Annotated in this window: 102 protein-coding genes and 2 pseudogenes (1 of these 104 running past the window's edge); 70 read left to right on the top strand and 34 right to left on the bottom strand. The window is 61.5% G+C overall.

The annotated features are described in order from the left end of the window. On the top strand, positions 1-501 hold the final stretch of the coding sequence (locus tag AC58X1_RS20700; RefSeq protein WP_497429389.1) for an MFS transporter. Its footprint begins 840 nt before the window's first position; only the last 501 of its 1,341 coding nucleotides appear in the window; its start codon lies beyond the left edge, outside the window; the stop codon is at positions 499-501. A gap of 208 nt (positions 502-709) precedes the next feature. Here the strand turns inward: AC58X1_RS20700 and AC58X1_RS20695 are convergent, their stop codons facing one another. Beyond that, complete coding sequence (locus AC58X1_RS20695) at positions 710-2,374, bottom strand: electron transfer flavoprotein-ubiquinone oxidoreductase (RefSeq protein ID WP_101318104.1); 1,665 nt, start codon at positions 2,372-2,374, stop codon at positions 710-712. Between the two features lie 539 nt (positions 2,375-2,913). Here AC58X1_RS20695 and AC58X1_RS20690 point away from each other — a divergent pair. The 9 genes from AC58X1_RS20690 to AC58X1_RS20650 all read left to right on the top strand — a co-directional run bounded on the left by AC58X1_RS20690 (position 2,914) and on the right by AC58X1_RS20650 (position 9,851). Further along, positions 2,914-3,663 carry an electron transfer flavoprotein subunit beta/FixA family protein gene (locus AC58X1_RS20690; RefSeq protein ID WP_101318106.1) on the top strand — a complete coding sequence of 250 codons (750 nt, stop codon included), beginning with the start codon at positions 2,914-2,916 and terminating at the stop codon, positions 3,661-3,663. After that, the gene (locus AC58X1_RS20685; protein ID WP_101318108.1) at positions 3,664-4,593 is read left to right on the top strand and encodes an electron transfer flavoprotein subunit alpha/FixB family protein; all 930 of its coding nucleotides are present in this window, start codon (positions 3,664-3,666) and stop codon (positions 4,591-4,593) included. Positions 4,594-4,665: 72 nt separating this feature from the next. Beyond that, positions 4,666-5,487 carry a substrate-binding periplasmic protein gene (locus AC58X1_RS20680; protein ID WP_101318110.1) on the top strand — a complete coding sequence of 274 codons (822 nt, stop codon included), beginning with the start codon at positions 4,666-4,668 and terminating at the stop codon, positions 5,485-5,487. Positions 5,488-5,497: 10 nt separating this feature from the next. Continuing rightward, positions 5,498-5,851 carry a DUF4398 domain-containing protein gene (locus AC58X1_RS20675; RefSeq protein WP_101318113.1) on the top strand — a complete coding sequence of 118 codons (354 nt, stop codon included), beginning with the start codon at positions 5,498-5,500 and terminating at the stop codon, positions 5,849-5,851. Beyond that, positions 5,848-6,657 (top strand): OmpA family protein, encoded by an 810-nt coding sequence (locus tag AC58X1_RS20670; RefSeq protein WP_101318115.1) that lies wholly within the window; start codon positions 5,848-5,850, stop codon positions 6,655-6,657. The genes AC58X1_RS20675 and AC58X1_RS20670 overlap by 4 nt, the downstream gene beginning before the upstream one ends. Positions 6,658-6,849: 192 nt before the next feature. Further along, entirely contained in the window at positions 6,850-8,292 is a 1,443-nt protein-coding gene (locus AC58X1_RS20665; RefSeq protein WP_101318118.1) for an aminotransferase-like domain-containing protein, read from the top strand. Positions 8,293-8,355: 63 nt separating this feature from the next. After that, on the top strand, positions 8,356-8,844 hold the full coding sequence (locus AC58X1_RS20660; RefSeq protein WP_150569700.1) for a hypothetical protein: 489 nt from the start codon (positions 8,356-8,358) through the stop codon (positions 8,842-8,844). Positions 8,845-8,959: 115 nt separating this feature from the next. Continuing rightward, entirely contained in the window at positions 8,960-9,214 is a 255-nt protein-coding gene (locus tag AC58X1_RS20655; protein WP_101318120.1) for a YkgJ family cysteine cluster protein, read from the top strand. A 31-nt stretch (positions 9,215-9,245) separates the two neighbouring features. Then, the gene (locus tag AC58X1_RS20650) at positions 9,246-9,851 is read left to right on the top strand and encodes an START domain-containing protein (RefSeq protein WP_101318122.1); all 606 of its coding nucleotides are present in this window, start codon (positions 9,246-9,248) and stop codon (positions 9,849-9,851) included. Positions 9,852-9,918: 67 nt separating this feature from the next. Here AC58X1_RS20650 and gltA read toward each other — a convergent pair whose 3' ends face one another. After that, positions 9,919-11,208: a citrate synthase gene (gltA, locus tag AC58X1_RS20645; RefSeq protein ID WP_101318124.1), complete on the bottom strand. Its 1,290-nt coding sequence runs from the start codon at positions 11,206-11,208 to the stop codon at positions 9,919-9,921. A 350-nt stretch (positions 11,209-11,558) separates the two neighbouring features. Here gltA and sdhC point away from each other — a divergent pair, with 350 nt between their 5' ends. From sdhC to brnQ, 10 genes are all read left to right on the top strand, one after another. Further along, positions 11,559-11,945 (top strand): succinate dehydrogenase, cytochrome b556 subunit, encoded by a 387-nt coding sequence (gene sdhC / locus AC58X1_RS20640; protein ID WP_178080755.1) that lies wholly within the window; start codon positions 11,559-11,561, stop codon positions 11,943-11,945. Further along, positions 11,939-12,307, top strand: a complete 369-nt coding sequence (sdhD, locus tag AC58X1_RS20635) for a succinate dehydrogenase, hydrophobic membrane anchor protein (RefSeq protein ID WP_101318128.1) — start codon at positions 11,939-11,941, stop codon at positions 12,305-12,307. The genes sdhC and sdhD overlap by 7 nt, the downstream gene beginning before the upstream one ends. A 3-nt stretch (positions 12,308-12,310) precedes the next feature. Beyond that, positions 12,311-14,083, top strand: a complete 1,773-nt coding sequence (gene sdhA / locus AC58X1_RS20630) for a succinate dehydrogenase flavoprotein subunit (RefSeq protein WP_101318131.1) — start codon at positions 12,311-12,313, stop codon at positions 14,081-14,083. A 12-nt stretch (positions 14,084-14,095) separates the two neighbouring features. After that, positions 14,096-14,800: a succinate dehydrogenase iron-sulfur subunit gene (locus AC58X1_RS20625; RefSeq protein ID WP_101318133.1), complete on the top strand. Its 705-nt coding sequence runs from the start codon at positions 14,096-14,098 to the stop codon at positions 14,798-14,800. 245 nt (positions 14,801-15,045) lie between these two features. Continuing rightward, positions 15,046-17,877, top strand: coding sequence for a 2-oxoglutarate dehydrogenase E1 component (locus tag AC58X1_RS20620; RefSeq protein WP_101318135.1), 2,832 nt, complete (start codon positions 15,046-15,048; stop codon positions 17,875-17,877). A 42-nt stretch (positions 17,878-17,919) separates the two neighbouring features. Further along, positions 17,920-19,149, top strand: a complete 1,230-nt coding sequence (odhB, locus tag AC58X1_RS20615) for a 2-oxoglutarate dehydrogenase complex dihydrolipoyllysine-residue succinyltransferase (RefSeq protein ID WP_497429388.1) — start codon at positions 17,920-17,922, stop codon at positions 19,147-19,149. Positions 19,150-19,241: 92 nt separating this feature from the next. After that, the gene (gene lpdA / locus AC58X1_RS20610; RefSeq protein WP_101318139.1) at positions 19,242-20,678 is read left to right on the top strand and encodes a dihydrolipoyl dehydrogenase; all 1,437 of its coding nucleotides are present in this window, start codon (positions 19,242-19,244) and stop codon (positions 20,676-20,678) included. Between the two features lie 173 nt (positions 20,679-20,851). Further along, the gene (gene sucC / locus AC58X1_RS20605) at positions 20,852-22,018 is read left to right on the top strand and encodes an ADP-forming succinate--CoA ligase subunit beta (protein ID WP_008091914.1); all 1,167 of its coding nucleotides are present in this window, start codon (positions 20,852-20,854) and stop codon (positions 22,016-22,018) included. Beyond that, positions 22,018-22,902 (top strand): succinate--CoA ligase subunit alpha, encoded by an 885-nt coding sequence (gene sucD, locus AC58X1_RS20600; RefSeq protein ID WP_101318141.1) that lies wholly within the window; start codon positions 22,018-22,020, stop codon positions 22,900-22,902. Before sucC ends, sucD begins: the two co-directional genes overlap by 1 nt. Positions 22,903-23,212: 310 nt before the next feature. Next, positions 23,213-24,526 carry a branched-chain amino acid transport system II carrier protein gene (gene brnQ / locus AC58X1_RS20595; protein ID WP_497429387.1) on the top strand — a complete coding sequence of 438 codons (1,314 nt, stop codon included), beginning with the start codon at positions 23,213-23,215 and terminating at the stop codon, positions 24,524-24,526. Positions 24,527-24,648: 122 nt separating this feature from the next. Here brnQ and soxR (AC58X1_RS20590) read toward each other — a convergent pair whose 3' ends face one another. After that, positions 24,649-25,113 (bottom strand): redox-sensitive transcriptional activator SoxR, encoded by a 465-nt coding sequence (gene soxR / locus AC58X1_RS20590; RefSeq protein WP_220633338.1) that lies wholly within the window; start codon positions 25,111-25,113, stop codon positions 24,649-24,651. A gap of 167 nt (positions 25,114-25,280) precedes the next feature. Between soxR (AC58X1_RS20590) and AC58X1_RS20585 the strand changes: the two genes are divergently transcribed. The 5 genes from AC58X1_RS20585 (at position 25,281) to AC58X1_RS20565 (ending at position 32,351) form a co-directional block, all read left to right on the top strand. Then, a complete protein-coding gene (locus AC58X1_RS20585) occupies positions 25,281-25,766 on the top strand; it encodes a DUF2165 family protein (protein WP_150573383.1) in 486 nt (161 codons plus the stop codon). Between the two features lie 35 nt (positions 25,767-25,801). Then, the gene (locus tag AC58X1_RS20580; RefSeq protein WP_150573384.1) at positions 25,802-26,923 is read left to right on the top strand and encodes an efflux RND transporter periplasmic adaptor subunit; all 1,122 of its coding nucleotides are present in this window, start codon (positions 25,802-25,804) and stop codon (positions 26,921-26,923) included. Next, positions 26,920-30,027 carry a MexW/MexI family multidrug efflux RND transporter permease subunit gene (locus AC58X1_RS20575; protein ID WP_497429386.1) on the top strand — a complete coding sequence of 1,036 codons (3,108 nt, stop codon included), beginning with the start codon at positions 26,920-26,922 and terminating at the stop codon, positions 30,025-30,027. The genes AC58X1_RS20580 and AC58X1_RS20575 overlap by 4 nt, the downstream gene beginning before the upstream one ends. Further along, the gene (locus AC58X1_RS20570; protein WP_497429385.1) at positions 30,024-31,460 is read left to right on the top strand and encodes an efflux transporter outer membrane subunit; all 1,437 of its coding nucleotides are present in this window, start codon (positions 30,024-30,026) and stop codon (positions 31,458-31,460) included. Before AC58X1_RS20575 ends, AC58X1_RS20570 begins: the two co-directional genes overlap by 4 nt. Positions 31,461-31,586: 126 nt before the next feature. After that, positions 31,587-32,351, top strand: a complete 765-nt coding sequence (locus tag AC58X1_RS20565; RefSeq protein ID WP_150573387.1) for a DUF599 domain-containing protein — start codon at positions 31,587-31,589, stop codon at positions 32,349-32,351. Positions 32,352-32,402: 51 nt separating this feature from the next. Here the strand turns inward: AC58X1_RS20565 and AC58X1_RS20560 are convergent, their stop codons facing one another. After that, positions 32,403-32,669 (bottom strand): hypothetical protein, encoded by a 267-nt coding sequence (locus AC58X1_RS20560; protein WP_101318157.1) that lies wholly within the window; start codon positions 32,667-32,669, stop codon positions 32,403-32,405. Positions 32,670-32,818: 149 nt separating this feature from the next. On the opposite strand from AC58X1_RS20560, the gene AC58X1_RS20555 reads away from it, so the two are divergent. From AC58X1_RS20555 to AC58X1_RS20540, 4 genes are all read left to right on the top strand, one after another. Further along, the gene (locus AC58X1_RS20555; RefSeq protein ID WP_497429384.1) at positions 32,819-33,295 is read left to right on the top strand and encodes a PaaI family thioesterase; all 477 of its coding nucleotides are present in this window, start codon (positions 32,819-32,821) and stop codon (positions 33,293-33,295) included. After that, entirely contained in the window at positions 33,295-33,753 is a 459-nt protein-coding gene (locus AC58X1_RS20550; protein ID WP_101318160.1) for a PaaI family thioesterase, read from the top strand. Before AC58X1_RS20555 ends, AC58X1_RS20550 begins: the two co-directional genes overlap by 1 nt. A 96-nt stretch (positions 33,754-33,849) precedes the next feature. After that, a complete protein-coding gene (gene htpG, locus AC58X1_RS20545) occupies positions 33,850-35,757 on the top strand; it encodes a molecular chaperone HtpG (RefSeq protein ID WP_101318162.1) in 1,908 nt (635 codons plus the stop codon). 74 nt (positions 35,758-35,831) lie between these two features. Then, positions 35,832-36,578 (top strand): dienelactone hydrolase family protein, encoded by a 747-nt coding sequence (locus AC58X1_RS20540; RefSeq protein WP_497429383.1) that lies wholly within the window; start codon positions 35,832-35,834, stop codon positions 36,576-36,578. Here the strand turns inward: AC58X1_RS20540 and AC58X1_RS20535 are convergent. Continuing rightward, entirely contained in the window at positions 36,567-37,430 is an 864-nt protein-coding gene (locus tag AC58X1_RS20535) for a pirin family protein (protein WP_150573388.1), read from the bottom strand. The two genes, AC58X1_RS20540 and AC58X1_RS20535, sit on opposite strands and share 12 nt — an antisense overlap. 114 nt (positions 37,431-37,544) lie before the next feature. Here AC58X1_RS20535 and AC58X1_RS20530 point away from each other — a divergent pair, with 114 nt between their 5' ends. Beyond that, positions 37,545-38,549 carry an amidohydrolase family protein gene (locus AC58X1_RS20530; protein ID WP_497429382.1) on the top strand — a complete coding sequence of 335 codons (1,005 nt, stop codon included), beginning with the start codon at positions 37,545-37,547 and terminating at the stop codon, positions 38,547-38,549. 78 nt (positions 38,550-38,627) lie between these two features. Here AC58X1_RS20530 and fabB read toward each other — a convergent pair whose 3' ends face one another. From fabB to AC58X1_RS20505, 5 genes and pseudogenes are all read right to left on the bottom strand, one after another. After that, the gene (gene fabB / locus AC58X1_RS20525; RefSeq protein WP_101318171.1) at positions 38,628-39,848 is read right to left on the bottom strand and encodes a beta-ketoacyl-ACP synthase I; all 1,221 of its coding nucleotides are present in this window, start codon (positions 39,846-39,848) and stop codon (positions 38,628-38,630) included. 11 nt (positions 39,849-39,859) lie between these two features. Continuing rightward, positions 39,860-40,375: a 3-hydroxyacyl-[acyl-carrier-protein] dehydratase FabA gene (fabA, locus tag AC58X1_RS20520; protein ID WP_101318173.1), complete on the bottom strand. Its 516-nt coding sequence runs from the start codon at positions 40,373-40,375 to the stop codon at positions 39,860-39,862. A 227-nt stretch (positions 40,376-40,602) separates the two neighbouring features. Then, a pseudogene (locus AC58X1_RS20515) lies at positions 40,603-42,111 on the bottom strand (ATP-binding protein); the annotation flags it as partial. Next, entirely contained in the window at positions 42,108-42,998 is an 891-nt protein-coding gene (locus tag AC58X1_RS20510; RefSeq protein ID WP_188035669.1) for an ABC transporter substrate-binding protein, read from the bottom strand. The pseudogene AC58X1_RS20515 and the gene AC58X1_RS20510, both read right to left, overlap by 4 nt. Continuing rightward, the gene (locus AC58X1_RS20505) at positions 42,998-45,112 is read right to left on the bottom strand and encodes a TonB-dependent receptor plug domain-containing protein (RefSeq protein ID WP_497429381.1); all 2,115 of its coding nucleotides are present in this window, start codon (positions 45,110-45,112) and stop codon (positions 42,998-43,000) included. The genes AC58X1_RS20510 and AC58X1_RS20505 overlap by 1 nt, the downstream gene beginning before the upstream one ends. Positions 45,113-45,298: 186 nt before the next feature. Between AC58X1_RS20505 and AC58X1_RS20500 the strand changes: the two genes are divergently transcribed. The 14 genes from AC58X1_RS20500 (at position 45,299) to AC58X1_RS20435 (ending at position 59,192) form a co-directional block, all read left to right on the top strand. After that, positions 45,299-46,324: an NAD(P)H-dependent glycerol-3-phosphate dehydrogenase gene (locus AC58X1_RS20500; protein ID WP_150569687.1), complete on the top strand. Its 1,026-nt coding sequence runs from the start codon at positions 45,299-45,301 to the stop codon at positions 46,322-46,324. 26 nt (positions 46,325-46,350) lie between these two features. Continuing rightward, on the top strand, positions 46,351-46,698 hold the full coding sequence (locus AC58X1_RS20495; protein ID WP_101318181.1) for a DUF4389 domain-containing protein: 348 nt from the start codon (positions 46,351-46,353) through the stop codon (positions 46,696-46,698). Continuing rightward, positions 46,695-47,153 (top strand): phosphohistidine phosphatase SixA, encoded by a 459-nt coding sequence (gene sixA, locus AC58X1_RS20490; RefSeq protein ID WP_497429380.1) that lies wholly within the window; start codon positions 46,695-46,697, stop codon positions 47,151-47,153. Before AC58X1_RS20495 ends, sixA begins: the two co-directional genes overlap by 4 nt. Before the next feature lie 96 nt (positions 47,154-47,249). Next, on the top strand, positions 47,250-47,591 hold the full coding sequence (locus tag AC58X1_RS20485; protein ID WP_101318185.1) for a hypothetical protein: 342 nt from the start codon (positions 47,250-47,252) through the stop codon (positions 47,589-47,591). Positions 47,592-47,693: 102 nt separating this feature from the next. After that, the gene (locus AC58X1_RS20480; RefSeq protein WP_497429379.1) at positions 47,694-48,482 is read left to right on the top strand and encodes an alpha/beta fold hydrolase; all 789 of its coding nucleotides are present in this window, start codon (positions 47,694-47,696) and stop codon (positions 48,480-48,482) included. After that, positions 48,479-49,333, top strand: a complete 855-nt coding sequence (locus AC58X1_RS20475) for an alpha/beta hydrolase (RefSeq protein WP_497429378.1) — start codon at positions 48,479-48,481, stop codon at positions 49,331-49,333. Before AC58X1_RS20480 ends, AC58X1_RS20475 begins: the two co-directional genes overlap by 4 nt. Before the next feature lie 109 nt (positions 49,334-49,442). After that, on the top strand, positions 49,443-50,225 hold the full coding sequence (locus AC58X1_RS20470; protein ID WP_259077283.1) for a DUF4892 domain-containing protein: 783 nt from the start codon (positions 49,443-49,445) through the stop codon (positions 50,223-50,225). 12 nt (positions 50,226-50,237) lie between these two features. After that, positions 50,238-51,287, top strand: coding sequence for an AI-2E family transporter (locus AC58X1_RS20465; protein WP_101322976.1), 1,050 nt, complete (start codon positions 50,238-50,240; stop codon positions 51,285-51,287). Between the two features lie 114 nt (positions 51,288-51,401). Next, entirely contained in the window at positions 51,402-51,491 is a 90-nt protein-coding gene (kdpF, locus tag AC58X1_RS20460; RefSeq protein ID WP_101318193.1) for a K(+)-transporting ATPase subunit F, read from the top strand. Between the two features lie 9 nt (positions 51,492-51,500). Beyond that, entirely contained in the window at positions 51,501-53,195 is a 1,695-nt protein-coding gene (gene kdpA, locus AC58X1_RS20455; RefSeq protein WP_497429377.1) for a potassium-transporting ATPase subunit KdpA, read from the top strand. Positions 53,196-53,204: 9 nt separating this feature from the next. Beyond that, positions 53,205-55,259, top strand: a complete 2,055-nt coding sequence (kdpB, locus tag AC58X1_RS20450) for a potassium-transporting ATPase subunit KdpB (RefSeq protein WP_497429376.1) — start codon at positions 53,205-53,207, stop codon at positions 55,257-55,259. A 10-nt stretch (positions 55,260-55,269) separates the two neighbouring features. Beyond that, positions 55,270-55,848, top strand: a complete 579-nt coding sequence (gene kdpC, locus AC58X1_RS20445) for a potassium-transporting ATPase subunit KdpC (protein WP_220633351.1) — start codon at positions 55,270-55,272, stop codon at positions 55,846-55,848. Between the two features lie 3 nt (positions 55,849-55,851). Then, positions 55,852-58,506, top strand: a complete 2,655-nt coding sequence (locus AC58X1_RS20440) for a DUF4118 domain-containing protein (RefSeq protein WP_259077277.1) — start codon at positions 55,852-55,854, stop codon at positions 58,504-58,506. Next, positions 58,503-59,192, top strand: a complete 690-nt coding sequence (locus AC58X1_RS20435; protein ID WP_150573067.1) for a response regulator — start codon at positions 58,503-58,505, stop codon at positions 59,190-59,192. The genes AC58X1_RS20440 and AC58X1_RS20435 overlap by 4 nt, the downstream gene beginning before the upstream one ends. A gap of 126 nt (positions 59,193-59,318) precedes the next feature. Here AC58X1_RS20435 and AC58X1_RS20430 read toward each other — a convergent pair whose 3' ends face one another. The 3 genes from AC58X1_RS20430 to AC58X1_RS20420 all read right to left on the bottom strand — a co-directional run bounded on the left by AC58X1_RS20430 (position 59,319) and on the right by AC58X1_RS20420 (position 64,051). Beyond that, a complete protein-coding gene (locus tag AC58X1_RS20430) occupies positions 59,319-61,379 on the bottom strand; it encodes a TonB-dependent receptor (RefSeq protein ID WP_497429375.1) in 2,061 nt (686 codons plus the stop codon). A gap of 79 nt (positions 61,380-61,458) precedes the next feature. Next, positions 61,459-61,863 carry a DUF2946 family protein gene (locus AC58X1_RS20425; RefSeq protein ID WP_150573066.1) on the bottom strand — a complete coding sequence of 135 codons (405 nt, stop codon included), beginning with the start codon at positions 61,861-61,863 and terminating at the stop codon, positions 61,459-61,461. 265 nt (positions 61,864-62,128) lie between these two features. After that, complete coding sequence (locus AC58X1_RS20420; RefSeq protein ID WP_497429374.1) at positions 62,129-64,051, bottom strand: ATP-binding protein; 1,923 nt, start codon at positions 64,049-64,051, stop codon at positions 62,129-62,131. Between the two features lie 228 nt (positions 64,052-64,279). Between AC58X1_RS20420 and AC58X1_RS20415 the strand changes: the two genes are divergently transcribed. From AC58X1_RS20415 to AC58X1_RS20405, 3 genes and pseudogenes are all read left to right on the top strand, one after another. After that, positions 64,280-66,064, top strand: coding sequence for a sensor domain-containing phosphodiesterase (locus AC58X1_RS20415; RefSeq protein WP_497429373.1), 1,785 nt, complete (start codon positions 64,280-64,282; stop codon positions 66,062-66,064). 90 nt (positions 66,065-66,154) lie between these two features. Beyond that, positions 66,155-66,931 (top strand): annotated as a pseudogene (locus tag AC58X1_RS20410) (PAS domain-containing protein); the annotation flags it as partial. 81 nt (positions 66,932-67,012) lie between these two features. Beyond that, entirely contained in the window at positions 67,013-67,483 is a 471-nt protein-coding gene (locus AC58X1_RS20405) for a methyl-accepting chemotaxis protein (RefSeq protein WP_497429452.1), read from the top strand. Positions 67,484-67,511: 28 nt separating this feature from the next. Here the strand turns inward: AC58X1_RS20405 and AC58X1_RS20400 are convergent, their stop codons facing one another. The 7 genes from AC58X1_RS20400 to gloB all read right to left on the bottom strand — a co-directional run bounded on the left by AC58X1_RS20400 (position 67,512) and on the right by gloB (position 77,328). After that, positions 67,512-69,122 carry an ABC transporter ATP-binding protein gene (locus tag AC58X1_RS20400; protein ID WP_101318214.1) on the bottom strand — a complete coding sequence of 537 codons (1,611 nt, stop codon included), beginning with the start codon at positions 69,120-69,122 and terminating at the stop codon, positions 67,512-67,514. A 1-nt stretch (position 69,123) separates the two neighbouring features. After that, positions 69,124-70,143: an ABC transporter permease gene (locus tag AC58X1_RS20395; protein WP_101318217.1), complete on the bottom strand. Its 1,020-nt coding sequence runs from the start codon at positions 70,141-70,143 to the stop codon at positions 69,124-69,126. A gap of 3 nt (positions 70,144-70,146) precedes the next feature. Then, positions 70,147-71,220 (bottom strand): microcin C ABC transporter permease YejB, encoded by a 1,074-nt coding sequence (locus AC58X1_RS20390; RefSeq protein WP_101318219.1) that lies wholly within the window; start codon positions 71,218-71,220, stop codon positions 70,147-70,149. Between the two features lies 1 nt (position 71,221). Continuing rightward, positions 71,222-73,069: an extracellular solute-binding protein gene (locus AC58X1_RS20385; RefSeq protein ID WP_497429372.1), complete on the bottom strand. Its 1,848-nt coding sequence runs from the start codon at positions 73,067-73,069 to the stop codon at positions 71,222-71,224. After that, positions 73,066-74,895, bottom strand: coding sequence for an extracellular solute-binding protein (locus tag AC58X1_RS20380; RefSeq protein ID WP_497429371.1), 1,830 nt, complete (start codon positions 74,893-74,895; stop codon positions 73,066-73,068). Before AC58X1_RS20380 ends, AC58X1_RS20385 begins: the two co-directional genes overlap by 4 nt. Before the next feature lie 122 nt (positions 74,896-75,017). Then, positions 75,018-76,448, bottom strand: a complete 1,431-nt coding sequence (locus AC58X1_RS20375; protein WP_101318225.1) for a lytic transglycosylase domain-containing protein — start codon at positions 76,446-76,448, stop codon at positions 75,018-75,020. Between the two features lie 100 nt (positions 76,449-76,548). Next, complete coding sequence (gene gloB, locus AC58X1_RS20370; protein WP_101318226.1) at positions 76,549-77,328, bottom strand: hydroxyacylglutathione hydrolase; 780 nt, start codon at positions 77,326-77,328, stop codon at positions 76,549-76,551. 84 nt (positions 77,329-77,412) lie between these two features. Here gloB and AC58X1_RS20365 point away from each other — a divergent pair, with 84 nt between their 5' ends. From AC58X1_RS20365 to dnaQ, 3 genes are read left to right on the top strand one after another with little or no spacing between them, the layout of a single operon-like run. Next, a complete protein-coding gene (locus tag AC58X1_RS20365) occupies positions 77,413-78,189 on the top strand; it encodes a class I SAM-dependent methyltransferase (protein WP_101318228.1) in 777 nt (258 codons plus the stop codon). 23 nt (positions 78,190-78,212) lie between these two features. Continuing rightward, the gene (rnhA, locus tag AC58X1_RS20360; RefSeq protein ID WP_101318230.1) at positions 78,213-78,665 is read left to right on the top strand and encodes a ribonuclease HI; all 453 of its coding nucleotides are present in this window, start codon (positions 78,213-78,215) and stop codon (positions 78,663-78,665) included. Positions 78,666-78,723: 58 nt separating this feature from the next. Continuing rightward, positions 78,724-79,467 (top strand): DNA polymerase III subunit epsilon, encoded by a 744-nt coding sequence (gene dnaQ / locus AC58X1_RS20355; protein WP_224785558.1) that lies wholly within the window; start codon positions 78,724-78,726, stop codon positions 79,465-79,467. A gap of 51 nt (positions 79,468-79,518) precedes the next feature. Here dnaQ and AC58X1_RS20350 read toward each other — a convergent pair whose 3' ends face one another. After that, the gene (locus AC58X1_RS20350) at positions 79,519-79,737 is read right to left on the bottom strand and encodes a hypothetical protein (protein ID WP_101318276.1); all 219 of its coding nucleotides are present in this window, start codon (positions 79,735-79,737) and stop codon (positions 79,519-79,521) included. Positions 79,738-79,894: 157 nt separating this feature from the next. On the opposite strand from AC58X1_RS20350, the gene AC58X1_RS20345 reads away from it, so the two are divergent. Then, positions 79,895-80,455, top strand: coding sequence for an NADPH-dependent FMN reductase (locus AC58X1_RS20345; RefSeq protein WP_101318278.1), 561 nt, complete (start codon positions 79,895-79,897; stop codon positions 80,453-80,455). An 8-nt stretch (positions 80,456-80,463) separates the two neighbouring features. Here the strand turns inward: AC58X1_RS20345 and phnX are convergent, their stop codons facing one another. Next, positions 80,464-81,291 carry a phosphonoacetaldehyde hydrolase gene (gene phnX, locus AC58X1_RS20340; protein WP_101318280.1) on the bottom strand — a complete coding sequence of 276 codons (828 nt, stop codon included), beginning with the start codon at positions 81,289-81,291 and terminating at the stop codon, positions 80,464-80,466. Position 81,292: 1 nt separating this feature from the next. Next, positions 81,293-82,423: a 2-aminoethylphosphonate--pyruvate transaminase gene (locus AC58X1_RS20335; protein WP_497429370.1), complete on the bottom strand. Its 1,131-nt coding sequence runs from the start codon at positions 82,421-82,423 to the stop codon at positions 81,293-81,295. Positions 82,424-82,535: 112 nt separating this feature from the next. On the opposite strand from AC58X1_RS20335, the gene AC58X1_RS20330 reads away from it, so the two are divergent. The 16 genes from AC58X1_RS20330 (at position 82,536) to AC58X1_RS20255 (ending at position 102,301) form a co-directional block, all read left to right on the top strand. Next, entirely contained in the window at positions 82,536-83,405 is an 870-nt protein-coding gene (locus AC58X1_RS20330) for a LysR substrate-binding domain-containing protein (protein WP_150569667.1), read from the top strand. A gap of 97 nt (positions 83,406-83,502) precedes the next feature. Beyond that, entirely contained in the window at positions 83,503-84,525 is a 1,023-nt protein-coding gene (locus AC58X1_RS20325) for an AraC family transcriptional regulator (protein WP_497429369.1), read from the top strand. A gap of 439 nt (positions 84,526-84,964) precedes the next feature. After that, a complete protein-coding gene (locus tag AC58X1_RS20320; protein ID WP_497429368.1) occupies positions 84,965-89,503 on the top strand; it encodes an NEL-type E3 ubiquitin ligase domain-containing protein in 4,539 nt (1,512 codons plus the stop codon). A 169-nt stretch (positions 89,504-89,672) separates the two neighbouring features. Further along, complete coding sequence (locus AC58X1_RS20315) at positions 89,673-90,440, top strand: SDR family NAD(P)-dependent oxidoreductase (protein WP_150569664.1); 768 nt, start codon at positions 89,673-89,675, stop codon at positions 90,438-90,440. 12 nt (positions 90,441-90,452) lie between these two features. Further along, a complete protein-coding gene (locus tag AC58X1_RS20310) occupies positions 90,453-91,646 on the top strand; it encodes an acetyl-CoA C-acyltransferase (protein ID WP_150569663.1) in 1,194 nt (397 codons plus the stop codon). A gap of 8 nt (positions 91,647-91,654) precedes the next feature. Further along, positions 91,655-92,782, top strand: coding sequence for an acyl-CoA dehydrogenase (locus AC58X1_RS20305; RefSeq protein WP_101318294.1), 1,128 nt, complete (start codon positions 91,655-91,657; stop codon positions 92,780-92,782). Positions 92,783-92,795: 13 nt separating this feature from the next. Beyond that, positions 92,796-93,569, top strand: a complete 774-nt coding sequence (locus AC58X1_RS20300; protein ID WP_101318296.1) for an enoyl-CoA hydratase — start codon at positions 92,796-92,798, stop codon at positions 93,567-93,569. Between the two features lie 189 nt (positions 93,570-93,758). Continuing rightward, positions 93,759-95,279 (top strand): acetaldehyde dehydrogenase ExaC, encoded by a 1,521-nt coding sequence (gene exaC / locus AC58X1_RS20295; protein WP_150569662.1) that lies wholly within the window; start codon positions 93,759-93,761, stop codon positions 95,277-95,279. Positions 95,280-95,381: 102 nt separating this feature from the next. Continuing rightward, the gene (gene pqqA, locus AC58X1_RS20290) at positions 95,382-95,453 is read left to right on the top strand and encodes a pyrroloquinoline quinone precursor peptide PqqA (protein ID WP_009394664.1); all 72 of its coding nucleotides are present in this window, start codon (positions 95,382-95,384) and stop codon (positions 95,451-95,453) included. Positions 95,454-95,581: 128 nt separating this feature from the next. Then, complete coding sequence (ercA, locus tag AC58X1_RS20285; RefSeq protein WP_150569661.1) at positions 95,582-96,745, top strand: alcohol dehydrogenase-like regulatory protein ErcA; 1,164 nt, start codon at positions 95,582-95,584, stop codon at positions 96,743-96,745. Continuing rightward, positions 96,729-98,396, top strand: coding sequence for a PAS domain-containing hybrid sensor histidine kinase/response regulator (locus tag AC58X1_RS20280; RefSeq protein ID WP_497429367.1), 1,668 nt, complete (start codon positions 96,729-96,731; stop codon positions 98,394-98,396). Before ercA ends, AC58X1_RS20280 begins: the two co-directional genes overlap by 17 nt. 207 nt (positions 98,397-98,603) lie before the next feature. Next, on the top strand, positions 98,604-99,008 hold the full coding sequence (locus tag AC58X1_RS20275; RefSeq protein WP_101318304.1) for a TraR/DksA family transcriptional regulator: 405 nt from the start codon (positions 98,604-98,606) through the stop codon (positions 99,006-99,008). 196 nt (positions 99,009-99,204) lie between these two features. Then, a complete protein-coding gene (locus AC58X1_RS20270; RefSeq protein ID WP_497429366.1) occupies positions 99,205-100,812 on the top strand; it encodes a methyl-accepting chemotaxis protein in 1,608 nt (535 codons plus the stop codon). 116 nt (positions 100,813-100,928) lie between these two features. Beyond that, positions 100,929-101,123, top strand: a complete 195-nt coding sequence (locus AC58X1_RS20265) for a hypothetical protein (protein WP_150569658.1) — start codon at positions 100,929-100,931, stop codon at positions 101,121-101,123. Between the two features lie 508 nt (positions 101,124-101,631). After that, positions 101,632-102,099, top strand: coding sequence for a hypothetical protein (locus AC58X1_RS20260; RefSeq protein ID WP_150569657.1), 468 nt, complete (start codon positions 101,632-101,634; stop codon positions 102,097-102,099). Continuing rightward, entirely contained in the window at positions 102,092-102,301 is a 210-nt protein-coding gene (locus AC58X1_RS20255; RefSeq protein ID WP_101318310.1) for a hypothetical protein, read from the top strand. Before AC58X1_RS20260 ends, AC58X1_RS20255 begins: the two co-directional genes overlap by 8 nt. A 24-nt stretch (positions 102,302-102,325) precedes the next feature. Here the strand turns inward: AC58X1_RS20255 and AC58X1_RS20250 are convergent, their stop codons facing one another. The 7 genes from AC58X1_RS20250 to AC58X1_RS20220 all read right to left on the bottom strand — a co-directional run bounded on the left by AC58X1_RS20250 (position 102,326) and on the right by AC58X1_RS20220 (position 109,478). Further along, the gene (locus tag AC58X1_RS20250) at positions 102,326-102,691 is read right to left on the bottom strand and encodes a Na+/H+ antiporter subunit G (RefSeq protein WP_401180115.1); all 366 of its coding nucleotides are present in this window, start codon (positions 102,689-102,691) and stop codon (positions 102,326-102,328) included. After that, positions 102,688-102,966 carry a K+/H+ antiporter subunit F gene (locus AC58X1_RS20245; protein ID WP_101318314.1) on the bottom strand — a complete coding sequence of 93 codons (279 nt, stop codon included), beginning with the start codon at positions 102,964-102,966 and terminating at the stop codon, positions 102,688-102,690. Before AC58X1_RS20245 ends, AC58X1_RS20250 begins: the two co-directional genes overlap by 4 nt. Then, positions 102,963-103,451 (bottom strand): Na+/H+ antiporter subunit E, encoded by a 489-nt coding sequence (locus AC58X1_RS20240; RefSeq protein ID WP_150569654.1) that lies wholly within the window; start codon positions 103,449-103,451, stop codon positions 102,963-102,965. The genes AC58X1_RS20245 and AC58X1_RS20240 overlap by 4 nt, the downstream gene beginning before the upstream one ends. Beyond that, positions 103,448-105,127 (bottom strand): monovalent cation/H+ antiporter subunit D, encoded by a 1,680-nt coding sequence (locus AC58X1_RS20235; protein WP_150569653.1) that lies wholly within the window; start codon positions 105,125-105,127, stop codon positions 103,448-103,450. Before AC58X1_RS20235 ends, AC58X1_RS20240 begins: the two co-directional genes overlap by 4 nt. Further along, positions 105,124-105,468 carry a Na+/H+ antiporter subunit C gene (locus tag AC58X1_RS20230; protein ID WP_043213881.1) on the bottom strand — a complete coding sequence of 115 codons (345 nt, stop codon included), beginning with the start codon at positions 105,466-105,468 and terminating at the stop codon, positions 105,124-105,126. Before AC58X1_RS20230 ends, AC58X1_RS20235 begins: the two co-directional genes overlap by 4 nt. Continuing rightward, entirely contained in the window at positions 105,468-108,383 is a 2,916-nt protein-coding gene (locus AC58X1_RS20225; RefSeq protein WP_150569652.1) for a monovalent cation/H+ antiporter subunit A, read from the bottom strand. Before AC58X1_RS20225 ends, AC58X1_RS20230 begins: the two co-directional genes overlap by 1 nt. Positions 108,384-108,533: 150 nt before the next feature. Then, the gene (locus AC58X1_RS20220; RefSeq protein WP_259077264.1) at positions 108,534-109,478 is read right to left on the bottom strand and encodes a DMT family transporter; all 945 of its coding nucleotides are present in this window, start codon (positions 109,476-109,478) and stop codon (positions 108,534-108,536) included. An 81-nt stretch (positions 109,479-109,559) separates the two neighbouring features. Between AC58X1_RS20220 and AC58X1_RS20215 the strand changes: the two genes are divergently transcribed. Beyond that, positions 109,560-110,123, top strand: coding sequence for a helix-turn-helix domain-containing protein (locus AC58X1_RS20215; RefSeq protein WP_150569826.1), 564 nt, complete (start codon positions 109,560-109,562; stop codon positions 110,121-110,123). A gap of 3 nt (positions 110,124-110,126) precedes the next feature. Here AC58X1_RS20215 and AC58X1_RS20210 read toward each other — a convergent pair whose 3' ends face one another. Together AC58X1_RS20210 and soxR (AC58X1_RS20205) are read right to left on the bottom strand one after the other, a co-directional pair. After that, on the bottom strand, positions 110,127-110,684 hold the full coding sequence (locus tag AC58X1_RS20210) for a cysteine hydrolase family protein (protein WP_497429365.1): 558 nt from the start codon (positions 110,682-110,684) through the stop codon (positions 110,127-110,129). Positions 110,685-110,759: 75 nt separating this feature from the next. After that, positions 110,760-111,233: a redox-sensitive transcriptional activator SoxR gene (gene soxR, locus AC58X1_RS20205; RefSeq protein WP_150569649.1), complete on the bottom strand. Its 474-nt coding sequence runs from the start codon at positions 111,231-111,233 to the stop codon at positions 110,760-110,762. Between the two features lie 122 nt (positions 111,234-111,355). On the opposite strand from soxR (AC58X1_RS20205), the gene AC58X1_RS20200 reads away from it, so the two are divergent. Beyond that, the gene (locus AC58X1_RS20200) at positions 111,356-111,697 is read left to right on the top strand and encodes an antibiotic biosynthesis monooxygenase (protein ID WP_497429364.1); all 342 of its coding nucleotides are present in this window, start codon (positions 111,356-111,358) and stop codon (positions 111,695-111,697) included. 97 nt (positions 111,698-111,794) lie between these two features. Next, entirely contained in the window at positions 111,795-113,603 is a 1,809-nt protein-coding gene (locus AC58X1_RS20195; protein ID WP_312390484.1) for an aminopeptidase P family protein, read from the top strand. A gap of 51 nt (positions 113,604-113,654) precedes the next feature. Here the strand turns inward: AC58X1_RS20195 and AC58X1_RS20190 are convergent, their stop codons facing one another. Then, entirely contained in the window at positions 113,655-113,936 is a 282-nt protein-coding gene (locus AC58X1_RS20190; RefSeq protein ID WP_101318332.1) for a hypothetical protein, read from the bottom strand. Positions 113,937-114,123: 187 nt separating this feature from the next. Further along, on the bottom strand, positions 114,124-115,011 hold the full coding sequence (gene rhtA, locus AC58X1_RS20185; RefSeq protein WP_447734907.1) for a threonine/homoserine exporter RhtA: 888 nt from the start codon (positions 115,009-115,011) through the stop codon (positions 114,124-114,126). Positions 115,012-115,343: the final 332 nt, after the last annotated feature.

The raw sequence follows: 115,343 nt of genomic DNA, 5'->3' as shown, positions 1-115,343 counted from the left end.
GGGCATACCTTTGCCTTGAGCAGTGTCGGGATCGTGTTCTTGAATATTGGTTGCGTGCTGGCGGGGTTGCTGGTTGACCGGATCGGGGCGTGGCGGGCGTTGCTTGTTTATAGCCTGGCGCTGCCGGTGGGGATTGCCACGTTGTATGCGAGTCTGGTGGGGCAGTGGGGGATGATCTGGCCGGCCTATGCGCTGGCGGGGCTTTGCTGTGGGGTGGTGGGGGTGGTGCCTTCGGTGATGGTCGGGTTGTTTCCGGCGCAGATTCGGGTTTCCGGGATTTCCTTTACCTATAACGTGGCATATGCATTGTGGGCAAGTACTACGCCTTTGGCTTTGATCGCCTTGATGCCTTGGAGTCCTTGGGTTTGTGTGGGGTTCTGTTTGGTGATGGGGGGGGTTGGGGTGGTGACTGCGCTGTGTTTTCAGGGGCGGGAGTCGTTGGTGTTTGCAGGTGATAGTTCTGCTTCAGGGGCGGCTTTGTGTCGCGAGGGGGCTGCGTAGTTAGGCTTGACTGTCTTCGGGTTGATCGCGGGTCTTTTGAGCTTATCCATTTGATACATAGATAGTTCTGGATCCTTTCGTCCTTACGGGGAGTCACTTTTTTGAGGCCCCCGTGCGTTTGCCAAAAAAGTGACTCACCGTAACGGCGAAAGGGGCCGAACCTACCCATGCATCACATGGACAAGTCCCAGCCCCCAGCCTCAAACAATCACATATTAGGGTAGTTAGGCCCACCCGCACCCTCAGGCGTAACCCAGGTAATATTCTGCGCCGGATCCTTGATATCACACGTTTTGCAATGCACACAGTTCTGCGCATTGATCTGGAACCGCTTGGCGCCATCTTCCTGCGTAACCACCTCATACACCCCAGCTGGGCAATATCGCTGCGCCGGCTCGTCATACAACGGCAGGTTACTGGCAATCGGTACACTCGGATCAGCCAGCTTCAAGTGGCAAGGCTGCTCCTCTTCATGGTTGGTACTTGAGAGAAACACCGAACTCAGCTTGTCAAAGCTCAACTTGCCATCCGGCTTCGGATAATCGATCTTCTTCGAGTCTGCCGCCAGTTTCAGGCACGCATAATCAGGCTTGGTATCACGCAGGGTGAACGGCAGCTTGCCGGCAAACCAGTTCTGGTCGACATAGTTGAAGGCAGCACCAAACAGCGGCCCGAACTTGTGCATCGCCGGGCCAAAGTTACGGCTGGCAAACAACTCATCATGCAGCCAGCTGGCCTTGAAGCCATCGACGTAGCTATTGAGCACATCACCGCCTTCACTCCCGGCCAGCAACGCAGCAGCCACCGCATCAGCGGCGAGCATGCCTGACTTCATCGCCGTATGGCTGCCCTTGATCTTGGCGAAGTTCAGCGTGCCCAGGTCGCAACCAATCAGTGCGCCGCCATTGAAGACCATCTTCGGCAGCGAGTTGAAGCCGCCCTTGGCGATTGCGCGGGCGCCGTAGCTGATGCGCTTGCCGCCTTCAAGGTACTGGCTGATCACCGGGTGATGCTTGAGACGCTGGAACTCATCGAACGGCGACAGGTACGGGTTGGAGTAGGACAGGTCGACGATAAGGCCAACCACCACCTGATTGTTCTCCAGGTGATAGAGGAACGAGCCACCGGTGTTCTCGTTGCTGACCACATCCAGCGGCCAGCCCGCGGTATGCACCACCAGGCCTTGTTCGTGCTTGCTCGGGTCGATCTCCCAGATCTCTTTGATGCCGATGCCGTAGTGCTGCACATCCGACTCGCTGTCGAGATTGAAGCGTTTGATCAGCTGCTTGCCGATGTGCCCGCGGCAGCCTTCGGCGAACAGGGTGTACTTGGCACGCAGTTCCATGCCTGGGGTGTACAGGCCATCTTTCGGCTTGCCTTCGCGGTCGACGCCGAGGTCGCCGGTGAGGATGCCGCGAACTACGCCGTTGTCATCGATCAGCGCTTCCTGAGCGGCAAAACCTGGATAAACCTCGACGCCGAGGTTTTCCGCCTGCTGGGCCAGCCAGCGGCACAGGTTGCCCAGCGAGATGATGTAGTTGCCCTGGTTGTGCATGGTCTTGGGCACGAACAGGTCAGGCACCTTGGTCGAGCTGCCGGCATCTTTGAGGACATAGATGTCATCGCGTTTGACCGCGGTGTTGAGCGGGGCGCCGAGCGCTTTCCAGTCAGGGAACAGCTCGTCCAGCGCGCGCGGTTCGAACACCGCGCCAGAGAGGATGTGAGCGCCGACTTCGGAGCCTTTCTCGACCACGCAGACGCTGATCTCGCTACCGGCTTCGGCGGCCTTCTGCTTCAGGCGGCAGGCGGCGGACAGGCCTGCCGGCCCGGCGCCGACAATGACCACGTCGAATTCCATGTATTCGCGTTCCACTGGTTCTCTCCTACTCAAGGCTCATCGCTGTTTCTTGTCGGGGGACGGGCAGTCACCGGTAGCTATCTAGGCTGTAGCTTTACCGAACACGGACTACACCGCTGGGTCATGCCGCGCATTATATCTACACCACTCCAACGGTCCAATACAAACGTTTGTTTGAATTTGCCGCAGACCAGTAAAATCACAGGGAGGCGGCTGGAGGCTGGCCGATTTGCCGTATTGACCAGGCTGGGTGTTACGGTCAAGATACGAGCGGTTTTACGCTCGCCGTAGGCTGATCGATGGGCGCAGGAGCACCCCTAAAGACCAGGTGTAGAGCAGGGTTTTCGGGCTGAAAGCCGTCATGTAGTGGAGTTTACACGCCACCACAGAAAATGACCCGCAGGTTCTACCTCGGCAGTCGCTACAGGACTTATCAGTCACAGTGAATAATCCTCTGGCCGATACGTTTTTAGAGGTGCCCTTGTACCCACGCGCAATCGCCGGGCCTTTGTCCCCAGGCGAGTTTCTTTTCACCGGAGAGTAACGAGGAATCCATGAAGGTTCTTGTAGCTGTCAAACGAGTGGTCGACTACAACGTCAAGGTTCGCGTCAAAGCGGATAACTCCGGCGTCGACCTTGCAAACGTCAAGATGTCCATGAACCCCTTCTGCGAAATCGCGGTGGAAGAAGCCGTACGCCTGAAAGAAAAGGGCATTGCGACCGAGATCATCGCCGTTGCAGTCGGCCCGACCGCTGCCCAGGAGCAACTGCGCACCGCGCTGGCCCTCGGCGCTGACCGTGCCATCCTGGTCGAGACCAGTGATGAACTGAACTCGCTGGCCGTGGCCAAGGTGCTCAAGGCGCTGGTGGACAAGGAGCAGCCGCAACTGGTGATCCTCGGCAAACAGGCGATCGACAGCGACAACAATCAGACCGGGCAGATGCTCGCGGCGCTGACTGGCTACGCCCAGGGCACCTTCGCCTCCAAGGTTGAGGTGGCCGGTGACAAGCTCAATGTCACCCGTGAAATCGATGGCGGCCTGCAGACTGTATCGCTGAACCTGCCGGCGATCGTCACTACCGACCTGCGCCTGAACGAGCCGCGCTATGCGTCGCTGCCGAACATCATGAAGGCCAAGAAAAAGCCACTGGAGACTGTTACTCCGGACGCGCTGGGCGTTTCTACCGCCTCCACTGTGAAGACCGTAAAAGTCGAAGCGCCGGCTGCACGCAGCGCGGGTATCAAGGTCAAGTCGGTGGCTGAACTGGTCGAGAAATTGAAGAACGAGGCGAAGGTAATCTAAATGACTATCCTGGTTATCGCTGAACACGAGAACGGCGCTGTTGCCCCGGCCACCCTCAATACCGTTGCTGCTGCCGCCAAGATTGGTGGTGAAGTCCACGTACTGGTCGCCGGCGCCAACGTTGGTGCTGTCGCCGAAGCCGCAGCCAAGATCGCTGGCGTGGCCAAGGTGCTGGTAGCCGACAACGCCGCCTATGCCCACCTGCTGCCGGAAAACGTCGCGCCGTTGCTGGCCGAGCTGGGCAAGGGTTACAGCCACGTGCTGGCTCCGGCCACCACCAACGGCAAGAACATCCTGCCACGGGTTGCTGCACTGCTGGACGTCGACCAGATCTCCGAGATCATCGCGGTCGAGTCTGCCGACACCTTCAAGCGCCCGATCTATGCTGGTAACGCCATTGCCACCGTGCAATCGAGCGCGGCCGTCAAGGTCATCACCGTGCGTACCACCGGCTTCGATCCGGTTGCTGCCGAAGGTGGTTCGGCCACTGTCGAAGCCGTCAGCGCTGCCCACGATGCCGGCAAGTCGGCGTTCGTTGGCGAAGAGCTGGCCAAGTCGGACCGTCCCGAGCTGACTGCTGCCAAGATCGTCGTTTCCGGCGGCCGCGGCATGGGTAACGGTGACAACTTCAAGCACCTGTACACCCTGGCCGACAAGCTCGGCGCCGCCGTTGGTGCATCCCGCGCTGCGGTAGACGCAGGCTTTGTGCCGAACGACATGCAGGTCGGTCAGACCGGCAAGATCGTCGCGCCGCAGCTGTACATCGCCGTCGGTATTTCCGGCGCGATCCAGCACCTGGCCGGTATGAAAGACTCCAAAGTGATCGTTGCGATCAACAAGGATGAAGAGGCGCCGATCTTCCAGGTAGCTGATTACGGCCTGGTCGCGGACCTGTTCGAAGCAGTTCCGGAGCTGGAAAAGCTGGTCTGATCCGCCTGCTTCACTTATAAAGAAGCCCGGCCCTCGACATGAGGGCCGGGCTTTTTTCATAAGGAGTGGTGGATGAATTTTCGCAGAACGGGCAGGGCGCTGGTCTGCCTGGCCGCGCTGATGTCGCCTGCGGTCATGGCGGCCGGCAAGTGCGAGCGCCTGGTCGCCACCGGCAGCCCGGATGCGCCGCCTTATTCATGGCAGGACCCGCAAGACCCGCGGCACCTGATCGGGGCCAACGTCGACCTGCTGCGCCAGGTGGCGACCGAGCTTGGCCTGAAGCTTGAAGTGCTGCACGCCGGCCGCCGCGATCAAGCGCTGGAAGAGGTGCGCAGCGGGCGTATGGACCTGTTGCTCGATACGCCCATGCAGGTAACCCAACTGGATGCCCTGGATTACATCCACCCTGCGCTGCAGCTCAATGAATACCTGGTCTGGACCCGGCATGACGGCGCCGTGGTGTTCGACGGGCCGGCTGATCTGGCTCGTTACCAGGGCACTTTGTCCGAGCGGGCGCGGCTGACCCCGGCCTTCGAGGCCTTTGCCAAGGCGCAGCTCAAGCTGGTGCCGGCGCAGAACCTGACTCAGGCGTTCCAGAAGCTGGTGCTCGGTCAGGTTGATTATGTGCTGGCCGGGCGCTACTCGGGCATGGCCATGGTCCAGGGCCTGGGCATGGCCAATGACCTGATCGCCCGTGGCCTGCCGGTGGACCGCCCCGGGCTGTACCTGGCGGTGTCGCACAACTCGGCCTGCAATGACGCCTGGTTGCGCGGACAACTGGCAAAAAAACTGACAGAATTGCCGATCTCCGGTGCATCCGAAACGGTGCTGCAACGTAACGTCGAACGCTGGAAGGCGCAGATGTTGGTGCCCCAGGATGCCCCCAAACAGTAGGAAGACCGTGTTGAGAATCCAACCCTTGATGCTGGCCCTGGCCATCACCAGCCTGGCTGGCTGTGCCAATGATCCGGCGCCCACTGAACAACTGCGGCTGTCCGAGCAGGCGCTGGAGCAGGCCAAGGCCGTCGGTGCCACCGATCAGGTCGAAGCGCTGAAGCTGGCAGACGAAAAACTGACTCGCGCCAAAGCCAATCTGCTCAGCCAGGACAATCGCGATGCACGCATGCGCGCCGAGCAGGCCGAACTGGATGCGCGCCTGGCCGAGGCACAGGTATTGACGCTCAAGAGCGAAGAGCAGTTGACCGTGCTGCAGTCGCGCGTCAAGCGCTTGCGCAAGCAATTGGAGGCGCAGCCATGAATCGCACTACGCCAATCGCGGCGCTGGCATTGCTGGCGCTGGTCGGTCTGCAGGGCTGTGCCAGCCAGCGCAGCGAGTCGGCCCTGGAGGACGCCAGCGCGGCGTTCCAGAAGGTCAAGGATGACTCCAACGTGCTGCGCAGTGCGCCACGCGACGTGATCCGCGCCGGCGAGTCGCTTGCCAAGGCCGAGCGCTTGTCCAGCTACATCGGCACCGGTGCCGATGTGCGCCACTACGCTTATCTGAGCCAGCGCTACAGCGAGATCGCTGCCGAGCACGCCAAGCTGTCGTTGAATCAGGAGCGCATCGCCAAGCTTGATCTGGAGCGTCAGCGCCTGCAATTGGCGCTACGTGAGGCCAAGCTGGCCAGTGTGCAGCAGCAAGGCAAGTGGGTCGAAGCCCAGATCAGCGCGCTGGCCTCCGAGCAGAGCGAACGCGGCCTGGTGATGACCCTCGGCGATGTGCTGTTCGACACCGGTCGGGCTGATCTGAAGAATTCGGCAAGTCGCACCGTGCTCAAGCTGGTGCAGTTTCTCCAGCTCAATCCGCGCCGCGTGATCCGCATCGAGGGTTACACCGACAGCACTGGTACGCCGGAAGACAACCTCAAACTGTCGCGTGATCGTGCACAGGCCGTGGCCGATATGCTGGTCGATCTGGGTATCGACGAGAAGCGTATTCAGGTCGAGGGTTACGGCGACCAGTACCCGATCGACGTCAATGCTTCGGAGCGGGGCAGGGCGCAGAACCGCCGAGTCGAGATCGTCTTCTCGGACGACAAGGGCAAACTCGCCGCGCCACGCTGACGGACGTTGCTCGCGGGGCCGTTGCATGGCCGCGCGAGCTGGCGTGGATAAACCCTGAAAGGGTGCTGGTCACGTAACTGTAATGTCGACTATTCTGCAATCTGTCCCCGTACACTTTGCAACTGTTCCGGTATTCTGCCTGTCAGTGAGTCGCATAAAAACAACGACCCGTCCGCGCTTCGAGAATCCGTCATGACCAACCTGCTGCTGTACCAGCGCATCGCCCAGCAACTGGCTGAGGACATCCGTCGCGGTGTCTACCAGCCCGGTGAGCGAGTACCGTCGGTGCGCAAGATGAGCGCGCAGCTCAATGTCAGCCACGCAACCGTGCTTCAGGCCTACGCCAACCTGGAAGATCAGGGGCTGATCCGCGCACGGCCGCAGTCCGGCTACTATGTGCACCAGACGCCAGCGTTGACTGCGCAGACGCCGGACATCGCTCGCGTCGAGCGGCCTGGCCTGGTCACCCGCGCGACCATCATCCAGCAGGTACTGACCGAGGCGCGTCGGGATGGCGTGTTCCCGTTCGGCGCTGCCGTGCCACATGTCGACTATCTGCCGGTACGAGCGCTACACCAGCAATTGGCCAAGGTCACCCGTTTTCATAGCCCGCGCGCGTTCAGTTACATGTTCAGCCCGGGCTTCGAGCCACTGCGTCGACAGATAGCCATTCGCATGCGTGATGCCGGTGTGTTGGTCGACCCGAGTGAGATCATCGTGACCCATGGCTGTGTCGATGCGCTGCAGATGTCGCTGCGCGTGCTGACCCGGCCGGGCGACCTGATCGCAGCCGAGTCGCCGACCTATTACGGTCTGCTGCAACTGGCTGATCTGCTTGGGCTGAAAGTCATCGAGATCCCCAGCGACCCTGCCAACGGCATCAGCCTTGAGGCATTGCAGCTGGCGGCCAATCAGTGGTCGATCAAGGCGCTGGTACTGACTGCGCGATTGAGCAACCCGCTTGGCGGCACCATCCCGGAAGAGCGCCAGAAGCAGCTGCTGCGGCTGGCGTCGGACTTCGACATCCAGATCGTCGAGGATGATATCTACGGCGAGCTGATGTTCGAACAGGGCCGCACCAAGGCACTCAAGGCCTACGACCGGCTGGATCGGGTGATCTACTGCTCAAGCTTTTCCAAGACCTTATCGCCCGGCGTACGGGTGGGCTGGATGATTGCCGGCCGTTATCAGGCCGAGATCCAGCGCTTGCAGACTTTCACTACCCACTCGGCTTGCAGCGTGACTCAGATGGGGGTGTCGGCGTACCTGGAAAACGGCGGCTATGACCGCCACCTGCGCTTTATCCGCCAGGAATACCGCAAGAACCTCAGTGCGTATCAGTTGGCGGTGCAGCAGCACTTCCCTGAGGGCACGCAAATGACCCGGCCAACCGGCGGTTTCATCCTTTGGGTGAGTCTGCCTGGGCGGGTCAACACCCAGGAGTTGCATGTGCGCGCGCTGGAGCAGGGCATCAGTATCGCGCCAGGGTTGATCTTCAGTAATACCGAGCAGTTCAACCACTGTATTCGGCTCAATTGCGGTATCCCGTGGAACAAGGAAGCCGAGCGCGCCGTGATCACCCTTGGCCTGCTGGCCCATCAATTGTGCAAAGACTCGGCCAGTTCACTGTTCTAGTCTTGCCAGACTCAGGCGGAACCGCCAGCATAGTCCTGTCATTCAGCGGTGTTTATGGAGTTCATGAAAGCGCTTCGCTGTTTTGCCCTGTTGTTTTGCCTGGCTCCGCTGTGTTTCTCCAGCGGTGCGCTGCAGGCTGCGTCCACAGCGCCCGTCGCTGCCCCGGCCAAGGCGGCCAGCAAAGCCACCGCTGGCAAGGCGAGCACGCCCCCGGCAAAGGCTGCGGTACGCAAGAAGGCCAAGGCCAAGCCTGTGGCGAGAAACAAGCGCAAGGCAGTCAGCAAGGCTGTGGCCAAACCGGTACCCAAGACCAAGCTCGACCTCAGCTTGCCTACGCACCTGGTCGACAAGCTGGAGCCGGAGGTGAATACCTTGTCGTCGCAACGGCGCAAGCCTCTGCTGCCGTCGATGTTCCCGGAGAACCCGCCGGCGGATGACAGCCCATTTCAGCTCAACGGGCGCTTGATCAACAACGAGATGCAGCTGCAGTTGCGCAATGACAGCCGGCGTGAAGTCGAAGGCGCTGCCATCGATTTTCAATTCCGCCAGTAACTGCAACTGACTGCCGGGTCACGGCAGATTTCATCTGGCCAGCAATTTCAAACGAATGTTTGAGTCGTTACTATCAGGGACGTTCGTCCCGTTTTGTTCCAGGAGTCTAGACTTGATGAAATGCCGAGAGGGTTGCGGTGCATGCTGCATCGCCCCTTCGATCAGCTCGCCCATGCCGCGCATGCCACATGGCAAGCCGGCCGGTGAGCGCTGCCTGCACCTGACGCCGAGCAATCTCTGTGAGCTTTTCGGCAGGCCGGAGCGCCCCGCAGTGTGTGGTGGCTTCAAGGCCGATGTCGAGGTGTGTGGCAGTGACAGTGACGAGGCAATCAGGCTTCTTGGCTGGCTGGAGCAGATGACGGCGGCGTGACACGGTATCTTCGACAACAAGGATAAGCATGATGAGATCGTTCAAGCGTATTGCACTGCTGTGTGGCATGGGTGTGTTGTTGGCTCCGGCCGCCTGGGCAGAAAACTGGCAGGTGGCCAAGGACAAGGACGGCATCACCGTGTCGCTCAGCGAGGTGGCAGGGTCGCAGTACAAGGCCTACCGCGGCGTGACGGTGATCAAGGCACCGCTGGCCAAGGTCAAGGCGCTGCAGGAAGACGTCGCCGGGGCCTGTGCCTGGATCCATGAGTGCGAGTCGCAGAAGCTGCTCAAGCATGAGGGTGATCAAACCTGGACTTACAGCCGCTTCAATACGCCGCCGCTGGTTACCCCGCGCGACTCGGTGATGCTGGTTACCACCACTCAGCAAGCGGACGGCAGCCTGCTGCGCACGCTGGAAGAAAAGCCCGATTATCTGCCGGCAGAAAAGGGTTTTGTGCGGGTGGCCAAGGTTGAAGGCTTCTGGAAGCTGGTGCCCAAGGGTGACAGCACTGAGGTGACCTATCAGGTGCACACCGAGCCAGGTGGCAGCGTGCCGTCCTGGCTCGCCAACAAATTCGTCGTGGATGCACCGTTCAATACCCTGCAGGCGCTGCGCGAGCGCGCCGAGAAGCCCTGATCGGCAAATGCAAAAAGGCTGCCCGAGGGCAGCCTTTTTTACGCATTCAGCATTAAACCAGCGATGCTTACTTGCGATCCGTCAGGTTGACGATATCGCGCTGCGGCTCACCGGTGTACAGCTGGCGTGGACGGCCAATCTTGTACGGGCTGGAGAGCATTTCTTTCCAGTGCGAGATCCAGCCGACAGTACGTGCCAGGGCAAAGATCACGGTGAACATGCTGGTCGGAATGCCGATCGCCTTGAGGATGATCCCCGAGTAGAAGTCGACGTTCGGATACAGCGAGCGCTCGATGAAGTACGGATCGGTCAGAGCGATCTCTTCAAGGCGCATGGCCAGTTGCAGTTGCGGGTCGTCCTTGATGCCCAGCTCGCGCAGGACTTCGTCGCAGGTCTGCTTCATCACGGTGGCGCGCGGATCGCGGTTCTTGTAGACGCGGTGACCGAAGCCCATCAACTTGAACGGATCGTTCTTGTCCTTGGCCTTGGCGATGAAAGTGTCGATGTTGGAAACATCGCCGATTTCATCGAGCATGGTCAGTACGGCTTCGTTGGCGCCGCCGTGAGCCGGGCCCCACAGTGCGGCGATGCCGGCTGCGATACAGGCGAACGGGTTGGCACCCGACGAGCCGGCCAGACGTACGGTGGAGGTCGAAGCGTTCTGCTCGTGGTCGGCATGGAGGATGAAGATCCGGTCCATCGCCTTGGCCAGCACCGGGCTGATCGGTTTGATCTCGCACGGGGTGTTGAACATCATGTGCAGGAAGTTTTCCGCGTACGACAGGTCGTTGCGCGGGTACATCATCGGCTGGCCCATGGAGTACTTGTAAACCATCGCTGCCAGGGTCGGCATTTTCGCGACCAGGCGCACCGCGGAAATTTCGCGGTGTTGCGGGTTATTGATATCCAGGGAGTCGTGGTAGAACGCCGAGAGGGCGCCGACCACACCGCACATCACCGCCATCGGGTGAGCGTCGCGGCGGAAACCGTTGAAGAACGACTTCAGCTGCTCGTGAACCATGGTGTGGTTCTTGACGGTGCTGACGAACTGCGCCTTCTGCTCGGCATTCGGCAGTTCGCCGTTGAGCAGCAGGTAGCAGGTTTCGAGGTAGTCCGATTGCTCGGCGAGCTGCTCGATCGGGTAGCCGCGGTGCAGCAGGATGCCCTTGTCGCCGTCAATGTAGGTGATCTTCGACTCGCACGAGGCAGTCGCCATGAAACCTGGGTCGAAGGTGAAGTGACCAGAAGCCCCCAACCCGCGGACGTCGATTACATCGGGACCAACGGTGCCGGTTAAAATGGGCAGCTCGACGGGGGCTGCGCCCTCGATGACCAACTGCGCTTTTTTGTCAGCCATGTGGCCTCCTATTAATGCTTGAAATCATCAGACAGACCCCCCACGCAGGGCCCGCACCACTATAGAGGGATAAATTCAGATGTCAATTTGCCTAAAGGTGGGTTGAATCACCCCCTAAGGCCTGATTTTTCAAGAAATTGGCGCCCGTTTACGCCTTTTGTTCGCTAAAGGCAATGCGCTATTTGGGCTAGCCCATCACGTTGTCATAAGCAGCCTAACTGTCTATACTCGGCAGCCGACCGCCAAGGGCTTGCAAGCCCGATTGCTGGGGGTCGCCGTTCTCTGGGTGGTGGGTACCTGACCAGTACACTTACCAACAACTTTGCCCTGTTAGCTTGGGGCTCTTCAGTGTGAAAAAAGCCGTGAAAAGCCAACGACCTGTAAACCTAGACCTAAGGACCATCAAACTCCCCATTACCGGTATTACGTCATTCCTGCACCGTGTCTCCGGCATCATTCTCTTCCTGGGCTTGGCGATCATGCTTTACGCATTGAGCAAATCCCTGGGTTCGGAGGAAGGTTTCGGCGAGGTGAAGGCGTGCTTGACCAGTCCGCTGGCCAAGTTCGTGGCGTGGGGTCTCCTCTCTGCCTTGCTGTATCACCTGGTTGCCGGTGTGCGCCATTTGATCATGGACATGGGCGTCGGTGAGACACTGGAAGGCGGAAGACTGGGCTCGAAAATCATCATCGCTGTTTCCGTAGTGGTGATCGTGCTGGCAGGAGTTTGGATATGGTAACTAACGTCACGAACCTCTCGCGTTCGGGCCTCTATGACTGGATGGCGCAGCGCGTATCTGCGGTCGTTCTCGCGGCTTACTTCATCTTCCTGATCGGCTACCTCGTCGCCCACCCGGGTATCGAGTTTGCCCAGTGGCACGCTCTGTTCTCCAACAATGCGATGCGAATCTTCAGTCTGTTGGCCCTGGTGGCCCTTGGCGCTCACGCCTGGGTCGGCATGTGGACCATCGCCACTGACTACCTGACGCCAATGGCGCTGGGCAAGTCGGCGACTGCGATTCGTTTCCTGTTCCAGGCGGTATGCGGCGTTGCGATGTTCGCTTACTTCGTCTGGGGTGTGCAGATTCTCTGGGGTATCTGATTCATGGCTATGATTCCAACGATTTCATTCGACGCCATCATTGTTGGTGGTGGCGGTGCCGGCATGCGCGCTGCGCTGCAGCTGGCCCAAGGCGGTCACAAGACTGCCGTGATCACCAAGGTCTTCCCGACCCGTTCGCACACTGTATCCGCCCAGGGCGGCATCACCTGTGCAATCGCCTCGGCTGACCCGAACGACGATTGGCGCTGGCACATGTACGACACCGTCAAGGGGTCGGACTACATTGGTGACCAGGACGCTATCGAATACATGTGTCAGGAAGGCCCGGCTGCGGTGTTCGAGCTGGACCACATGGGTCTGCCGTTCTCGCGTACCGAAACTGGCCGTATCTACCAGCGTCCGTTCGGTGGCCAGTCCAAGGACTTCGGCAAGGGCGGTCAGGCGGCGCGCACCTGCGCAGCTTCCGACCGTACCGGTCACGCGCTGCTGCACACCCTGTACCAGGGCAACCTGAAAGCCGGCACCACCTTCCTCAACGAGTACTACGCAGTCGATCTGGTGAAAAACCAGGACGGCGCATTCGTTGGTGTGATCGCGATCTGCATCGAAACCGGCGAAACCCTGTACATCAAGGCCAAGGCCACTGTACTGGCGACTGGTGGTGCGGGCCGTATCTACGCGTCGACCACCAATGCCCTGATCAACACCGGTGACGGTATCGGCATGGCCCTGCGTGCAGGCGTTCCGGTACAAGACATCGAAATGTGGCAGTTCCACCCGACCGGCATCGCCGGCGCCGGTGTACTGGTCACCGAAGGTTGCCGCGGTGAAGGCGGTTACCTGATCAACAAGCACGGCGAGCGTTTCATGGAGCGCTATGCGCCTAACGCCAAGGACCTTGCCGGTCGTGACGTTGTGGCCCGCTCGATGGTCAAGGAAATCATCGCCGGTAACGGCTGTGGTCCGAATGGCGACCACGTGATGCTCAAGCTCGACCACCTCGGCGAAGAAGTGCTGCACAGCCGTCTGCCAGGCATCTGCGAGCTGTCCAAGACCTTCGCCCACGTCGACCCAGTGGTCGCGCCGGTGCCGGTCGTACCAACCTGCCACTACATGATGGGCGGCGTTGCCACCAACATTCATGGTCAGGCCATGACCCAGGACGCCGACGGCGTCGACCAGATCATCCCGGGCTTGTTCGCCGTGGGTGAAGTGGCTTGCGTATCGGTTCACGGCGCTAACCGCCTGGGCGGCAACTCGCTGCTCGACCTGGTGGTGTTCGGTCGTGCTGCTGGTCTGCACCTGGAAAAAGCGCTGTCCGACGGCATCACCTACACCGACGCCAGCGACACCGACATCGAAGTCGCCCTGAGCCGCTTGAACAAGCTCAATCAGCGCACCGATGGCGAAGACGTGGCTACCCTGCGTCGCGAGCTGCAAAGCTGCATGCAGAACTACTTCGGCGTGTTCCGCACCGGCGAATACATGCAGAAGGGCATCGAGCAGCTGGCTCAGCTGCGCGAGCGTATTGGCAACGTCAAGATCAACGACAAGTCCCAGGCCTTCAACACCGCGCGGATCGAAGCGCTGGAGCTGCAGAACCTGCTGGAAGTTGCCGAAGCTACTGCGATCGCCGCAGAAGTGCGTAAAGAGTCGCGCGGTGCTCACGCCCGTGAAGACTTCGAAGATCGTGACGACGAAAACTGGCTGTGCCACACCCTGTTCTTCCCAGGTGAGAAGCGGGTTGCCAAGCGCGCAGTCAACTTCGCACCGAAGACCGTACCGGCGTTTGAGCCAAAAATCCGGACTTACTAAGGGGTGGCCGCTATGTTGAAAGTCGAAGTATATCGCTACAACCCGGACACCGACTCGGCGCCGAAAACTCAGATTTTCGAAGTCGACACCGGTGGCAAGGACCTGATGGTGCTGGACGTGCTGGCACTGATCAAGGAGCAGGACGAAGGTTTCTCCTATCGTCGCTCCTGCCGTGAAGGCGTCTGTGGTTCCGACGGCATGAACATCAACGGCAAGAACGGTCTGGCGTGCATCACGCCGCTGTCTGCCGTAGTAAAAGGTAACAAATTGGTCGTGCGTCCGCTGCCGGGCCTGCCAGTTATCCGTGACCTGGTCGTCGATATGAGCATCTTCTACAAGCAGTACGAGAAGGTGAAGCCATTTCTGCAGAACGATTCGCCAGCTCCGGCTATCGAACGCCTGCAATCGCCAGAAGAGCGCGAGAAGCTGGACGGTCTGTACGAGTGCATCCTGTGCGCTTGCTGCTCGACTTCCTGCCCGTCGTTCTGGTGGAACCCGGACAAGTTCCTCGGTCCAGCTGCACTGCTGCAGGCCTATCGCTTCCTGGCCGACAGCCGCGACACGAAAACTCAGGAGCGCCTGGCGTCCCTGGATGACCCGTTCAGCGTATTCCGCTGCCGCGGGATCATGAACTGCGTAAACGTTTGCCCTAAAGGTCTGAATCCGACCAAGGCAATCGGTCACGTACGTAACATGCTGCTGCAAAGCGGCACCTGATACACAGCTGTTGCAAGTGCAAGACACTGAAGCGCGGGTGGTGAGCCCGCGCGGAGGTGAAACCCGGGCAGGGGTCGATAAGGCCCACGCCCATTACCTATGAAGATTTGAGACCAGCAGGGGCTTCCGGGCTGGTACCCGGAAAATCTGCAGGATCCTCGGTGGCGTGATTGGTCGCTGTTCTCGGGCTTTCTCATGCGTATTGAGGTACTTGCCGATTCGTCCCCGAACGAGGGTGACCAAGCATGCAAGAAAGCGTGATGCAGCGCATGTGGGAAAGCGCCCACCTTTCAGGTGGTAACGCTGCATATGTGGAAGAGCTCTACGAACTCTACCTGCACGACCCTAACGCTGTGCCAGAAGAGTGGCGCACCTACTTCCAGAAGTTGCCCGCCGACGGCAGCACCGCTACCGATGTATCGCACTCGACAATCCGCGACCATTTCGTACTGCTGGCAAAGAACCAGCGCCGCGCTCAACCGGTTTCCGCCGGGAGCGTGAGCAGTGAACACGAGAAGAAGCAGGTTGAAGTTCTGCGACTGATCCAGGCCTATCGTATGCGCGGCCATCAGGCTGCCAAGCTCGACCCGTTGGGGTTGTGGCAGCGCCCTGCGCCCGTAGACCTGTCGATCAATCACTACGGCTTGACCAATGCCGATCTTGATACGACCTTCCGTGCCGGCGACCTGTTCATCGGCAAAGAGGAAGCGAGCCTACGCGAAATTCACGATGCGCTGGAGAAGACATATTGTCGCACCATCGGCGCCGAGTTCACCCATATCGTCGATTCCGAGCAGCGTAGCTGGTTCCAGCAGCGTCTCGAAAGCGTGCGTGGGCGTCCGGAGTTTTCCGCTGATGTGCAGGCGCATCTGCTTGAGCGTGTCACCGCAGGTGAAGGCCTCGAGAAGTATCTGGGCACCAAGTATCCAGGTACCAAGCGCTTCGGTCTGGAAGGCGGCGAGAGCCTGATCCCGATGCTGGACGAAATGATCCAGCGCTCGGGCTCCTACGGCACCAAGGAAGTCGTGATCGGCATGGCCCACCGTGGCCGTCTGAACGTGCTGGTCAATACCTTCGGCAAGAACCCGCGCGAGCTGTTCGACGAGTTCGAAGGCAAGAAGATGAACGAGCTGGGCTCGGGTGACGTTAAATATCACCAGGGCTTCTCGTCGAACGTGATGACCCCGGGTGGTGAAGTTCACCTGGCCATGGCGTTCAACCCGTCCCACCTGGAAATCGTCTCGCCAGTGGTGGAGGGTTCGGTGCGCGCCCGTCAGGACCGTCGCAACGACAGCGTTGGCGACAAGGTACTGCCGATCTCGATTCACGGTGATGCTGCGTTCGCTGGCCAGGGTGTGGTACTGGAAACCTTCCAGATGTCGCAGACCCGCGGTTTCAAGACCGGCGGCACCGTGCACATCGTGATCAACAACCAGGTTGGTTTCACCATCAGCAACCCGCTCGACTCGCGTTCCACCGAGTACTGCACCGACGTCGCCAAGATGATTCAGGCGCCGATCCTGCACGTCAACGGTGATGATCCGGAAGCAGTGCTGTTCGTGACCCAGCTGGCCATCGATTACCGCATGCAGTTCAAGCGTGACGTGGTGGTTGACCTGGTCTGCTACCGTCGCCGCGGCCACAACGAAGCGGACGAGCCTAACGGCACCCAGCCACTGATGTATCAGCAGATCAGCAAGCAGCGCACCACCCGTGAGCTGTACGCCGAGTCGCTGATCCAGGCCGGTCGTGTCGATGCCGAGCGTGCTCAGGCCAAGATCGACGAGTACCGCAACGCACTGGACAACGGTCTGCATGTGGTCAAGAGCCTCGTCAAGGAGCCGAACCGCGAACTGTTCGTTGATTGGCGTCCATACCTGGGCCATGCCTGGACCGCGCGTCACGACACCCGTTTTGACCTCAAGACCTTGCAGGACCTGTCGGCCAAACTGCTGGAGATGCCGGAAGGCTTCGTCGTGCAGCGTCAGGTGTCGAAGATCTACGAAGACCGCCAGAAGATGCAGGCCGGTGGCTTGCCGATCAACTGGGGCTATGCCGAAACCATGGCGTACGCCACGTTGGCCTTCGAAGGTCACCCGATCCGCATGACCGGTCAGGATATCGGCCGCGGCACCTTCTCGCACCGCCATGCGGTGTTGCACAACCAGAAGGACGCCAGCACCTATATCCCGCTGCAGAACCTGTACCCGGGCCAGCCACGTTTCGATCTGTACGATTCGTTCCTGTCCGAGGAAGCAGTTCTGGCGTTCGAATACGGTTACTCGACCACTCAGCCAAACGCGCTGGTGATCTGGGAAGCCCAGTTCGGCGACTTCGCCAACGGTGCGCAAGTGGTGATCGACCAGTTCATCACCAGTGGCGAGCACAAGTGGGGCCGTCTGTGCGGTCTGACCATGCTGCTGCCGCACGGCTACGAAGGCCAGGGTCCTGAGCACTCCTCGGCGCGTCTGGAGCGTTACCTGCAGCTGTGCGCCGAGCACAACATCCAGGTGTGCGTACCGACCACCCCGGCACAGATCTACCACCTGCTGCGTCGCCAGGTGATCCGCCCGCTGCGCAAGCCGCTGGTAGTCCTGACGCCGAAGTCGCTGCTGCGCCACAAGCTGGCCGTGTCGACCTTGGAAGACCTGGCAGAAGGCTCGTTCCAGACCGTGATCCCGGAAATCGATACCCTCGATCCGGCCAAGGTCGAGCGCCTGATCCTGTGCAGTGGCAAGGTCTACTACGACCTGCTGGAAAAACGCCGTGCCGAAGGCCGCGAAGATATCGCCATCGTGCGTATCGAGCAGCTGTATCCGTTCCCGGAAGACGACCTGGTCGAAATCCTGGCGCCGTACAGCAACCTCAAGGCCGCCGTCTGGTGCCAGGAAGAGCCAATGAACCAAGGCGCCTGGTACAGCAGCCAGCACCACATGCGCCGTATCCTGGGCCGCCACAACAAGGCACTGGTCCTGGAATACGCCGGCCGCGACGCTTCTGCCGCGCCAGCCTGTGGTTACGCATCGAAGCACGCTGAACAGCAGGAAAAACTGCTGCAAGACGCCTTCACTGTTTAATGCTTTCGCGCACCTGAAACCGAATTTAAGGAAACACTGCTAATGGCTATCGAGATCAAAGCCCCAACCTTCCCGGAATCGGTTGCCGACGGCACCGTTGCCACCTGGCACAAACAGCCGGGCGACGCCGTCAAGCGTGACGAGCTGATCGTTGACATCGAAACCGACAAAGTCGTCCTGGAAGTGCTCGCCACTGCCGACGGCGTCCTCGGCCCGATCGTCAAGGGCGAGGGCGACACCGTCCTCTCCGACGAACTGCTGGGCTCGATCGTTGAAGGCGGCGCTGCTGCCGCTGCACCTGCTGCTGCCGCGCCTGCTGCTGGCGGCGCTGCCCCGGCCGCTGCTGCCGACGCTGGCGAAGACGACCCGATCGCTGCACCGGCCGCGCGCAAGCTGGCTGAAGAAGGTGGTATCGATCTGGCTACCGTCGCCGGCACTGGCAAAGGCGGTCGTATCACCAAGGAAGACGTGGTTGCTGCCGTTGCCAACAAGAAGTCCGCGCCTGCCGCGGCTCCTGCTGCCAAGCCAGCCGCTGCTGTTGCCGCTCCAGTACTGACCGCCACTGGCGACCGTACCGAGAAGCGTGTGCCGATGACCCGTCTGCGCGCCAAGATCGCCGAGCGTCTGGTCGAAGCCCAGTCGAACATGGCGATGCTGACCACCTTCAACGAAGTCGACATGACCGAAGTCATGGCTCTGCGTTCGAAGTACAAGGACCTGTTCGAGAAGTCCCACAACGGCGTACGCCTGGGCTTCATGTCGTTCTTCGTCAAGGCCGCTACCGAGGCGCTCAAGCGCTACCCGGCAGTCAACGCCTCGATCGACGGCACCGACATCGTCTACCACGGCTTTGCTGACGTCGGCGTTGCCGTCTCCAGCGACCGTGGCCTGGTGGTTCCAGTACTGCGCAACGCCGAGCAGATGAGCCTGGCGGAAATCGAGAACGGCATCGCCACCTTCGGCAAGAAGGCTCGTGACGGCAAGCTGGGCATCGAAGACATGACCGGCGGTACCTTCACCATCACCAACGGTGGTACATTCGGCTCGATGATGTCGACCCCGATCGTCAACCCGCCGCAGGCGGCTATTCTGGGCATGCACAACATCATCCAGCGTCCGATGGCGGTCAATGGCCAGGTTGCCATTCGCCCGATGATGTACCTGGCGCTGTCCTACGATCACCGTCTGATCGATGGCAAGGAAGCAGTAACCTTCCTGGTCACCATCAAGAACCTGCTGGAAGACCCGGCTCGTCTGCTGCTGGACATCTAACACGCAGCTGCAAGCGGCAACCGGCCGGCTCCCGTGCGAGCCCGTCGCTTGCCGCTTGAGGCTTGCAGCTTGTAGCTGAAAAGGAATCTTTTATGACCCAGAAATTCGACGTGGTAGTGATTGGTGCAGGCCCTGGTGGCTATGTTGCCGCGATCAAGGCCGCTCAGCTTGGCTTGAGCACCGCCTGCATCGAGAAGTACACCGACGCCGAAGGCAAACTGGCCTTGGGCGGTACCTGCCTGAACGTCGGTTGCATTCCTTCCAAGGCGCTGCTGGACAGCTCCTGGAAATACAAGGAAGCCAAAGAAAGCTTCAACGTTCACGGTATCTCCACTGGCGAAGTGAAGATGGACGTTGCTGCCATGGTTGGCCGCAAGGCTGGCATCGTGAAGAACCTGACCAGCGGTGTTGCCACCCTGTTCAAGGCCAACGGCGTTACTTCGATCCAGGGCCACGGCAAACTGCTGGCTGGCAAGAAAGTCGAAGTCACCAAGGCTGACGGCACTACCGAAATCATCGAAGCCGAAAACGTGATCCTGGCCTCCGGCTCGCGTCCGATCGACATTCCGCCGGCTCCGGTCGATCAGAACGTCATCGTCGACTCCACCGGTGCCCTGGAATTCCAGACCGTTCCGCAGCGTCTGGGCGTGATCGGCGCTGGCGTGATCGGCCTGGAACTGGGTTCGGTATGGTCGCGTCTGGGTGCTCAGGTAACTGTCCTGGAAGCTCTGGATACCTTCCTCATGGCTGCCGATACTGCAGTTGCCAAGGAAGCCCAGAAGACCCTGACCAAGCAAGGCCTGGACATCAAGCTGGGCGCTCGCGTGACCGGCTCGCAAGTCAACGGCAACGAAGTCGAAGTGACTTACACCGATGCCAACGGCGAGCAGAAGATCACCTTCGACAAGCTGATCGTTGCGGTCGGCCGTCGTCCAGTGACCACCGAACTGCTGTCTGCCGACAGCGGCGTCGACATCGACGAGCGCGGCTACATCTTCGTCGATGACTACTGCGCAACCAGCGTGCCGGGCGTGTACGCCATCGGTGACGTGGTGCGTGGCATGATGCTGGCGCACAAGGCCTCGGAAGAGGGCATCATGGTTGTCGAGCGCATCAAGGGCCACAAGGCTCAGATGAACTACGACCTGATCCCATCGGTTATCTACACCCACCCGGAAATCGCTTGGGTCGGCAAGACCGAACAAGCCTTGAAGGCTGAAGGCGTAGAGGTTAACGTGGGCACCTTCCCGTTCGCGGCCAGCGGCCGTGCGATGGCTGCCAACGACACCGGTGGTTTCGTCAAGGTCATCGCCGATGCCAAGACCGACCGCGTTCTGGGTGTGCACGTGATTGGCCCATCGGCTGCCGAACTGGTTCAGCAGGGCGCAATCGCAATGGAATTCGGCACCAGCGCCGAAGACATCGGCATGATGGTGTTCAGCCATCCGACCCTGTCCGAAGCGCTGCATGAAGCCGCTCTGGCTGTGAATGGCGGTGCCATTCACGTCGCCAACCGCAAGAAGCGTTAATTATAAGAAACCACGGCGGGTCGCCCGTCGTGAGTCCTGCGTGCATGACTCACCGCGGAACGTCCGCCGGACCGGACCTTCGGGACCACCCGAAGGTTTAACGGTCACAGGTGGTGCGGCGCCATTGTTGGCGCAGCGCCGAAGCGCAGTACCTAACGAAGACGGTATAAAGCATGAATCTTCACGAGTATCAGGGTAAGCAGCTGTTCGCTGAATACGGCCTGCCAGTTTCCAAGGGTTTCGCAGTCGACACCCCTGAAGCAGCAGCAGAAGCCTGCGACAAGATCGGCGGTTCCGAGTGGGTTGTAAAAGCCCAGGTTCACGCAGGTGGTCGCGGTAAAGCGGGCGGCGTCAAGCTGGTTCGCAGCAAAGAAGACGCCAAGGCGTTCGCTGCACAGTGGTTGGGCAAGCGTCTGGTGACTTACCAGACTGACGCCAACGGTCAGCCAGTGACCAAGATCCTGGTCGAGTCCTGCACTGACATCGCCAAAGAGCTGTATCTGGGCGCTGTAGTCGATCGTTCGAGCCGTCGTATCGTGTTCATGGCTTCCACCGAAGGTGGCGTGGACATCGAGAAAGTCGCTCACGAAACTCCTGAGAAGATCATCAAGGCTACTATCGATCCACTGGTTGGCGCTCAGCCATTCCAGGGTCGTGAACTGGCGTTCCAGCTGGGTCTGGAAGGCAAGCAAGTTGCACAGTTCGCCAAGATTTTCGTAGGCCTGGCCAAGCTGTTCAAAGAACACGACCTGGCCCTGCTGGAAGTCAACCCGCTGGTCATCAAGGCCGACGGCGACCTGCATTGCCTCGATGCCAAAATCAACATCGATGCCAACGCAATGTACCGTCAGCCTAAGCTGAAGACCTTCCACGACCCGTCCCAGGACGATCCTCGTGAAGCCCACGCTGCCAGCTTCGAGCTGAACTACGTAGCGCTGGAAGGCAACATCGGTTGCATGGTCAACGGTGCTGGCCTGGCCATGGGTACCATGGACATCGTCAACCTGCACGGCGGCAAGCCAGCCAACTTCCTCGACGTAGGTGGTGGTGCTACCAAAGAGCGCGTGACCGAAGCTTTCAAGATCATCCTGTCCGACAGCAATGTCGCCGCCGTACTGGTCAACATCTTCGGCGGCATCGTTCGCTGCGACATGATTGCCGAAGGCATCATCGGCGCTGTGAAAGAAGTCGGCGTCAAGGTACCGGTTGTCGTCCGTCTGGAAGGCAACAATGCCGAACTCGGCGCTAAAGTACTGGCAGAAAGCGGTTTGAACATCATTGCTGCAACCAGCCTGACCGACGCTGCTCAACAAGTTGTCAAAGCTGCGGAGGGCAAGTAATGAGCGTCCTGATCAATAAAGACACCAAAGTCATCTGCCAGGGCTTCACCGGCTCGCAGGGCACTTTCCACTCCGAGCAAGCCATCGCCTACGGCACCAAGATGGTTGGCGGCGTGACTCCGGGCAAGGGCGGCACCACTCACCTGGGCCTGCCAGTGTTCAACACTGTGAAAGAAGCTGTAGAAGCTACCGGCGCTGACGCTTCGGTCATCTACGTTCCAGCTCCTTTCTGCAAGGACTCGATCCTTGAAGCAGCCCTGGGCGGCATCAAGCTGATCGTCTGCATCACCGAAGGCATTCCTACCCTGGACATGCTGGATGCCAAGGTCAAGTGCGACGAACTGGGTGTTACCCTGATCGGCCCTAACTGCCCAGGCGTGATCACTCCGGGCGAGTGCAAGATCGGCATCATGCCAGGTCACATCCACTTGCCAGGCAAGGTCGGTATCGTGTCGCGTTCCGGCACCCTGACCTACGAAGCTGTCAAGCAGACCACCGACGCCGGCTTCGGCCAGTCGACCTGCGTCGGCATCGGCGGTGACCCGATCCCAGGCTCGAACTTCATCGACATCCTGAAGCTGTTCCAGGAAGACCCGCAGACCGAAGCGATCGTCATGATCGGCGAGATCGGCGGTTCGGCTGAAGAAGAAGCCGCTGCCTACATCAAAGCCAACGTGACCAAGCCGGTCGTTTCCTACATTGCTGGTGTTACCGCTCCTGCGGGCAAGCGTATGGGTCACGCTGGTGCAATCATCTCTGGCGGCAAAGGCACTGCAGACGAGAAGTTTGCAGCGCTGCAGGACGCAGGTGTTAAAACCGTGCGTTCGCTGGCCGACATCGGCAAGGCCCTGGCCGAGCTGACTGGCTGGGAAGCCAAGAAGTAATACGCTAGACCCCCCACGCGCACAGAGGCCACCTTCGGGTGGCCTTTGTCGTTTCAGCAGTACCGCAAGTCAGCTCACTGGGGCTGTCGTTCATAACCGCGACAGCCAATTGCATTGGCGAGACACCTCGTCAGCCAGCCGTGCAGTCGGGGTGCAACTTGGTTACACTGTCGCCCACTTTCGTGTCGGCGCCCCAAAAGGGTGCGGGTATGTCAAAAAGGTCTGTCCCACCCGGACGGTCCCATATTTCCCTCATCCAAGGGGAAATCCCTCTCTAAATCCCGATTTCAGTAGTGTGGTATTTCCTTAAATGAAAGTTCTCAAAGGCCAGGATATTCTGGCGCTTGGCTTTATGACGTTTGCGCTGTTCGTCGGCGCCGGCAACATCATCTTCCCGCCGATCGTTGGCTTGCAGTCAGGCCCGCACGTGTGGATGGCAGCCTTGGGCTTCCTCGTCACTGCAGTAGGCCTGCCGGTCATCACCGTGGTTGCCCTGGCCAAGGTCGGCGGCGGCATGGACGCGTTGAGCAGCCCGATCGGCAAGTTCTTCGGTGGCCTGCTGGCGGCGGTCTGCTACCTGTCGGTCGGCCCGCTGTTCGCTACCCCACGTACGGCGACGGTGTCGTTCGAAGTGGGCGTAGCGCCGTTGACCGGTGAAAGCCCGCTGGCGTTGTTCATCTACAGCCTGGTCTACTTCATCATCGTGCTGGCAGTGTCCATGTACCCCGGCAAGCTGCTCGATACCGTGGGCCGCTTCCTTGCACCGCTGAAGATCCTCGCCCTGGCGGCCCTGGGTATCGCTGCGTTTGCGCTGCCTGCCGGGACCATCGGCGAAGCACAGCCGGCTTACGTTGCTGCGCCGTTCTCGCAGGGTTTCATCAATGGCTACCTGACCATGGACACCCTCGGGGCGCTGGTCTTCGGTATCGTCATCGTCAACGCGATCCGCTCGCGTGGCGTAGAGTCGCCAAAGCTGATCACCCGCTATGCAGTCATCGCTGGCCTGATCGCCGGGTTAGGGCTGGCACTGGTGTACATCAGCCTGTTCCGCCTCGGTGCCGGCAGCCATGACATCGCCGCTGAAGCTACCAACGGCGCGGCCGTGCTGCATGCCTACGTGCAACACACCTTTGGCTCGCTTGGTAGCGGCTTCCTGGCGGTGTTGATCGCGTTGGCCTGCCTGGTGACTGCGGTTGGCCTGACCTGCGCCTGTGCCGAGTACTTCAGCCAGATTCTGCCGCTGTCGTACCGCACGCTGGTGGTGATCCTGGCCGGTTTCTCGCTGGTGGTTTCCAACCTTGGCCTGACCAAGCTGATCATGTTCTCGATCCCGTTGCTGACGGCCATTTACCCACCGTGCATCGTGCTGGTGGCGCTGAGCTTCAGCAAAGGCATCTGGAACTCGCCGGTGCGTATCATGGGCCCAGTGATGGCCGTGTCGTTACTGTTTGGCATTGTCGACGCGATCAAAGGCACGTCGCTTGCCCATATCCTGCCGGATGTCGTGGCGCACCTGCCGCTGAGCGATCAAGGCCTGGCGTGGTTGGTGCCTTCGGCGCTGACCCTCGGCGCGGCGATGCTTTGCGACTGGATGCTGGGCAAGCCGCGCGAGGTCCTGGCGTGAGGCACTGACAGCTTCTGGCGAGCGCTGGCCACAAGCCGCTTGGGCGTTTGCTGCAGTTGAATGACAAAACCCCGTGTCCGTCAGGATCCGGGGTTTTTTTATGCGTGGCTTACAATGTGCAACTAGGAGCGTTCCAGAATCTGCGGGCCAGGGCCTGCTTCACCGAGTACATCACCTGGGTTGCGCAACGGGCAGTCTTCCAGCGATAGACAGCCGCAACCTATGCAACTGTCCAATTCGTTACGCAATCTCGTCAGCCGTTCAATGCGCTCATCGAGGTTGGCCTTCCACTGCGACGACATCACCTTCCACTGCGCCGCGGTGAGTTTGCTGCCTACCGGGTACTGGCTGAACGCTGCGCGGATGGACTCCAGGGAAATCCCGGTGCGCTGCGCCACTTTGATGATGGCGATATAGCGCAACATGATCGCCGAGTAGCGGCGCTGATTACCTTCGCTGCGCGTGCTCGTGATCAACCCTTTGGACTCATAGAAGTGCAGGGTAGAGACCGCTACGCCGCTGCGCCTGGCCACCTCGCCGACGCTCAATGTCCGGTAGGGGCCGGTCGATTCGAGTTCTTTGTCCATGGCGCTTGACCTCAAGATAACTTGAGGTATTAGAGTGCCTCGCGCTGCATTTGGCAAATCTGCGTGCGCGCCGTGGGATCGGCGCGTGCTCCCGTGCGGGCTGGCTGCAATGGCAGCCGTCTGCAGCGGCAACGGGCAATAGCACTACTACGGATAAAGGCACTTCTATGAGTTTGGATAGTTCTGTGTGGCTGTTTCAGTCGCTGTACGCAGTCGGCCTGGCCATTTGGCTGACGATCGCTGTGATCGATAACCTGCGCGGGTTTCGTGAGTTGGTCCACGCGGTGGGGGTGACGATGTCGATGACGTCGCTGCAACAACCACCCGCTATCCATTCGATCCTGTCGGAGCGTGCGCTGACCTCCGTGCGCTGGCATCGCCTGGCCGTGTCCGTGCTGCTGGTGCTCAAGTGCGTTGCTTTGCTTGCGTGCTGGATCGGGTGTTACCTGTTGCTTATCGGCGGCGGCCTGGAGCAAGCCCGTCCTTGGCTCAACGTTGCCCTGAGCGCTTTCACTGGCTGCCTGTTGGCCATGCATCTGGGCGGCCTTTGGTTCGCTTACTGGATTCGCGAAGACGACCTGCAACGCGGTCACCTGGCGTTACTGATCTGGACGTTGGGCAGCTTTTTCCTGTTCAACGGCCGCTGGGCATGAACCGAACCAAGTCCGAGACCAAGAGCCTCTTCGCCATGCATACAAAAACGACCCGTGCCCTCGCCATCGCAGCGTGTGCCCTCATCCTGTGCGCTGCGCTCTACGCAGCGGGTAATTTCAAAGACACTGCAGACACAGCTGGAGTGACTGCATTGACCAAGGTCGCGCTCGCTACCGTCGAGCACGGCAACGCTTCGAGTAGCATCTCCGGAATCGCCGGGCTGGAAGCCACTCGCCAGGTGCAGGTGCCGGCGGAGGTCGGTGGTCGAGTGACCAAGATCTCGTTCACCTCGGGGCAGGCGGTGGCCGCAGGTGAGTTACTGCTGCAGCTCAATGACGCACCCGAGCAAGCCGAGCGCATACGCCTTCAGGCACAGCTGCGTAACGCGCAGACAGCGCTCGCACGCACCCGCAGCCTGGTCGCGCAAAACGCCGCGACCCAGGAGCAGCTCGACGACGCACGCGCGGCACATGACATGGCCCTCGGCGCGCTACGGCAGAATGAGGCGTTGATCGCACAAAAGGCTATTCGTGCGCCATTCTCCGGGGTGGTTGGCATCCGCCGTGTGCATGAAGGCCAGTACCTGAACGCTGGTGATGCAATCGTCAGCCTGGTCGACGCGCGCACGCTTCACGCCAACTTCTCGCTCGCCGAGCAAAGCAGCCCAGGCCTCTACGTCGGGCAGCCGGTCGAGCTACTGGTCGATGCTTATCCTGGTCGCAGTTTCCAGGCAAAGGTAAGCGCGATTGATCCGTTGATCGACCGCTCGCGTACGGTCCAGGTGCAAGCCACGCTGACCAACCCCGACAGCCTGCTCAAGGCCGGTATGTACGCGAGCATCCAGGTGGCGCTCGCCGAGACGCAGCCGGTGCTCACCATTCCGGAAACGGCGGTGACTTACACAGCCTATGGCGACACGGTATTCGTGGCGGAACGCAACGACCAGCAGATGCTGGTGGTCAAGCGTGTCGCCGTCGAGGCCGGCGAGCGGCGCGATGGTCGCGTGGAGATCGACAAGGGCCTGCGCGAAGGAGATCGGGTGGTCACCTCCGGGCAGCTCAAGCTCAGCGATGGCATGGCCGTCGAGGAGGTCACGCATGACACCTTGGCCGCACCAGATCCGCTTGCCAGCGATATCGCACAGGTGTCGCCATGAAATTTACCGATGTTTTCGTGCGCCGCCCGGTGCTCGCCTTGGTGGTCAGCACGCTGATTCTGCTGCTGGGCTTGCTCGCAGTGGGCAAGCTGCCGATCCGCCAATACCCCATGCTGGAAAGCTCGACCATCACGGTCATGACCGAGTATCCGGGAGCATCGTCGGAGCTGATGCAAGGCTTCGTTACCCAGCCGATTGCGCAAGCGGTGTCGTCCGTCGAGGGCATTGACTATCTATCGTCCTCCTCGGTGCAGGGGCGCAGCCTGGTCACTCTCAGGATGGAGCTCAACCGCGACTCGACCCAGGCGCTGACCGAGGTCATGGCCAAGGTCAATCAGGTTCGCTACAAGCTGCCGGCTCAGGCCTATGACCCGGTGATCGAACGCTCGTCCGGCGACTCCACCGCCGTCGCTTATGTTGGTTTCTCCAGCGCAACGCTCGCTACGCCAGCGATGACCGACTACCTGGCGCGGGTGGTGGAGCCGATGTTCTCCACCATCGAAGGCGTTGCCAAGGTCGAGGTATTCGGCGGGCAACGGCTCGCGATGCGGTTGTGGCTGGACGCCGACCGCTTGGCTGCACGCGGGTTGACCGCTGCCGATGTCGCGCAGGCTGTGCGGCGCAACAACTTTCAGGCCGCACCCGGCAAGGTCAAGGGCCAATACGTGGTGTCGAGCGTGCGGGTCAATACCGATCTTGCCAGCGTCGCCGAATTTCGCGAGCTGGTAATTCACAACGACGGCAACCGCCTGGTGAAGTTGAAGGACGTCGGCACGGTCGAGCTGGGAGCAGCAGCGTCGGAAACCAGCGGCTTGATGGATGGCACGCCCGCGGTACACTTGGGGCTGTTTCCGACCCCGGCTGGCAACCCGCTGGTGATCGTCGCAGGGATCAAGGAGCTGCTGCCGCAGATCCGCCAGACCCTGCCGCCCGGCGTGCAGGTCGAACTGGCCTTCGAGACTTCGCGGTTCATCGAGGCGTCGATCGATGAGGTCATTCACACCTTGCTCGAAGCCTTGCTCGTGGTCGTGGTGGTGATCTATCTGTGCCTTGGCTCGTTGCGCACCGTGTTGATCCCGGTGGCGACCATTCCGCTGTCGATGCTGGGCGCCGCAGGTTTGATGCTGGCCTTCGGCTTCAGCATCAACTTGCTGACGCTGCTGGCCATGGTGCTGGCCATCGGGCTGGTGGTGGACGATGCCATCGTGGTGGTCGAAAACGTCCATCGGCACATCGCGGCGGGCAAGTCACCGGTCGCCGCTGCGTTGATCGGCGCGCGTGAGGTGGCCGGGCCGGTGATCGCCATGACCATTACCCTCGCGGCGGTGTATGCGCCGATTGGGCTGATGGCCGGCCTGACGGGCGCATTGTTCAAGGAGTTTGCTTTGACCCTGGCCGGCGCGGTGGTGGTGTCGGGCGTGGTTGCCCTGACCCTGTCGCCGGTCATGAGCTCGTTGCTGTTGCCAGCCAGACAGCAGGAAGGGCGCATGGCGCATGCCGCCGAGCAGTTCTTTGCTGGTTTGACGCGACACTATGGCCAGCTGTTGAGTATTTCGCTGAGCCACCGCTGGGTCACCGCCGGGTTCGCGCTGCTGGTGTGCGTGAGCCTGCCGCTGCTGTATCAGTTGCCGCAGCGCGAGCTGGCACCCGCTGAGGATCAGGCCAACGTGCTGACTGCGATCAAGGCGCCGCAGCATGCAAATCTGGACTATGTGGAACGTTTTGCCCATAAACTCGATGCCGTCTACGCAAGCATCCCGGAGACCGTCAGCACCTGGATCATCAACGGCAGCGACGGCGTGGCCTCCAGCATTGGTGGCATCAACCTGTCGACCTGGGGCGAGCGCGAGCGATCAGCCGCGCAGATCCAGGCGCAACTGCAGGGCGCCGTCAATGAAGTCGAAGGCACCAGTATCTTTGCCTTCCAGTTAGCGGCGTTGCCCGGTTCTACCGGCGGCCTGCCGGTGCAGATGGTGCTGCGCAGTCCACAGGGCCATGCGCTGCTTTACCAGACAATGGAGGAGATCAAACAGCGCGCACGAGACAGCGGCCTGTTTGCCGTGGTCGACAGTGACCTCGATTACAACAGTCCGGTGGTGCAGGTGCGCATTGATCGCGCCAAGGCCAACAGCCTTGGTATAAGCATGCAGGACATCGGTGAATCGCTGGCGGTACTGGTCGGTGAGAACTACGTCAACCGTTTCGGCCTGGAGGGCCGCTCCTATGATGTAATTCCGCAGAGCGTGGGCAATCAGCGCCTTACTCCGCAGGGGTTGGCGCGCCAGTTCGTGCGCACACAGGATCAAACGCTGGTGCCGCTGTCGACCGTCGTGCAGGTAGCGATGCAGGTAGAGCCCAACAAGTTGACGCAGTTCAACCAGCAAAATGCCGCTACCTTGCAGGCCATCCCTGCGGCGGGTGTATCACTTGGCGAGGCCGTGGCCTTTCTTGAGGGGGTGGCGAGTAGCCTGCCGGCCGGCTTCAGCCATGACTGGCAATCCGATGCCCGCCAGTACGTGCATGAAGGCAGCGCGCTGGTGTTCGCGTTCCTCGCGGCGCTGGTGATCATTTACCTGGTGCTGGCCGCACAGTACGAAAGCCTGATCGACCCATTGATCATCCTGATCACCGTGCCGCTATCGCTTTGCGGCGCATTGCTGCCGTTGGCGCTGGGCTTTGCCACCTTGAACATCTATACCCAAATCGGCTTGGTGACCCTGATTGGTCTGATCAGCAAGCACGGCATCCTCATGGTCGAGTTCGCCAATGAGCTGCAGGCGCATGAAGGGCTGAACCGGCACACGGCCATTCTGCGTGCGGCACAGATTCGCCTGCGGCCGGTGCTGATGACCACTGCGGCAATGGTGGTGGGGCTGGTGCCTTTGTTGTTCGCCAGTGGTGCGGGTGCTAATAGCCGCTTCGGGTTGGGTGTGGTGATCGTGTCGGGGATGCTGGTCGGTACGCTTTTCACCTTGTTCGTGTTGCCCACGGTGTACACGCTGCTGGCCCGCAACCACTCGGCCAGCGCCACGACCCTTCGCGCACGACAACTTGCCGAAGTCGATACTTGTGAGGGCGCAGCGGAGCAGGGGAGCGCATCATGAAAAAACTGTACCCATGGGTCTTGATGGCCAGTGTCAGCGCGGTGCTCGGCTGCGCGGTAGGACCGCAATACGTTCAACCTGTCACGCCGCCGATTGCAGTGCAGAGCAAGCAGGCGAGCCAGTTCAATGCGGCCCTGAGTCAGGCGCCGTGGTGGACGTTCTTTGATGAACAGCGGCTCACTCAGCTTATCTCCACGGCACTGACGCACAACCATGACATTCGCCAGGCCCAGGCCAACCTGCAGGCTTCTCGCGCGGTGTCCGATGAACGCCGCCTGGATCGACTGCCCACCGTCACCGCGCAAGCTGGCTATCTGCGCAGCATCGCGCAACAAGCCGACGCTGACGGTAAGGTCGAACGCAGGCTGAGCGAAAGCTGGCGGACAGGTTTCGATGCTCAGTGGGAGATCGATTTGTTCGGGCGTCTGAACCGCCTGAGCCAGTCGGCACAAGCTCGTTCGCAGGCAATGCAGGCAGAATTGGACTTGATCCAACTGACCATTGCCGCCGAAGTTGCGCGTGCCTATTACGAGGGCCAAGGCGCGCAGCACAGACTGCAACTGGCTCGAGCGCAGGCACAGAGCTGGCAAGAAACGCTGCAGTTGGTCCAGGCCCGCGTAATGTCGGGCAGCGGCTCCCCGGAGGATCTGGAGAACGCCCGAGCCAACCTGTTGCGCAGCGAGGCCGCCATTCCGCCGCTGGCAGTAATGCTTGAGCAAATGCGCTTACGGCTCGATGTGCTGACGGGTTATCGGCCAGGCCACCATTCAGTCAACTTCGACGCGCCATCATCGCCACCTCTGGTCAGGCAATTACCGCTGGGCGACGTCGATCGCCTGATCCGCGCCAGGCCCGACGTGGTGCGTGCCGAGCGCTTGCTGGCAGCGAGCACTGAAGACGTCGGCGCTGCGACTGCCGAACTGTACCCGCGTGTGGACCTGGGTGGCTTCATCGGGTTCATCGCCCTGGGCGGCAACACCATCGGCAGCGCATCACGCGCATTCGAGGTTGCGCCTGGCGTCAGCTGGCCTGCACTGCGCCTGGGCAGCGCGCGTGCGCGCTTGCGCGGGGCGCAGGCGCTATCGGAGGGCGCCCTGGCAGGCTACGAGCAGTCCTTGCTGCAGGCTCAGGAGGAGGTTGAGCACGCTGTTACCCAGCTCACCCAGCAACAAACGCGTGTGGCCAGGATGCTGCAATCGGCCACTCATGGCCAGGCAGCACTCGACATCGCGATGGCGCGCTATCGCGCGGGCTCGGGCAGCTACGTGGCAGTGCTGGAAAATCAACGCGCCCTGTTCGAGATCCAGCAGGAGCTTGCCCAGGCGGAGACAGCCTCGTATGTCCACGTCATCGCCCTTTACAAGGCATTGGGTTGGGGTGCAGCAGGCCCTGGTCATGCGCCGCAGGCGCTCACTGCAGGTGCAGGCGTGTGAGCCGAAGCGTGGCAACCTGGGTGGTTGGCGAGGGGGCGCAGCTTTTGTAGTTCAACGCGTGTCTTTTGCCACATTCGGGCGTCGAAACCGATATCCTTTTGTGCACCTGAACGGTCGAGAACCTGCATGAGCTTTATCCAAAGCAACCTGAGCAACCTGTTGGCAGTCTGCTGGTTTGCCCTGTGCTGGGGTGGTTACACCCGCTACGCAATCTGGAAGGGCCGCGATACGGCCTGCCTGGCCAGCGTTCTGCACCTCTATCGGGAAGACTGGATGCGGCGCATGTTGCTGCGCGACAACCGCATTGCCGATGCCAGTGTGATCGGCAACCTTGAGCGCAATGCATCGTTCTTCGCTTCCAGCACGTTGATCATCCTTGCCGGTATCCTCACGGTGCTGGGGGCGTCGGACCGCGCCGTATCGCTGCTGGCCGACCTGCCGTATGTGCAGGTGGCTTCGCAGGGCATGTCGGAAGTGAAGCTGTTGGGCCTGGCGGCGGTGTTCGTCTACGCCTTCTTCACCTTCAGCTGGTGCATGCGCCAGTACAACTTTGCAGCGGTGCTGGTGGGCTCGGCGCCGATGATCGGCGAGCGCCTGGTCAACGAGCTTGAGCGCAAGGCATTTGCCGCGCGGGCAGCACGGGTGCTGTCACTTGCGGCCAACCAGTTCAACTTGGGCTTGCGCGCCTATTACTTCGGCATGGCCATGTTGACCTGGTTCATCAACCCGTGGCTGTTCATGGTCGTCAGCTTGGGCGTAGTGCTGATTCTTTATCGCCGCGAGTTCCACTCCGATGTATTGGAAGTGATGGTGTTCACGCCGACTGAAAGTGTCCCTGCTGACGCGCCGAAAGAGCCGACCGCGGTGTTGACTGAAACGGTTAATCGTTAAACTTCAGGCATAAAAAAACCCGACAATGTCGGGTTTTTTAATGTGCTGCGATTACGGCTTGACTGGTGCAGTCGGGGCCGGCTCGCCTTTGTCAGCAGCTTCTTCAGCTGCTTTTTGCTGCGCTTCAGCCTGGTCTTTGGCAGCTTCGGCGTTTTCCTTGGCAGCTTCATTCATCTTATCCTGAGCTTCGCCCGCTTTTTCCTGGGCTTGCTCAGCGTGTTCCTGTGCATCTTGAGCCTTGTTTTCGCTTGCCTTGTCGCAAGCAGCCAGGCCCATGGCAGCAGCCAGCATCAGAGCAAAAGCAAAAGGTTTACGCATGGGGTGTCTCTCCTTGGGTGGAATAACTTACTTGAACCTTCGAGTTCAAGTGCGCGAAATTAGTTCCACAGAGATTACAGATATATAAGTGCGCGTCCACTCTGGAATTTTCAACGCGCTTGTGCTGTCACGCCAACGAGGGCTTACCGGTGATCGATTCGTCTCTGACGGCCATGGCTGAACGCTTTCTGTCGGCACTCCGGCATTGCCAGTTATTGAACATGCGCGTGCATCAAGCTGATGCTGGCGGCATGACCCTGGTGCTACCTTGGTCGCCGCTGCTGGTTGGCAATCCACAGACCGGTGCAGTCCATGGCGGCGCGCTGACCACGTTGATGGACACCACCTGCGGCATGGCCACTTTGTGTTCTTTGGCGCAGTTCGAAGTGTGCCCGACCCTGGATCTGCGCATCGACTATATGCACCCCGCCGAGGCCGGCAAGGATATCTACGGCCACGCGCATTGTTATCGTGTCACCCGCGATGTGATTTTCACCCGTGGCATGGCCTATCAGGATGACCCCGAGCAGCCTATCTGCCAGGTGGTGGGGACTTTCATGCGCCTGGGTCAGCAGGCCAGGGGTGGTATCCGCTTTGCTGGCAAGCTTGATGGAGGGCAGAGCTGATGATTCCGGCAGACGTTCGCCAGCGCCTCAATCAGGCCCACGCTGTGGGTGATTACGCACCACTGCTGTCATTGATTCCTTATGCAGGGCTCATCGGTATCGAGTGCGAGCGCCAGGGCGAGCAGCTGTTGTTCCGCTTGCCGGCCAGTGCCGACAATGTCGGCAATCCGCTGTTGCCGGCCATTCATGGTGGTGTCATCGCAGGTTTCATGGAGCTCTCGGCAGCGCTCTACCTGCTGGTCTATAGCGAAAGCGCGAGCATTCCGAAAATCATCGATTTCTCCATCGACTACCTGCGTGCCGGCTATCTGCGCGACACCTACGCCAGCTGCCAGCTCTGGCGCCAGGGGCGGCGGGTGACCAATGTCGCGATCAGTGCCTGGCAGGACGATCGCAACCTGCCGATCGCCATGGCCCGTGCTCATTTCAAGATCGAACCGGAAAAGCCCTTGAAATAGTCCGCCATGCCCCCATCTGTTGGACATCCCGCCGTAAACGCCGGCCACCGCGGCCTGCCAGGCGACCATTGCCATCAGATCGGAGTTTTGAAGACCATGAGTGTGGAGACACAAAAAGAAACCCTGGGCTTCCAGACCGAGGTAAAGCAACTGCTGCACCTCATGATCCACTCGCTGTACTCGAACAAGGAAATTTTCCTTCGCGAGCTGATTTCCAACGCCTCCGACGCCGCTGACAAGCTGCGTTTCGAAGCCCTGGCCAAGCCAGAGCTGCTCGAGGGCGACGCCGACCTGAAAATCCGCGTCAGCTTCGATGCCGAGGCCGGCACCGTGACCCTGGAAGACAACGGCATCGGCATGAGCCGTGAAGATGTCATTGCGCACCTGGGCACCATTGCCAAGTCCGGCACTGCCGATTTCATGAAAAACCTCAGCGGCGACCAGAAAAAGGATTCGCACCTGATCGGTCAGTTCGGCGTGGGCTTCTATTCGGCGTTCATCGTCGCCGACCAGGTCGACGTCTACAGCCGTCGTGCTGGTCAGCCAGCTGCTGAAGGCGTGCACTGGTCGTCGAAAGGCGAGGGCGAATTCGAAGTTGCCACCATCGACAAGCCACAACGCGGCACGCGCATCGTTCTGCACCTGAAGAAGGAAGAACAGGAGTTTGCTGACGGCTGGCGCCTGCGCAACGTCGTGAAGAAGTACTCCGACCACATTGCCCTGCCAATCCAGCTGCCTAAAGAGCAGGCCGAAGCCGCTGAAGGCGAAGCCGCACCGGCGCAGGAATGGGAAACCGTCAACCGCGCCAGCGCCCTGTGGACCCGTCCGCGTACAGAGGTCAAGGACGAGGAATACCAGGAGTTCTACAAGCACATCGGCCATGACTTCGAAAACCCGCTGGCCTGGAGCCACAACAAGGTCGAAGGCAAGCTCGAATACAACTCGCTGCTGTACGTCCCGGCCCGCGCGCCGTTCGACCTATACCAGCGCGAAGCGCCGCGTGGCCTGAAGCTGTACGTGCAGCGCGTGTTCATCATGGACCAGGCCGAGTCGTTCCTGCCGTTGTACCTGCGTTTCATCAAGGGCGTGGTTGACTCCAATGACCTGTCGCTGAACGTTTCGCGCGAGATCCTGCAGAAAGACCCGATCATCGACTCGATGAAAACCGCGCTGACCAAGCGTGTGCTGGACATGCTCGAGAAGCTGGCGAAGAACGAACCCGAGCAATACAAGGGCTTCTGGAAGAACTTCGGCCAGGTCCTCAAGGAAGGCCCGGCAGAAGATTTCGCCAACAAAGAGAAGATCGCCGGCCTGCTGCGCTTTGCTTCAACCCACGACGACAGCGGCGAGCAAAGTGTGTCGCTGGCTGACTACCTGGCCCGTGCCAAAGAAGGTCAGGACAAGATCTACTACCTCACCGGCGAAACCTACGCGCAGGTCAAGAACAGCCCGCACCTTGAGGTCTTCCGCAAGAAAGGCATCGAAGTGCTGCTGCTGACCGACCGTATCGACGAGTGGCTGATGAGCTACCTGAGCGACTTCGACGGCAAGAGCTTTGTCGATGTTGCCCGCGGTGACCTTGACCTGGGCAAGCTGGATTCGGAAGAAGACAAGAAAGCCCAGGAAGAAGTCGCCAAGGAAAAAGAAGGTCTGGTCGAGCGTCTGAAAGCTGCGCTGGGTGACAGTGTTGCTGAAGTGCGTGTTTCCCATCGCCTGACCGACTCGCCAGCCATCCTGGCCATCGGTGAGCAGGACCTGGGCCTGCAGATGCGTCAGATTCTCGAGGCCAGCGGGCAGAAAGTGCCGGATTCGAAGCCTATCTTCGAATTCAACCCGGCTCACCCGCTGATCGAGAAACTCGATCACGAGCAGAGCGAGGATCGTTTCGGCGAGCTTTCGCACATCCTCTTCGATCAGGCTGCCTTGGCCGCTGGCGACAGCCTCAAGGACCCTGCGGCGTATGTGCGTCGCCTGAACAAGCTGCTGGTCGAGCTGTCTGCTTGAGATAAGCGCTGAATAAGCCCGCTTCGGCGGGCTTTTTTATTACGGTCTTTTGTACCAGGACAAGGAGAAGCTTGATGAGCAAAGCAATCGTCGAATCGTTGGTCTATCACCACGCCGGCAAGGCTTACGAGAGCCGCTTGGTATACGCCCCAGGCACAGAAGCAAAACCTGCTCTGCTGATGGCGCCGAACTGGATGGGCATCGGCGAAGGTGCCGAGCGCATTGCCAGGGAAGTCGCCGAGAAGGGCTATGTGGTGCTGATCGCCGACCTCTATGGGCAGTCGGTGCGGCCGACCAATGCAGATGAAGCGGGCGCCGCCATGATGCCGCTGAAAAACGAGCGTGGTGAGCTGCGCAAGCGCATGCATGCCGCCCTGGCCCAGTTGCTGGGGCAGTCCAGGGCGCTGCTGGCGCCGGGCAAGGTGGCGGCGTTCGGCTTCTGTTTTGGTGGTTGCTGTGCACTGGAGCTGGCCCGCAGTGGCGCTGATCTGAAAGCCACTGTCTCCTTCCACGGCACCCTCGACACACCTGATAGCGCTGATGCCGGCAACATCAAAGGTTCGGTACTGGTGCTGCACGGCGCCAGCGATCCACTGGTACCCCGCGAGCAGCTACCTGCCTTCGAGCAGGAAATGAACGCGGCCAAGGTCGATTGGCAACTGGTCAGCTACGGCGGTGCGGTGCATTCGTTCACCGACCCGGCGGCAAACGTACCGGGCAAGATGCAGTTTGACTGGCGCACCTCGCAGCGCGCGTTCAAGGCTATGCATAATCTGCTCGAAGAAGTGTTCAAACCGGATCCTGCTTCGCTAGCGGGGTAACTCGATCCGCTGGGTTTCTCCGGCTACCACTGGCCATTGCCCGGCTGCCCAGTTGGCCCGTGCCTGTTCGATCAGTGCCGGGTCGCTGGCAACAAAGTTCCAGTTCATCCGCCGTGGCCCATCCAGAGGGGCGCCGCCGATCAGTGCCAGTTGGCATTCACCTTGCGCGTACAGCGTCAGTTCCTCGCCTTCTGGCAGCACCAGCAAGCTGTGCGGCTCGACCGGCTCATCATCGAGCAACACCTCGCCCTCCAGCAGATACAGCGCACGCTGAGTATGTTCAGTGGGGATCAGCAGGCTGGTTGCCGGTTGCATGCCGATGTGCGCGTACAGGGTAGGGGAGAGCACCGGTACCGGCGATTCAAGGCAAAAGCCTTGACCGGCAATCAGACAGATACGCACCCCCAGGGTGTCGCTGACCGGCAAGCTCGCTGCGCAGTGATGGCTGTAACTGGGCAGTGCCTGCTCGTGTTCACGCGGCGCCGCCAGCCACACCTGCAGCCCATGCAGGCGTGAGCCGCTTGCGACCAGCTCGGCCGGCGTGCGCTCGACATGGGCCACGCCACGACCGGCGCTCATCCAGCTGACCTCGCCAGGCCGCACACGTTGATCAGAGCCAATGCTGTCCTTGTGCAGCAGTTCGCCTTCGAACAGGTAGGTCAGGGTCGCCAGGCCGATGTGTGGATGTTGGTGGATATCCATGCCACTGCCCGCAGCGTAGTCGGTTGCCAGCATATGGTCGAAGAACACAAACGGGCCGACGCTGCGGCACTGCGCCGAGGGTAGCGGCCGCAGAATGGGCTGGCCTGCGATGGTTTCGGCGCGTGGGCGGATGATCAACGGGCGGCTCATGCATGGCTCCAGGCACAGGGCTGAGGCTGCAAGCATAGCGGTTTGCCAGCCATTGCTGAACCGTGGCCACCAGGCGCGGGTCTACTCTGTTCGAATCAGCTCAAGGAAACTGCCATGATCGCCAGAGCACTGGCTGCGGTGCTGGTCTCGGGCCTGCTGTGCCACGCGGCGCAGGCGCGCGACTACCGCTACAGCGATGCCCATCTGCATTACGTCGACTTTTTCCAGGAATCCGAGGGCATGCCGGCCCTGCTTGCGGCGATGGACGATGCCGGTATCGACCAGTCGATGATTTCCGGGGTGTCAGTGGCGAAGAAGTGGCACGAGGACGAACCCAAGCGCCCGCGCTACTACGCCGGTGATGATGCCGATGCCTACTGGTACAGCGCCACTGACGTCTATGTGGCGGCCGCATTGGAAAAGCTGCCGGCCGAACAGCGCAAGCGCTTCCATCCATTCCTGACCGGCTTCAATCCGGTCGACAAGAATGCAGCCAGCCACATCGAGCGTATGCTCGAGCTGTACCCGGGAATGTGGCAGGGCATCGGCGAGGTGTTCACCCGCCATGACGACCTTACTGCGCTGACCAGCGGCGATACGCCGAGGGCCAACAACGAGGCCATGACACGGATTTATCACCTGGCCGCAGAACGTGACCTGCCCGTGCTGATCCACTCCAACATCACCTCCAAGCGCGAGCGCAACCCACTGTACCTGGCCGAGCTGGAAGAGCCCCTGCGCAACCATCCGCACACACGATTCATCTGGGCGCATGCCGGTACCAGCATGGAGATTCATCGCCATCAGACGCAGATGGACTTTCTCTTGCCGGTAGTAACGCGATTGTTGAAGGACTATCCGAACCTGTACATCGACTTGTCCTGGAGTGTGCTCGAGCCGTATCTGCTCGACGATGCAGGCAAGCCGCGCAAGGCCTGGGTCGAGTTGGTCGAGCAGTACCCTGACCGGTTCATGTTGGGTTCGGATGTGGTTGGTCGGTTCGACAGCCTGGGCAAGGAGCTGCATGGCTTCGATCCATTCCTGGATGCCTTGAGCGAAGAGGTGGCGCACAAGGTGGCGCGGGACAACTTCCTGGCGGTGCTGCCCATGGGGCACTGAGCCGCGCCAGGCAACGCAAACGCCGAAAACAAAAACGCCCCGAACCAGTCGGGGCGTTTTCAGTGCAGCAGTCAGGCCTTATTTGCCTTCCCAGCGCTTGAGCACCAGGGTGGCGTTGGTGCCGCCGAAGCCGAAGCTGTTGCTCATGACGGTGTCGATCTTCGCGTTTTCGATGGTTTCACGCTGGATCGGCAGGTCAGCAACTTCCGGGTCCAGCTCATCGATGTTGGCGGAGCCGGCGATGAAGTTGTTTTCCATCATCAGCAGGCAGTAGATCGCCTCGTGCACGCCAGCGGCGCCCAGCGAGTGGCCGGACAGGCTCTTGGTCGAGCTGATCTTCGGTGCCTTGTCCTTGAACACTTCACGCACACCTTTCATCTCGGCGACGTCGCCGACCGGAGTCGAGGTGCCGTGAGTGTTGAGGTAGTCGATTGGTGTATCAACGGTCGACAGCGCCTGCTGCATGCAGCGGATCGCGCCTTCGCCGCTCGGAGCGACCATGTCGTAACCGTCGGAGGTGGCACCGTAGCCGACGATTTCAGCGTAGATCTTGGCACCGCGGGCGAGGGCGTGTTCCAGCTCTTCGACCACGACCATGCCGCCGCCGCCAGCGATGACGAAACCGTCACGGTCAGCGTCGTAGGCGCGCGAAGCCAGCTCAGGCGTTTCGTTGCGCTTGGTCGACAGGGCGCCCATGGCATCGAACAGGAACGACTGGCTCCAGTGCTCTTCTTCACCGCCACCGGCAAAGACGATGTCCTGCTTGCCCCACTGGATCTGCTCCAGAGCGGTACCGATGCAGTGTGCACTGGTGGCGCAGGCCGACGAGATCGAGTAGTTGATACCCTTGATCTTGAACGGCGTGGCCAGGCACGCGGAAACGGTGCTGCCCATGGTGCGGGTAACCCGGTACGGACCGACGCGCTTGACGCCTTTCTCGCGCAGGGTGTCCAGCGCTTCCATCTGGTTCAGGGTCGATGCGCCGCCGGAGCCTGCTACCAGGCCGGTGCGTGGGTTGGAAACCTGCTCTTCGCTCAACCCCGAATCCTTGATCGCGTCCTGCATCGCCAGGTAGGCGTAGGCAGCGGCGTGACCGACGAAGCGGAACACCTTGCGGTCGATCAGTTCTTCGAGGTTCAGGTCGATGGAACCGGAAACCTGGCTGCGCAGCCCCATTTCCTTGTATTCCGGGTTGAAACGAATGCCCGGACGGCTCTTGCGCAGGTTTTCGGTGACGGTCTCTTTGTCATTGCCCAGGCACGATACGATGCCCAGACCAGTGATAACGACGCGGCGCATGCGAATAACCCTTAGAAATTGTCAGTGGAGGTGAACACGCCGACCCGGAGGGCTTCGGCCGTGTAGATCTCGCGGCCGTCGACACTGACCGAGCCATCGGCGATGGCCATGTTCAGCTTGCCTTTCAGGACGCGCTTGATATGAATGTTGTAGGTGACTTTCTTCGCAGTAGGCAACACCTGGCCGAAGAATTTCACTTCGCCAGAGCCCAGTGCGCGACCGCGACCCGGCAAGCCCTGCCAGCCGAGGAAGAAGCCGACCAGCTGCCACATGGCATCGAGGCCCAGGCAGCCCGGCATGACCGGATCACCTTCGAAGTGGCAGGCAAAGAACCACAGGTCTGGAGTGATATCCAGCTCAGCGACCAATTCACCTTTGCCGAACTTGCCGCCTTCCTCGCTGATATGCGTGATGCGATCAACCATCAACATGTTGGGGGCGGGCAGTTGCGCGTTACCTGGGCCGAACAGCTCACCGCGACTGCAGCGCAGCAGGTCTTCCCGAGTAAAGGCGTTTTGTTTGGTCATGCGAGCTCCTCAATAATCCCCATGCGGCAGGGGATGAATCTTCCCGGCCATCCCTGAGCACCAAAGGGCTCAAGGCGGCAGCCTACAGATAGACTATTGCGTTGTGGTGAAAGTCACAGTGATCCTGGTAAATGAGTACAGGTGTTCACTGAAACCGGTATTTTCAGGCCCAGCGGCGCGCCTGTCCAGCATTAAGACTGCCGCACTTTAACATTTATCGCCAGTCACGGCTGTCTGGCCGGGTGGCTCGCGGCCGCAAGCGTCAGCGGTATTTCCAGGGTGAACGTCGAGCCCCGCCCCGCGCGGCTCTGTGCGTGCAGGCGGCCGCCCATGCGCTCTGCCAGGGTTCGCGCGATGGCCAACCCCAACCCGGTGCCGCCGTAGCGGCGCGAGATCGACCTGTCGGCCTGCTGGAAGGCAACGAACATGCTTTCCAGATGCTGGTCGTCGATGCCGATGCCGGTGTCGCGAACCGCGCAGGTGAACCATAGCCCACCCGTATCGGCCAATTGCCAGCGCGGCTCGATTTCGACCCTGCCTTGCTCGGTAAATTTCAATGCATTGCCAATCAGGTTGAGCAGGATTTGGCGAATCCGCGTCGGGTCGCCATAGACGCGCATGTGCTCGGCGCCAGCGGGCAACTGCAGGTGCAAGCCCAGGCCACGCTGCTGGGCGCTGTGCTGGAAGGCTTGCACACTGCTGGTGATCAGTTCGCCAAGGCTGAATTCGATGTGTTCCAGCTCAAGCTGGGTGCGCTCGATACGCGAGAAATCGAGGATGTCGTTGATGACTTTGAGCAGATGCCCGGTCGATTCACTGGCGACAGAGGTGTACTCGGCCTGCTCGACGGTCATCTGGGTGGTTTCCAGTAACTGCAGCATGCCGAGCACGCCGTTCATCGGTGTGCGCAACTCGTGGCTCATCATCGCCAGAAAGTCCGACTTGGCGCGGTTGGCCTGTTCGGCTTCCTCGCGCGCCTGGGTCAGTTGCGCGATTGCCTGACGCTGCTCCTGGCTGGCCTGCTCAAGGGCGCTGGCGAGGTTGTTGATGTGCCGCGCCAGGTTGCCCAGTTCGTTGTCATCGACCACCGGCACCGGGGTATTGAAGGTGCCTTGCTGAATCGCCTTGACGGCAAGCCCCATGTCGCTGATCGGCTCGGCCAGGCTGCGTGCCAGGCGCCGCGCCACCAGGAACGTGAAGAGCAGGGCAAACAGGGCGAGGATGCCGGCCTTGATCACAATCTCCTGCTGGCGCTGGTTGAAGGCATCGTCGGACATGCCGACGATGACCCGGCCCAGGTAATCATCGGTGATGCCCGGCAAGGTGGTCTTGGTGGGTGGCAGGAAGTCACTGTCCAGGCGGATCTGCTGCAGACGGATCGGCGCCTGGAACACCTCGACCCGCTGTGCGCGGTTGGCGCTCTCATCGGCCTGCTCGACATACACCAGAATATTGTTGCGGCCATCCTGAACCTCGAGGAAGCGCACATGGGGGATGCTCAAAGTGGCGCGCATCAGGCTGTCGAGCACTTCATTGTTGCCTGAGATAACCCCGTATTCGGAAGCCGGGGCCAGCTGATTGGCGATCAGTTGCCCGGTGTGATTGAGCTCCTGACGCAAATCCTGAATGCGCACGAAGGTGAAGAAGCTGATCAGCAGCAGCGTCAGCAGCAGGGCCGGCCCCAGGCTGATGATCTGGGTGCGGGTATGGATATCCCAGCTCAGGCGTTTACTCATGGGGTGGACTCTCCTGCGGCCAGGGCCAGTGCGGCGGCCTGCGGGTCGATCGGTTCGAGGCCCAGCGCGCGCGCCACCTGTTGGTTGCCGCTGACGCCGAAATGGACAGGATACAAGCTGCGTGGCCAGCGAGCTGGCGGCTGATCGAGCAATTGGTCGAGCACTGCCAGCCAGTCGTCCTGGTCGCTATAGGTGCTGGCCAAGGCGCCGGCACGGACAAAACCGGCGTTGGGGCCGATCAGCGCCATTTGCCGGCCGTAGCTACTAAGCAAGACGTTTTTCGCGGTCTTGGCGTTATACAGATCAGGGTCATCCAGGCCGAGCAGTACGTCGCTGTCAGCCAGCACTTGCTGTAGCGGGCGGCTGTCGCGCAGGTCTGGCCAGGGCTGGGCAACGATCTCAAGCCCCAGTGGCCGTGCGGCCTGGCGCAACTCATTGAGCAAAAAGTGGCTGTGCTGGCCATAGAGCACGCCGATTCGTCGTGCCTGCGGCATCAGCAAGCGGGTCAGGCGCAACTGCCGGGCCAACGGCGGATCGTTCCAGAGCAGGCTCAGGTAGCCCGGGCGATCTGCCCCCAGCAGATGTTCGGCCTCGACGCGGCTGACCCGCATGAGCAATGCGCGCGGCCCGGCGGATTCGCTCATGCGCCATTGCAGCGCGGCGCGGTCGAGCAGGATCAGGCGCAGGTCACGCGGCAGTTGGCTGGGTGGCGGCAAGCTTGAGACGGGTTGGAAGTGCACCTGATCATTGCCACGGCGAACTTGCAGTGCCTGGGCGAAGCTGCGCATTCCAGCCTGGTCGCTGGCGCCGACTACCAGCACCTCATTGGCCGACAGTGTCGCCAGTGGCCACAGGCAGATCAGCAGCAGACCGAGCAAGCGCGCCATCAGAACTCCAGCTCCGCGCTGACGCTCAGGCGCTGACGACTGTCGTAGCGGTTCTGCGCGAGGGTGATCGGTTCATCGTCCAGACGCTGCTGCCACAGTGCGGCCAGCTCAAGGTTGCTGCGTCGAATGCGCAAGCGCTTGGCCAGGCGCAGGTCAACCCGCTCATAGCGATACTGGTTAAGCGCGTCATCGCCGTAGTAGAACAGCGCACTCGACCAGCCATCGCCCCAGTCGCGCAACCAGCCGGCAGAGCCGCTATTGCGCGCACTGGCTTCGCTGTCGTTGCGGTTGCTGGCCCAGGCGTCGACATAAGCGTAGGTCAGGCGCAGCCGGTCACGCTGGCCAAGGTGCCAATCGAGTTGCAGCTCACTGCCGCTGAAACGGGCCTTGTTGCTGTTGCTGGCGATGTACTGGTTATTGCGCAGCGGCTCGCTGATCATGCCGCTGATTTCGTCGTAGAAGACCTTCAGGTCAAGGTTCAGACCGATTTCGCTGAAGCTGCCGTTGTAGCCCAGTTCACGCGAGCGCATCCGCTCCTGATCGAGATCGCCCGGGCCGCGGGTCTTGACGAAGTACTCGCCCCTGCCCAGGCCAGGCTGATAGGGGCTGAGGTTATTGACCGTATAGCTCCAGTTGACGTTGTTCTCGAACATGTCGGGTGAGCGCACTGCTTCGGAATACACCGCGCGCAGGCCATGACGCGGGGTGATCAGGTAGTTGACCGCCAGGCGCGGCGTCAGCGAGCTGCCGGACAGGCGGCTGTCCTCGAACATGGTTCCGCCCTGGATGATCCAGTGCTCGTCGGCGCGCCATTCCAGCTGGCCGAACAGGCGCCAGGTGTGGTCGCTCAGGGTGCCATTGAAATAGGTCTGCGAGTCAGCCTGGTCATAGCGAAAGTTGGCGCCGCTGAGCAGGCGCAGGTTGTCGGTCAGGCTCAGGGTGTCCTGGATTTCCAGGTCGTAGCGGGTTTCCCGGGTGCTTTGGTCGACATCACCGCACACGACCTGGCTGCCGCCCTGGCTGTCCCACTGGGTCTTGACCTGATCGCGCAGTGCCTGCAGCGCAGGATTGTTGTTGGCCGGCGGGTTGACGATGTTGCGGGCGACCTGCTCGGCGTAGTTCGAGTCGAGCTGCCACAGTCGAGTCAAGGCTGGGCTGAACGACAATGCCGCATCGCAGGCACGCCACACTTGCTGGCGGTCGAAGTGCTGCGCCGAGCCCTGTACATAGAGACTGTGCTGATCATTGAAATCAATGTTCCAGCGCAGCGAGCCAGCGTAGTCCTTGGCCTTGACGTCTGCGTTGTTGCCACGGGCGGTGACGTAGGGAAACACCGGCTGATAGGTGTAGGGGCGCTGATTGCTGCCTTCCTTGACCGCCAGTTGCCACTCCAGCGTCTGGTTGCTCGCCAACTGCTGCAGCACGCTCAGGTTGATCCGGTTGAGCCGGCGGCTGTCGCGATAGTCAGCGCCCGACTGGTCGTGATCGAAGCCGTCATCCTCCTGGCCGGACATTGACAGACGCAGGTCGCCGCCCTCCCAGCCCAAGCCCTGGCTGGCGTAAAAGTCGTTGACGCCATCCGCCCCGCGGCTCAGCTTGAGGCGCGTGCCCTGGCTGTCGGCAGGGCTTCGGGTGAGGATGTTGACCACCGCCATCAGGGCATTGGCGCCATAACTGACCGTGTTTGGCCCGCGAAACACCTCGATCCGCTCAATATCCTCAAGTGCTACCGGGATATCGCTCCAGTCGACGGTGGCCAAGCCTGCGCGGTACACCGAGCGGCCGTCGATCAGCACCTGCATGCGCCGCGCCTCGCTGACGTTGCTGCCATGGTAGTTGACCGTCGGCTGGTTGCTGGCGCCGTAGCCGATCATCATGCCCGGCACCAGCCGCAAGAGCTCGGGGATGTCGCGGGCGCCGCTGGCGCGGATCAACTGGCTGTCGAGCACAGTCATGCTGCCCGGTACGCCGGCTGCAGATTGTTTAAGTCGGGTGGCAGTGAGAACTTGCGGCAGGTCCTGGTTGTCAATAAACAGGTCGTCGGCCACAGCTGGCCCGCCAAGCAGGGCAGTCAGTAATAGCAGGCGAGGGAAGGGCGGCGTGCCAGACAACACGTTACAGCCTTGTTTCAGCAGGAAACGCGCATGTTAACCGACCGCAGAGGTTTTTCCAGCAGCCCCATCCATGCTGGCTACGCCGTCGAGCGAGTAACAGGCTGACACCGCGTGCCTCTGGTTATGCCGCATCTGGCCCGTATAATGCGCCCGTCGCCACTCAACTTTGGCTTTAACGGACTGGATATGACTGAACAGCAACCTGTTGCAGTTCTTGGAGGCGGCAGCTTCGGCACCGCCGTGGCCAACCTGCTGGCCGAAAACGGCAACCCTGTGCGCCAGTGGATGCGCGATCCGGACCAGGCGCAGGCGATGCGCGTCAACCGCGAAAACCCGCGCTACCTCAAAGGTATCCGCTTGCAGGACGGCGTCGAGCCGGTCAATGACCTGCTGGCCACCCTGCAAGCTGCACAACTGATTTTTGTTGCGCTGCCATCCAGCGCCTTGCGCAGCGTCCTGGCGCCGCATGCCGAGCTGCTGCGCGGCAAGTGCCTGGTGAGCCTGACCAAGGGCATCGAGGCGCAGAGCTTCAAGCTGATGAGCCAGATTCTCGAAGAAATCGCCCCCGAGGCGCGTATTGGGGTGCTCTCCGGGCCCAACCTTGCGCGCGAAATCGCCGAACACGCACTGACCGCCACGGTGGTCGCCAGCGAAGACGAAGCGCTGTGCCTGAGCGTGCAAGAGGTACTGCATGGGCGCACCTTCCGCGTCTATGCCAGTGCCGACCGCTTCGGTGTCGAACTGGGCGGCGCACTGAAAAACGTCTACGCGATCATTGCCGGTATGGCCGTGGCGCTGGGCATGGGTGAAAACACCAAGAGCATGCTGATCACCCGCGCGCTGGCCGAAATGACTCGGTTCGCCGTCAGCCTGGGCGCCAACCCGATGACCTTCCTCGGCCTTGCCGGGGTCGGTGACCTGATCGTCACCTGCTCGTCGCCGAAAAGCCGCAACTACCAGGTCGGCTATGCGCTGGGCCAGGGTTTGTCGCTGGAAGAAGCGGTGAGCCGGCTGGGCGAAGTGGCCGAGGGCGTGAACACCATCAAGGTGCTCAAGGCCAAGGCCGATGACGCCCAGGTGTACATGCCACTGGTAGCCGGGCTGCATGCGATCCTGTTCGAAGGGCGCACCTTGAATCAGGTCATCGAACACCTGATGCGCGCGGAACCGAAAACCGACGTCGACTTCATTTCCACCAGCGGTTTCAACTAAACGCTGAGCACAGCAAGGAGCAATACATGAGCGATACCCCCGAGCGCGTGGAGCGCGAATCGATCATCCTGCGGGTGCTGTGGATGCTCGTGTTCCTGGTGGTCTGGCAGTTGGCCGAATTGCTGCTGGCCGGCCTGGTGCTGGTGCAGCTGATCTACCGTCTGGTCTACGGCGCGCCGAGTGCCAGCCTGATGAACTTTGGCGACAGCCTGAGCCAGTTTCTGGCGCAGATCGGCCGCTTTGGCACCTTTCACAGCGATCGCAAGCCGTGGCCGTTTTCCGATTGGCCAACCCCACGCGCACCCGAGGGTGAGGCGCCACACGTTGTAGCGGCCGCGCCGCATCCGGTGCGTGATGAGGAGCCCAAGCTGTGAAACTGTGGATCCTGCGTCACGGCGAAGCCGAGCCACGTGCTAATAGCGATGCCGAACGGCGCCTGACCAGCCACGGCCGCGAGCAGGTCCTGTACAGCGCTGCGCGGCTGCTGGGGCAACCACTGCAGGCGATTCTGGTGAGCCCTTACGTGCGTGCTCAGCAAACCGCTGCATTGGTGCAGGAAACCCTCGATTTTGCTCAGCCGCTGCGTACGGTGGCCTGGCTCACCCCAGAAAGCAGCGTGCGTGAAGCCATCACCGAGCTTGAAAAATTGGGCTTTGAGCACGTCTTGCTGGTCAGCCACCAGCCGCTGGTAGGCGCATTGGTCGGCATGCTTGAGCACGGCCATTTGCAACAGCCGGCAGCCATGAGCACCGCCAGCCTGGCCGAGCTGGAAGGGGACTGGCCGTTGCCTGGATTGATGTCACTGAAAGCCTTGAGTCATCCCGGCTAGCCTGCGGCAACTGGCATTTTTGCCAGTTGCCTGGGCGTTCGGCTGATTGCTAGCGTTGATCGCGTGAGAGTCGAACCGTGTAACAGGGAGTAGTGGATGAGTAGTCGACGTCTTGAATTGGTGAGCTCGGTGAGCCCACAGCGTGTGCTGGATAAACTGAACGAGCATGGCGTGCCGGACTTTGCCGAGCACCGTTTGCTGCAGGATTGCGCGGATGCCAGCTTCAATCGCCTGCTGGGCAAGTGCGAAGGCCAATATGAGCTTGAGCAACTGCGCCAGGCGAGCATTCGTATGGCGCATCTGCTGCAGACCAGCTGCCTTGCGCTGCGCCGCTCCAAGCTCGAAGAAGCGGACAAGGCCCAGGCTCGCGAGGCACTCGAGTATCAATTGGCCTACATGCAGGCGTGCCTGCGCCGGTCGATGGCCAGCTTCGATTGAACCGGCGATGACCTGAACGCCCTTGGCGATGACCTATCCGGACGTTGCCGCCGCCGCTGCGCTTGCCGACAATGGGCAATCTTTTCGTGAGAGCAGGCGGCCATGTCGCAGCAAATCTTCTTCGCCCATGCCAATGGCTTCCCCTCGGCCACCTACGGCAAGCTGTTTGCTGCGCTCGCGCCGGACTATCAGGTTCAGCACCTGCTCCAGCACGGCCACGACCCACGCTTCCCGGTCGATGACAACTGGCTCAACCTGGTCGATGAACTGCTCCACCACCTGGCCCAGCAGCCAGGGCCGGTGTGGGGTGTTGGCCATTCTCTGGGCGGGGTATTGCACCTGCACGCGGCGCTGCGCTGCCCGCAGTATTACCGCGGCGTGGTCATGCTCGATTCGCCAGTGTTGACCCGCGCCGATCAGTGGCTGCTGCGCACGGCCAAACGCTTTGGCTTCATCGACCGCATTACCCCAGCCGGGCGTACCCTGAACCGCCGCGCTGTGTTTGCTGATCGGGACAGTGCGCGGGGCTACTTCACTGGCAAGACGCTGTTCCGTCATTTTGACCCAGACTGCCTCGAGGCCTATCTGGAGCATGGTCTGGAAGCCGCCGACGGGGGACTGCGCCTGCGCTTCGATCCTGCCACCGAGATCAGCATCTATCGCAGTATCCCGCACTTGAGCCCGGCACTGGCGCGCCAACTGCAGGTGCCGCTGGCGATGGTTCGCGGCGATCGCAGCCGGGTGATCCGCCGCCATCACGCCTTTGCCGTGCGCAGCATGCCGCTGGGCGAATACCACAGCGTGCCGGGCTGGCATATGTTCCCGCTGGAGCGCCCCGCTGATACCGCCAGCTTGATCAAAGGACTGTTTGATCGTTGGGGGCAGCCATGAGCGCGCAGGTCGAGGAAATCCGGCTCAATCTGGGCCACATCGAATTGGCAGCTCATCTGTTTGGCCCGGAGGATGGCGAGCCGGTGATCGCGCTGCACGGCTGGCTGGACAATGCCAACAGCTTCGCCCGGCTGGCGCCGCTGCTGCGCGGGTTGCGTATCGTTGCGCTGGATCTGGCTGGCCATGGCTATTCAGAGCATCGCCCGGCGGGTGCCAGCTATGCGCTGGCCGATTATTCCCACGATGTCGTTCGGGTTGCCGAGCAGCTCGGCTGGCAGCGCTTTGGCCTGCTCGGCCATTCGCTGGGCGCAATCATTTCGGCGCAGCTGGCCGGAGCGCTGCCAGAGCGGATCAGTCGCTTGCTGCTGATCGACGGCGTGCTGCCGCCTACCGGCGCCGAGCAGGATGCTGCGCAGCGGCTGGGCATGGCCCTGCAGGCGCAGTTACGCCTGGACAGCAAACGCAAGTCGATCTATCCGAGCCTCGAACAAGGCATCGAGGCGCGTATGAAGGGTATGGTCGCGGTCAGCCGTGAAGCCGCCGAACTGCTCGCTCAACGCGGCCTGATGCCGGTGCCGGGCGGCTACAGCTGGCGCAGCGACAGTCGTTTGACCCTGCCGTCGCCAGCGCGCTTGAGTGAGGCGCAGGCCATGGCCTTTGTTCAGCGCATCGAATGCCCGACCTGCTTGGTTGTTGCGGCGGATGGCATGCTCGCGCGCCACACGGCGCTGCTGGAGCAGCTACCCTTCGAGCAGGTGCCCCTGCCTGGCGGTCATCACTTGCACCTGAACGACGAGCAGGGCGCGACCATTGTCGCAGACTGTATCAATCGCTTCTGCGGGTTTTCTTGACTTGCTCCGGACAAGTGCCGAGGCTTGGCAGGTTGAACAGGGAGACAACCATGGACATGCCTGACATTTACCCCCTCGCCACCCACGCCGCCAGCGGCAAGGGAGGCCGATGAGTATTCGAATTCTGGTCGCCGGCTGCCTGGGTCTTGCCAGCCCGCTGCTGTGGGCCGGCAGCCTGCCAGTGCCGCTGGACGCCAAGATAGTCGATCAGCGCCCGGCGCTGGAGCAGGAGCGGGTTTACCCCCTCGGCCCGTTGCGCAAGATCAGCGGCCGGCTGCGGGTTGACGACAAGGTCGAGAGCCGCGGCCAGGTCAGCTCAGTGACCTACCAGCTGCCCGCCGAACGCACGGCACGCGAAGCCTTTACCAGCGCCCGCGAAGCACTGCAGGAGGAGGGCGGTTATCCGCTGTTCTGGTGTGAAAAGCGCGACTGCGGCGAAGCCAGCCTGTGGGCCAACGAGGTGTTCAAGAACGCCAGGCTCAACGGTGGCGATGAGCAGCAGGCGTTTATCCTGCTGCGCCGCTCGGCTGAGGAAGCCGATACGCTGGTTGCCTTGTACAGCGTCACTGCGGGTAACAAGCGGGTTTACCTGCATGTCGAGGAATTTATTGCCGAGTCGCCGCTGGGCGAGCTGCTGCCGACCTCGGCCACGGTCATGCGTGAGCTGCGCGACACCGGCAAGCTTGACTATCCTGACCTGACGGCACCGTTGCCGGCGTGGGTGACCCTGCTCAGCCGCAGCCTGAATCTGGACAGCACTTTGCGCGTCAGCCTGAGTGGCAAGCAGGCTGAAGATTGGCGCGAGCAGTTGGTCAAGATGGGCGTACGCGCTGCACGGCTGGAGGTCGGCACTGCCGAGACCGAGGGGTTGCATCTGGAATTGATTCGTTAAATGAGTGCACCTGTGGCCAACAATGATCGCCTGCTGGTACAGATTCTGCTGTTGGCGCTGCTGGGCGCCGGCTTGTGGGTAATGGCGCCGTTCATCTCGGCACTGCTGTGGGGCGCAATTCTGGCGTTTGCCAGCTGGCCGCTGATGCGCCTGCTCACCCGTTGGCTGGGCGGACGTGAAACCCTGGCTGCGGCGGTGCTGACCACCCTGTGGATTCTGATCGTGGCGCTGCCGCTGGTGTGGCTCGGCTTCAACCTGGCTGACCATATTCGCGATGCCACGGCGTTTATCCGCGATGTGCAGGTCGATGGCCTGCCCGAGGCACCGGCCTGGCTGGGCAGCATTCCGCTGGTCGGTGAGCGCCTGCTGACCTGGTGGAACTCCCTTGACCAGCAGGGTGCGGCGCTGCTGGCATCGGCCAAACCTTACTTCGGCCAGGTCGGCAACTGGCTGCTGGCGCGCAGCGCGCAAATTGGCGGCGGCGTGCTCGAGCTGTCGTTGAGCCTGGTCTTTGTATTCTTCTTCTACCGCGACGGCCCGCGGCTGGCGGCATTTGTCCTGCGCCTGCTGCAGCGGCTGATCGGCGAGCGCGCCGAGTACTACCTGGAACTGGTCGCCGGCACCGTGCAGCGCGTAGTCAACGGCGTGATCGGCACGGCGGCGGCGCAAGGCCTGCTGGCGATGATCGGTTTCCTCATCGCTGGCGTGCCGGGGGCGATTGTGCTTGGTCTGGTGACCTTCATGCTCAGCCTGATTCCGATGGGGCCGCCGCTGGCGTGGCTGCCCGCCACCGCGTGGCTGGTGTGGCAGGGGCACTACGGCATGGCAGTGTTTCTCGGTATCTGGGGCACCTTCGTCATCAGCGGCGTGGACAACGTGCTCAAACCGTACCTGATCAGCCGTGGCGGCAATCTGCCGCTGGTGATCGTGCTGCTCGGGGTATTCGGCGGTCTGATCGCGTTTGGCTTCATCGGCCTGTTCATCGGCCCGACCCTGCTCGCCGTGGCCTACAGCCTGTTGCTGGACTGGAGCCGCAGCACTCAGCCGAGCGTGCAACCCTAGCAGGCTTTACGCTTTCTTTATGCGCTGAACCAGCGCTCGCTCTCGTTCCTTTACGGCCATCCCCCGGACAATCCTCGCAAAGCGGCCCACGCCGCATTCCGGGGAGATTGGCTCATGTACATGCTTGAAGGCGTGTCACTGCTCTTGGCAGTGGCGTTGGCGGTTTACCTGCTGGTCGCGCTGTTGCGCGCCGACCACAGCTAGGGAGCGGCCATGCACAGTTATGATTTCGCCTTGCTGCTGGCGTTTTTTGCCATCGTGCTGCTGCCCGCGCCTTGGCTCGGGCGCTTCTACTACAAGGTCATGGAAGGCCAGCGCACCTGGCTGTCGCCGGCGCTCGGCCCGCTGGAACGCGGCTGCTACCGGCTGGCGGGCGTCCAGGCCGAGCAGGAGCACAACTGGAAGCAGTACGCGCTGGCCCTGCTGACGTTTAACCTGGCCGGGTTTGTCCTGCTGTTCGCCGTGTTGATGCTGCAGGGTTACCTGCCACTCAATCCGCAACGGTTGCCGGGCCAGGACTGGTCGTTGGCATTGAACACGGCGGTGAGCTTTGTCACCAACACCAACTGGCAGGCCTACAGTGGCGAAGCGTCGCTTAGTTACCTGAGCCAGATGCTCGGCCTGACCGTGCAGAACTTCGTCAGCGCCGCGACCGGCCTGGCCGTGCTGGTCGCGCTGTGCCGCGGGATTGCCCGGCGTTCGGCGACAACGGTCGGCAACTTCTGGGTCGACATGACCCGCGCCACCCTCTACGGCCTGTTGCCGCTGTGCCTGCTGCTGGCGCTGTTGCTGGTGTGGCAGGGCGTGCCACAGACCTTTGCCGATTACGCCCATGCCGTGACCCTGCAAGGCGCTGACCAGACTATCCCGCTCGGGCCGGCCGCAAGCCAGATCGCAATCAAGCAACTGGGCACCAATGGCGGCGGCTTCTTTGGTGTCAACTCGGCCCATCCGTTCGAAAACCCCACGGCCTGGAGCAACCTGTTCGAGCTGGCGTCGATCATCCTGATCCCGGTGGCGCTGGTGTTCACCTTCGGCCACTACGTCAAGGATCTGCGCCAGAGCCGGGCGATTCTCGCCTGCATGCTGGCGCTGTTCCTGATCGGCGGGGCTACTGCGCTGTGGGCCGAGTACCAGCCCAATCCAGCGCTGATCAGTGAGCAGGTGCAGCAGTCGGCACCGATGGAGGGCAAGGAAAGCCGCTTCGGCACCACCGGCTCGGTGCTCTGGACAGTCACCACTACCGCCGCTTCCAACGGCTCGGTGAACGCCATGAACGACAGCCTCAACCCGCTGACCGGGATGGTCGCGATGCTCAACATGATGGTCGGCGAGGTAATCTTCGGCGGCGTGGGTGCGGGCCTCTACGGCATGCTCCTGTTCGTCTTGATTGCAGTGTTTCTGGCGGGGCTGATGATCGGTCGCACGCCTGAATATCTGGGCAAGAAGCTGCAAGCGCGGGAAGTCCAACTGCTGGTGGCGACCTTGCTGGTGATGCCGCTTGGCGTGCTGGTGCTCGGCGCCCTCGCGGCCAGCCTGCCAGGCCCTGCCGGTGCGGTCAGCAACCCCGGCGCGCACGGCTTCAGTCAGCTGCTCTACGCCTACACCTCTGGCACCGCCAACAACGGTTCGGCCTTCGCCGGCTTTGGCGCCAACACGGTGTACCACAACGTCATGATCGCTTTGGCCATGCTCATTGGCCGCTTCGGCTACATCCTGCCGGTGCTGGCCCTGGCCGGCAGCCTGGCGGCGAAGAACCGCGCACCGCAAGGGCAGAACAGCTTCCCCACCCACGGCCCGCTGTTCACCGGTTTGCTGCTGGTGATCATCCTGCTGATGGGCGGCCTGACCTTCCTGCCAAGCCTGGCCCTGGGGCCGATTGCCGAACAACTGAGCCTGGGTTTCTGAGGAGTCAACATGAACATGCCTATTGCTCAAGTCCAGGCGCCACGCCCTGGCACTGATCAGACCCGCTTCGCCGCACTGTGGCGGCCCGCCCTGATACAGGCGCTGGTCAAGCTCGACCCGCGTCAGCTCAAGCGTTCCCCGGTGATGCTGGTGGTGGCGCTGACGGCGCTGCTGACTACGCTGCTGTGTTTTGCGCCAGAGAGTGGTGTCAGCACTGCGATAGCGATCCAGATCGCGCTGTGGCTGTGGTTCACCGTGCTGTTCGCCAACTTTGCCGAAGCGCTGGCCGAGGGTCGCGGCAAGGCACGCGCCGACAGCCTCAAGGCCGGCAGCCAGGGCTTGAATGCGCAGCGCCGGCGTGCCGATGGCAGCTTCGAAACGGTTGCCGCCAGCGCGCTACGCAAAGACGATGTGGTCAAGGTGGTGGCCGGCGAGCTGATTCCCGGCGACGGCGAGGTGCTCGAAGGCATCGCGGCGGTCAATGAGGCGGCCATCACTGGCGAATCGGCGCCGGTCATCCGCGAGTCCGGTGGGGACCGCTCCGCCGTCACCGGCAACACCCGGCTGGTCTCCGACTGGCTGCTCATCCGCATCACCAGCAACCCGGGCGAATCGACCCTGGACCGCATGATCGCCCTGGTCGAAGGCGCCAAGCGACAGAAGACCCCGAACGAGATTGCCCTCGACATCCTGCTGATCGGCTTGACCCTGATCTTCTTGATCGTAGTGGTGACCTTGCAGCCCTTCGCCCGCTTTGCCGGCGGCAGCCTGCCGTTGATCTTCCTCGCCGCGCTGCTGGTGACGCTGATCCCGACCACCATTGGTGGCCTGCTTTCGGCTATCGGCATCGCCGGCATGGACCGGCTGGTACGGCTCAACGTGATTGCCCGCTCCGGGCGAGCAGTGGAGGCGGCCGGTGACGTGCATACGCTGATGCTCGACAAGACCGGCACCATCACCTTCGGCAACCGCCGCTGCAGCGCTCTGCACACAGCGCCGGCGGTGACGGCCAAGGAGCTGGGCGAGGGCGCCTTGCTGGCGTCGCTTGCCGACGACACCGCCGAGGGCAAGTCGATTGTCGAATACCTGCGCCAGTTGCACGACTTCAACGAGCCGGGCGCCGATCAATTCAGCCCGGTGGCGTTCAGCGCCGAGACACGGTTGTCGGGTGTCGACTTCGAGCAGCGCCGCTACCGCAAGGGCGCCGTCGATGCGGTGCTGGGCTTTGTCGGTATCGAGCGCTTGCAGATGCCATCGGCGCTGGCCAAGGAAGTCGAGCGCATTGCCCAGAGTGGCGGCACGCCGCTGCTGGTGTGCGTCGACCAGCGCCTGCTCGGCGTGATCCACCTCAAGGACGTGGTCAAGCCAGGCATCCGCGAGCGCTTCGCCGAACTGCGCAAGCTTGGCATCCGCACGGTGATGGTGACCGGCGACAACCCGCTGACCGCTGCTGCCATCGCCGCCGAAGCCGGCGTCGATGATGTACTGGCCGAAGCCACCCCGGAGAAAAAGCTGGCGCGCATTCGCCAAGAGCAAAACGACGGCCGCTTGGTCGCCATGTGCGGCGACGGTGCCAACGATGCGCCGGCGCTGGCTCAGGCCGATGTCGGCATGGCCATGAACGACGGCACCCAGGCCGCGCGTGAGGCGGCCAACATGGTCGACCTCGACAGCGACCCGACCAAGCTGCTCGACGTGGTCCAGGTCGGCAAGGAGTTGCTGGTCACCCGCGGTGCGTTGACCACCTTCTCGATCGCCAACGACGTGGCCAAGTACTTCGCCATCCTGCCGGCGCTGTTTGCCGCGATCTACCCGCAACTGGGCGTACTCAACCTGATGCAGCTGGCCAGCCCGCAGAGCGCGATCCTCTCGGCGATCGTGTTCAACGCGCTGATCATTGTCGCGCTGATCCCCTTGGCACTGCGTGGGGTGAGGGTGCAGGCAGCGAGTGCCGCCCATCTGCTACGGCGCAATTTGCTGATCTACGGTGTCGGCGGCCTGATCGTGCCGTTTGCCGGGATCAAGCTGATCGACATGCTGCTCAATGCCCTGCACCTGGTCTGAGGAGGCCGTTATGACTACTTACCTTCGCCCGGCCCTGAGCCTGGTTGTATTGATGACAGTGATCACCGGCGCGCTTTATCCGCTGGCGGTGACGGCGGTTGCGCAAGTGGCCTTCCCCACGCAGGCCAACGGCAGCCTGGTGCACGACGAGCAGGGCCAGGTGCGCGGCTCGGCGCTGATCGCCCAACCGTTCACTGGCGATGGCTGGTTCCACCCACGTCCGTCTGCGGCGGCGTATGCCACCGTGGCCAGTGGCGCGAGCAATCTGGCGCCGAGCAATCCGGCTCTGGCCGAGCGGGTCAAGGCAGACGCAGGCACGCTGTATCGCGCCGAGTTGGGGCCGGTACCGCAAGCCCTGCTGACCACCTCGGCCAGCGGTCTCGACCCGCATCTGTCGCCGCAAGCGCTGGCGTATCAGATCCCCAGAGTGGCGGCGGCGCGCAAAGTGCCGGTAGAGCGCTTGCAAGGGCTGATCGAAGAGGCCACCCTGCAGCCATTGATCGGCCCACCGGTGGTCAACGTGCTGGCGCTGAATCAGGCGCTGGAGCAATTGACCCGCTGTGCTGATCACCGCAACTGTGAAGGATGAAACATGAGTGACTCTGCCCGCGCCGACGCGCTGTTGGCCAACCTGCCGCGCGCCGGGCGTGGCCGGCTCAAGGTATTTCTCGGTGCAGCGCCCGGCGTGGGCAAGACCTACGCCATGCTCCAGGCCGCCCACGCCCAGCAGCGCCAAGGCGTGCAGGTGGTGGCCGGGGTGGTCGAAACCCACGGCCGGGCCGAGACCGAGGCGCTGCTCGGCGGCTTGCTCCAGCAGCCGCTGCTGCGCAGCCAATACCGGGGAGTCACTCTTGAGGAAATGGACCTCGACGGCTTGCTGCGCGCCAGTCCCGAGCTGGCTCTGGTCGACGAACTGGCCCACAGCAACGCCCCCAACAGCCGCCATGCCAAGCGCTGGCAGGATGTGCAGGAGCTGCTCGCGGCCGGCATCGATGTCTACACCACGGTCAACGTGCAGCATCTTGAAAGCCTTAACGACAAGGTTCGCGACATCACCGGTGTGCAGGTCCGCGAAACCCTGCCCGACTGGGTGCTGCAGGAAGCCTTCGAACTGGTGCTGATCGACCTGCCACCGCGCGAACTGCTGCAGCGCCTGCGCGAAGGTAAGGTCTACGTGCCCGAGCAGGCCCGCGCCGCCATCGATGCGTTCTTCTCGCAGACCAACCTCAGTGCCCTGCGGGAGCTGGCCATGCACACCGCCGCGGCGCAGGTGGATGCCGACCTGGCCCACGGCTATCGCCAGCTTGGCCAGGAAGCGCCGGCCCTGCGTGGTCGCTTGCTGGTCGGCGTCGACGGCGATCAGCAAGCCGAGCGGCTGGTCCGCCACGCCTGCCGCGTGGCCCAGCGCCGGCATTTGCCGTGGAGCCTGGTGCATGTCGACAACGGCAAGCTGCGCGACGAAAGCGCCCGCCAGCGTCTGCAAAGCGCGCAGCAACTGGCTGAGCGGCTGGGCGGCGAGGTAGTGCTGTTGCGCGCCGGCGAAGTCGCGAGGACCTTGCTCCAGCATGCCGCCGAGCGCCGTGCCAGCCTGGTGCTGGTGGGGCAGTCGCGTGATCGTCTGCGCCGGCGCCTGTTCGGTGCCGGTGTCGCTGCGCGGCTGCTGCGCGAAAACCACGGCCTGGAAATCAACGTGCTCGACCGCGAGGCGCAGCCACCCGCACCGCGCACGGCAGCGAAGCGGGTGTGGATCTGGCGGCACTATCTGCTGGCGCTACTCGCCACTGCGCTTGCCGCAGGCCTGGCCTGGGCGGTGTCCAGCGTGCTGGCGTTGCCGAATATCTCGCTGGTATTCCTCGCCGCCGTGCTGCTGGTGGCGGTGCGCAGCAGCCTCGGCCCGGCGCTGGCGTGCGCGGTGCTGTCGTTTGTCAGCTATGACTTTCTGTTCATCCCGCCCAACTTCTCTCTGAGCATTCAGCGCGAAGAGGATGTGCTGACGCTGGTGTTCTTCCTGCTGATGGCCGCGCTCACCGGCAACCTCGCCGCGCGCCAGCGGCGCCAGTTGCAGGCCTTGCGCGAGACCCAGGCGCAGACCAGTCAACTGCTCGACCTGTCACGCAAGCTCACCGTCGCCACCGACCGCCAGGCAGTATTCAGCGCCGCCAGCCAGCACCTCGACGGCTGGCAGGATCTGCACGTATGCCTGCTCGAGCGAGGTAGCGAAGGCCTGCTGCAAGCTGCCAACGGCCAGTTGCCCGACTTGAGCGACACCGAGCGCGCTGCCGCTGACTGGGCCTGGCAGCACGGCCAGGCCGCTGGCCACGGCAGCGACACCTTGCCCAATGGTCGCTGGTGGTGGTGGCCGCTGTTGGTCGATGAGCAACCGCTGGCCCTGCTCGGCGTACGCCCACGTGACAACGCGGCCCTCACAGCCCAGCGCCGACGCCTGCTGATGGCGCTGGCCCAGCCGCTGGCGCAGGCTCTGGCCCGTGCGCGCCTCGGCGAACAACTCGAAGCTGCGCGGCTGCACGGCGAAACCGAACAGCTGCGCAGCGCCTTGCTGGCCTCGGTGTCACACGACCTGCGCACACCGCTGACCGCTATGCGCGGCGGCATCGATAGCCTGCTTGCGCTCGGCGATGCGATCCCGCCCGACGACCGCCGCGAATTGCTCGAAGGCACCCGCGATGAAGCCGAGCGCCTCGACCGCTACATCCAGAATCTGCTCGACATGACCCGCCTCGGTCACGGCAGTCTCAAGCTCGCGCGTGACTGGGTGGCCCCGGCCGATATCGTCGCCAGCGCCCTGCAGCGTCTGCGCGCGGTGCTGGCGCCGCTGCGGGTCAGCACCGATGTGCCGAGCGAGCTGCCGCTGCTGTTCGTGCACGCTGCCTTGATCGAACAGGCGCTGGTCAACGTGCTGGAAAACGCCGCGCGCTTTTCACCCCCAGATGGCCGCCTGCAACTGCAGGTCGACGTGCGTGATGAGCAACTGTGCCTGGCCGTCAGCGATCAAGGCCCCGGCATCCCCGAAGCTGAACGCGAAAAGATCTTCGACATGTTCTACACCGCCGCCCGCGGCGACCGCGGCGGGCAGGGCACAGGCCTCGGCCTGGCCATCTGCCAGGGCATGATCGGCGCCCACGGCGGCAGCATCCAGGTGGCTGACGGCATCGATGGCCACGGCACCTGCATCACTCTATGCTTGCCATTGCCCCCACAGCCCACCGCCGAAAGCCAGGACTCATGAGCCAAACTGCCACCTTGCTGGTCATCGACGACGAACCGCAGATTCGCAAGTTCCTGCGCATCAGCCTGAGCTCGCAAGGCTACAAGGTCATCGAAGCTGCCACCGGCGGCGAAGGCCTGGCCCAGGCGGCCTTGGCCAAACCCGACCTGATCGTGCTCGACCTCGGCCTGCCAGACATGGATGGCCAGCAGGTGCTGCGCGAATTGCGCGAGTGGAGCTCGGTGCCGGTGATGGTGCTGTCGGTGCGTGCCAGCGAGCTGCAAAAGGTCGATGCCCTGGATGGCGGCGCCAACGACTACGTCACCAAACCGTTCGGCATCCAAGAATTTCTCGCCCGCATTCGCGCCCTGTTGCGCCAGGTGCCACAGGGTAGCGCCGCGCTGGCCAGTGCCAGCTTCGGGCCGCTGCTGGTGGACTTCGCCTACCGCCGCGTGACCCTCGATGGCAGCGAAATAGCGCTGACCCGCAAGGAGTACGCACTGTTGGCGCAACTGGCCGGGCACCCCGGGCGAGTGATCACCCAGCAGCAACTGCTCAAGGATATCTGGGGGCCGAGCCACGTCGACGATACGCACTACTTGCGGATCGTGGTTGCGCATGTGCGGCAGAAGCTGGGCGATGACCCTACTGCGCCACGGTTTATCGTGACTGAGCCTGGGGTGGGGTATCGGTTGTTGGTGTCGTAAGCCCGTACTTTGCAACACCGCTTCGGCGCTTGATCGCGATTGAGTAATACGAGTTGTGGATGCTCGTGAACCGCATTTGCATGCGGTCCCGAGCATTCCGATTCAATTGTGGCGAAGATGTGCAGCCTAGAAGTCGACCGTCAACCCCGCATACAACGCTCGCCCATCACCAGGCGAGTGCAGTGAGTCTTTAGCCCCATCCGGGTCATACCAGGCATATTCGTAATAACGGTCGGTGAGGTTCTTGAGCTGCAGGTCAACGCTCAACGTCTCGGTGAACGTGTAAGTCGCTCCGATATTCATCAACACATAACCGCCATACGTACCTTGAGTGTTTTCCCGCTCAAGATAGTAGTTGGTCTGCCCATTCATCCAAGCAGTCAACTGCAATGCCTGCGTCGCCTGGTAACTGATACCGGTATTCCACAAATGATGCGGAACATGGTCGATTTCCTTGCCTTTACTCTGTGGCAAGGCGCTACTCGGCTCGAGGATTTTCGAGTATTGCCATGAATACGAAGCCCACACTTCGGTGCGTTCGTCCGGGTGCAGGTTGACCTGCAGGTCGTAACCCCAGCGTCGGGTTTCACCAACGTTGTCAGACTCCCCGCTGGGGTCGTTGAGGCGGCGGCTGACTTCGCCGGTGGCGTCCTGGCGCCAGTAGGCGACGCGGCCATCAACCCAGCTGGCGGGGGTGAACTTTATGCCGGTTTCCCAGCCTTCGTTGATCGACGGTTGCAGGTCTTCATTGCGCGGCGGCACCTTGTAGGCTGCAGCGCCGCTGCCGACCTGGAACGTGCGGCCCCAGTTGGCGTAGACGCTGGCATACTGCCAGGGCGAATAGACCACACTGAGCTTGGGTTGCTTGATCAGCCCGTAGTCGTTGATGTCGGAGGTTTGCCCGGTGAGTTGGTTGGTGAAGTCGCCGCTGATCCTGTCGACGCGATAGGCCGGCACGATCTTCAGCGACTCGATCGGTTCGATCTCGGCCTGTACGTAAGCGCCGACCGTGTTGAAATCGAAGGCCTGGTCGCGGGTCTGTGCCTGGCGTACGCGCTGGACGGTGCGATAGCGCTCGCTGCGGTTGTCCTGCTTCTGCACGTCGCTGCCGCCTTCCAGGGCAAAGCCGTGCAGCCAATCTACTTCTGGCCGCCAGGTCAGCGAGGTGAGGGCGCCGTACTGGGTTTCATAGGCATCGCGCTCTTGCTGCGCGCTGGTGCGCCAGTACTGGGTCCAGCGCCGATCATCGAAGGTATTCAGGTAGGTCTTGGCCGACCAAGCGAGGGTCTCGGCCAGGTCGGTGTCGAAGTGCACGCTGAGCTGGTTCATGCGCCGGGTGCCTTTGTCGCTGGCGTTGAAGTCGTTGCTCATGCGCGGGTGCTGGCGGGCATCGGCTTCGCTCAAGTAACCCGCTTCCTGTGCGTCGGCTTCGTAATGGCGGGCGCTAAGGCCGAGACGGTAGCTGCCGTCGTCGGGGGTATAGAACCACTTGCCGCTGAAGCTGTAGCGCTCGGTATCTGCATGCTCGCGATAGCCGTCGACCTGCTGGCGGGCGAAGAAGTAGTTCTGCGTCCAGTTGCTGGTTTCGATGCCCTTGGCCAGTTGCACTTCACGGGTGTTGAAGCTGCCGTAGCGCAGGCGTGCCTTGTTGTAGTTGCCGCCACTGCGGGTATTGATATTGACGTTGCCGGCGATGTTGTTGAGGCCATAGCGCGGATCGCTGGTACCGCGCACGACCTCGACGCTGTCGATGTCCAGCGGGAACACCGAGTCGATGAAGGGCATGTTGCCGTCATTGGTATTGCTCGGGATGCCGTCGATCAGCAGCTTTACGGCGTTGACTTCGCCTTCCCCATTGAAGCCGCGAAACGACAACTTGCCCGAGGTGGTGCCTTGGTTGAAGCCGGTGAGCATCACGCCCGGTGCACGGTTGAACAGCTCCCAGCTGTAGGCAACGGGCATCTTCTCGAGAATGTCGCCGCCAAGAATATCTACTGAACTGAGCACACTGCTGGTCGCCAGCGGCCCGCTACCGGTGCCGGAGACGGTAACGGCGCCGAGGGTCAGGGTGGAATTGTCGGCAGGCACAGCCTGAGCAATGGCTTGGGACAGTGGGCAGAGCGTGGCGGCACAGGTAATGGCAAGCACGGGCACGACGCTACGTGCAGTACGAAGGTACGCAGGCATGAATAAAGGTTCCTGACAGAAAAGCCGGAGACGACCGTGCTGCGCAGTTCGCGCGCACGATCATTTGCTTGGCGACGATTCAGGTCAGCGGCGGGGCGCGTGGGGTGAGGTTCGGCCACTGCTGGCGCGGTAGCGGCAACTCCGGGCGCTGGCCGAGCAACAGGGCGTCTGGCCAGAAGCGCGGCAACAGGTGTTTGAAGTAGGCGCCTGGCAGCGCCGCTTGGCCGGTATGGCCACAGCAGCAATCACCGGCCTGGGGCTTGATCTCGCCGTGCCCGGAGAAGTCTGGCAACTCCAGCTTGAGTTGCGCCAGCACCGATTTGGGCAAACTCTGCCCGCCATGCAGGCTGCAGAAGCTGCCGAAGATCAGCGATTCATCCAGGGCGGGCTCACGCAGGGCACGGTCGAGCGGCATCGCCAGCAGGTTGAACAACACTGCGCAACAGGCGAGTAGCAAGAGGTAAGGGTGCAGGCGTGACCGCATCGGCGTTACCAGAAAAGTAGGCGCGCATTAAGCCGCATTTGGCTGGGCCTGTAAAAGTGTCTTGATGCGCTATGTTGTCACGGGTGAGCGCGATTGGTGCCGGCTGCTCCAGGCAAAGCCAGGCGTCGAGCGCTCGACACAGGCGACCACTGCGCAGACAATCATGCCTGCCGGCATCGGCTGCGCCCTGCAAACGCCAGGTGCCCAAAGCGGCCGTCAACCACGCCTCTCGCAAGGTTTCGCTAGCTCGACAGCTGCGAACAGGCTAAGCGCCAGCCGGTGAGTTGAGCAAATGCTCAACGCTGGCCCTAAGCTGCTCGATGGTGAACGGTTTGGCCAGCAACTGCGACTGATCCTGCCGCTCAGCGCTGCCGTTCGCGGTATCGACGCAGCCTGAGATGAACAGCACCTTGAGTGTTGGCCGTACTGCCCAGGCGGCTTCGGCGATTTTGTGACCACTGCTGCCGCCGGGCAAGATCAGGTCAGTAACGATCAGCTTCAGATCAGGCAACTCGGCGATACGCTGCACGACCTGATCAGCGCTGGGCATTTCAGCCACTTCAAAACCTGCCTCGTGAAGCGTTTCCGCAACCAGCTCACGAATAGCGGCTTCGTCGTCGATAACCATTGCCGATCCGCGGCTGCCGCCAGGCGTTGCTTGCAGCAGGTCTGCCTGCTGCTTTTCCGCTACAGGGGCGCTGCCTTGGTAGACCGGCAGGAACAGGCACACCGCGGTGCCTTTGCCCAGCTCTGACTCAATACGAACAGCCCCGCCGGCCTGGCGTGCGAAGTCCTCGACCATCGACAGCCCCAGCCCGGTCCCGGAGCCCAGCGGTTTGGTGGTGAAAAACGGCTCCAGCGCGCGCTCGACAATGCTCGCCGGCATGCCCATACCGGTGTCCGCCACGCAGATCCGTACATAGTCACCCGCCTGCACATGCAGAGTGCCCGGGTCGGTCACCGCCAGCGTACTGACCTCGATTCGCAGCCTGCCGCCTTGAGGCATTGCGTCACGCGCGTTGATGCACAGGTTGAGCAGGGCGTTCTCGAGTTGGTGGGCATCGCAGTGGCACAGCGTGGGTGCGCCAGGGGCGAGCAGTTCGATGTTGATCAGCGGCGTCAGCGTGCGTGCAATCAACTCTTCCATGTTCTTTATCAACACCGCCGGATCGACGCTAGCTGCAACCAAAGGCTGTTTTCTGGCATACGCCAGCAGCCGATGGGTCAGTGAACTGGCTCGTTGCGTGGCGTTTCGGGCGAGGGTGACATAGCGCTCGATCCCTGCCAGGCGGCCTTGGGCGATGCGTTGTTCGATCATGTCCTGGCTGCCGCTGATGATCGTCAACAGGTTGTTGAAGTCATGGGCTAAGCCTCCGGTCAGTTGCCCCAGCGACTCCATTTTCTGACTCTGCTGCAGCTGCGAACGGACTTGATCGAAGGCCAGCTGGCGCTCGCGGTACAATGTGACATCGCGGGCCACGGCAAAAAACCGACCCTGGCGGCCGGTGATACGCCAGTTCAGCAGCAGAGGCTGGCCGTTGTTGCGTACGCTTTGCGTGTCGAGCTCGGCAATCTGCCGATCATGCAGGTTGCGCACGGAGTCGGATAATTGCGCAGGCGAAATATAGCTGTAGAACGCGCCATCTTTGAGCTGCTGCTCGGTCCAGCCGGTCTCGGCCTGCCAGGCCGGGTTCATCGCTAGCACTTCACCCTTTGCCGACAAGGTGCAGATCAGGTCGGGTGATAGCTTCCAGATGTCATCGCGCTCATCGGTACGCCGCTCGACTTCGTCCTCAAGGTTTTGATTGAGCCGGTCCAGTGCCCTGATGCTGCGCCGAAACAGCGCGCACACCACTGCCATTGCCAACGTCACCAGGCCAAAACTCAGGCTGTTGATCCAGTCGGTCCAGTCGGCGTCAAAGCCGACCGGCCCGATGAAGAAATATTGTGCCGTCAGCACCGCCATGATGCATCCCAGTACCGCTGGCCCCGCGCCGAACCAGAAGCCGATGAACATCAGCCCCGGAATGAAGAACAGGTAGGGCAAGGCTGTAGCGGGCAGTTGCGCTCGCGCGAAAGCGCACGCCACGACCACCACTACGGTGCCCAGATAGCGCAATGCAGGCGAGAGCTGCTTGCGCTCCAGGCGCAGCAGGGCAGCGGCGGTCAATCTAGGCAAACGGGTCAAAAAACACTCCGAACAGTGGTAGCCAGGCATGCAGGTACAGGGCGTATATAGCGCTAAAGCACTGCTTTAGGCGCCTTCCCGGACTGATAGGCTAGTTACGCCTGGTCGTCCAATAGTTTTTTTTACGGTCGGCCGGTGCGAGGTTTGATTGTCCTCGCGCGCTCGGGCTGACTAAGCTGGCAATGTGCCTCATAGGTAAGTCTTTTGGATAGTGCTACAGGAGTTACGGTGGGTAATTCGTCAATTATGCACGATGAGCGGTTGCGTCTGGCCGAGGTCGATCGGCTGACGTCCAACTTGGTCAGTGGCTCGGACCCGGTGCTGAACAGTGTCGTGGCGATGCTCTGTGCCCATTTTCAAGTGCCTACCGCGCTGGTCAGCATCATCGACCGCAACTATCAAGTGTTCAAGGCGCGGGTAGGCATGGTCGCCGAGCGCACGCCCAGAGAGATGTCGTTCTGCGCCCTTGAACTTGAGCAGGATACTGTGCTGGAAATCTGCGACGCCTTGACCGATGCGCGCACTGTCGATAACCCGCTGGTGCAGGGTGATCCCTACATTCGCTACTACGCTGGCGCACCGCTGGTGATCAAGCCAGGACTCAACCTGGGGCGGCTGTGCATCATCGACCAGGCGGCACGTCCGTCGTTGTCCGAGCGCGACCAGGCGCTGTTGCGCAGCGCGGCGCAGATTGTTGTATCGCGGTTGCAGTCGATCCATGATCAATATTTCTACGACAGTATGACCGGCTTGCCCAACCGGCGCCGTTTCGAAGCCGACTTCGCCGACTGCGCCAGCGTCGCTGGCCAGGTCGCAGTGTTCATCGAGCCTATTTCAGCAGCCGGCATGGACCGCCTGGTGAAGGCACTGGGCATCGAGTTTTTCGCAAGCTTCATGCTGGCCGTGAAAGAGGCCTTGCTGGCAGCCCTGCCGCCGGGGTCGCGCCTGTACCGCCCGAGCACGCTGGGTTTTCTGACCCTGATCGAATGCAATGACGTGGCCTCACCTCCGGCCAGGCTTGACGCTATCGTTGCGGCGCTGAGTGGGCCGTTGCACAGCGGCAATGTGCCGGTGTTCGCCGATGTCGGCATGAGCGTGCTCGAGCCGGATGCAGACACCGATGCATCGCTGGATACCCTGCGTTTGATGGCGAGCATGACCGATGCGGCGCGCCGCAGCGAGCGACGCTGGCTGGTCTATGACCCGCTGGTCGATACCAGCCAGCGCCGCAGTACGGCCTTGCTCATCGCTCTGGAACCGGCGCTGGTAGCTGCCGACCAACTTCGTCTGGTCTATCAGCCAAGGGTTGATCTCAACAACAAACGCTGCGTGGCAGTAGAAGCGCTGTTGCGCTGGAAGCATCCGACCATGGGCGAAATCAGCCCGGCTGAATTCATCCCATTGGCTGAAACCACTGCTTCGATTCGCGGCATCACCCGGTGGGTGATCTGGCATGTCTGTCAGCAAATGCGCAGGTGGCGGGCGGAGGGGCTGCAGATGACCGTGTCGCTGAATATCTCCGCGCTGGATCTCGCCGATGGGCACCTGTTCGAGTACCTGAGCCGTACGCTCGGCGAGTTCGGCGTGGACCCGCGGCGCATCGAGCTTGAGTTTACCGAAAGCGCTCTGGTCACTGACTTCGACCAGGTGCAGCAACAGCTTCAGCGTTTTCGCACACTCGGGGTGGCGATTGGCATCGATGACTTCGGCAGCGGCTACAGCAACTGGGTCTACCTGCGCATCATCCCGGCCACCAGCGTCAAGCTTGATCGCTCGCTGCTGGCCAACCTGCAGCCGGGCAACAACGATTGGCACATCATTCGCGGGCTGGTCAGCCTGCTGCGCGACCTGCGCCTGACGGTGGTGGCCGAAGGTATCGAGACCGACCTACACCACCATTTGTTGAGTGGCTGGGGCTGTGAGCAGGGCCAGGGCTATTTTTACGCGAAGCCGATGCCGCCCGCAGAACTTGAAACCTGGCTGCAGAAGGACTGCTGCGTGCCGATGACCTGACAAGGACGATGTTTAATCTCAGTGCTGAACCTGCAAGATTGTCGACAACCTCCTGCTATTTCGGCCGCGTCGCTAACCACCGAGAACACCATGTTCAACTCAAAGCTAAAAAACCAGCTCCAGCGACTGCAGGACGAAATAGACGCGCTGCAGCGCGCGCAGGCCGCAAGAACTCACGAGATGCTGGAAATAACGGTTGATCGGAACCTGCTGATCACCGCGGTCAATCGCAACTTTGCTCGATGGGTTGGGCGTGAACAGTCGCAATTGCTTGGGCAATCGCTGGCTAGCATCGCGCCCAGCTATGTCAAAGAGTTGCCATGTTTCAAGGATTTTCAGCAGGCCATGAGCACTGGCACCGGGGTCAGCGACGAGTATCGCTATATCACCGCCGACGGCAGGATGGTCTGGATGAGAGCGGCCTGGTGCCCGGTCAAGTCAGCAGCGGGTGCAGTCACCCATATGTCGGCCTACGGCACCGATGTCACCGCGAGCATCGATAAAGCGCGTGAAAACGACGAGTTCATCAAGGCGCTGTACCGCTCGACCGCGGTCATCGAGTTTGAGCTGGACGGTACTATCGTTGCTGCCAACGACAACTTCTTGAGGACGGTGAACTATTCGCTGGCAGAGATCGTGGGCAAACATCACCGTATTTTCTGTGACCCCAACTATGTCAATTCGCCTGCCTATCAGCAGCTATGGCGCAGCCTCAACGAGGGGCAGTTCGTCGCCGAGCGCTTCCTGCGCTTTGACAAGTCAGGGCGCGAGCTCTGGCTGGAAGCATCCTACAACCCGGTGCGCGACACCCGTGGCCAGCTCTACAAGATCGTCAAATTCGCGGTCGATATCAGCGAGCAGGTCAAGCATGAGCAGGAGGTCAGCGCGGCTGCCGGGGTTGCCTATGACGTTTCTCGCAAAACCGATGACTCGGCGAGAAGGGGGGCGGTGGCCGTAAAGGATACCGTCGAGACCATGAACCGTATCGTCTCGCAGGTCTCCACGGCCTCCGCTGGGGTCGAGGCGCTGGGGCAGCAGTCGCAGTTGATCACATCGATTGTTTCCACCATCGGCGGCATTGCCCAGCAGACCAACCTGCTCGCCCTCAACGCGGCTATCGAAGCCGCGCGCGCAGGCGAGCAAGGTCGGGGCTTTACCGTGGTGGCCGATGAGGTGAGGAAGCTGGCCGGCCGCACCAGTGCCGCCACTCAGGAAATCGTAGAAGTGGTGCAGAAGAACAACACCCTTGTAGAGGCCGCAGTGGTCAGCATGGGTGAAAGCACGCATCAGGCTGAAATCGGCTTGGCGCTGGCCAGCCAGGCCGGCCATGTCATCACTGAAATTCAGTCGGGTGCGCAGGAAGTGGTAACAGCGGTCGGCCGATTCTCATCGCAGATTGCCGGTCAGTCACACCCGTGAAAGTGTGACCGGTAGCGCCGGCACGCCATCAGGCAGCCGGCTCGACCTCCAGAAACGCCGCTTCCAGCAGCTGCCGGGTGTAGGGATGCTGCGGCGCATGGAAGATTTCCCGCGCGTCACCTTGTTCCACCACCTGCCCCTGTTTGATCACCATCAGCTGATGACTCAGCGCTTTGACCACCGCTAGGTCATGACTGATGAACAGGTAGGTCAGGTTGTATTTGAGCTGCAACGAACGCAACAGCTCCACTACCTGCCGCTGCACGGTGCGGTCAAGCGCCGAGGTTGGCTCGTCGAGCAGAATCAACGCCGGTTTGAGCACCAGCGCGCGAGCGATGGCGATGCGCTGACGCTGGCCCCCGGAGAACTCATGGGGATAGCGGTGGCGGGTGGCCGGATCGAGGCCTACTTCCTGCAGCGCGGCAATGATCGCCGCCTCTTGCTCCTGGGCGGTGCCGATGCGATGAATGCGCAGGCCTTCGCCGACGATATCGGCGACACTCATGCGCGGGCTGAGGCTGCCGAACGGGTCCTGGAACACCACCTGCATTTCTCGCCGCAGCGGCCGTACCTCCTGCTGGTTCATGCCCTGCAGGTTTTGCCCGTGAAAACGGATGTCGCCCTGGCTCGAGATCAGCCGCAGGATCGCCAGGCCCAAGGTCGATTTGCCCGAGCCGCTTTCGCCAACGATGCCCAGGGTCTGCCCTTGGGGCAGGCTGAAATTGATCCCGTCGACTGCCTTGACGTGGTCTACCGTACGCCGCAGCAGGCCTTTCTTGATCGGGAACCAGACGCGCAGATCATCCACCTCCAGCAGCGGCGCCCCAAGCGGGTTGGCCGCAGGCTGGCCGCTGGGTTCGGCGTTGATCAACATCTGCGTATAGGGATGCTGCGGGGCGGTGAACAGCGTCGTGCACTCGGCCTGCTCGACGATCTTGCCTTGCTGCATCACGCAAACACGGTGGGCGATGCGCCTTACCAGGTTGAGGTCATGGCTGATCAGCAGCAGCGCCATGCCCAGTCGTGCCTGCAGCTCTTTGAGCAGATCAAGAATCTTCAGCTGTACGGTGACGTCGAGCGCAGTGGTCGGTTCATCGGCGATCAGCAGTTCCGGCTCGTTGGCCAGGGCCATGGCAATCATCACCCGCTGGCGCTGGCCGCCGGACAGCTCATGCGGCAGCGCCTTGAGGCGCTTGTGCGGTTCAGGGATGCCGACCAGGTCGAGCAGTTCCAAGGTGCGCGCCGTCGCCTGCTTGCCGGTTAAACCCTTGTGCAGGAGCAGGATCTCGTTGATCTGCTTCTCGATACAGTGCAGCGGGTTGAGCGAGGTCATCGGCTCCTGGAAGATCATTGCGATGCGGTTGCCACGGATGCGCTGCATTGGCTTTTCGCCAAGCTTGAGCATGTCCTTGCCGCCATACTCGATGCTGCCACTGGGGTGGCGCGCAAGTGGGTAGGGCAACAGGCGCAGGATCGAGTGGGCAGTGACCGACTTGCCCGAGCCGCTCTCGCCGACCAGGGCCAGGGTCTCGCCCTTGCGGATGTCGAAACTGATGCCATCGACAACGCGGTTGACCTGGTCACCGCTGAGGAACTCGACCGCAAGATCACGGACTTCGATCAGGTTAGGTTCGCTCATGTCATTTCCTCGGGTCGAAGGCGTCGCGGGCGGATTCGCCGATAAACACCAGCAGGCTGAGCATCACGGCCAGCACGGCGAAGGCACTGATGCCCAGCCATGGTGCCTGCAGGTTGGATTTGCCCTGGGCAACCAGCTCACCCAACGACGGTGAACCGGCGGGCAGGCCAAAGCCGAGGAAGTCCAGCGCGGTCAGGGTACCGATGGCGCCGGTGAGGATGAACGGCATGAAGGTCATGGTCGAGATCATTGCGTTGGGCAGAATGTGCCGATACATGATCGCGCCGTTGCGCATGCCTAGGGCGCGCGCCGCGCGCACATACTCCAGGTTACGCCCACGCAGGAATTCGGCGCGGACTACATCGACCAGGCTCATCCACGAGAACAGCAACATGATCCCCAGCAGCCACCAGAAGTTGGGCTGGACGAAACTGGCCAGAATGATCAGCAGGTACAGCACCGGCAAGCCTGACCAGATCTCCAGGAAGCGCTGGCCGGCAAGGTCGACCCAGCCACCATAAAAGCCCTGCAGAGCCCCGGCAATGACGCCGATGATCGAGCTGAGGATGGTCAGGGTCAGGGCAAACAATACCGAAACGCGGAAGCCGTAGATCACCCGCGCCATGACATCGCGGCCCTGGTCATCGGTGCCCAGCCAGTTGTCCGCCGAGGGCGGCGCGGGCGCCGGTACCTTCAAGTCGTAGTTGATGCTCTGGTAGCTGAACGGGATCGGCGCCCACAGCACAAAGCTGTCTTTCTTCTCCAGAAGATCGCGGATGTAAGGGCTCTTGTAGTTGGCTTCGAGCGGGAATTCACCGCCAAAGGTGGTCTCGGGGTAGCGCTTGAACGCCGGGAAGTACCACTCGCCGTCGTAGCGCACGGCAATCGGTTTGTCGTTGGCGATCAGCTCGGCGCCAAGGCTCAGGCCGAACAGGATCAGGAACAGCCACAGCGACCACCAGCCTCGGCGGTTGGCCTTGAAGCGCTCGAAGCGCCGTCGATTGAGCGGGGACAGGGCCATTGGTCAATTCTCCCGGCTGGCGAAGTCGATGCGCGGATCGACCAGGGTGTAGGTCAGGTCGCCGATCAGTTTCACCACCAGCCCGAGCAGGGTGAAGATGAACAGGGTGCCGAAGACCACCGGGTAATCGCGGTTGATCGCCGCTTCGAAACTCATCAGGCCAAGGCCGTCGAGGGAGAAGATCACCTCGATCAGCAACGAGCCGGTGAAGAAGATGCCGATGAATGCCGAAGGGAAGCCGGCGATCACCAGCAGCATGGCGTTACGGAACACATGCCCGTAGAGCACCCGCTGCCGGCTCAGGCCTTTGGCTTTGGCGGTGACCACATACTGCTTGTTGATCTCATCGAGGAAGCTGTTTTTGGTCAGCAGGGTCATGGTGGCAAAGTTGCCGATCACCAGTGCAGTAATCGGCAGCACCAGGTGCCAGAAGTAATCGAGTATCTTGCCAGTGGTGGACAGCTCGTCGAAGTTGTTCGAGGTCAGCCCGCGTAACGGGAACCAGTCGAAGTAACTGCCGCCGGCGAACAGCACGATCAGCAGAATGGCGAACAGAAACGCCGGGATTGCATAGCCGACCACGATCGCCGAGCTGGTCCAGACATCGAAGTGGCTGCCGTGGCGCACCGCCTTGGCGATCCCCAGCGGGATCGACACCAGGTACATGATCAGCGTGCTCCACAGCCCGAGCGAGATCGACACCGGCATCTTTTCGGCAATCAGGTCGATGACCTTGGCATCACGAAAGAAGCTGTCGCCGAAGTCGAGCTGGGCATAGTTCTTGACCATGATCCACAAGCGCTCCGGGGCGGACTTGTCGAAGCCATACATGTGTTCGATTTCAGCGATCAGCGCCGGGTCCAGGCCCTGTGCGCCGCGGTAGTTGGAGCCGGCCACCGAGACTTCGGCGCCGCCGCCGGCGATGCGGCTGGTCGCGCCGTCAAAGCCTTCGAGTTTGGCGATCATCTGCTCGACCGGGCCGCCGGGCGCGGCCTGGACGATGATGAAGTTGATCACCAGGATGCCGAACAGGGTCGGGATGATCAGCAGCAAGCGCCGCAGGATATAGGCGAGCATGTCAGTTGGCCTCGCTCGGCGTGGTCTCTGGCGCAGGCTGCGTGGTCACGGCCGGTTTCACATCAGGCTTGATCCACCAGGTGTCGATGCCGACATCGTACTTGGGCGAGACCTTGGGGTGGCCGATGTGGTTCCAGTAGGCCACCCGCCAGGTCTTGATGTGCCAGTTGGGGATCACGTAGTAGCCCCACTGCAACACGCGGTCGAGGGCGCGGGCGTGGTTGATCAGGCTCTGACGTGAGTCGGCGTTGATCAGTTGCTCGACCAGTTGGTCAATGGCCGGGTCGCGCAGGCCGATGAAGTTGCGGCTACCGGGGTTGTCGGCGGCGCCCGAAGTCCAGAACTCGCGCTGTTCGTTACCCGGCGAGCTGGACTGGGGGAAGCCGCTGACGATCATGTCGAAGTCGCGCGAACGCAGACGGTTGATGTACTGCGGCACCTCGACCCGGCGCAGGGTCAGCTCGATGCCGAGGTCTGCCAGGTTGCGTTTGAACGGCAATAGCACGCGTTCAAACTCCGTCTGTGCGAGCAGAAACTCGATCACCACCGGCTTGCCCTGGGCATCGACCATCTTGTCGTCGACGATTTTCCAGCCCGCTTCCTGCAGCAGCTTGTAGGCCTGACGTTGCTGCTCGCGGATCATGCCGCTGCCGTCGCTGACCGGGTTCTTGAACACCTCGGTAAAGGCCTGCTCGGGAATCTTGCCGCGCAGCGGCTCGAGGATTTTCAGTTCATCCGGCGTGGCCGGCTGCGTGGCCGCCATGTCGGAGTTCTCGAAGTAACTGCTGGTGCGAGTGTAGGCACCGTTGAACAGCTGCTTGTTGGTCCACTCGTAGTCGAGAAGCAGGCTCAGCGCCTTGCGCACGCGCACGTCCTGGAACATTGGCTTGCGCAGGTTGAAGACAAAGCCCTGCATACCGGTCGGGTTGCCGTTGGGCAGCTCTTCCTTGATCAGGCGGCCTTCGCGTACGGCGGGCACGTTGTAGGCGTTTGCCCAGTTCTTTGCCGCCATCTCCAGGTTGTAGTCGAACTGGCCGGCCTTGAGCGCTTCAAGGGCAACGGTGCTGTCGCGGTAATAGTCAAAGGTCATGACGTCGAAATTGAACATGCCGCGGTTGATCGGCAGGTCCTTGGCCCAATAGTCCTTGACCCGCTCGAAACGCACCGAACGACCGGCCTTGACCTCGGCAACCCGGTAGGGACCGCTGCCCAAAGGAATTTCCAGGTTGCCACGGTTGAATTCGCGGTTTTCGTACCAGTGCTTGGGCAGTACCGGCAGTTGGCCAAGGATCAGCGGCAACTCACGGTTGTTCTTGTGCTTGAACTTGAACAGCACTTTCAGCGGGTCTTCGGCAATGACCTCGGCGACGTCACCGTAGTACACCTTGTACAGCGGGGCGCCTTGGCTGACCAACGTGTTGAAGGTCCAGACCACGTCATCGGCACGAATGGGGTGGCCGTCATGGAAACGTGCTTCCGGGCGCAGGTAGAAGCGCACCCAGCTGTTGTCCGGGGCCTTCTCTATCTTGCCGGCAACCAGGCCGTACTCGGTAAACGGCTCGTCCAGGCTCTGGCGCATCAGCGTGTCGTAGATGCTGCCGACGTTTTCTGCAGCCACGCCTTTGTTGATGAACGGGTTGAGGCTGTCGAAACCGCCAAAGCCGGACTGGCGAAAGGTGCCGCCTTTGGGCGCATCTGGGTTGACGTAGTCGAAGTGTTTGAAGCTGGCCGGATACTTGGGCGGCTCGTCATACAGGGTCAAGGCGTGCTGCGGGGCAGCCAGCACGGGAAGGCTCAGGCAGGTTAGCAGCAGGCTGCCGGCCAGTTGGCGCAGGCGGTGCGGCATCATTTGGCTTTCTCCGAAGTCTTGAGCCACCAGCTGTTCAGGCCCAGGGTGTAGGGCGGCGTGGTGACGAAGGCGAACCGATTGCGGTAGGCCAGGCGATGATTGTCCAGATACCAGTTGGGGATCATGTAGTAATGCCACGACAGCACCCGGTCCAGCGCACGCGCGGCGGCGACCTGGTCATCGCGGGTGCGGGCAGCGAGCAGGGTGTCGAGCAGGTGGTCGACCACCGGATCTTTTACCCCCGCATAGTTCTTGCTGCCATTGGTCGAAGCCTGGCTGGAATGGAAGTACAGCCATTGCTCGAGGCCTGGGCTGAGGGTCTGGTTCAGGGTCATCAGGATCATGTCGAAATCAAACTGGTCCAGCCGTTGTTTGTACTGGGCGCGGTCTACCGTGCGCAAGCGCGCATCGATGCCAATGCTCGCCAGATTTTCGACATAAGGTTGCAGGATCCGTTCTAGATTGGGGTTCACCAGCAACAACTCCATCTGGAACTGCTTGCCCTTGGCGTCCACCAGGCGTTGGCCGTCCAGCTTCCAGCCGGCTTTGCCCAGCAGGGCCAGGGCCTCGCGCAAGGTCTGGCGGCTGACGCCGCTGCCGTCGGTATGGCTGACCTGGTAGGGCTCGGTGTACAGCTTGGCCGGCAGTTCGTCGCGGAACGGCGCCAGCAGCAGCCACTCCTTGCCGGTCGGCAGGCCGCTGGCAGCAAACTCGCTGTTTGGGTAATAACTGGTCGAGCGCCGATAGGCGCTGCTGAACAGGGCGCGGTTGGTCCACTCGAAATCGAGCATCAAACCCAGCGCTTGGCGTACCTGCGGGTCGCTGAACGTGGCGCGGCGGCTGTTCATGAACAGCCCTTGGGTCTGGGTCGGGATGCGGTGCGGGATCTGCGCCTTGATCACCTCGCCACGGCGCACTGCAGGGAAATTGTAGCTGTTGGCCCAGTTCTTCGCCTGATGTTCGATGTAGATGTCGAACTCGCCGGCCTTGAACGCTTCGAAGGCGACCGTGGCGTCGCGGTAGAACTCATATTCGACGCGGTTGTAGTTGTACTTGCCGCGATTGACCGCCAGGTCCTTGCCCCAGTAATCCTTGACCCGCTTGAATACCAGGCGCCGCCCCGGCTGCACCTCGGTGATGCGATAGGGCCCGCTGCCCAGCGGTGGCTCGAAGGTGGTGGCCTTGAAGTCGCGCTTCTGCCAGTAATGCTTGGGCAGTACCGGCATCTCACCCAGACGCAGGATCAACAACGGGTTGCCGGCACGCTTGAACACGAAGCGAATGCGCAACGGCCCGAGAATGTCGACTCGCTGCACTTCCTGCAGGTTGGTGCGGTACAGCGGGTGGCCGTCCTTGAGCAGGGTGCGATAGGAGAACGCCACGTCCGCCGAGGTGATCGGCTTGCCGTCGTGAAAGCGTGCCTCTGGGCGCAGGTTGAACACCACCCAGCTGCGGTCTTCGCTGTACTCGACCGAGCGCGCAATCAGGCCGTAGCTTGAGGTTGGCTCATCGCCGGACGGATCGTACATCCCCGTACCGACCATAAGCGTCTCGTTCAGCTCGCTGACACCATATTGCAGGAAATTTGGCGTTGTGACCGGGCTCGACCCTTTGAAGGTGTAGGGGTTGAGCGTGTCGAACGTGCCAAATGCCATGGCCCGCAAGGTTCCGCCCTTGGGCGCTTGCGGGTTGACCCAATCGAAGTGGGTGAATGTGGCTGGGTATTTGAGCGTGCCGAACTGCGCGTAACCGTGGCTCTCGCTGACGGTGGCGGCGGCGGGGAAGCTCAAGGCCAGGCTGAAGGACAGCAGGAGGGGACGTATCAAATCGGCATCCGATCCAGAAGGCGTTGGGCTTTGGTCGGGCTACAGTAACAGCTTGGCGGGATTGGAAAAAGAGTGATGCGAGAGGGGGCTGCAAGCGGGGCTGGGTGACAGCCCCGGGAGGATCAATGGCCGAGGTAGACGGTCAGGGTCTGGCCTGGTTTGAGGGCATGCCCGCTGCGCGGATTCCAGCGCTTGAGGTGCTGCATTTCGACGTTGAAACGCTTGGCCACCAGGTACAGTGAATCGCCCTTGCGGACCTTGTACTGAGTCGAGCGCTGCTTGGCCGAAGCAACCCGGTTGGCGGCTGCAGAGGGCGCATTGCCACCGCGCATGGCCAGGACCTGGCCGGCCTTGAGGCGATTGCCGGAGATCTTGTTCCAGCGCTGGATATCCTTGACCGAAACCCGGTTGGCCTTGGCGATGCTGCCCAGGTTGTCACCGCGCTTGACTCGGTAGCTGCGCGTGGCCGGTGCGCTGGCTTCGGCGACAGCGGCTTCGAACACGGCCTTGCGTGGTTGCAGGCTGAGCAACTGTTCAGGGTTCAGGTTGGACAGGCTGGCCGAGAGCAACTGCGCCTTGGCAGTCGGCACCAGCAGTTGTTGCGGGCCGTCGACCGTCATGCGCTTCTTGAATGCCGGGTTGAGCTGGATCAGCTCGTCTTCATCGATATCGGCAAAGGCTGCGACCCGCGACAGGTCGAGGCGGTCATTGATGGCGACGGCGGCAAAGTACGGTTCGTTGGCGATCGGGTTGAGGTTGACGCCATACGATTCAGGTGTTGATACCACCTGCGACAGGGCCAGCAGCTTGGGCACGTAGTCGCGTGTTTCCTGCGGCAGCGGCAGGTTCCAGTAATCAGTCGGCAGGCCGAGTTTTTCGTTGCGTTCGATAGCGCGGCTGACGGTGCCTTCACCGGCGTTGTAGGCCGCCAGGGCCAGCAGCCAGTCGCCGTTGAACATGTCGTGCAGACGGCTCAGATAATCCAGTGCAGCGTTGGTCGATGCTGTGACGTCGCGGCGGCCATCGTAGAAGTTGGTCTGGCGCAGATTGAAGTGGCGCCCGGTCGAGGGGATGAACTGCCACATGCCGGCCGCATGGGCTCGGGAATACGCCATCGGGTTGTAGGCGCTCTCGATCGCTGGCAGCAGGGCCAGCTCCAGCGGCATGTCACGTTCTTCGAGGCGCTCGACGATGTAATGCAGGTATAGGCTGCCGCGCTCGCCGGCGGTTTCAACGAAACGCGGGTTGCTGGCGAACCACAGGCGCTGTTGCTCGATGCGCGGATTGACGTCGATGGTGTCCTGCAGCGCGAAGCCCTGGCGCATGCGTTCCCAGACATCCTGGGGCGCCTGCTGCTTGGGCTTGGCCATGATCAACGGGGCCGGCTTGTGCTTGATCCGGGCCTGATAGTTGTGCGCGCGAACGCTTTCGGATTCATCTACCTGACGGGTGCTCTGGCAGCCCACCAAAGTGGCAGCCAGGGCCAGCGCACTGATCTGTGCGAGGCGCGTCAAAGCGACGGATTGCGAGGTTCTGCGGCTACTGGAAGGCATCGGCTGGGGCAGGTATCCGGGTGAAAAAGTTGGGCGATTCTAGGAACCGCTTTTGCCCGGGTCAACCTTTGCCCCTCAATTACGATATATCTTGAGGTTATCAGAAGCCGTCTTTCCAAGACCTCAAGGCAGCAAAAACAGCAGCTTGGCCTTCGTTTGAATGTCCCTTCCATTCGTCTGCTTTTTGTTTAACGGATGTTTCTGCGGTACGCAAAAAAGGGTTGGTGAGGCGTTCCAGGCCAATGCTGGAAGGCAGCGTTATGCGCTCATCTGCGCGCAGTCTGGTCACCTCCTCAAAGCGCGCGAGCACATCTGAATTGCTCGGTTCGACGGCCTTGGCGAAGCGCAGGTTGCTCAGGGTGTATTCATGGGCGCAGTAGACCTCGGTGGCGTCAGGCAGGGCGGCGAGGCGCTCAAGCGAGTTGTGCATCTGCGCAGGCGTGCCCTCGAACAAACGGCCGCAACCGCCGGCAAACAGCGTGTCGCCACTGAACAGCACGGGTGTCGGCGTCTGTGCGGTATAAAAGGCGATGTGGCCAAGAGTGTGCCCGGGCATCGCCAGCACCTCGAAGGTCAGCCCCAACGCGGTGACCTGGGCATTGTCCTCGAGCGCCAGGTCACGGCCTGGGATCTGCTCGCTGGCCGGGCCGCTGACCCGCGCCCCGGTGGCTCGCTTGAGCTCGGCAACGCCGCCGACATGATCGTGGTGATGGTGGGTGATGAGGATATCCTTCAGCTCCCAGCCTGGGTTGGCCGCAAGCCAGTCCAGCACCGGTTGGGCGTCACCAGGATCGACCACCGCACACTGGCGTTTGGCAGTATCCTGTAACAACCAGATGTAGTTATCAGAGAAAGCGGGTAGTGCATCGATCTGTATCATGTGCGGATCCGAATCATCTGCCGTGGGACATAAGGGCATCTTAGCCGCGATGGTGCGGCGGGAGAACCTTGGAGGGAAGACGCAATGACCGACCAAGCCTTTGCCCAGGCCGACCCTGAATGGGTCGAGCTGATCAGCCTGGCCCGCGAATGGTTTCAAGGCCCTGTTGGGCAGTTGATGCTGCGCGAAGAAGAAAAGTTGCTTGAAACTGAACTCGCGCGTTTTTTTGGTGGATATCTGGTGCATTACGGGCCAGGGGCGGAGGCGCCGCCGCATGCCAAGCAGGTGCATCGCAATGTGCGCCTCGGTGCGCCGTTGCCAGGGGTTGAAATCGTCTGCGAAGAACAGGCCTGGCCGCTCGCCGAACATGCGGCGGACGTCGTGGTGCTGCAGCACGGGCTGGACTTCAGCCTGTCGCCTCACGGCCTGCTGCGCCAGGCCGCCAGTGCGGTGCGTCCGGGTGGCCATCTGCTGATCGTCGGTATCAACCCATGGAGCAGTTGGGGCATGCGCCACCTGTTCAGCAAAGGCGCCTTGCGCAAGGCACGTTGCATCCCGCCGTCGCGGGTCGGTGACTGGCTCAACCTGCTCGGCTTTGCGCTGGAGAAACGCCGCTTCGGCTGTTATCGTCCGCCGCTTGCTTCACCGGCCTGGCAGCAGCGCCTTACCGGGTGGGAGCGGGTAGCCGGTGGCTGGCAGATGTCAGGTGGCGGCGTCTACCTGCTGATAGCGCGCAAGATGGTAGTCGGCCTGCGGCCACTGCAACCGGCCCGGCGTGAGCCGATGGGCAAACTGCTGCCGCTGCCCCTGGCCAAGGTCAATCGCGACCCGGCCAACCGCGACCATCATCCGGGTCGATAAATTACAGCGAATTAAGGCAGTACATGAGCGAAGAAAGCATCGAGATGTTTACCGACGGCGCCTGCAAGGGCAATCCGGGCCCTGGCGGCTGGGGCGTGCTGATGGTGTACAAGGGCGTCGAAAAGGAACTCTGGGGTGGCGAGCTGGAGACCACCAACAACCGCATGGAGCTGATGGCGGCCATCGAGGGCCTTAAGGCGCTCAAGCGTGAATGCGAGGTTGTGCTGACCACCGACTCGCAGTACGTCATGAAAGGCATCAACGAGTGGATGGCCAACTGGAAGAAGCGCGGCTGGAAGACCGCGGCCAAGGAACCGGTGAAAAACGCCGACCTGTGGCGCGAGCTAGACGAGCAGGTCAACCGGCACAAGGTCACCTGGAAGTGGGTGCGCGGGCATATCGGCCATCATGGCAACGAACGCGCCGACCAGTTGGCCAACCGGGGCGTCGACGAAGTTCGCGCGCGTCACAAGTAATCCGACGCTGGGGTATACTCCCGGCTCTTTTTTGTCGTAGCAGTTGGAGCCACCGCCCGTGGAGCAGCAGAACACCCGATACGTCGTCCTCGATACCGAAACTACCGGCATGCCGGTTGGCGAGGGTCATCGGATCATCGAAATCGGTTGCGTCGAAGTGCTGGGCCGGCGCCTGACCGGGCGCCATTTCCATGTTTATCTGCAGCCTGACCGCGAGAGTGACGAGGGCGCGATTGGCGTCCACGGCATCACCGACGCATTCCTGATCGGCAAGCCGCGCTTCGCTGAAGTGGCTGACGAGTTCTTCGACTTCATTCAGGGCGCGCAGCTGGTCATCCACAACGCGGCGTTCGACGTTGGCTTCATAAACAACGAATTCGCCCTGCTTGGCCAGCATGATCGCGCCGATATATCCAAACACTGCGGCATCCTCGATACCCTGATGCTGGCGCGTTCGCGCCACCCAGGCCAGCGCAACAGCCTCGACGCCTTGTGCAAACGCTACGGTATCGACAACTCCGGACGTGAGCTGCACGGCGCGTTGCTCGACTCGGAATTGCTGGCGGATGTCTACCTGGCCATGACCGGTGGCCAGACCAGCCTGTCGCTGGCTGGGCATGGTGCTGATGGCGAGGAGGGAAGGGACAGTGACGGCAGTGAGATTCGCCGGATCGTCGGGCGTCAGCCGCAGCCTGTGTTGATGGCCTCTGCTGAAGAGCTGGAGGCGCATGCTCAGCGTCTCGCGGCGGTGGCCAAGTCTGCCGGCGGCCCGGCGCTGTGGCAGAGTCTGAGCGAAGCCTGATCAGGCCTGCATGCGGGCCCTCCGTGGCCTGCTGGTTGCCGCAAGGCTGAATCAGGGAATGCGGATGATCTCGACGCCACTCTGGGTCAGCTCGAAGCGATCTTCACCCAGGTGCCGAACGCGATCGCCAATAGCCAGTCGATAGCTGGTAATCGGTTCACCATGGGCACTGCCGTCGTCCTGAAAGGTCGACTCCTGGAATTCGTGCACGGGGTAGATTCGGCCTTCGGCGTCACGGGCGTGAAATTGGCCGACCAGTACTGCTGCCATTTTGGGGGGAAACCTCTGAAAAATTGGAGAAATGTCTGCAGTCATAGACCAGTGAAACCGCCGGGAAGTTTTCTTGCAATGGGAAAAAAACCTCGGCGGCGAAAAACGGTCATCTATAACTACTAACTCCATCAACCAGCAGAGGTTGTAAAACGCCATGAGCCAGGTGTATTCGGTAGCAGTTGTAGTCGGCAGCTTGCGCAAGGATTCCTACAATCGCAAGGTGGCCAAGGCCCTGGGTGAGCTGGCGTCCTCCAGCCTCAGCTTGAAGATCATCGAGATAGGCGATCTGCCGCTGTACAACGAAGATGTAGAGAGTGCCGGTGCGCCGCAGCCCTGGCAGCGTTTTCGTGACGAGATCAAGCGTAGTGACGCGGTGCTGTTCGTCACACCGGAGTACAACCGCTCGCTGCCCGGTTGCTTGAAGAACGCCATTGACGTTGGCTCGCGGCCTTATGGGCAAAGTGCCTGGGGCGGCAAGCCAACGGCTGTGGTGAGCGTTTCGCCCGGTGCAGTGGGTGGCTTTGGCGCCAACCATGCGGTGCGCCAGTGCCTGGTGTTCCTCGATATGCCATGCATGCAGATGCCCGAGGCATATATCGGCGGGGCGGCGACCCTGTTCGATGATGCCGGCAAGCTCAATGACAAGACTCGGCCGTTCCTGCAGGCATTCATCGACAAGTTTGCAGCCTGGGTGAAGCTCAACCGCGCGGTATAACGCCGCTCCTACGCGGACTGGGGCATTTCGCCTTTGGCCAGGCGCTGGTTGATATCGGCAACGACCTCGGGGAGGTCGTTGATGGTGTCGACCAGGTAGTGCGGTCGCGCGCTTTCAAACAGTGCGTGAATCCGCTGCCGTTCACGCGCAAGTGTGCCCGCATCCAGCGCCTGGTACTCCTCCCAGGTCAGCCCCAAGGCATTCCCTGAGCAGACCAGCGCCACTGTCCACATACCGGCGCGGCGGCCTTCGAGGATACCTGGCACGGTGTCATCAACCTTGACGCAAGCACCGACGTCATCGATGCCCAAGGCAATCACATTGGCCAGCGCCTGCGCCGGCCAAGGGCGGCCATTGGGCGTTTCATCGGTCGCTACCACATGGTCGGCAACATAGCCGTTGCACTTGGCCAACTCGACCACCTTGTCCATGACTACCTTGGGGTAACCCGAGCACGAGCCAATCTTCAGGCCATCTGCACGTAGCCCAGTCAGCGTTTGCAGTGCGCCGGGGATCAATGCCGAGTGCACGGCGATCTTGTCGATTTGCAGTGGCATGAAGCGTTGATAAATGGCCGTCACGTCGTCATCGCTTGGCGTGCGGCCAAATACCTTGCGGTAGCGTTCGGCAATTGCCGGCTGATCGCACAAGGTGCGGATATGGTCCCATTTGCCCATGCCCATCGGCCCGCGGGCCTCTTCAATGGACACTTCGACGTCGAACTCGGCGAACGCCTCGACAAAGATCTGCGTCGGCGCAAAGGAGCCGAAGTCGACCACGGTGCCCGCCCAGTCAAGAATGGCGGCCTGCAGGCGGGTTGGGTTGGTGTAGTTCATGTCACAGAGCCTCGCTCAAGAGTTGACTGCTGGTGTGCACCTGCATTTCCCGCAGCACCTGGGCCACGGCATCGACTGCTGCCTGCATGCCCTGCGCACCGACGGCACCGATGCAGCCGACGCGGAAGGTTTCGACCTGGGTCAGCTTGCCCGGGTAGAGGATGAAGCCTTTGGCCTTGACCCGTTCGTAGAAGTCCTGAAACCGGTAGCGTGGATCATCCGGTGCATGGAAGGTGACGATGATCGGCGCCTGAATGGCAGCCGGGAGGAAGCTGAGCAGGCCGATCGCCGCCATACCGTCGAGCAACGTCCGGCAGTTGTCGGCGTAGCGCTGGTGTCTGGCCTGCAGGCCGCCTTCTTCGGTGTATTGCTTGAGTGCCTCGTGCAGAGCGGCGACCACGTGGGTAGGCGGGGTAAAACGCCACTGGCCGGTCTTGGCCATGTAGGCATGCTGGTCGTACAGGTCCATGGCCAGCGATTGGCAGTTACCCTCGGCGGCTGCCAAGGCGGTTTTTTCCGCGAACACGAAGCCCATCCCGGGGACGCCCTCAAGGCATTTGCCGGAAGCGGCGATCAGCGCTTCGAACGGCACTTCTCGAGCGTCGATCGGCAATGCGCCAAACGAGCTCATCGCATCGATGATCAGGTGTTTGCCATGGCTATGCACTACATCGGCGATGGCTTTGAGCGGGTTGAGGATGCCGGTGCTGGTCTCGCAGTGGATCAGCGCCACGTGGGTAAGTTCGGCATCTGCTGCCAGCAGCCGTTCGACATCGGCGGCGGTAGTGGGCTGGTCCTCGGCGGTTTCGAAGGTGCTGTAACGACGGCCAAGCACTTTGCAGATTTTGGCCAGGCGCTGACCGTAGGCGCCGTTGATCAGCACCAGCACCTTGCCGTCGCGCGGTACCAGTGTGCCGATGGCCGCTTCTACGGCGAAGGTGCCGCTGCCTTGCAACGGTACGCAGTGATGGCTGGCGCTGGCATCGAGAATGGCTAACAACTGTTCGCAGACGCTGGCGGTAAGTTGGTTGAAATCACGGTCCCAGGAACCCCAGTCCACCAGCATCGCTTGGCGGGTGCGCAGAGAGGTAGTGAGGGGGCCTGGGGTCAGCAGAATCGGGGCATTGCTCATTGCGTGAATCCTCGCAAGCGGTGGGCTGAGACTGCGAGGTCAAGGTTGCAATTGGGCGTGCTATCAATCAAATTGTTTGTTGTTATGCCAGCCATAAGTCAGGCCGATAGCTATGAACCTGTTCCAGTTACGTGCGTTTGATGCTGTTGCCCGTGAAGGCAGCTTTACCCGCGCCGCAGCACGTCTGTTCATCAGCCAGCCGGCGGTCACCGGGCACGTCAAGGCGCTGGAGGAGCACTACCAGATCACCTTGCTGCGGCGTACCGCCCGACGGGTGGAACTGACTGAAGAAGGCACGCGGCTGGCGGCCATTACCCGCGCGATGTTCGGCCTGGCCGAAGAGGCGCAGACTATGCTTGAGGCCAACCGCCAGTTGTTGACCGGGCGCCTGGAGGTGGCCGCCGATGGGCCGCACCGGGTCATGCCAATGCTTGCCCAGTTACGCGCTCGTTATCCCGGTATCACCGTCAACCTGCGCTTGGGCAACGCTCAGGAAACGTTGGCGGCGCTACTTAGCGAACATGCCGATGTCGCAGTGCTTACCGAAGTTGAGCCGCGCAAGGGGCTCTATCTGCGTAGCCTTGGCCAGTCGCAACTATGCGCATTGCTGCCGGTTGCGCACCGATGGGCGGCAGCTGCAGCTGCGCAGGCGCTGCCGCTGGAGGCTCTGGACAAACAGATCATGGTGTTGCGCGAGCCTACTTCAATTACCCGCCGCACGTTTGACCGCGCCTGCGCTCAGGCGGGGCTGCAGCCGCGGGTGCTGCTTGAGCTGGACAGCCGCGAGGCGGTAACCGAGGCAGTGGCGGCGCAACTGGGTATTGGCATCGTCTCGTCGATGGAAGTCGCGCATGATCCGCGGGTGGTGGCTCGGCCGCTGGCCGGCGACGGGTTGCTCAATCAACACATGCTGGGTTGCCTCGAGCGGCGTCGTGAGTTGCGCTTGATCCAGGCCTTTATCGAACTTGCCGTGGCCCCCTGAGAGACCGGCAGGGTCAGTCAGTTACAGCTCAGAGTGGCAATCGACGGTTTTTTTCTACTGCCGGTCTAAGACGCCAGCAGCCTGTTACGGACAGACAATGAGCGAGAAAGACACTATTTCCATGCAGCTGGTGCGCGAAGCGTTGCTGCAGACCAGCACAGACAAGATCGCCGACCATGCGTTGCTGGCGCGCGCGGGCATCGATGCCAAGCAATTGGGGCAAGCCGAGGCGCGGGTGCCTGCTCAGGCCTATGCACGTCTGTGGCGGCTGTTGGCACGTCGTTGCAATGATGAGTTTTTCGCGATGGATGCGCGTGGGCTGCGCCGTGGCAGTCTCGCTTTTGTCTGCCGGGCGAGCATGTTGCAGCCCACTGTCGGAGCGGGCCTGCACACCGTTCTGGATTTTCTTGCACTGATGCTTGAAGACTTGCGGCCGGCATTGGCTGGCGAGCACGGGTTGGCGGAGATCGTGATCCAGGAGCCGCTGCAGGCGCCTCGTCGCGCTTTTACCTATTTCACCTTGTGGATGATAGTGCATGGCGTAGCGTGCTGGCTGGCCGGGCGCCGTATCCCGATCCTGACCATAGACTTGCGTTGCAGCGAACCGCCGTTCTGCGACGACTACCGCGTCATGTTCTCGCAGAGCCTGCACTTCGACCGACCGCGCACACGTATGGTGATTTCCAGTGAGTGCCTGCAATGGCCGGTCAAGCGCAGCGCGGATGACCTGCAACGTTTTCTTGGTGAGGCGCCCGGCAATATTCTGGTCAGGTATCGCGATCCGGACAGCCTGGCGCGGCGCATCCGCAGTGACCTGTTGCGGCTGCCGCCAGCTGACTGGCTGGATGCCGACAGCCTGGCGCGGCAACTGCATCTGTCCGCTTCGACCTTGCGTCGGCGTCTGGCGGAAGAAGGACAGACATACCAAGGCTTGAAGGACAGTGCGCGGCGCGAGCTGGCAACAGCCTGGCTGACCGATCCGGGCGTCGCGCTGGATGAAGTCGCCGAACGCTTGGGCTTTGCTGATTCCAGCTCTTTTTATAAAGCGTTTCGCAAATGGTTTGGCTGCAATCCGGGACATTACCGGACGCTGATCCTAGGCCGCCACCCCAGTCCCTGATTTCCCCTGCAATTTCGAGGCGCCACGCCCCAGGGTTGCTGGATTCCGACTTCAGGATCCAGTCCCAGGCCGCATGCCATCCTCCCTGCAAAAATCGAACAAGGGACTGATCAGTTCATCGGGACTATCCTTCCGGACTGGCTGAGGCGGGCTTCCTACGAGGGCACTGGTCTGGTCTATCCGGGCGTGCAGGCCACTGGGGCAGGCGTGCAGGTTGTGAGCAGAGACCACGCACGTATCGTCGAGGTTTGCCGTCAGGTAGATGTAGGCAAAGGCTACCAGACTCATCTGGATGAGGTACTGGAGGCACGCGAAGTTGACGGGTCTTGACCTGGGCGCATTGAAAAGGCATGAAGCGTGAGCCCGATAACGCTTCCCGCTGCCTACACAGCATAGCTGGCGTCACCTTGGAGGCCCTCTTATTCAAGGATCGCCAACCATGCCCCTGACACCGCCCACCCCAGCTGACGTCGCTGAACTGCGCATGGCCAATGCCACCGATGAGTTTATTGGTGACATCCTCCCGGTATGGCTCAAGCAGGCCTCTGCCGGCCAGATCAATCGGTTACGTGACCGTTTCAACCGGTATCGGCAAAGCCAGCAGCGATTGCGCGCGGCAACCCTGGACTTGATTCCGTTGCACGCTTTCGCGCAAGACCAGTTCAGCGCTTTATTGGCCGACAGGCTGCCTGCCGGGACCAAGCTGGAGGAGCTGCAATGGCTGGAGGTCCGCCGTAAATTCGGCCGTGTACCAGGCGCGCTCTGGCCATTCTATGTCCCTGATGTGGTTCGCGCACCGGGTCTTTTGCGTTTGATGCAGAACTTCCTTACCGAAGACAGCCTGCTGCAGGGCAGCGGCCTGGCTGCTGTGGGCAGTGAAGCAGTGCTTTCGGGTGATCCAGTGTCACTGGCAGCGGCCTGTCGCACGTTGGATGTGGGCGCTCAGTATCAGCGCCAGTTAGCCAAGGTGTTCAGTGCTTCGACCTGCGACATGTTGGTGGCGGACAAGCGCGCAGGGTTGGCGTTGGCAGCGGAAATCGCTGCGCTGAAGGGCGATGTCAGCGCTGCTGAGCAGATCGCCCTGGAGGAGGTTGCCCGCGGCCATTACGATGCCAATCAGCAGGGGTTGCGCGGTTTCCCCGGGTTGTTGAGCATTCTTGGTTGCACCACAAGCGATGCCGTGGTCATCCAGATGCGCGATAGCTTGGGTGAGGATCAGGGCCTCGTGCTCTATCTTCCCAGTGATCCGGGGCGGGCTCTACAGCGCTTCGAGGACTGGCACGCACTGGCCAGGGAACTGGTCAGTCAGTTGCGCGCGCCGGCCGATCGACAGCGGCTCAGTCAGCTGATTTCGCTCAGCGAGCGACCTGCATTTCTCACCACGCTTGCCAAGCGGCTCGACGACTCGGTGCCTGACCTGACGTTGGAGCGCATCACTCCCCAGCGCAATGTGTTCATCGAACTGGTCGATCTGCAGGTGCAGCGCGTGCACGAGGACGCGCGGCTGCTGTTGGTACCCACTGCAGAAGCAGACCGCGCGGCGCGCGCGCAGCGTCTGCAGAGCTGGCAAGCGGCAGGTCTGGGGCTGGTCAACCTGGCAGGATTGTTCATTCCGGGAGTTGGCGCATTACTGTTGGGACTGTTGGTGGTGCAAACCTTGTCCGAAGTCTATGAGGGGGCGGTCGACTGGCTGCATGGCCACCAGCATGAAGCGCTGGATCACATGCTGGGCGTGGCCGAAACCCTGGCGGTAACTGCGGCGATTGCCGGCGGGGCCGCCGTGGTGGCACGCGGGTTTACTCGCAGCGCTTATGTTGGCGCGCTGGAGCCGGTGCGTCTTGGCAACGGAGATATGCGCTTGTGGTGTGCGGATTTGACCAAGTACCGAACGCAGCCGGATGACAGCGGACTCCAGGCCGACGGCCTGTATGGCAACGCAGAACGCCGCTGGATGAGGCACGAGGGGCATTACTACGAGGTGCACCGAGCGACCCCCGAGGGGCCGTGGCGCCTGCGTCATCCACAGCGTGAGGGCGCATATGGCCCGGTGGTCGAGTTCAACGGCGAACGTGGCTGGCGGTTGCGTCTGGAGCGTCCGCTCGAGTGGGACGACAACGCCCTCATGCTTGAGCGGTTGTGGCCGCTGGATCCGCCTGTGGATGGCGTCCAGGCAGCGCGGATCATGCAGGTTGCCAGAGTCGACCAGGATGAGCTGCGTGGCTTGCTGGTGGCCAATCGACCCTTGCCGGTAAACCTGCGTGAAACCCTGCGCCGCTTCGATGCGGATGCTCGCACCCAGCGCTTCTTTGCCAGCCTGGAGGGAGCCACCAGGGTCACAAGCGATGCGCAGGTCCAGGCCTGGTGTTTGGCCCAGCCCGGCTTGGTGGGGCTCGACGCCGACGCCATGCGCGAGGCCTTGCTCAGCCAGCAGGCAACACTGCGTCAACGCCTGTTCGAGCACCTCAGCAGGGTCGAGCTGCCCACCAACGACGGCTTGCTCGATAGGGTACGGCGGGACTTTCCGGGTCTGCCCGGCGCCTATGCACTCACTGCTGTGCAAGACGCCAGCCAGACGCAACGGGAAATCGCGATTCGTGAGGACCGGCTGCCGTTGCAGATCGCCACGCGGGCCCGCGCCTTGCTCGCTCTGGCGCGGATCAACCGGGCCGTAGAGGGGTTGTATCTGGCCAATGGGGTGGTCAGCTACAGTGGGGAGCTGGCCATCGCCCTGCTGCGGCGCACACCTAACTGGCCAGTTGCGGTCAATCTGGAACTGCGCGAGGGAAGCGAGAATGGCCGCCTGCTGGCGATCCTTGACCCACAAGGCGAACCGGCAGCCAGGACGGTGCTGGTGGTGCGCAATGGCCGGGTGCGTCTTTATGACAGCCAAGGGCTGGAACGTGAAGAAGAAGTCAGTGAACCTGCAGGCTTCTTCGAAGCAATAAGCGCATTGCTCTCGGCCGCACAGCTTGAGCGCTTGCCCGATCCGCAGGCACAACCCACCGAGCGCCTGCGCGCTGCGGCGACTTCACACTTGCCCGCCAGTAACAGCGCCCTGCGCGGCCTGCTTGGCTGGCCGGCCCAGGCGCGGTGGTTCAACCCCGGGCGACGCCTGGCAGATGGGCGTGTCGGCCACCTGCTGAGCGGCCGTGGCCAGGGTCTGCTGCAATCCCCCTCTCAGGTCCTGCGGGCACGCGTGCGGGCGCTGCATCCAGGATTCACGGATGCTGAAATCTCCGAGTACCTGCAGATGCTGCTGCAGTCACCCGTGTCGCCGATGATGCTGCTGCTGCAACAGGAGGAGGCCTATGCGGCACTCGATTCCAGTCTCAACCAGTGGCAAAGCGCCGAACTTGACGAGTCAAGAAGTCGTCTGCGTGGGCAATTTGGCGACAGCCTGCGCCGGGCCTGGCGGCTGGAGGGTGACGGCATGGAGGTGCGCGACGATGCTCAAGCGAACATGCGTCTGGATTTGAGCGGCTTCCCTATCCGCACGCTGCCGGCGTTTCCGGCGGCTGTAGAGTTCAGTCATGTCGCCGAGCTGATAATGACCGATCTACAGGTCGACACAGTGCCGGTGAATTTTCTGCGGGCGTTTCCGCGGCTGCGTAGCCTTGGTTTCAACAGTAATCAGTTGCTGAGTCTGCCACGCGGGTTGGCTCATCTGGTCGATCTGGAAGTGCTGCGTCTTGCCCACAACCGCATTCGTCTGACAGCCGACGACCTGACTGTAATCAGCAGCCTCCCGCGCCTTGCCCACTTGGACCTCAGCTACAACCCTATCGGTTTCCTGCAGTTGCATTTCAATCATATGTCCCATTTGCGCGAACTGCGGCTGCGTCATTGCCGGCTTGGCGTGTGGCCGTTCGGGCTGGAGATGTGTGGTTCCCTTGAACATGTCGACCTGCGCGACAATCAAGTGCTGGCATTGCCCGACGATATCATGATGACGCCGTTGTCCTATCGGCGTGCGTTTCTGCTTGACCGCAACCCCATCCCAAGCGATGAGGTCGTGCGTTTATACAGCGTTCAGGATTATCAGCGCCGGCATGCGATTGCCGAGCCCGAGCAGGAGTTGGCTGAGCCGCAGAGCAGCGGCAGCGCCGCCTGGATCTCGAGCGTGGCAGCAGAGGATCGCGCGGCGCGCCTGGCCCAGTGGAACACCCTGGCCGCCATGCCAGACAGCTCACGTTTGTTCGAGTTGCTGGAACAACTGCGATCGACGTCCGACTTCGCAAACCATCATCAGTACCTCGCAGAACAGGTCTGGACGGTAGTGGCTGCGTTGGAGGGCGACGCTCAACTGCGCGAAACAATCTTCGCCCACATGCAGGACAGTCAGACCTGCGCCGACGGCATCGCCGAGCGTTTCAGCGATGTGCAATTGCAGATTCTGATTGGTCAGGCAAATCGCGATGGGGCGTTGCATGAGCGTGGCAGCCGCCTGATCGATCTGAGTCGGCGATTGTTTCGCCTGGAGCGGTTGGATCGTTTTGCGCGTGCCGACATTGCCGAGCGAATCAGATCGCAGCGCGGTGTGGACGAGATTGAGGTGCTGCTTTACTACCGCGTTGAACTGGCTGCCGATCTGGATCTGCCCCTGCAACCGCGCAGCATGCAGTACGCCAGGACAGCTGCGGTCGGTCCGGATCAGCTCGCCGCTGCCTTGAGCGTAGTGCGTGCGGCACAAACCCAGGAAGCGCTTGCCCTCAGCCTGAGTCAGCGGGACTTCTGGCAAGCCTACCTGCGGGAGCGCCATGAAACCACGTTCGATGCGCTCATCGCCGAATATGCAGCGCAAGGCGAGCAACTGGATCAGGAACGTGAGCAACTGACAAGCCAGGACTACACCCAGCGCTGGCAGGATTTGCTTGATGGCCGTGAAGCTGCACTGCAGGCCTTGAGCCTTGAACTGACCCGTGAAGCGCTGGAGCAGGATGCGACGCGCCTGAGCAGTACCTCGCCGGCTCAGGAGTGACCGTTCAGACCAGTCAACCGAGTTGACGCTTTTGGCCATTGCCGGCTGGGGATAGCGGCGCGAACATCGTCGGACCGCACATCAACAATAACCAAGCAGTCCGACGATGCGCATTGCCTGCCCGGTCCATACCGGGCTTCTTGCGGTCGAACCAGCAAGGAACCTACCCATGCATGTACAAGGCAAAAATTTCATTGTTACCGGTGCAGCCTCCGGGCTCGGCGCTGCCACCGCGCAGTCGCTGGTCCAGGCTGGCGCTCGAGTAATGCTGGTCGACCTCAATGCCGAGGCGGTTTCGGCCAAGGCCAGTGAGCTCGGCGACAATGCCCGCTTCACGGTTGCTGATATCTGTGATGAGCAGGCCGCCCAGGCTGCAGTCGCTGCGGCAGTCGCTGCCTTTGGCAGCCTGCACGGGCTGATCAACTGCGCCGGTATCGTCGGCGCTGAAAAAATCCTCGGCAAGCAAGGGCCGCATGGCCTGGCGAGTTTTGCTAAGGTCATCAACGTCAATCTGCTCGGCAGCTTCAATATGCTGCGCCTGGCCGCTGCGGCTATTGCCGATACCGCGGCGGATGCAGATGGCGAGCGCGGTGTGATCATCAATACCGCGTCGGTGGCTGCCTATGATGGGCAAATCGGCCAGGCCGCCTACGCCGCATCCAAGGGGGCGGTTGCCAGCCTGACGCTGCCGGCAGCACGCGAACTGGCACGTTTTGGTATCCGCGTGATGACCATTGCCCCAGGCATCTTTGAAACGCCGATGATGGCCGGCATGACTCAGGAGGTGCGCGACTCGCTGGCCGCCGGCGTGCCGTTCCCACCGCGCCTCGGTCGCCCCCAAGAGTACGCCGCGTTGGCCCTGCACATCATTGAAAACAGCATGCTCAACGGTGAGGTGATCCGCCTCGACGGCGCCCTGCGCATGGCTGCCCGCTAAGGAGAAGCACAGATGACCCTCGCCAACGATCCAATTGTCATTGTGAGTGCCGTGCGCACGCCCATGGGCGGCTTGCAGGGCGATCTGAAGAGCCTGACTGCACCGCAACTGGGCGCCGCGGCAATTCGTGCCGCCGTCGAGCGAGCCGGTGTCGAGCCGGCCAGTGTCGACCAGTTGTTGTTTGGTTGCGTACTGCCAGCCGGCCTGGGTCAGGCCCCGGCGCGTCAGGCCGCCTTGGGTGCAGGGCTGGATAAAAGTACCACCTGCACCACGCTGAACAAGATGTGTGGCTCAGGGATGCAGGCCACCATCATGGCCCACGATCTGCTGCTGGCCGGCAGCGCCGATGTGGTGGTGGCTGGCGGCATGGAAAGCATGAGCAATGCACCGTACCTGCTGGACAAGGCCCGCAGTGGCTACCGCATGGGCCATGGTCGGATGCTCGACCACATGTTCCTCGACGGCCTCGAAGATGCCTACGACAAAGGCCGCCTGATGGGCACCTTCGCCGAAGACTGTGCCCAGGCCGGTGGCTTTAGCCGCGAGGCCCAGGATGCCTTCGCCATCGCCTCGCTGACCCGCGCGCAAACAGCGATCAAAGAGGGCCGTTTCGCTGCTGAAATCGTTGCCGTTGAAGTGACCGAAGGCAAGCAGACGCGGCTGATCAGCGACGACGAACAGCCGCCCAAGGCGCGTCTGGACAAGATCCCGCAGTTGCGCCCGGCATTTCGCGAGGGCGGCAGCGTGACCGCAGCCAACTCAAGCTCGATCTCCGATGGCGCGGCGGCACTGGTGCTGATGCGTCGCTCGCAGGCAGAGCAACGCGGCCTCACCCCGCTGGCGCTAATCCACGGCCATGCAGCGTTCGCCGATGCACCGGCACTGTTCCCCACTGCCCCCATCGGTGCCATCGACAAGTTGCTCAAGCGCACCGGCTGGAGCTTGGCCGAAGTGGATCTGTTCGAGATCAACGAGGCCTTCGCCGTGGTCACTCTGGCAGCCATGCAGCAACTCGATCTGCCCCATGACAAGGTCAATGTCCACGGCGGCGCCTGCGCGCTCGGCCACCCGATCGGTGCCTCTGGCGCGCGGATTCTGGTGACCCTGCTATCGGCTCTGCGCCAGAACAACCTGCGCCGTGGTGTGGCGGCGATCTGCATTGGCGGTGGCGAAGCGACTGCGATGGCCGTTGAATGTCTGTACTGAGGTGAACCATGCTGGTAACTGACGAGCAACAACAAATTGCCGATGCGGTACGAGATTTCGCCCAGGAGCGGCTCAAACCGTTTGCCGAACAGTGGGACAAGGAGCACCGCTTCCCCCGTGAGGCGATTGCCGAGATGGCCGAGCTTGGTCTGTTCGGCATGCTGGTGCCCGAGCAATGGGGCGGCAGCGATACCGGCTACGTCGCCTACGCCATGGCGCTGGAAGAAATCGCCGCCGGCGATGGCGCCTGCTCGACGATCATGAGCGTGCACAACTCGGTGGGCTGCGTGCCAATCCTGAAGTTCGGCAGCGAGCAACAGAAGCAGCAGTTTTTGCAACCGCTGGCCAGCGGCGCCATGCTGGGCGCTTTTGCCCTGACCGAACCGCAGGCCGGCTCTGACGCCAGTAGCCTGAAAACCAGGGCACGGCTGGATGGCGACCACTATGTACTCAACGGCAGCAAGCAGTTCATTACCTCCGGCCAGAATGCCGGGGTGGTGATCGTGTTTGCTGTCACCGACCCGGCTGCCGGCAAGCGTGGTATCAGTGCGTTCATCGTGCCTACCGATGCGCCTGGATACCAGGTTACTCGGGTCGAGGAAAAGCTTGGTCAGCATGCCTCCGACACTTGCCAGATCGTCTTCGACGATGTGCGCATACCGCTGGCCAATCGTCTGGGCGAGGAGGGTCAGGGCTACAAGATTGCCCTGGCCAACCTCGAAGGCGGGCGCATCGGTATTGCCTCGCAAGCGGTCGGCATGGCTCGCGCGGCTTTCGAGGTAGCGCGTGACTACGCCCGCGAGCGGCAAAGCTTCGGCAAGCCACTGATCGAGCACCAGGCCGTGGCGTTTCGCCTGGCCGACATGGCCACCCGCGTCGCCGTCGCCCGGCAGATGGTGCTGCACGCCGCAGCGTTGCGCGACGCCGGCCGGCCGGCGTTGCAGGAGGCGTCGATGGCCAAGCTGTTCGCCTCGGAAATGGCCGAAAAGGTCTGCTCGGATGCCTTGCAGACGCTCGGCGGTTATGGCTATCTGAGCGACTTCCCGCTGGAGCGGATCTACCGCGACGTGCGTGTCTGCCAGATTTACGAAGGCACCAGCGACATTCAGCGCATGGTCATTGCGCGCAACCTTTGAAGGAGCAACCTGCATGGCATTCGAAACCATACTGCTGGACATCCACGGCAAGGTCGGCCTGATCACCCTTAACCGGCCGCAGGCGCTGAACGCCCTTAACGCGCAGATCATCGCCGAGATCAACCAGGCGCTGGACCAGTTGGAGCAAGACCCACAGATCGGCTGCGTGGTCCTCACCGGTTCAGCCAAGGCCTTTGCTGCCGGTGCCGACATCAAGGAAATGGCCGAGCTCAGCTACCCGCAGATCTACCTTGACGATCTGTTCAGCGAGTCCGATCGGATCGCCAACCGGCGCAAGCCGATCATCGCCGCGGTGTCTGGTTTTGCCCTGGGCGGTGGCTGTGAGCTGGCGATGATGTGCGACTTCATTCTCGCCGCCGACAACGCCAAGTTCGGTCAGCCAGAAGTCAACCTCGGCGTGTTGCCGGGCATGGGTGGCACCCAACGCCTGACCCGCGCCGTGGGCAAGGCCAAAGCCATGGAACTGTGTCTGAGCGGTCGCTTGATGGGCGCCGAGGAAGCCGAACGCGCAGGGCTGGTGGCACGCGTCATCCCTCAGGCCGAGTTGCTTGAAGAAGCCTTGAAGGTGGCGGCAAGCATCGCCGCCAAGTCGATCCCGATCAGCATGATGGTCAAGGAGAGCGTCAACCGTGCCTTTGAAGTCACCCTCAGCGAAGGTGTGCGCTTCGAGCGTCGGGTGTTCCATGCAGCCTTTGCGACTCACGACCAGAAAGAAGGCATGGCGGCGTTTATCGGCAAGCGCGAGGCGCAGTTCAAGGACGCCTGAAAACGGCGCGCGGTCGCAGGCACGGCGCATGCCTGCAACCGCTCCCACTCAGTACCAAGGATCCGCCGCCGACCTGCGACCAAGGAAGCACAGCGTTTCGCCCTTCGCATCATTCAAGCAGGCCTTCGCACTGCCTAGTATCGGCTCATTGCCTGTCGCGCCGACGGGCCATGGACAGTCGAGGCTTTCATGATTTACGCCGCTCCCGGCACCGCCGGAGCCTTGGTGCAGTTCAAGCTGCGCTACGGCAACTACATCAACGGTCAGTTCGTGCCGCCGATCAAGGGCGAGTACTTCACCAACACCTCGCCAGTCAATGGCCAGCCGATTGCCGAATTCCCGCGCTCAGGCGCCGAGGACATCGACGCTGCACTGGATGCAGCGCACGCAGTGGCCGAGTCCTGGGGGCATACGTCGGTACAGGACCGTGCGTTGATTCTGCTGAAGATCGCCGACCGCATCGAAGCGCACCTCGAACAGCTGGCGATCACCGAGAGCTGGGACAACGGCAAGCCAATCCGCGAAACGCTCAACGCCGATGTGCCGTTGGCCGCCGACCATTTCCGCTACTTCGCCGGGTGCATCCGAGCTCAGGAAGGCGGCGCGGCCGAGATCAACCAGAACACCGTGGCCTACCACCTGCATGAGCCGTTGGGGGTGGTCGGGCAGATCATTCCGTGGAACTTCCCGCTGCTGATGGCCGCCTGGAAACTCGCCCCGGCGCTGGCTGCCGGTAACTGCGTAATCCTCAAGCCTGCCGAGCAGACGCCTCAATCGATCACTTTGCTTGCAGAGCTGGTAGGCGATCTGCTGCCCGCCGGTGTGCTCAATATCGTCCACGGCTATGGCCGCGAAGCGGGCGAGGCGCTGGCCACCAGCAAACGCATCGCCAAGATCGCCTTTACCGGTTCCACCCCGGTGGGCTCGCACATCATGAAGTGCGCTGCCGAGAACATCATTCCGTCCACTGTGGAACTGGGTGGCAAGTCGCCGAACATCTTCTTCGAAGATATTCTCCAGGCCGAACCGGCCTTTATCGAAAAAGCCGCCGAAGGGCTGGTGCTGGCGTTCTTCAACCAGGGCGAAGTGTGCACCTGCCCATCGCGGGCGCTGGTGCAGGAATCGATCTATCCGCAGTTCATGCAGGTAGTGCTGGAGAAGATCCGCAAGATCAAGCGTGGCAACCCGCTCGACACCGAGACCATGGTCGGCGCGCAGGCTTCGCAGCAACAGTTTGACCGGATTCTTACCTACCTCGAAGTTGCCGAGCAGGAAGGCGCCGAGCTGCTCACCGGCGGTCAGGTCGAGCGGCTTGAAGGTGAGCTCGCTGGCGGTTACTACCTGCAGCCGACCCTGCTCAAGGGCCACAACGGCATGCGCGTGTTCCAGGAGGAAATCTTCGGCCCGGTAGTCAGCGTGACCACCTTCAAGGATGAGGCCGAGGCGCTGGCAATTGCCAACGATACCGAGTTCGGCCTGGGCGCCGGGGTCTGGACGCGTGATATCAACCGCGCCTATCGCATGGGCCGCGGGATCAAGGCTGGGCGAGTCTGGACCAACTGCTACCACCTGTATCCAGCGCATGCGGCGTTCGGTGGCTACAAGAAGTCTGGCGTGGGCCGCGAAACGCACAAGATGATGCTCGACCACTATCAGCAGACCAAGAACCTGCTGGTCAGCTACGACATCAACCCGCTCGGGTTCTTCTGAGCCTGCGGTAACAACTGGTTCTAAAGTAGCAATGGCATTACACCGGAAACGGTGTATCAATAGACGCACCGCAATCCTGTGGTGCCAGAAGAGTATGAACCCATGTGGAAAAAGCCCGCGTTCACTGATCTGCGTATTGGTTTTGAAGTCACGATGTATTTCGCCAACCGCTGAATCTTCTGGGGCCGCTACGCGGCCCTTTCCGCGATAGCAGGCCGCTGCGAGGGCGCGCCGATCCGATTGCAAACCCTTCAGGATGCTTTAGGCTGAGCTTCACCTTCAAAAAGAACAATAGGCGTTGCATGAGCGCGAATCCGAGCCAGTTGCGCAAGTTCGTTTCCCCGGAAATCATTTTTGGTGCCGGCTGCAGACATCACGTTGCCAACTATGCGCGGACCTTCGGCGCGCGCAAGGTACTGCTGGTCAGTGACCCCGGCGTGCTGGCTGCCGGCTGGGTCGCCGACGTCGAGGCCAGTCTTCAGGGGCAGGGTATCGACTACTGCCTGCTTACCGATGTCTCGCCCAATCCTCGCGTTGAAGAGGTCATGGCCGGCGCCGAGCGCTACCGCAGCGAACAGTGCGACGTGATCGTCGCCGTCGGTGGCGGCAGCCCTATGGACTGCGCCAAGGGCATCGGCATCGTCGTCGCCCATGGCCGGCATATCCTCGAATTCGAAGGGGTCGACACCATTCGCGTGCCGAGCCCGCCGCTTATTTTGATCCCTACAACAGCAGGCACCTCAGCGGATGTGTCGCAGTTCGTGATCATTTCCAACCAGCAGCAACGGATGAAGTTTTCCATCGTCAGCAAGGCCGTGGTGCCAGACGTGTCGTTGATCGATCCGGAAACAACCCTGAGCATGGACCCGTTTTTATCCGCTTGCACCGGCATTGACGCCCTGGTGCATGCCATCGAGGCGTTCGTGTCGACCGGCCATGGCCCGCTGACCGACCCACATGCCTTGGAGGCGATGCGCCTGATCAACGGCAATCTGGTACAGATGATCGCCAGCCCCAACGATATTGTCCTGCGCGAAAAGGTCATGCTCGGCAGCATGCAGGCGGGGCTGGCGTTTTCCAATGCCATTCTTGGCGCCGTGCACGCCATGTCGCACAGCCTTGGCGGGTTTCTCGACCTGCCCCATGGGTTATGCAATGCGGTGCTGGTCGAGCATGTGGTGGCGTTCAATTACAGTGCGGCGCCAGAGCGCTTCAAAATGATTGCGCAGACGCTGGGGATTGATTGTCGTGGGCTCAATCATGAACAGGTGCGCAAGCGTCTGGTCGATCACCTGATCGCGTTGAAGCATGCGGTGGGGTTTCACGAAACCCTTGGCCTGCATGGCGTCGGCAGCAGCGATATCCCGTTCCTGTCGCGCCATGCGATGGGCGATCCGTGCATTCTGACCAACCCGCGCAGCTCGAGCCTGCGAGATGTCGAGGTGGTCTATGGCGAGGCCCTCTGAGCCTGGCGCCGATGCCCTGGCCGGATTATTGGGGTTGTCCAACCACACGGTGCGCAAGAGCCACTACCCTGAGCTGGCGGTGCGCCTGGAAGAGCTCGAGGCGGAGCGCAATCGCTACACCTGGCTGTTCGAGCACGCCGTGCACGGCATCTTTCAGGCCAGCCTGGAAGACGGCATGCGCGCAGCCAATCCGGCGCTGGCGCGCATGCTCGGCTACGACCACGCGCAGGCGTTGCTGTTCTCGCGCAGCGATCTGGCCAGCTTGCTGTTCGATCGGGGCACCGATGAGTTGGCCGAGATCGTCGCCACCCTCCAGCGCGAGCGCGCTTTGCTGGCCTATGAGACCCGCCTGCGCCGCCGTGATGGCAGCAGCGTCGATGTGCTCATGAACCTGCTGTCGCGTCCGGACGAACCCGGCGTGGTCGAAGGTTTCGTGGCGGATATCACCGAGCGCAAGCAGGTTCAGGCACGCCTGCAGCAGCTCAATGACCAGCTTGAACAGCGGGTTGCCGAGCGCACCAATGAGCTGATCGAGGCGCGCGACGCCGCGCAGGCTGCCAACCTGAGCAAGGACAAGTACCTTGCTGCGGCCAGCCACGATTTGCTGCAGCCGTTGAATGCCGCCAGGTTGTTGATTTCGACCTTGCGCGAACGCGACCTGGCCGCAGCCGAAGGCCTGCTGGTCGAGCGTGCGCACCAGGCACTGGAAGGCGCTGAAGACTTGCTCAGCGACCTGCTGGATATCTCCCGCCTGGATCACGCGACCATCCAGCCCGATTTCGACTGTTATCGACTTGATGATCTGCTGTTACCGCTGGAGTCGGAGTTTCAGCCGGTTGCCGAGGCTGCCGGGCTGTCGCTGCGGGTGCGTGGTGGTCCGCCGGTGATACGCACCGATTTGCGCCTGCTGACGCGGATACTGCGCAACTTTCTCAGCAATGCCTGCCGTTACACCGAGCAGGGGCGGGTGCTGCTGGGCTGGCGGCGGCGCGGTGACAAGCTGAGCATCGAAGTCTGGGACAGCGGCCGTGGCATCGCCGCCGAGCGCTTGCAGTCAATCTTTCTCGAATTCAACCAGCTGGATGTCGGCCGGGCTGCCGACCGCAAAGGTGTCGGGCTGGGGCTGGCAATCGTCGAGCGGATCGCACGTATCCTTGAGTGCAAGATCGGCGTACGTTCCTGGCCGGACCGCGGTTCGGTGTTCAGCATCGAGGTGCCTATCTCCAGTCAGGAGCCGGCGCCAGCGAGCCTGCCGATTACGCAGGCTAGTGTCGGCGACCCTTTGCCTGGGCGGCGCCTGCTGGTGCTGGACAACGAGCTGAGTATCCGCCAGAGCATGGCGGCACTGCTCGGCCAGTGGGGCTGCGAGGTGTTGACCGCAGGGGATCTGCATGAATCGCTGCAAGTCCTGCAGGGGCGGCCACCGGAACTGGTGCTGGCGGATTTTCACCTTGATCATGGCCTGACGGGTTGTCATGTTGTTCGCGACCTCAGGGCGCACTTCGCCTGCACGATTCCGGCGGTGATGATTACGGCTGATCGCAGCGAGCAGAGCCGGAGGGCCATGCAGCGGCTGAAGGCACCGCTGCTGAACAAACCGGTCAAGCCAGGCAAGCTGCGCGCTGTGCTCAGCCAATTGCTGGCACAGTGACTGTGGCTGGAGCAGGGGATACTAGTGCACCTTGTACATCATTTCAGACAATTGCCCGGTAATCCCTGTTGCCCGTTGCGCCTTGGCGCCTTAGACTGCCGCCCCCTGTAAAAGAGTGCCGGTTGGCGCTTGAAGAATTCTGTTGCGCAGGCACTGGCCTGAGCGACACCCGAATCGCCCAATGCACATTTTTTCATAGAGAAATCGATGACCAAGGAACAGTTGCTGGCCATGTCGGCCGATGACTACATGAACGCTGCTCAGCTGGAGTTCTTCACCCAGCTGCTGCAAGCGATGAAGGTAGAAACCCACGAGCGCATCGAACAGAGCCGCATCACCATCGAGAGCCTGGATACCCCTTCGGATCCTGCCGACGTGGCGTCGGTCGAGGAAGAGCGTCACTGGCTGGTCAACGGTATCGAGCGCGATCAGCGCCTGCTGCCGCAGCTGGAGATGGCCCTCGGTCGTATTGGCGACGGTGATTTTGGCTGGTGCGAAGACAGCGGCGAGGCGATTGGCCTGCAGCGTCTGCTGATCAGCCCGACCACCAAGTACTGCATCGAAGCGCAAGAGCGCCACGAACAGATCGGTCGCCACCAGCGCCAGATCTGATCGATCGCAGCATGCATGGCCCCACGGAGCGATCCCTGGGGCTTTTTGCATTTGTTCGGCGCTACTATGGTTGCGGGGCGCCTTGATGGTTGCTCTGCATCAAGTCTGTGCTCGTTAAGCCGAAGGAAGTATAGATAGTGGCGTTATAGTGGCGTTTAATGGGGAGCAATAATGCACTAGAGGATGGACCCTCAACATGATGCGTGACGGATCTGTGCCCACCTGTGACATGCCGCAACCCGCAAAACGCCTGGTACTGCCAGCAATTGCCGTGTTGCAGGGGGCAGCGCTGGCTGCCGTGCTGGCCGCCATGGCGTTTGCTCAGTTGGCGTTCTATCTGGCCCTGCCGCTGGCATTGTTGGTGCTCTGGTTACCGGGTTGGCGCCGCAAGGCGGCCCAGCCAGGAAGCGCCGAGCGGTCTTCACCGGCGCACGATGAGCTGACCCAAACCTTGGCGCGCAGCACCAGCCGTAACGCCTTGTCTGCCGCCTCCATGGCTTTTTCGGTACAACAGTTGGCCACTCGGTTGCAGTCACAGCTGGGCGCCGCCGATCAGATCGTTGACAGTGCACAGATCATGATCGGTACCGAGAAAGCCACCTCTCAGCTCAGCCAGCAGGCGTTGCAGGCGGCCCGTTCAGCACATTCCAGCAGCGCGGCAGGGCAGCAGGTACTGGCCGAGTCGATCCAGCGCATGCACCAGTTAAGCGCCCGGGCCACGGCCAGCCGCGAGTTGATCGAAGCCCTGCACCAGCGCAGCGAAGATATCGCTCGGGTCACCTTGGTGATCCAGGCCATCGCTAGCCAGACCAACCTGCTCGCGCTCAACGCGGCGATCGAGGCGGCCAGGGCAGGCGAGCACGGGCGTGGTTTTGCAGTGGTTGCCGATGAAGTGCGCGGCCTGGCCGGGCGAACCGCAGCCGCTACCGGCGAAGTGGGTGCGATGGTCGCCGATATTCAGGCCCGCACCGCTGAGGTGGTCGAGCAGATTCGTAGTCTGGCCGGGGATTTGAGTGCTGACCTGGTTCAGGTCGAGCAAACAGGCGAGCAATTGACCTTGATCGCCAAGCTGGCGGCCTCTGTGGAGCTGCAGGTTGACGAGATCGCCGAGGGCACCCAGATCAACCAGCAACAACTGGATAACCTGTTCCTGGCGGTTGGGCAGGTGCGCACTGATCTGGAACTCAGCGATGGGCAAACGCGCAGTCTTGCCCAGGCAGCGGTGCATATGGAACGACAAGCGGAGGCGCTTAGCGAGCGGCTGGCCGAAGTTGGCCTGGATGACTATCACCAGCGCATTTTTGCGCTTGCCGAGCAGGGCGCGCGGAGTATCGCTGCCCGCTTTGAGCAGGATATCGAGCAAGGTCTGATTAGCGAAGAGGCGCTGTTCGATCGGCGCTACCAACCCATCCCGAGCATGCAGCCGCCGCGCTTCACCACCCGCTTTGACCAGTACACTGATGCGGTGCTGCCGCAATTGCAGGAGCCGCTGCTGGCCCAGCATGAGGGGCTGGTCTACGCGATTGCCTGCACTGGCGAGGGCTATGTACCGACGCACAACGCGGCGTTCAACCTGCCCTTGACCGGCGACCCGCTGCATGACACCGCGCACAACCGCAGCAAGCGCAAGTTCGACGACCGCACCGGTATCCGCTGTGGCAACCATCAGCAGCGGTTGCTGTTGCAAACCTACAGCCGCGATACCGGTGAACTCATGCATGACCTGTCGGTGCCGCTGTTCATCAACGGTAGACACTGGGGCGGCCTGCGTCTGGGCTACAAGCCCGAGCCTGGTATGAACTGAACGGAGTTTATTGCCGCTGATGCAATACAGATGTACCAGGCCGCGCTGTTTGTAGTTTCGGTTGATGCGTATCATGGCTACATCGTTAGGTTGCTAATTAAATTCCGGAGGGGATGATGAATAGCCAGATCGATGTCGCAGTGATGATCGGCTCCGGTGTGCCGGCAGCATTGCAGGCGCGTGGCCTGCGGGTCTGCTGGGTCGTGCTGGTAAATGGCGAACGTCGTGGTACCGCGTTTGCCAGTCGCCGTGAGGCGCTGGAATGTCGAGCTGCCTGGCAGGCCCAGCTCGGCCGAACACAGGCAGCCTGAAAGCCTTTTCAGCTCTCCAGAAAGCGCGCCAGTTCACACGCATCGCTGTGCCGGCGCCGAAAACCTCTTACCCGGCCGGTAGCGCTGTCGGTTACGTGAAAAAAGGCGATGCCGGCAGCCACGACCCGAAATCTGGGTCGGTCTGCAGCGCTGGTCAGGCAATAAATGTCGCTTGGGCCTCGACGGATTTCAGTATTTTCGTGCATATTTCTCCCGTGTAACGCGCAGAGGGTTGCCTTGGGCCGTCAGGCCTGGGACCTGTCGCTATCTATTGCATGTCTACCGGCAGTGTTGAAGTCAGTATTTACGCCTGCGTTGTGGGAAAATTGCCGAAATGTGATGTGCGGATCTGGCTGGCACAGCGGGGTTAAAAATCCTGCCTGCTGCGTAGTCGTTATGTACGGGCCGCTCGTGCTCTATTTCATTAGTCTTTCAGCAGCGATCTGAAATGGCTGCGCCGCCGATCAATTCGGGTGTGGCGCTTGTAACCCTGTTTGAGGATTTGAGATTGGCAGTCAGTACTCTTGATACCCATGCGTTATTTGCATTGGGCGACTTGCGTGGCAAGTTGGCCCAGTTGTTTCACGGGCGTTTCGTTTATGTCACCGAGCAAAGCCCCGACGGTTTGTACATGGCCGAAATCGACACCGACAGCTCATTGGTGGTGGATGACAAACAGCGGCTTGAGTTGAAGGTAGGCGATCACTTCCGCGCCGCAGTTCTGCCCAGTCGCGAAGGTGGCAAGCTGGAGCTGCGTTTTCGCGAGATCAAGCTGAATATCTACGGCGGCGACTATGCCTTCGTCAAGGTGGCGGAAGGTGAGGGCATCGTGTTTCGTAACGGCCAGGGCGTGATGTTGGTCTTTGCCGCCCAGCAACAAGTGCAGGAAGGCCTGGGCAAGCTGCTCAAGGCTGTGACCGGCAAGGTCGCCAAGTGGCGCAAGGGCGAGCTGACCACATTCAAGGCCAGTGAGTGACGATAGCTTGTCTGCCCAGGGACGGGCGGAGTTTCACCGCCAGTTCGAATCACAGGCGCAGGCGCATGCCGAGCGGCTGCTGGCCCAGCGCGCAGTGATGGGCAGCGCCTGGCTGAGTTGGGTTGCCGGCCAGTTGTATGAGATTACGCCCGCGCCCTTGGCTGCAATGGTCCGGCGCGAACTGCAGCGCTTGAATCGCTAAGCCCAGGCTGGCTTGGCGGGTATCTCAATTGCCCTGGTTATTGCCGCCGCTGATTTCAGCAGGTACGTCTTCGCCTGCCGCACGTTTACGAAACAGCGCTGCGCGGGCCAGTAGCAAGGTGGTAACCGGCACGGTTATCGACAGCAGAATCGGGATCAGCCAGGCATGCACGATTGGCCCCTGCTTCAACCATGAAAAATACAGGATCGATGCCAGGCTCACGCACCAGGCGCCGATAGTTGAAGCCAGTGCAGGCGGGTGCATGCGTTGGAAGTAGTCTTTCAGCCGCACCAGGCCGATCGCACCAATCAGCGCGAACAGGCTGCCTGTCAGCAGTAATGCTGCGGTCGTGAGTTCGAGCCAGAACGGCAGTTGCAGAGCTTCGGTCATTCTATTACCTCACCGCGCAGGAGGAATTTGGCCAGGGCGAATGAGCCGACGAAGCCGAACAAGGCAATCAGCAGTGCGCCTTCGAAATAGGTATCGCTGGCATAGCGAATGCCCAGTACGAGCATCATCAACATGGCCAGGATGTACAGGTAATCCAGCGCCAGGACCCGGTCCTGAGCGGAAGGGCCGCGGAACAACCTGACCAAGGCCAGCGCCATGGCGATGGTGAAGATGAACAAGCTGGCGAGAATGGCGTTGGCGAGCAGGCCTGTCATTCGAATATCTCCATCAGCGGGCGTTCATAGGTGTGCTTGAAGTGTTCGATGAACTGCGCCTCATCACGCAGATCGAACACGTGCAGCAGCAGCATGCTGCGGTCCAGGGCAAGTTCTGACCAGACCGTGCCGGGCACCACCGTAGTGATCATCGACAGAGCGGCCAGGCCGTGTACATCGCGCAATGCCAGTGGAATGTGGACGAATGCCGATCGTGGCGGCCGGCGCTTTGCCGACAGTACGCTGCGGGCAACGTGCAGGTTGGAGGTGATGACATCCAGGCCAACACGGCCGATCAGTTTGGCAACCACCCACGGCCGTTTCACGTGCGCATGTTGCGGGCGCAGTGGGGCCAGCAGGATGGGCGCGAGAATCGCCAGCAAGGCGCCGAGCAGAAGATTGCCTGGGCTGACCGAGAGATTCAGCAACAGCCACAACGCGAACAGTGCAATGGACAGTAGCGGAGCGGGTAACAGACGGTTCATGGCTGTTCCTCGGTGTTGAAGGAGGTTGGGCCAGGAATCGGCATCGAGCTCATTACTGCCTCGATGTAGGCTTGCGGTGCCTGCAGGCTTGCAGCGGTGTCCTGGGTATAGCGCAGCAGCGGTTCGGCCCTGACGCTTAGGAACAGGCACAGGCCGAGCAGAATAGCGATCGGCAGGCACTCGTAGCGGCGCAGCAGCGGCGAAGGGCGCTCTTCGGGCTTCCAGAAGCGCTGGATGCCAACCCGGCCAAAGGCGATCAGTGACGCCATGCCGGAAAGCACCAATAACGCGACCAGGCACCAGCCGGCCGCCGACAGTGGCTGCTCCGGCGCAACGCCCAAGCCCAGCGGGTTGAACAGCGCGCTGATCAGGCTCAGCTTGCCGATAAAGCCCGACAGCGGCGGCATGCCGATGATCAACAGCGCGCAGGCAATAAAGCTCAAACCCAGGAATGCCATGGTCCACGGAATGATCTGACCGATTACCGCCTTCTGCTGATCGTCTAGGTTGATGCCCTTGGGTGGATGCAGAGACTCCAGCAGAGGCGGCGACAGGCCTTCGTCATCATCCAGCGGCGTCTCGTTGGCCGAGCGCGAGCGCTCGATCAATTCCGCCAGCAGGAACAACGCGCACAGGGCCAGGGTCGAGCTGACCAAATAGAACAGCGCGCTGCCGGTCAGAATTGGCTGGCCGAAACCTATCGCTGCCATCAAGGTGCCGGCTGAAACCAGAATGCTCAGCGCTGCCATGCGCTCCAGGCGCTGTGCGGCCAGAATCGACACGGCGGCGACCGCCAGGGTTGCCAGGCCGCCGTAGACCAGCCATTCGCCGCCAAAGTGCGCCGATGCGCCGGCTTGCCCGGAAAATAGCAACGTCCACAGCCGCAGCACGGCGTACAGGCCGACCTTGGTCATGATTGCGAATAGCGCGGCAACCGGTGCGCTCGCCGAGGAGTAGGCCGGTACCAGCCAGAAATTCAGCGGCCAGATCCCTGCCTTGGCCAGGAAGGCCATCGCCAGAATGGCTGCGCCGGCGTGCAGCAGGCCACGATCAGCCTCAGGTACCAGCGGGATCTTCAAGGCCAGGTCGGCCATGTTCAGCGTGCCGGTGACGCCATAGAGCATGGCTGCACCGACCAGAAACAGCGAAGAGGCGAACAGGTTAATGGCGATGTAGTGCAAGCCGGCTTTGACTCGAGCGCGACCTGAACCGTGCAGGAGCAGGCCATACGACGCTGCCAGCAGCACCTCGAAGAAGACGAACAGGTTGAACAGGTCGGCGGTGAGGAATGCGCCGTACAGGCCCATCAGCTGGATCTGGAACAACGCATGAAAACTCGCCCCGGCGCCGTCCCAGCGCGCCCGGGCGAACAGCAGGGCGCTGACGCCGATCACGCCGGTCAGGCTTAGCATCAATGCCGAGAGGTGGTCGACCACCAGCACGATGCCAAATGGGGCTGACCAGTTACCGGGCAAATAGACACCGATCGACTCGGCTTGGCCTTGGCTGCGCACCCAGTTCAGCAGGGTCAGCGCAATCGCCAGGCCGATGATGCTCGACAGCAGGTTGAGGTGGGCCTTGATCCGGCGATGTTTCTCACCCAGCAGCAACATTATCGCCGCTGTCACCAGCGGCAACAGGATTGGTGCGACGATCAATTGATTCATCCAGCTCATTCTTCACGCTCCCGGCCATCGACGTGGTCAGTGCCGGTCAGCCCGCGCGAGGCCAGCAGCACAACCAGGAACAACGCGGTCATGGCAAAGCTGATGACGATCGCGGTCAACACCAATGCTTGTGGCAATGGGTCTGTGTAGTGCAGCAAGTCTTGCGTCACGCCTTCCTTGATGATCGGCTCTTTGCCGATGAACAGGCTGCCCATGCTGAAGATGAACAGGTTGACCCCGTAGGACAGCAGGCACAGCCCCATGATCACCTGATAGGTACGTGGCCGCAGGATCAGCCAGACCCCGGACGCGGCCAAGACACCGATGGCTACTGCAATTACTTCTTCCATCAGGCGGCTCCTGTCTGGCTGGATTTCTGTGCGCTGCCTGGGCGATAGGCGCGCACTGATTGGTGGGCCAAGGCCGTCAGAATCAGCAAGGTCGAACCTACCACCACGCTGTAAACGCCGATGTCGAAGAACAGTGCACTGGCCACGTGCACGTCACCCAGCAACGGCAGGTGCAGGTGCGCGGTATGGGTGGTCAGGAACGGATAACCCAGCAGCATCGCGCCAGCGCCGGTAAGCGTTGCGCAGAGCAGGCCGGTACCCATCCAGCGCAGCGGCCGCAGGCTCATCTGCGCCTCCACCCATTGGGTGCCCGCCACCATGTACTGCAGGATGAACGCCACCGACATCACCAGGCCGGCGACGAAGCCACCCCCAGGTTGGTTGTGACCGCGCATGAACAGGTACATCGACACCATCAGGGCCACCGGCAGCAACAGCCGCACCAACGCCGCGGGCACCATCATGAAGCCCATTGCCGTGTCGGTGGCATGCCGCGGATTGATCAGGTCGGTAACCACATCCGGGGCCAGCTGGCGCTGCTGCGCCGGCAGTTGCATGCTTTCCTTGGGTGGGCGGAAGCGGCGCAGCAGGGCGAATACGGTCAACGCCACGGCAACCAGCACGGTGATCTCGCCGAGGGTATCGAAGCCGCGGAAGTCCACCAGCATCACGTTGACCACATTGGTCCCGCCGCCCTGGGGTAGTGCACGGCTCAAGTAGAACGAGGAGATATCGTTGGGCGTAGGCCGGGTCAGCATCGAGTAGGACAGCAGAGCCATTCCGCCACCGACCAACACGGCCAACAGCAGGTCACGCAGGCGGCGCAAGCGTGCTCGTTCCAGACTGCCGGGCAGAGGTGAGACACCTTCGATACGGCGTGGCAGCCAGCGCAGACCGAGCAGGATCAGTACCGTGGTAACGACTTCAACCGCCAGCTGAGTCAGGGCCAGGTCAGGCGCGGAGAACCAGACAAAGGTGATGCAGGTCATCAGGCCGCAGACGCTGACCATGGTCAGTGCCGCCAGACGATGATATTTGGCCTGCCAGGCAGCCCCGATGGCGCAGGCAATAGCAATCAGCCACAAGGCTACAAACACCCCGGAGCCAGGTATCTTGGGTCGATCACCCCAGCTCAGGCCGCTATACAGCAGCGGCGTCAGGCCAGCGATAAACGCCGCCAGCACGAGCATGAACAGTTGTTTCTGCAAGCGTCGGGTAGTCAGCGCTGCCTCCACGTGACGCGCGATCAGCATCAACCGGACCAGCCCATGTTCGAACAGGCGCTTGCCATTGAAGCGTTCGATCAGTGGCGGATACGGAAACCTGCCCAGGCGCAGTTGCTTGCGCAACAGCAGGTACAGCACCACGCCACCGCACATGGCCACCAGGCTCATGATCAGTGGCGCATTCCAGCCGTGCCAGATGGCCAGGCTGTACTCGGGCAGCGTGCCGCCGACCACCGGTAGCGCCGCTGCGGCGAGCAGGGGGCCGACCGATTGGGCCGGGAAGATCCCCACCACCAGGCAGGTCAGCACCAGCAGCTCGACCGGTGCCCGCATCCAGCGCGGTGGTTCGTGGGGGGTATGCGGCAGGTCTTGGGCAGGTGGGCCGAAGAATACGTCTACGGTAAAGCGCAGGGCGTAGGCAACGCTGAAGGTGCCCGCCAGGGTGGCGATGACTGGCAGCGTGGCTTCAACCCAGGCGGTAGAGGAAATGAACACCGTTTCGGCGAAGAACATTTCCTTGGACAAGAAGCCGTTCATCAACGGCACGCCGGCCATCGACGCACTGGCAACCATGGCCAGGGTCGCGGTGTAAGGGATCAGCCGCATCAACCCGCTGAGACGGCGGATATCGCGCGTTCCGCTCTCATGGTCGATGATGCCCGCGGCCATGAACAGCGACGCCTTGAAGGTCGCGTGGTTGAGGATGTGGAACACTGCTGCGACCGCCGCCAGCGGGCTGTTCAGGCCGAGCAGCAAGGTGATCAGGCCCAGGTGACTGATGGTCGAGTAGGCAAGCAGGCCCTTGAGGTCATTTTGAAACATCGCTGCGAAGGCGCCCAGAAGCAGGGTAATGGCACCCGCGCCGCCGACAATCCAGAACCATTCCTCGGTGCCAGCCAGAGTTGGCCACAGCCGAGCCATGAGGAACACGCCTGCCTTGACCATCGTTGCCGAGTGCAGATACGCCGAAACCGGAGTCGGCGCCGCCATGGCGTGGGGCAGCCAGAACTGGAATGGAAACTGCGCACTCTTGCTCAGCGCGCCAATCAGTATCAGCGGCAGCAATACCGGATACAGCGCATGCTGGCGCACGGTTTCCCCGGCAGCGAGCACTTTGTCCAGGTCATAGCTGCCGACCACATGGCCGAGCAGCAGGGCACCCACTAGCAGGCACAGGCCCCCGGCCCCGGTCACCATCAGCGCCATATAAGCGCCGCGGCGTGCATCAGCGCGGTGGTGCCAGTAACCGATCAGCAGGAACGAGAATAGACTGGTCAGTTCCCAGAAGAACACCAGCTGGATCAGATTGCCGGAAATCACCAGCCCGAGCATTGCGCCCATGAACGCCAGGAAAAACGCGAAGAAGCGCGGCACCGGATCTTGCGGCGACATGTAGTAGCGCGCATATAGCGACACCAGCGTGCCTATGCCCAGTACCAGCAGCGAGAACAGCCAGGCGAAGCCGTCCATGCGCAGCACCAGATTCAAGCCCAGGCTTGGCAGCCACAGAAACTCCTCGCGGATTACTCCGCCGTGAGCGATCTGAGGGTAGAGCAGCGCTACCTGAACCGTGCCGATGAGGGCCACCAGCCCGGCGAGAATCGACTCGGCGTTCCTAGCGTTGTGCGGCAGGACGGCCGCCAGGCAACTGCCAACGAAGGGCAGAAGCAATAGCACTATCAATGACATAGCGACCTAATCTGGAGGAGTTTGGTAAGGATAATACGTGCCGAACGGTTGATCACCAACACGCAAGCTGTGCCAGAATCCTACAAATGGGGTGTGACAAGCAGTTTTTTTATAACAGCTTTTTACAAAGCATAGCTGTTCTTTTCTCGATTACTGGCTGGTTTCGCCGTCCACTGGCGCGTTATTTGCCTGCTGAGAATGGTCACTGCGGCGGATCTTCAGTTCGCTGACGACCACGGCGATCACGATCAGCAACCCGCCAAGCAACGCCATCCCGGGCAGACGCTCGCCGGCGAGACGCCCGACTACGCCTGCCCACACCGGTTCGCCCGCATAGATCAGGGTTGCACGAGTGGGCGATACCGATTTTTGCGCCCAGTTCATGGCCACCTGAATGATTGCGCTCATCAGGCCCAGGCCGAGGGCGCTGGCCAGCAGTAGCCAGGAAAAATCAGGCAATGATTCTCTGGTCGGCAGGATCATCGCAAATGACAGCAGCGAGGCAGTGGCCAATTGCACCACCGTCACCCTGCGTACATCGACCTGGCCGGCATAGCGGCTGATCAGAATGATCTCTGCGGCGATTGCCACGGCGCTGACCAAAGTCAGCAGTTCGCCTTCACTGAAGTGCAGGCCCGCACTGCTGGGGCCGGCGAGCAGCATCAGGCCGACAAATGCCAGGCAAATGCCGATGCTTGGCATCAAACCGGGGCGTCTGCCCAGCACCAGCCACTGCAATAGTGGCACGAACGGTACGTAGAGCGCGGTGATGAATGCCGACTGGCTGCTGTTGATCGTCTGCAGGCCCATCGTCTGCAAACCGTAACCGAGCATGATGGTGATGCCGATCAAAACGCCGGCCTTGAGTTCGAGCATGGTCAGGCCCGCCAATGCTCTTGCTGAGACCAGGCCCACGAACACGGCTGCCGCAGCGAAGCGCAGGCCGACAAAGAACATCGGGCCGCTGACGCTCATGACGTTGTGCACGATGAGAAAAGTGCCGCCCCACAGCATGGTAATGAACACCAGCACCAGCTCTGCCTTGCTCAGGCGGAAACTGACAGTGGTCTTGGACTGACTGGGGGCTTGGTTCATGGTTGCACGCTCGACAGGGGCGGCGCACAATCGCCGCAAAGTGGGCAGTATACTGCGCAAGGCATACCGATGAGCAATATAGTGCACAAATCCTCGACGCATCGCGCTTCCGTGCTTCAGCACGTCAGTCAGAACATTCGCCAATTGCGTGGCGCGGCGGGTCTCAGCCAGAGTGCCCTGGCCGAGCGCTCCGGAGTCAGTCGGCGCATGCTGGTAGCCATCGAAGGCGGTGAGAAGAACGTCAGCCTGACCACCCTGGACTTGATCGCCGAGGCCTTGGGAGTCGCGTTCAGCCAGTTGATTCAGGCTCCGGAGCAGCGCGATCCGAGCCGTATTGAAGAGCTGGCATGGGCCGGCGAGCATCCCGGCAGCAAAGCCTTGTTACTGGGGAGTAGCCCGGCGCGGCGCGAGGTGGAGTTATGGGAGTGGACGCTGGCCCCTGGCGAATCCTACGCCAGCGAGGCAGATGCCGAAGGCTGGAGCGAGCAGATCTACATCGCCGAGGGTTGCTTGACGCTGATTATCGAAGGTCAGGCCCAGCAGTTGGCGACGGGGCAGTTCCACATCTTTGCCAGCAACCGCCGCTATGCCTATCGCAATGACGGCGAGCTGCCCGTGCGGTTCGTGCGCAATGTGGTGATCTGAAGCTCACTGCTGGTAGGTCGCCAGGCATTCTTCAGTGTTTTGCACCGTTGCGTAAGCGAATGCCAGTGAGGCCATGAACGCTGCATGCACCTGAGCGGCTGGCACTTCCTGGCCATTGAATTCCAGCGCTCGTGTGGCGCACGCATCATGGGCGACCGTGACGCTGTAGCCAAAATCGGCGGCAGCCCGCACTGCAGCATCGATGCACATGTGGCTCATGCTGCCGACAATCGTCATGGCTTGCACTGCATGCTCATCAAGCAGTTCTTTCAGGCCGGTCTCCTGGAAGGCATTGACCTGTTGTTTGAGCAGCAACGGCTCATCACCGAGGGGAGCAGCCTTGGGGTGAATTTCGGCTCCGGCTGAGCCCGGCGCAAAGAATGGCGCGTCGGCGCTGGCAAATTCATGGTGAACATGCACGATCAGGTCGCCGCGCTTGCGCGCTGCATGGAGCAGCAACGCTGCGTTGTCGGCGGCCGCATCAGCGCCGTCGAGGGACCACTTGCCTCCTGGAAAGTAGTCTTTCTGGATATCGATAACGATCAGTGCTTGTTTGCTCATGCTGCCTCCTGCGGCGGGTGCCAGGTTGAACACTAGTTATAGATGCGAATTGCCTGGCAGGTGCGATACCGAAACTTACAGCAATGTTGTTAGCGGCTCTGACGGATGCGGCCCAGGGCCGCCAAGCGCCAGATGATCGTGATTGTTGCGCAGCGGGCACTCCTTCAGCGACATGCAGCCGCAGCCTATGCAGCCGTCCAGTTGGTCGCGCAGCAGAGTCAACTCTGCGATGCGCTGGCTGAGATCGTCTCGCCACCCGGCCGACAGGCGCTGCCAGTCAGCTGCATTCGGGGTATGGTCCAGCGGCAGGCTGGATAGCGCTTTGGCGATGGTGGCTAGCGGGATGCCCAGACGCTGGGCCATCTTGATCACCGCCACCCGGCGCAGCATCGCACGCGGGTAGCGGCGTTGATTGCCGGCGTTGCGGCTGCTTTGGATCAACCCCTTGGTTTCGTAGAAGTGCAGGGCGGTAACCGCGACACCGCTGCGGCTGGCCAATTGGCCAACGCTGAGCTGGCGCTCGGCTTCCCTAGTAGGGGGGGCAGGCATGCTAATTAATCCTTGACCTTGACTTAACTCGAGGTTTTACCCTGCCGGCCATGATGACTGCAAGTACTGCATAAAGGAGATAGCCTGTGGCCGCTGCGATGCATTCCCTATGGTTTACCCAAATGATCGAATATGAAGTGCCGGCTAGCCGTCAGGCTGCTCTGGCCAACGCGCTGGTGTTGCGCAGCGAGCAACTGGCCACGCGCTGGCCGGCGTTGCTGAGGGTAAGCGTTCAAGCCAGCGATGACGGCTGTCGGGTCCTGCAACATTTGCAGTGGCAGACCCGTGAACAGTGGCAAGCGGCCTGCGGCTATTTCACTGATGAGCCATTCCTCGAGCTGCTTCAGCAGCATCAGGCCAGAAGTGTCAACTTCGCCGCGTACCAAGCTGTGCGAAGTCTGGTACGCGGTAATGATGGCGGCCTGCATTGTGAGGTTGGCGCGGTCGCTGATAGCCAAAGCTAATCATCTGTTACCTATGCCGATTGCGAGTGACGGGAGGCTGCTCCATTATCAACGGCTTGATTGCCGATGAAGTCGCTATCGCAGGAGTGTGCATGACATGAATAGCCAGTCCCAGTTGCAGCAGAACGTGCCGACGCGTCTCGCCCGTGTGCGCGAGGTCATGGCCAGCGAAGGCGTGGACGCGCTGTTGGTGCCATCGGCAGACCCGCACCTGTCCGAGTACCTGCCGGGCCACTGGCAGGGTCGTCAGTGGCTGTCTGGTTTTCATGGTTCGGTGGGTACATTGGTGGTTCTGGCGGACTTCGCTGGGTTGTGGGTAGACAGCCGTTACTGGGAGCAGGCTGCAAACGAACTCGCCGGCAGCGGCATAGAATTGATGAAGCTGATGCCAGGTAGTGCGGGCCCGTTCGATTGGCTCGGCAGCAATCTTCAGCCGCAGGCGACGGTTGCCGTTGACGGCGCTGTGCTGTCCTTGACCGCGTCTCGGCAACTTCAGCAGAGTTTGCAGGCCAACGGAATACGGTTGGTGACTGACAAGGATTTGCTTGATCAGGTCTGGGGGACACGCCCGGCGCTGCCGGCTGCTCCAATCTACGAGCACTTGCCGCCCCAGGCCACAGCCACCCGAGCGGAAAAACTGGCCGCGCTGCGCAGCACCTTGAGCAGCAAAGGTGCCGATTGGCATTTCATTGCCACTCTGGATGATATCGCCTGGTTGTTCAATCTGCGTGGCAGTGATGTTTCCTATAACCCGGTGTTCGTCGCATTTGCATGGATTGGTCAGCAGCAGGCGGTGCTGTTCGTCGACCTGAACAAAGTCGATGCCCAACTGCGTCAGGCGCTGACGGCCGACGGTGTCGAGCTGCAGGACTACCACCAGGCAGGGCGCTTGCTCGCCTCGATTACGGATGGCAGCACTGTGTTGATCGATCCGGCTCGGGTCACCTGTGGCCTGGTTGGTCGGCTCGGGGCTCAGGTGAAGCTGCTCGAGCAGATCAACCCGACGTCGTTGAGCAAGTCGCGCAAGAGCGATGCTGAACTGGCGCATGTTCGTCAGGTCATGGAGCAGGACGGGGCGGCGCTCTGCGAATTTTTTGCCTGGTTCGAGGCCAACCTTGGCAAGCAACAGATCACCGAGTTGACCATCGACGAGCGCCTGACTGCAGCGCGAGCGCAGCGACCTGGCTATGTTTCACTGAGCTTCTCGACCATTGCCGCTTTCAATGCCAATGGCGCCATGCCGCACTACCGTGCTACCGAGCAGTCCCATGCGGTAATCAAGGGCGACGGGCTGCTGTTGATCGATTCGGGCGGCCAGTACCTGGGCGGCACTACCGACATTACCCGGATGGTCCCGGTAGGTCAGCCGACCCGGGCACAGCGTGAGGATTGCACTCGCGTGCTCAAAGGCATGATCGCGTTGTCGCGAGCGAGTTTCCCGCGCGGCATCTTGTCTCCGTTGCTGGATGCAATTGCGCGGGCGCCGCTCTGGGCTGATCAGGTCGATTACGGCCATGGCACTGGCCACGGCGTCGGCTACTTCATGAATGTGCATGAAGGGCCGCAGGTCATTGCCTATCAGGCCCAGGCGTTGCCGCAAACGGCGATGCAGGAGGGCATGATCAGTTCGATCGAGCCTGGCACCTATCGCCCAGGCAAGTGGGGCGTACGGATCGAAAACCTGGTGGTCAATCGCGCTGCGGGCAAGAGCGAGTTCGGCGACTTCCTTGCGTTCGAGACTTTGACCCTATGTCCGATCGATATACGTTGCCTGCTGGTCGAACGGCTCAATGATGAGGAAAGGCGCTGGCTCAACCAGTATCACGCCCATGTCTGCGAGCGGCTGGCACCTCTGCTGGCGGGTTCTGCACTGCAGTGGTTGCGAGATCGTACGGTGGCTGTCTGAGTCTGCGCTCCAACGTAAAAAGGGCAGCCATTTGGCTACCCTTCAGCGTTATTACTTGCAGATGACGATCATGCTGCGGCTGGTATAGCCAGCCGGGTTGATTCCGAACAGGTAGTCACCCGGTTCTTCATCAGTATCGCCCGAGCGGGCCACTACTCTATAGCCGCGAGTGCTGCACGCACTGGCCGCCTTGGCATTGCACTTTTCCCACGAAGAGGAAAGGCCGGAGCAATTGATGTGTAAACCCTTTTTCCCGCGCTTGACTTCGGTCTGTGCGGTGGCGGCACACCCTGCGATGGCCATTACAGCCAGGATGAGCAAAATACGTTTCATGCCTGTCCTTAAATGTGGGGGCGACTGCATGCCTGCTCCCATCGTCCTCGCCTGATTCTTCCTGAATTTACCTCAGCGTCCGTGTTCGGCACAGTAGATAGCGTAGAGATTATGATTTTGTGACAGCTTAATCAGGCCTGCGGGTCGGTACAACCGCTAAACACAGCAAATGAAAATATTTCTCAATTCAGTCAGCGACGACCGCCGGTGTACGTTCCTTGCGCATTGTCAGGGTGGCTCCAGCAGAAGCGGTGATGATCGCAGCGATAGCCAGCCACTGCCCAGAGGTGAGCTTCTCGCCGAGGAATAGTAAGCCCGACAGCGCACCAAAGGCTGGCTCGATACTCATCAAAGTCCCGAACGTGCGCGCTGGCATTCGGGTCAATGCAACCATCTCCAGGCTGTAGGGGAGGGCCGTTGATAACACTGCCACGCCCAGGGCGATGGGCAGCAGTGCCGGGTTGAGGAGTGCGGTGCCTGCATGAATGACACCGATCGGCGCAACGAACAAAGCGGCGATCACGACACCGAGTGCGGCTGTCTGCACGCCGTGCTCGGCGCCGGCCTTTTGCCCATAAAGGATGTACAACGCCCAGCACACGCCGGCACCAAGTGCGTAGCTGGCGCCAACCAGGTCAACAGCGCTTGTGCTTTGTCCAACTGGTATCAGCAAGAGCAAGCCTGCAATTGCCAGCGCAATCCAGAGAAAGTCGATGGCGCGGCGCGAGGCAAAAATGGCCACCGCTAGTGGACCTGTGAATTCCAGTGCCACGGCGATGCCCAGTGGCACTGTGCGCAGCGACATATAGAAGAGCAGGTTCATCCCGCCCAATGCCATCCCGTAGATCAGCACATTGCGCCAGGTGCTGCTGTCCATGCGTGCCCGCCATGGGCGCAGGATGAGCAGCATGATCACGCTGGCAAAAACCAGGCGCAGGGTGGTGGTGCCCTGGGCGCCGATCAAGGGGAACATTCCCTTGGCCAGGGATGCGCCTGACTGGATGGATGCCATGGCTATTAATAGCAGGCCAATCGGGAACAACGTGGTGGCCATGCTGCGGGGCGTGGTGCTCATGATTCGGCAGGGATCCTGTGGTGGGCGCGATGCGCACTATAGTGCGCAGGTTGCTCGATTTGTCGCAAGCACGCTGTGCAGAGTGATTTTTGATGTCAGGCGATGAATTAACGCTTGACGCATTCCTGTGAGCCCTTATAATGCGCCCCACTTCCAGCGTAGTTGGAACGGAAAACTCCTTTATTTTCAAAGAGTTAGAAGTTTCAGAGGTGCTGCAAGGTCTTCGATCGAAAGATCGTCAGCGGTGAAAAAGGCAGTTGACAGCAGGTTGTAACGCTGTAGAATTCGCCTCCCGCTACGAGAGATCGCAAGCGAGTCAAGTGTTTGAAGTT

The organism is Pseudomonas sp. PGPR N4 (assembly GCF_059693665.1).
The sequence above is the reverse complement of the archived record's forward strand: the minus strand, read 5'-3'. Positions and strand labels throughout refer to the sequence as shown.

Bases quoted from the DNA above. Each gene is read 5' to 3' on its own strand.
- AC58X1_RS20690 (WP_101318106.1), top strand. From the start codon at position 2,914: ATGAAGGTTCTTGTAGCTGTCAAACGAGTGGTCGACTACAACGTCAAG.
- AC58X1_RS20685 (WP_101318108.1), top strand. From the start codon at position 3,664: ATGACTATCCTGGTTATCGCTGAACACGAGAACGGCGCTGTTGCCCCG.
- AC58X1_RS20680 (WP_101318110.1), top strand. From the start codon at position 4,666: ATGAATTTTCGCAGAACGGGCAGGGCGCTGGTCTGCCTGGCCGCGCTG.
- AC58X1_RS20670 (WP_101318115.1), top strand. From the start codon at position 5,848: ATGAATCGCACTACGCCAATCGCGGCGCTGGCATTGCTGGCGCTGGTC.
- AC58X1_RS20665 (WP_101318118.1), top strand. From the start codon at position 6,850: ATGACCAACCTGCTGCTGTACCAGCGCATCGCCCAGCAACTGGCTGAG.
- AC58X1_RS20660 (WP_150569700.1), top strand. From the start codon at position 8,356: ATGAAAGCGCTTCGCTGTTTTGCCCTGTTGTTTTGCCTGGCTCCGCTG.
- AC58X1_RS20655 (WP_101318120.1), top strand. From the start codon at position 8,960: ATGAAATGCCGAGAGGGTTGCGGTGCATGCTGCATCGCCCCTTCGATC.
- AC58X1_RS20650 (WP_101318122.1), top strand. From the start codon at position 9,246: ATGAGATCGTTCAAGCGTATTGCACTGCTGTGTGGCATGGGTGTGTTG.
- gltA (WP_101318124.1), bottom strand. From the start codon at position 11,208: ATGGCTGACAAAAAAGCGCAGTTGGTCATCGAGGGCGCAGCCCCCGTC.
- sdhD (WP_101318128.1), top strand. From the start codon at position 11,939: ATGGTAACTAACGTCACGAACCTCTCGCGTTCGGGCCTCTATGACTGG.
- sdhA (WP_101318131.1), top strand. From the start codon at position 12,311: ATGGCTATGATTCCAACGATTTCATTCGACGCCATCATTGTTGGTGGT.
- AC58X1_RS20625 (WP_101318133.1), top strand. From the start codon at position 14,096: ATGTTGAAAGTCGAAGTATATCGCTACAACCCGGACACCGACTCGGCG.
- AC58X1_RS20620 (WP_101318135.1), top strand. From the start codon at position 15,046: ATGCAAGAAAGCGTGATGCAGCGCATGTGGGAAAGCGCCCACCTTTCA.
- odhB (WP_497429388.1), top strand. From the start codon at position 17,920: ATGGCTATCGAGATCAAAGCCCCAACCTTCCCGGAATCGGTTGCCGAC.
- lpdA (WP_101318139.1), top strand. From the start codon at position 19,242: ATGACCCAGAAATTCGACGTGGTAGTGATTGGTGCAGGCCCTGGTGGC.
- sucC (WP_008091914.1), top strand. From the start codon at position 20,852: ATGAATCTTCACGAGTATCAGGGTAAGCAGCTGTTCGCTGAATACGGC.
- sucD (WP_101318141.1), top strand. From the start codon at position 22,018: ATGAGCGTCCTGATCAATAAAGACACCAAAGTCATCTGCCAGGGCTTC.
- brnQ (WP_497429387.1), top strand. From the start codon at position 23,213: ATGAAAGTTCTCAAAGGCCAGGATATTCTGGCGCTTGGCTTTATGACG.
- soxR (WP_220633338.1), bottom strand. From the start codon at position 25,113: ATGGACAAAGAACTCGAATCGACCGGCCCCTACCGGACATTGAGCGTC.
- AC58X1_RS20585 (WP_150573383.1), top strand. From the start codon at position 25,281: ATGAGTTTGGATAGTTCTGTGTGGCTGTTTCAGTCGCTGTACGCAGTC.
- AC58X1_RS20580 (WP_150573384.1), top strand. From the start codon at position 25,802: ATGCATACAAAAACGACCCGTGCCCTCGCCATCGCAGCGTGTGCCCTC.
- AC58X1_RS20575 (WP_497429386.1), top strand. From the start codon at position 26,920: ATGAAATTTACCGATGTTTTCGTGCGCCGCCCGGTGCTCGCCTTGGTG.
- AC58X1_RS20570 (WP_497429385.1), top strand. From the start codon at position 30,024: ATGAAAAAACTGTACCCATGGGTCTTGATGGCCAGTGTCAGCGCGGTG.
- AC58X1_RS20565 (WP_150573387.1), top strand. From the start codon at position 31,587: ATGAGCTTTATCCAAAGCAACCTGAGCAACCTGTTGGCAGTCTGCTGG.
- AC58X1_RS20560 (WP_101318157.1), bottom strand. From the start codon at position 32,669: ATGCGTAAACCTTTTGCTTTTGCTCTGATGCTGGCTGCTGCCATGGGC.
- AC58X1_RS20550 (WP_101318160.1), top strand. From the start codon at position 33,295: ATGATTCCGGCAGACGTTCGCCAGCGCCTCAATCAGGCCCACGCTGTG.
- htpG (WP_101318162.1), top strand. From the start codon at position 33,850: ATGAGTGTGGAGACACAAAAAGAAACCCTGGGCTTCCAGACCGAGGTA.
- AC58X1_RS20540 (WP_497429383.1), top strand. From the start codon at position 35,832: ATGAGCAAAGCAATCGTCGAATCGTTGGTCTATCACCACGCCGGCAAG.
- AC58X1_RS20535 (WP_150573388.1), bottom strand. From the start codon at position 37,430: ATGAGCCGCCCGTTGATCATCCGCCCACGCGCCGAAACCATCGCAGGC.
- AC58X1_RS20530 (WP_497429382.1), top strand. From the start codon at position 37,545: ATGATCGCCAGAGCACTGGCTGCGGTGCTGGTCTCGGGCCTGCTGTGC.
- fabB (WP_101318171.1), bottom strand. From the start codon at position 39,848: ATGCGCCGCGTCGTTATCACTGGTCTGGGCATCGTATCGTGCCTGGGC.
- fabA (WP_101318173.1), bottom strand. From the start codon at position 40,375: ATGACCAAACAAAACGCCTTTACTCGGGAAGACCTGCTGCGCTGCAGT.
- AC58X1_RS20510 (WP_188035669.1), bottom strand. From the start codon at position 42,998: ATGGCGCGCTTGCTCGGTCTGCTGCTGATCTGCCTGTGGCCACTGGCG.
- AC58X1_RS20500 (WP_150569687.1), top strand. From the start codon at position 45,299: ATGACTGAACAGCAACCTGTTGCAGTTCTTGGAGGCGGCAGCTTCGGC.
- AC58X1_RS20495 (WP_101318181.1), top strand. From the start codon at position 46,351: ATGAGCGATACCCCCGAGCGCGTGGAGCGCGAATCGATCATCCTGCGG.
- AC58X1_RS20485 (WP_101318185.1), top strand. From the start codon at position 47,250: ATGAGTAGTCGACGTCTTGAATTGGTGAGCTCGGTGAGCCCACAGCGT.
- AC58X1_RS20480 (WP_497429379.1), top strand. From the start codon at position 47,694: ATGTCGCAGCAAATCTTCTTCGCCCATGCCAATGGCTTCCCCTCGGCC.
- AC58X1_RS20475 (WP_497429378.1), top strand. From the start codon at position 48,479: ATGAGCGCGCAGGTCGAGGAAATCCGGCTCAATCTGGGCCACATCGAA.
- AC58X1_RS20470 (WP_259077283.1), top strand. From the start codon at position 49,443: ATGAGTATTCGAATTCTGGTCGCCGGCTGCCTGGGTCTTGCCAGCCCG.
- kdpF (WP_101318193.1), top strand. From the start codon at position 51,402: ATGTACATGCTTGAAGGCGTGTCACTGCTCTTGGCAGTGGCGTTGGCG.
- kdpA (WP_497429377.1), top strand. From the start codon at position 51,501: ATGCACAGTTATGATTTCGCCTTGCTGCTGGCGTTTTTTGCCATCGTG.
- kdpB (WP_497429376.1), top strand. From the start codon at position 53,205: ATGAACATGCCTATTGCTCAAGTCCAGGCGCCACGCCCTGGCACTGAT.
- kdpC (WP_220633351.1), top strand. From the start codon at position 55,270: ATGACTACTTACCTTCGCCCGGCCCTGAGCCTGGTTGTATTGATGACA.
- AC58X1_RS20440 (WP_259077277.1), top strand. From the start codon at position 55,852: ATGAGTGACTCTGCCCGCGCCGACGCGCTGTTGGCCAACCTGCCGCGC.
- AC58X1_RS20435 (WP_150573067.1), top strand. From the start codon at position 58,503: ATGAGCCAAACTGCCACCTTGCTGGTCATCGACGACGAACCGCAGATT.
- AC58X1_RS20430 (WP_497429375.1), bottom strand. From the start codon at position 61,379: ATGCCTGCGTACCTTCGTACTGCACGTAGCGTCGTGCCCGTGCTTGCC.
- AC58X1_RS20425 (WP_150573066.1), bottom strand. From the start codon at position 61,863: ATGCGGTCACGCCTGCACCCTTACCTCTTGCTACTCGCCTGTTGCGCA.
- AC58X1_RS20400 (WP_101318214.1), bottom strand. From the start codon at position 69,122: ATGAGCGAACCTAACCTGATCGAAGTCCGTGATCTTGCGGTCGAGTTC.
- AC58X1_RS20395 (WP_101318217.1), bottom strand. From the start codon at position 70,143: ATGGCCCTGTCCCCGCTCAATCGACGGCGCTTCGAGCGCTTCAAGGCC.
- AC58X1_RS20390 (WP_101318219.1), bottom strand. From the start codon at position 71,220: ATGCTCGCCTATATCCTGCGGCGCTTGCTGCTGATCATCCCGACCCTG.
- AC58X1_RS20385 (WP_497429372.1), bottom strand. From the start codon at position 73,069: ATGATGCCGCACCGCCTGCGCCAACTGGCCGGCAGCCTGCTGCTAACC.
- AC58X1_RS20375 (WP_101318225.1), bottom strand. From the start codon at position 76,448: ATGCCTTCCAGTAGCCGCAGAACCTCGCAATCCGTCGCTTTGACGCGC.
- gloB (WP_101318226.1), bottom strand. From the start codon at position 77,328: ATGATACAGATCGATGCACTACCCGCTTTCTCTGATAACTACATCTGG.
- AC58X1_RS20365 (WP_101318228.1), top strand. From the start codon at position 77,413: ATGACCGACCAAGCCTTTGCCCAGGCCGACCCTGAATGGGTCGAGCTG.
- rnhA (WP_101318230.1), top strand. From the start codon at position 78,213: ATGAGCGAAGAAAGCATCGAGATGTTTACCGACGGCGCCTGCAAGGGC.
- AC58X1_RS20350 (WP_101318276.1), bottom strand. From the start codon at position 79,737: ATGGCAGCAGTACTGGTCGGCCAATTTCACGCCCGTGACGCCGAAGGC.
- AC58X1_RS20345 (WP_101318278.1), top strand. From the start codon at position 79,895: ATGAGCCAGGTGTATTCGGTAGCAGTTGTAGTCGGCAGCTTGCGCAAG.
- phnX (WP_101318280.1), bottom strand. From the start codon at position 81,291: ATGAACTACACCAACCCAACCCGCCTGCAGGCCGCCATTCTTGACTGG.
- AC58X1_RS20335 (WP_497429370.1), bottom strand. From the start codon at position 82,423: ATGAGCAATGCCCCGATTCTGCTGACCCCAGGCCCCCTCACTACCTCT.
- AC58X1_RS20330 (WP_150569667.1), top strand. From the start codon at position 82,536: ATGAACCTGTTCCAGTTACGTGCGTTTGATGCTGTTGCCCGTGAAGGC.
- AC58X1_RS20325 (WP_497429369.1), top strand. From the start codon at position 83,503: ATGAGCGAGAAAGACACTATTTCCATGCAGCTGGTGCGCGAAGCGTTG.
- AC58X1_RS20320 (WP_497429368.1), top strand. From the start codon at position 84,965: ATGCCCCTGACACCGCCCACCCCAGCTGACGTCGCTGAACTGCGCATG.
- AC58X1_RS20315 (WP_150569664.1), top strand. From the start codon at position 89,673: ATGCATGTACAAGGCAAAAATTTCATTGTTACCGGTGCAGCCTCCGGG.
- AC58X1_RS20310 (WP_150569663.1), top strand. From the start codon at position 90,453: ATGACCCTCGCCAACGATCCAATTGTCATTGTGAGTGCCGTGCGCACG.
- AC58X1_RS20305 (WP_101318294.1), top strand. From the start codon at position 91,655: ATGCTGGTAACTGACGAGCAACAACAAATTGCCGATGCGGTACGAGAT.
- AC58X1_RS20300 (WP_101318296.1), top strand. From the start codon at position 92,796: ATGGCATTCGAAACCATACTGCTGGACATCCACGGCAAGGTCGGCCTG.
- exaC (WP_150569662.1), top strand. From the start codon at position 93,759: ATGATTTACGCCGCTCCCGGCACCGCCGGAGCCTTGGTGCAGTTCAAG.
- ercA (WP_150569661.1), top strand. From the start codon at position 95,582: ATGAGCGCGAATCCGAGCCAGTTGCGCAAGTTCGTTTCCCCGGAAATC.
- AC58X1_RS20280 (WP_497429367.1), top strand. From the start codon at position 96,729: ATGGCGAGGCCCTCTGAGCCTGGCGCCGATGCCCTGGCCGGATTATTG.
- AC58X1_RS20275 (WP_101318304.1), top strand. From the start codon at position 98,604: ATGACCAAGGAACAGTTGCTGGCCATGTCGGCCGATGACTACATGAAC.
- AC58X1_RS20270 (WP_497429366.1), top strand. From the start codon at position 99,205: ATGATGCGTGACGGATCTGTGCCCACCTGTGACATGCCGCAACCCGCA.
- AC58X1_RS20265 (WP_150569658.1), top strand. From the start codon at position 100,929: ATGAATAGCCAGATCGATGTCGCAGTGATGATCGGCTCCGGTGTGCCG.
- AC58X1_RS20250 (WP_401180115.1), bottom strand. From the start codon at position 102,691: ATGACCGAAGCTCTGCAACTGCCGTTCTGGCTCGAACTCACGACCGCA.
- AC58X1_RS20245 (WP_101318314.1), bottom strand. From the start codon at position 102,966: ATGACAGGCCTGCTCGCCAACGCCATTCTCGCCAGCTTGTTCATCTTC.
- AC58X1_RS20240 (WP_150569654.1), bottom strand. From the start codon at position 103,451: ATGAACCGTCTGTTACCCGCTCCGCTACTGTCCATTGCACTGTTCGCG.
- AC58X1_RS20235 (WP_150569653.1), bottom strand. From the start codon at position 105,127: ATGAGCTGGATGAATCAATTGATCGTCGCACCAATCCTGTTGCCGCTG.
- AC58X1_RS20230 (WP_043213881.1), bottom strand. From the start codon at position 105,468: ATGGAAGAAGTAATTGCAGTAGCCATCGGTGTCTTGGCCGCGTCCGGG.
- AC58X1_RS20225 (WP_150569652.1), bottom strand. From the start codon at position 108,383: ATGTCATTGATAGTGCTATTGCTTCTGCCCTTCGTTGGCAGTTGCCTG.
- AC58X1_RS20220 (WP_259077264.1), bottom strand. From the start codon at position 109,478: ATGAACCAAGCCCCCAGTCAGTCCAAGACCACTGTCAGTTTCCGCCTG.
- AC58X1_RS20210 (WP_497429365.1), bottom strand. From the start codon at position 110,684: ATGAGCAAACAAGCACTGATCGTTATCGATATCCAGAAAGACTACTTT.
- soxR (WP_150569649.1), bottom strand. From the start codon at position 111,233: ATGCCTGCCCCCCCTACTAGGGAAGCCGAGCGCCAGCTCAGCGTTGGC.
- AC58X1_RS20200 (WP_497429364.1), top strand. From the start codon at position 111,356: ATGATCGAATATGAAGTGCCGGCTAGCCGTCAGGCTGCTCTGGCCAAC.
- AC58X1_RS20195 (WP_312390484.1), top strand. From the start codon at position 111,795: ATGAATAGCCAGTCCCAGTTGCAGCAGAACGTGCCGACGCGTCTCGCC.
- AC58X1_RS20190 (WP_101318332.1), bottom strand. From the start codon at position 113,936: ATGAAACGTATTTTGCTCATCCTGGCTGTAATGGCCATCGCAGGGTGT.
- rhtA (WP_447734907.1), bottom strand. From the start codon at position 115,011: ATGAGCACCACGCCCCGCAGCATGGCCACCACGTTGTTCCCGATTGGC.